Annotated in this window: 104 protein-coding genes, 3 tRNA genes and 3 rRNA genes (2 of these 110 running past the window's edge); 52 read left to right on the top strand and 58 right to left on the bottom strand. The window is 46.9% G+C overall.

Annotation, left to right across the window (positions count from 1 at the left end; genetic code table 11):
* Positions 1-789 carry the 5' portion of a M48 family metallopeptidase gene (locus tag THIAE_RS01395; RefSeq protein ID WP_006459476.1) on the bottom strand. 471 nt of this gene lie to the left of the window's left edge, so the window shows 789 of its 1,260 coding nt (coding positions 1-789); it begins with the start codon at positions 787-789; the stop codon falls past the left edge of the window.
* A gap of 104 nt (positions 790-893) precedes the next feature.
* Here THIAE_RS01395 and orn point away from each other — a divergent pair, with 104 nt between their 5' ends.
* The 4 genes from orn (at position 894) to ilvC (ending at position 4,914) form a co-directional block, all read left to right on the top strand.
* Positions 894-1,439, top strand: coding sequence for an oligoribonuclease (gene orn / locus THIAE_RS01400; RefSeq protein WP_006459475.1), 546 nt, complete (start codon positions 894-896; stop codon positions 1,437-1,439).
* 164 nt (positions 1,440-1,603) lie between these two features.
* On the top strand, positions 1,604-3,301 hold the full coding sequence (locus tag THIAE_RS01405; RefSeq protein ID WP_006459474.1) for an acetolactate synthase 3 large subunit: 1,698 nt from the start codon (positions 1,604-1,606) through the stop codon (positions 3,299-3,301).
* Positions 3,302-3,306: 5 nt separating this feature from the next.
* Positions 3,307-3,798: an acetolactate synthase small subunit gene (ilvN, locus tag THIAE_RS01410; RefSeq protein ID WP_025299253.1), complete on the top strand. Its 492-nt coding sequence runs from the start codon at positions 3,307-3,309 to the stop codon at positions 3,796-3,798.
* A gap of 99 nt (positions 3,799-3,897) precedes the next feature.
* The gene (ilvC, locus tag THIAE_RS01415; protein ID WP_006459472.1) at positions 3,898-4,914 is read left to right on the top strand and encodes a ketol-acid reductoisomerase; all 1,017 of its coding nucleotides are present in this window, start codon (positions 3,898-3,900) and stop codon (positions 4,912-4,914) included.
* Between the two features lie 101 nt (positions 4,915-5,015).
* Here the strand turns inward: ilvC and THIAE_RS01420 are convergent, their stop codons facing one another.
* Positions 5,016-6,425, bottom strand: a complete 1,410-nt coding sequence (locus tag THIAE_RS01420; protein ID WP_006459471.1) for an FAD-dependent oxidoreductase — start codon at positions 6,423-6,425, stop codon at positions 5,016-5,018.
* Positions 6,426-6,438: 13 nt separating this feature from the next.
* Positions 6,439-10,914, bottom strand: a complete 4,476-nt coding sequence (gene gltB, locus THIAE_RS01425; RefSeq protein WP_006459470.1) for a glutamate synthase large subunit — start codon at positions 10,912-10,914, stop codon at positions 6,439-6,441.
* Between the two features lie 346 nt (positions 10,915-11,260).
* Between gltB and gdhA the strand changes: the two genes are divergently transcribed.
* Complete coding sequence (gdhA, locus tag THIAE_RS01430) at positions 11,261-12,610, top strand: NADP-specific glutamate dehydrogenase (RefSeq protein ID WP_006459469.1); 1,350 nt, start codon at positions 11,261-11,263, stop codon at positions 12,608-12,610.
* Positions 12,611-12,687: 77 nt separating this feature from the next.
* On the opposite strand, the gene gpmI is transcribed toward gdhA, so the two are convergent.
* Positions 12,688-14,241, bottom strand: a complete 1,554-nt coding sequence (gene gpmI / locus THIAE_RS01435) for a 2,3-bisphosphoglycerate-independent phosphoglycerate mutase (RefSeq protein ID WP_006459468.1) — start codon at positions 14,239-14,241, stop codon at positions 12,688-12,690.
* 107 nt (positions 14,242-14,348) lie between these two features.
* On the opposite strand from gpmI, the gene THIAE_RS01440 reads away from it, so the two are divergent.
* From THIAE_RS01440 to THIAE_RS01455, 4 genes are read left to right on the top strand one after another with little or no spacing between them, the layout of a single operon-like run.
* On the top strand, positions 14,349-14,804 hold the full coding sequence (locus THIAE_RS01440; RefSeq protein WP_006459467.1) for a rhodanese-like domain-containing protein: 456 nt from the start codon (positions 14,349-14,351) through the stop codon (positions 14,802-14,804).
* Positions 14,801-15,064 (top strand): glutaredoxin 3, encoded by a 264-nt coding sequence (gene grxC, locus THIAE_RS01445; RefSeq protein WP_006459466.1) that lies wholly within the window; start codon positions 14,801-14,803, stop codon positions 15,062-15,064. The genes THIAE_RS01440 and grxC overlap by 4 nt, the downstream gene beginning before the upstream one ends.
* A gap of 1 nt (position 15,065) precedes the next feature.
* Entirely contained in the window at positions 15,066-15,548 is a 483-nt protein-coding gene (secB, locus tag THIAE_RS01450) for a protein-export chaperone SecB (RefSeq protein WP_006459465.1), read from the top strand.
* A gap of 21 nt (positions 15,549-15,569) precedes the next feature.
* Positions 15,570-16,577 carry an NAD(P)H-dependent glycerol-3-phosphate dehydrogenase gene (locus tag THIAE_RS01455; RefSeq protein ID WP_006459464.1) on the top strand — a complete coding sequence of 336 codons (1,008 nt, stop codon included), beginning with the start codon at positions 15,570-15,572 and terminating at the stop codon, positions 16,575-16,577.
* Positions 16,578-16,585: 8 nt separating this feature from the next.
* Here THIAE_RS01455 and THIAE_RS01460 read toward each other — a convergent pair whose 3' ends face one another.
* Positions 16,586-17,068 (bottom strand): tRNA (cytidine(34)-2'-O)-methyltransferase, encoded by a 483-nt coding sequence (locus THIAE_RS01460; RefSeq protein ID WP_006459463.1) that lies wholly within the window; start codon positions 17,066-17,068, stop codon positions 16,586-16,588.
* A gap of 16 nt (positions 17,069-17,084) precedes the next feature.
* On the opposite strand from THIAE_RS01460, the gene THIAE_RS01465 reads away from it, so the two are divergent.
* From THIAE_RS01465 to fabB, 12 genes are all read left to right on the top strand, one after another.
* Positions 17,085-18,032 carry a dihydroorotate dehydrogenase gene (locus THIAE_RS01465; RefSeq protein WP_006459462.1) on the top strand — a complete coding sequence of 316 codons (948 nt, stop codon included), beginning with the start codon at positions 17,085-17,087 and terminating at the stop codon, positions 18,030-18,032.
* A gap of 33 nt (positions 18,033-18,065) precedes the next feature.
* Complete coding sequence (gene tyrS, locus THIAE_RS01470; protein ID WP_006459461.1) at positions 18,066-19,256, top strand: tyrosine--tRNA ligase; 1,191 nt, start codon at positions 18,066-18,068, stop codon at positions 19,254-19,256.
* A 461-nt stretch (positions 19,257-19,717) separates the two neighbouring features.
* Positions 19,718-21,257: ribosomal RNA gene (locus tag THIAE_RS01475) — 16S ribosomal RNA — on the top strand.
* 94 nt (positions 21,258-21,351) lie between these two features.
* Positions 21,352-21,428, top strand: a tRNA-Ile gene (locus THIAE_RS01480).
* 3 nt (positions 21,429-21,431) lie between these two features.
* Positions 21,432-21,507: transfer RNA gene (locus THIAE_RS01485), tRNA-Ala, on the top strand.
* A gap of 405 nt (positions 21,508-21,912) precedes the next feature.
* Positions 21,913-24,772, top strand: a 23S ribosomal RNA gene (locus tag THIAE_RS01490).
* Between the two features lie 126 nt (positions 24,773-24,898).
* Positions 24,899-25,014 (top strand): 5S ribosomal RNA (gene rrf / locus THIAE_RS01495).
* Together the 16S, 23S and 5S rRNA genes with 2 tRNA genes alongside form the textbook arrangement of a ribosomal RNA operon.
* A 70-nt stretch (positions 25,015-25,084) precedes the next feature.
* Positions 25,085-25,867, top strand: a complete 783-nt coding sequence (locus tag THIAE_RS01500) for a biotin--[acetyl-CoA-carboxylase] ligase (RefSeq protein WP_025299254.1) — start codon at positions 25,085-25,087, stop codon at positions 25,865-25,867.
* 13 nt (positions 25,868-25,880) lie between these two features.
* A complete protein-coding gene (locus tag THIAE_RS01505; RefSeq protein WP_084332751.1) occupies positions 25,881-26,672 on the top strand; it encodes a type III pantothenate kinase in 792 nt (263 codons plus the stop codon).
* A 66-nt stretch (positions 26,673-26,738) separates the two neighbouring features.
* Positions 26,739-26,814 (top strand) — tRNA-Thr (locus THIAE_RS01510).
* A 146-nt stretch (positions 26,815-26,960) separates the two neighbouring features.
* A complete protein-coding gene (gene fabA / locus THIAE_RS01515) occupies positions 26,961-27,476 on the top strand; it encodes a 3-hydroxyacyl-[acyl-carrier-protein] dehydratase FabA (RefSeq protein ID WP_006459731.1) in 516 nt (171 codons plus the stop codon).
* A gap of 1 nt (position 27,477) precedes the next feature.
* Positions 27,478-28,701, top strand: a complete 1,224-nt coding sequence (gene fabB / locus THIAE_RS01520; RefSeq protein ID WP_006459732.1) for a beta-ketoacyl-ACP synthase I — start codon at positions 27,478-27,480, stop codon at positions 28,699-28,701.
* 95 nt (positions 28,702-28,796) lie between these two features.
* Here fabB and THIAE_RS01525 read toward each other — a convergent pair whose 3' ends face one another.
* Genes THIAE_RS01525 through ftsY form a run of 3 tightly spaced genes read right to left on the bottom strand, consistent with a single transcriptional unit; the run spans position 28,797 to position 31,270 of the window.
* Complete coding sequence (locus tag THIAE_RS01525) at positions 28,797-29,423, bottom strand: transglycosylase SLT domain-containing protein (RefSeq protein ID WP_006459733.1); 627 nt, start codon at positions 29,421-29,423, stop codon at positions 28,797-28,799.
* Positions 29,407-30,183: a hypothetical protein gene (locus tag THIAE_RS01530; RefSeq protein WP_006459734.1), complete on the bottom strand. Its 777-nt coding sequence runs from the start codon at positions 30,181-30,183 to the stop codon at positions 29,407-29,409. The genes THIAE_RS01525 and THIAE_RS01530 overlap by 17 nt, the downstream gene beginning before the upstream one ends.
* 1 nt (position 30,184) lies before the next feature.
* Positions 30,185-31,270 (bottom strand): signal recognition particle-docking protein FtsY, encoded by a 1,086-nt coding sequence (ftsY, locus tag THIAE_RS01535; protein WP_006459735.1) that lies wholly within the window; start codon positions 31,268-31,270, stop codon positions 30,185-30,187.
* A 183-nt stretch (positions 31,271-31,453) separates the two neighbouring features.
* Between ftsY and THIAE_RS01540 the strand changes: the two genes are divergently transcribed.
* From THIAE_RS01540 to coaD, 4 genes are read left to right on the top strand one after another with little or no spacing between them, the layout of a single operon-like run.
* On the top strand, positions 31,454-32,833 hold the full coding sequence (locus THIAE_RS01540; protein ID WP_006459736.1) for a M16 family metallopeptidase: 1,380 nt from the start codon (positions 31,454-31,456) through the stop codon (positions 32,831-32,833).
* A complete protein-coding gene (locus THIAE_RS01545; protein WP_006459737.1) occupies positions 32,833-34,173 on the top strand; it encodes a M16 family metallopeptidase in 1,341 nt (446 codons plus the stop codon). Before THIAE_RS01540 ends, THIAE_RS01545 begins: the two co-directional genes overlap by 1 nt.
* Positions 34,160-34,780: a 16S rRNA (guanine(966)-N(2))-methyltransferase RsmD gene (gene rsmD, locus THIAE_RS01550; RefSeq protein WP_006459738.1), complete on the top strand. Its 621-nt coding sequence runs from the start codon at positions 34,160-34,162 to the stop codon at positions 34,778-34,780. The genes THIAE_RS01545 and rsmD overlap by 14 nt, the downstream gene beginning before the upstream one ends.
* A gap of 23 nt (positions 34,781-34,803) precedes the next feature.
* Entirely contained in the window at positions 34,804-35,283 is a 480-nt protein-coding gene (coaD, locus tag THIAE_RS01555; RefSeq protein WP_006459739.1) for a pantetheine-phosphate adenylyltransferase, read from the top strand.
* Here coaD and THIAE_RS01560 read toward each other — a convergent pair.
* On the bottom strand, positions 35,276-36,055 hold the full coding sequence (locus THIAE_RS01560) for a DUF4395 domain-containing protein (protein WP_006459740.1): 780 nt from the start codon (positions 36,053-36,055) through the stop codon (positions 35,276-35,278). The two genes, coaD and THIAE_RS01560, sit on opposite strands and share 8 nt — an antisense overlap.
* A gap of 199 nt (positions 36,056-36,254) precedes the next feature.
* On the opposite strand from THIAE_RS01560, the gene THIAE_RS01565 reads away from it, so the two are divergent.
* The 3 genes from THIAE_RS01565 to THIAE_RS01575 all read left to right on the top strand — a co-directional run bounded on the left by THIAE_RS01565 (position 36,255) and on the right by THIAE_RS01575 (position 38,617).
* The gene (locus THIAE_RS01565; RefSeq protein ID WP_006459741.1) at positions 36,255-36,740 is read left to right on the top strand and encodes a YajQ family cyclic di-GMP-binding protein; all 486 of its coding nucleotides are present in this window, start codon (positions 36,255-36,257) and stop codon (positions 36,738-36,740) included.
* 14 nt (positions 36,741-36,754) lie between these two features.
* The gene (argB, locus tag THIAE_RS01570; RefSeq protein WP_006459742.1) at positions 36,755-37,669 is read left to right on the top strand and encodes an acetylglutamate kinase; all 915 of its coding nucleotides are present in this window, start codon (positions 36,755-36,757) and stop codon (positions 37,667-37,669) included.
* 180 nt (positions 37,670-37,849) lie between these two features.
* Positions 37,850-38,617: a sulfite exporter TauE/SafE family protein gene (locus tag THIAE_RS01575; RefSeq protein ID WP_006459743.1), complete on the top strand. Its 768-nt coding sequence runs from the start codon at positions 37,850-37,852 to the stop codon at positions 38,615-38,617.
* Positions 38,618-38,623: 6 nt separating this feature from the next.
* Here the strand turns inward: THIAE_RS01575 and THIAE_RS01580 are convergent, their stop codons facing one another.
* Positions 38,624-39,157: a SixA phosphatase family protein gene (locus THIAE_RS01580; protein ID WP_006459744.1), complete on the bottom strand. Its 534-nt coding sequence runs from the start codon at positions 39,155-39,157 to the stop codon at positions 38,624-38,626.
* Entirely contained in the window at positions 39,144-39,791 is a 648-nt protein-coding gene (pyrE, locus tag THIAE_RS01585) for an orotate phosphoribosyltransferase (protein WP_006459745.1), read from the bottom strand. Before pyrE ends, THIAE_RS01580 begins: the two co-directional genes overlap by 14 nt.
* Positions 39,792-39,988: 197 nt before the next feature.
* Here pyrE and THIAE_RS01590 point away from each other — a divergent pair, with 197 nt between their 5' ends.
* Both THIAE_RS01590 and THIAE_RS01595 read left to right on the top strand, forming a co-directional pair.
* Entirely contained in the window at positions 39,989-40,513 is a 525-nt protein-coding gene (locus tag THIAE_RS01590; RefSeq protein WP_006459746.1) for a hypothetical protein, read from the top strand.
* Positions 40,514-40,516: 3 nt separating this feature from the next.
* Positions 40,517-41,617 carry a flavodoxin domain-containing protein gene (locus THIAE_RS01595; RefSeq protein ID WP_006459747.1) on the top strand — a complete coding sequence of 367 codons (1,101 nt, stop codon included), beginning with the start codon at positions 40,517-40,519 and terminating at the stop codon, positions 41,615-41,617.
* Positions 41,618-41,621: 4 nt separating this feature from the next.
* On the opposite strand, the gene ppx is transcribed toward THIAE_RS01595, so the two are convergent.
* Positions 41,622-43,139 carry an exopolyphosphatase gene (gene ppx, locus THIAE_RS01600; protein ID WP_006459748.1) on the bottom strand — a complete coding sequence of 506 codons (1,518 nt, stop codon included), beginning with the start codon at positions 43,137-43,139 and terminating at the stop codon, positions 41,622-41,624.
* Positions 43,140-43,252: 113 nt separating this feature from the next.
* Positions 43,253-45,397: a polyphosphate kinase 1 gene (gene ppk1 / locus THIAE_RS01605; protein ID WP_006459749.1), complete on the bottom strand. Its 2,145-nt coding sequence runs from the start codon at positions 45,395-45,397 to the stop codon at positions 43,253-43,255.
* Positions 45,398-45,547: 150 nt separating this feature from the next.
* Here ppk1 and THIAE_RS01610 point away from each other — a divergent pair, with 150 nt between their 5' ends.
* On the top strand, positions 45,548-46,627 hold the full coding sequence (locus THIAE_RS01610; RefSeq protein WP_006459750.1) for an AI-2E family transporter: 1,080 nt from the start codon (positions 45,548-45,550) through the stop codon (positions 46,625-46,627).
* Entirely contained in the window at positions 46,627-47,103 is a 477-nt protein-coding gene (gene dut / locus THIAE_RS01615; protein WP_006459751.1) for a dUTP diphosphatase, read from the top strand. Before THIAE_RS01610 ends, dut begins: the two co-directional genes overlap by 1 nt.
* Here dut and THIAE_RS01620 read toward each other — a convergent pair.
* From THIAE_RS01620 to THIAE_RS01635, 4 genes are read right to left on the bottom strand one after another with little or no spacing between them, the layout of a single operon-like run.
* On the bottom strand, positions 47,100-49,811 hold the full coding sequence (locus THIAE_RS01620) for a cation-translocating P-type ATPase (protein ID WP_006459752.1): 2,712 nt from the start codon (positions 49,809-49,811) through the stop codon (positions 47,100-47,102). The genes dut and THIAE_RS01620 overlap by 4 nt on opposite strands.
* A gap of 3 nt (positions 49,812-49,814) precedes the next feature.
* Entirely contained in the window at positions 49,815-50,309 is a 495-nt protein-coding gene (locus tag THIAE_RS01625) for a hypothetical protein (RefSeq protein WP_006459753.1), read from the bottom strand.
* Positions 50,310-50,321: 12 nt separating this feature from the next.
* On the bottom strand, positions 50,322-51,152 hold the full coding sequence (gene mutM / locus THIAE_RS01630) for a bifunctional DNA-formamidopyrimidine glycosylase/DNA-(apurinic or apyrimidinic site) lyase (protein ID WP_006459754.1): 831 nt from the start codon (positions 51,150-51,152) through the stop codon (positions 50,322-50,324).
* Complete coding sequence (locus THIAE_RS01635) at positions 51,145-52,005, bottom strand: TIGR01777 family oxidoreductase (RefSeq protein WP_006459755.1); 861 nt, start codon at positions 52,003-52,005, stop codon at positions 51,145-51,147. Before THIAE_RS01635 ends, mutM begins: the two co-directional genes overlap by 8 nt.
* Positions 52,006-52,103: 98 nt before the next feature.
* On the opposite strand from THIAE_RS01635, the gene folM reads away from it, so the two are divergent.
* On the top strand, positions 52,104-52,829 hold the full coding sequence (folM, locus tag THIAE_RS01640; RefSeq protein WP_006459756.1) for a dihydromonapterin reductase: 726 nt from the start codon (positions 52,104-52,106) through the stop codon (positions 52,827-52,829).
* 15 nt (positions 52,830-52,844) lie between these two features.
* Here folM and ggt read toward each other — a convergent pair whose 3' ends face one another.
* On the bottom strand, positions 52,845-54,545 hold the full coding sequence (ggt, locus tag THIAE_RS01645) for a gamma-glutamyltransferase (protein WP_025299257.1): 1,701 nt from the start codon (positions 54,543-54,545) through the stop codon (positions 52,845-52,847).
* 121 nt (positions 54,546-54,666) lie between these two features.
* Between ggt and gcvH the strand changes: the two genes are divergently transcribed.
* Positions 54,667-55,053 (top strand): glycine cleavage system protein GcvH, encoded by a 387-nt coding sequence (gene gcvH, locus THIAE_RS01650; protein ID WP_006459758.1) that lies wholly within the window; start codon positions 54,667-54,669, stop codon positions 55,051-55,053.
* Positions 55,046-56,245: a class I SAM-dependent rRNA methyltransferase gene (locus tag THIAE_RS01655; protein ID WP_006459759.1), complete on the top strand. Its 1,200-nt coding sequence runs from the start codon at positions 55,046-55,048 to the stop codon at positions 56,243-56,245. The genes gcvH and THIAE_RS01655 overlap by 8 nt, the downstream gene beginning before the upstream one ends.
* A 6-nt stretch (positions 56,246-56,251) precedes the next feature.
* Here the strand turns inward: THIAE_RS01655 and THIAE_RS01660 are convergent, their stop codons facing one another.
* The 11 genes from THIAE_RS01660 to THIAE_RS01705 form a co-directional block, all read right to left on the bottom strand.
* Positions 56,252-57,622 (bottom strand): NAD-dependent succinate-semialdehyde dehydrogenase, encoded by a 1,371-nt coding sequence (locus THIAE_RS01660; protein ID WP_006459760.1) that lies wholly within the window; start codon positions 57,620-57,622, stop codon positions 56,252-56,254.
* A gap of 10 nt (positions 57,623-57,632) precedes the next feature.
* Positions 57,633-58,964, bottom strand: coding sequence for a dihydroorotase (locus tag THIAE_RS01665; protein ID WP_006459761.1), 1,332 nt, complete (start codon positions 58,962-58,964; stop codon positions 57,633-57,635).
* Between the two features lie 81 nt (positions 58,965-59,045).
* Complete coding sequence (locus tag THIAE_RS01670; protein WP_006459762.1) at positions 59,046-62,168, bottom strand: type I restriction endonuclease subunit R; 3,123 nt, start codon at positions 62,166-62,168, stop codon at positions 59,046-59,048.
* Between the two features lie 193 nt (positions 62,169-62,361).
* Positions 62,362-62,649 carry a type II toxin-antitoxin system RelE family toxin gene (locus THIAE_RS01675; protein WP_006459763.1) on the bottom strand — a complete coding sequence of 96 codons (288 nt, stop codon included), beginning with the start codon at positions 62,647-62,649 and terminating at the stop codon, positions 62,362-62,364.
* Complete coding sequence (locus THIAE_RS01680) at positions 62,639-62,878, bottom strand: type II toxin-antitoxin system RelB/DinJ family antitoxin (RefSeq protein WP_006459764.1); 240 nt, start codon at positions 62,876-62,878, stop codon at positions 62,639-62,641. The genes THIAE_RS01675 and THIAE_RS01680 overlap by 11 nt, the downstream gene beginning before the upstream one ends.
* Before the next feature lie 96 nt (positions 62,879-62,974).
* Positions 62,975-63,262 (bottom strand): DUF2442 domain-containing protein, encoded by a 288-nt coding sequence (locus THIAE_RS01685; protein WP_006459765.1) that lies wholly within the window; start codon positions 63,260-63,262, stop codon positions 62,975-62,977.
* Positions 63,263-63,429: 167 nt separating this feature from the next.
* Positions 63,430-64,782, bottom strand: coding sequence for a restriction endonuclease subunit S (locus THIAE_RS01690; RefSeq protein WP_006459766.1), 1,353 nt, complete (start codon positions 64,780-64,782; stop codon positions 63,430-63,432).
* Positions 64,772-64,927 carry a hypothetical protein gene (locus THIAE_RS10785; protein ID WP_006459767.1) on the bottom strand — a complete coding sequence of 52 codons (156 nt, stop codon included), beginning with the start codon at positions 64,925-64,927 and terminating at the stop codon, positions 64,772-64,774. The genes THIAE_RS01690 and THIAE_RS10785 overlap by 11 nt, the downstream gene beginning before the upstream one ends.
* Positions 64,924-66,297: an AlbA family DNA-binding domain-containing protein gene (locus THIAE_RS01695; protein ID WP_006459768.1), complete on the bottom strand. Its 1,374-nt coding sequence runs from the start codon at positions 66,295-66,297 to the stop codon at positions 64,924-64,926. Before THIAE_RS01695 ends, THIAE_RS10785 begins: the two co-directional genes overlap by 4 nt.
* Positions 66,287-67,888 (bottom strand): type I restriction-modification system subunit M, encoded by a 1,602-nt coding sequence (locus THIAE_RS01700; protein ID WP_006459769.1) that lies wholly within the window; start codon positions 67,886-67,888, stop codon positions 66,287-66,289. The genes THIAE_RS01695 and THIAE_RS01700 overlap by 11 nt, the downstream gene beginning before the upstream one ends.
* 101 nt (positions 67,889-67,989) lie before the next feature.
* A complete protein-coding gene (locus THIAE_RS01705; RefSeq protein ID WP_006459770.1) occupies positions 67,990-68,685 on the bottom strand; it encodes a YggS family pyridoxal phosphate-dependent enzyme in 696 nt (231 codons plus the stop codon).
* A gap of 127 nt (positions 68,686-68,812) precedes the next feature.
* On the opposite strand from THIAE_RS01705, the gene ppk2 reads away from it, so the two are divergent.
* From ppk2 to THIAE_RS01720, 3 genes are all read left to right on the top strand, one after another.
* The gene (gene ppk2 / locus THIAE_RS01710) at positions 68,813-69,607 is read left to right on the top strand and encodes a polyphosphate kinase 2 (protein WP_006459771.1); all 795 of its coding nucleotides are present in this window, start codon (positions 68,813-68,815) and stop codon (positions 69,605-69,607) included.
* A gap of 22 nt (positions 69,608-69,629) precedes the next feature.
* Positions 69,630-69,860, top strand: coding sequence for a hypothetical protein (locus tag THIAE_RS01715; protein ID WP_006459772.1), 231 nt, complete (start codon positions 69,630-69,632; stop codon positions 69,858-69,860).
* 143 nt (positions 69,861-70,003) lie between these two features.
* Positions 70,004-72,547: a methyl-accepting chemotaxis protein gene (locus THIAE_RS01720; protein ID WP_006459773.1), complete on the top strand. Its 2,544-nt coding sequence runs from the start codon at positions 70,004-70,006 to the stop codon at positions 72,545-72,547.
* 55 nt (positions 72,548-72,602) lie between these two features.
* On the opposite strand, the gene THIAE_RS01725 is transcribed toward THIAE_RS01720, so the two are convergent.
* The 8 genes from THIAE_RS01725 to gshB form a co-directional block, all read right to left on the bottom strand.
* Positions 72,603-73,367 (bottom strand): hypothetical protein, encoded by a 765-nt coding sequence (locus THIAE_RS01725; RefSeq protein WP_006459774.1) that lies wholly within the window; start codon positions 73,365-73,367, stop codon positions 72,603-72,605.
* Between the two features lie 7 nt (positions 73,368-73,374).
* Positions 73,375-74,670: a dihydroorotase gene (locus tag THIAE_RS01730; protein WP_006459775.1), complete on the bottom strand. Its 1,296-nt coding sequence runs from the start codon at positions 74,668-74,670 to the stop codon at positions 73,375-73,377.
* On the bottom strand, positions 74,667-75,707 hold the full coding sequence (locus THIAE_RS01735; protein WP_006459776.1) for an aspartate carbamoyltransferase catalytic subunit: 1,041 nt from the start codon (positions 75,705-75,707) through the stop codon (positions 74,667-74,669). Before THIAE_RS01735 ends, THIAE_RS01730 begins: the two co-directional genes overlap by 4 nt.
* On the bottom strand, positions 75,704-76,213 hold the full coding sequence (gene pyrR, locus THIAE_RS01740) for a bifunctional pyr operon transcriptional regulator/uracil phosphoribosyltransferase PyrR (RefSeq protein ID WP_006459777.1): 510 nt from the start codon (positions 76,211-76,213) through the stop codon (positions 75,704-75,706). The genes THIAE_RS01735 and pyrR overlap by 4 nt, the downstream gene beginning before the upstream one ends.
* A complete protein-coding gene (gene ruvX, locus THIAE_RS01745; protein WP_006459778.1) occupies positions 76,210-76,677 on the bottom strand; it encodes a Holliday junction resolvase RuvX in 468 nt (155 codons plus the stop codon). Before ruvX ends, pyrR begins: the two co-directional genes overlap by 4 nt.
* On the bottom strand, positions 76,670-77,257 hold the full coding sequence (locus THIAE_RS01750; protein WP_006459779.1) for a YqgE/AlgH family protein: 588 nt from the start codon (positions 77,255-77,257) through the stop codon (positions 76,670-76,672). The genes ruvX and THIAE_RS01750 overlap by 8 nt, the downstream gene beginning before the upstream one ends.
* Before the next feature lie 95 nt (positions 77,258-77,352).
* Positions 77,353-78,411, bottom strand: a complete 1,059-nt coding sequence (locus THIAE_RS01755; protein WP_006459780.1) for an FAD:protein FMN transferase — start codon at positions 78,409-78,411, stop codon at positions 77,353-77,355.
* Between the two features lie 4 nt (positions 78,412-78,415).
* Entirely contained in the window at positions 78,416-79,399 is a 984-nt protein-coding gene (gene gshB, locus THIAE_RS01760; protein WP_006459781.1) for a glutathione synthase, read from the bottom strand.
* 238 nt (positions 79,400-79,637) lie between these two features.
* Here gshB and THIAE_RS01765 point away from each other — a divergent pair, with 238 nt between their 5' ends.
* The 3 genes from THIAE_RS01765 to THIAE_RS01775 are packed head-to-tail and all read left to right on the top strand — an operon-like array spanning position 79,638 to position 83,094.
* Positions 79,638-81,089: a circularly permuted type 2 ATP-grasp protein gene (locus THIAE_RS01765; RefSeq protein WP_006459782.1), complete on the top strand. Its 1,452-nt coding sequence runs from the start codon at positions 79,638-79,640 to the stop codon at positions 81,087-81,089.
* Positions 81,076-82,023, top strand: coding sequence for an alpha-E domain-containing protein (locus tag THIAE_RS01770; RefSeq protein ID WP_239232388.1), 948 nt, complete (start codon positions 81,076-81,078; stop codon positions 82,021-82,023). Before THIAE_RS01765 ends, THIAE_RS01770 begins: the two co-directional genes overlap by 14 nt.
* Before the next feature lie 45 nt (positions 82,024-82,068).
* The gene (locus tag THIAE_RS01775; protein ID WP_006459784.1) at positions 82,069-83,094 is read left to right on the top strand and encodes a zinc-binding metallopeptidase family protein; all 1,026 of its coding nucleotides are present in this window, start codon (positions 82,069-82,071) and stop codon (positions 83,092-83,094) included.
* Between the two features lie 16 nt (positions 83,095-83,110).
* Here the strand turns inward: THIAE_RS01775 and THIAE_RS01780 are convergent, their stop codons facing one another.
* From THIAE_RS01780 to proC, 10 genes are all read right to left on the bottom strand, one after another.
* Positions 83,111-84,544 (bottom strand): bifunctional ADP-dependent NAD(P)H-hydrate dehydratase/NAD(P)H-hydrate epimerase, encoded by a 1,434-nt coding sequence (locus THIAE_RS01780; RefSeq protein WP_006459785.1) that lies wholly within the window; start codon positions 84,542-84,544, stop codon positions 83,111-83,113.
* Positions 84,545-84,650: 106 nt separating this feature from the next.
* Positions 84,651-84,806 (bottom strand): 50S ribosomal protein L33, encoded by a 156-nt coding sequence (gene rpmG, locus THIAE_RS01785; RefSeq protein ID WP_006459786.1) that lies wholly within the window; start codon positions 84,804-84,806, stop codon positions 84,651-84,653.
* Between the two features lie 12 nt (positions 84,807-84,818).
* Complete coding sequence (gene rpmB / locus THIAE_RS01790) at positions 84,819-85,055, bottom strand: 50S ribosomal protein L28 (protein ID WP_006459787.1); 237 nt, start codon at positions 85,053-85,055, stop codon at positions 84,819-84,821.
* A gap of 150 nt (positions 85,056-85,205) precedes the next feature.
* Positions 85,206-85,883, bottom strand: coding sequence for a RadC family protein (gene radC / locus THIAE_RS01795; protein ID WP_006459788.1), 678 nt, complete (start codon positions 85,881-85,883; stop codon positions 85,206-85,208).
* 65 nt (positions 85,884-85,948) lie between these two features.
* Positions 85,949-86,371, bottom strand: coding sequence for a hypothetical protein (locus THIAE_RS01800; protein WP_006459789.1), 423 nt, complete (start codon positions 86,369-86,371; stop codon positions 85,949-85,951).
* A 30-nt stretch (positions 86,372-86,401) separates the two neighbouring features.
* Positions 86,402-87,322 (bottom strand): PilZ domain-containing protein, encoded by a 921-nt coding sequence (locus tag THIAE_RS01805; RefSeq protein ID WP_084332754.1) that lies wholly within the window; start codon positions 87,320-87,322, stop codon positions 86,402-86,404.
* On the bottom strand, positions 87,319-87,954 hold the full coding sequence (gene metW, locus THIAE_RS01810; protein WP_006459791.1) for a methionine biosynthesis protein MetW: 636 nt from the start codon (positions 87,952-87,954) through the stop codon (positions 87,319-87,321). Before metW ends, THIAE_RS01805 begins: the two co-directional genes overlap by 4 nt.
* Positions 87,951-89,084, bottom strand: coding sequence for a homoserine O-succinyltransferase MetX (gene metX, locus THIAE_RS01815; RefSeq protein WP_006459792.1), 1,134 nt, complete (start codon positions 89,082-89,084; stop codon positions 87,951-87,953). The genes metW and metX overlap by 4 nt, the downstream gene beginning before the upstream one ends.
* An 18-nt stretch (positions 89,085-89,102) precedes the next feature.
* Positions 89,103-89,672: a YggT family protein gene (locus tag THIAE_RS01820; protein WP_006459793.1), complete on the bottom strand. Its 570-nt coding sequence runs from the start codon at positions 89,670-89,672 to the stop codon at positions 89,103-89,105.
* A complete protein-coding gene (proC, locus tag THIAE_RS01825; protein WP_006459794.1) occupies positions 89,669-90,499 on the bottom strand; it encodes a pyrroline-5-carboxylate reductase in 831 nt (276 codons plus the stop codon). The genes THIAE_RS01820 and proC overlap by 4 nt, the downstream gene beginning before the upstream one ends.
* Positions 90,500-90,580: 81 nt before the next feature.
* On the opposite strand from proC, the gene yidD reads away from it, so the two are divergent.
* From yidD to THIAE_RS01840, 3 genes are all read left to right on the top strand, one after another.
* Positions 90,581-90,910, top strand: coding sequence for a membrane protein insertion efficiency factor YidD (gene yidD, locus THIAE_RS01830; RefSeq protein WP_006459795.1), 330 nt, complete (start codon positions 90,581-90,583; stop codon positions 90,908-90,910).
* A gap of 84 nt (positions 90,911-90,994) precedes the next feature.
* Positions 90,995-91,627 (top strand): SCO family protein, encoded by a 633-nt coding sequence (locus THIAE_RS01835; protein WP_006459796.1) that lies wholly within the window; start codon positions 90,995-90,997, stop codon positions 91,625-91,627.
* Positions 91,614-93,656 carry a methyl-accepting chemotaxis protein gene (locus THIAE_RS01840; protein WP_006459797.1) on the top strand — a complete coding sequence of 681 codons (2,043 nt, stop codon included), beginning with the start codon at positions 91,614-91,616 and terminating at the stop codon, positions 93,654-93,656. The genes THIAE_RS01835 and THIAE_RS01840 overlap by 14 nt, the downstream gene beginning before the upstream one ends.
* Positions 93,657-93,715: 59 nt before the next feature.
* Here the strand turns inward: THIAE_RS01840 and folE2 are convergent, their stop codons facing one another.
* The 9 genes from folE2 to katG all read right to left on the bottom strand — a co-directional run bounded on the left by folE2 (position 93,716) and on the right by katG (position 103,603).
* Positions 93,716-94,666, bottom strand: a complete 951-nt coding sequence (folE2, locus tag THIAE_RS01845; RefSeq protein ID WP_006459798.1) for a GTP cyclohydrolase FolE2 — start codon at positions 94,664-94,666, stop codon at positions 93,716-93,718.
* Between the two features lie 85 nt (positions 94,667-94,751).
* Positions 94,752-95,816 carry a CobW family GTP-binding protein gene (locus tag THIAE_RS01850; protein ID WP_006459799.1) on the bottom strand — a complete coding sequence of 355 codons (1,065 nt, stop codon included), beginning with the start codon at positions 95,814-95,816 and terminating at the stop codon, positions 94,752-94,754.
* Positions 95,797-97,146: an FAD-dependent oxidoreductase gene (locus tag THIAE_RS01855; protein WP_006459800.1), complete on the bottom strand. Its 1,350-nt coding sequence runs from the start codon at positions 97,144-97,146 to the stop codon at positions 95,797-95,799. Before THIAE_RS01855 ends, THIAE_RS01850 begins: the two co-directional genes overlap by 20 nt.
* Before the next feature lie 54 nt (positions 97,147-97,200).
* Positions 97,201-97,587, bottom strand: a complete 387-nt coding sequence (locus THIAE_RS01860; RefSeq protein WP_006459801.1) for a helix-turn-helix domain-containing protein — start codon at positions 97,585-97,587, stop codon at positions 97,201-97,203.
* A 147-nt stretch (positions 97,588-97,734) separates the two neighbouring features.
* Positions 97,735-98,781, bottom strand: coding sequence for an NADP(H)-dependent aldo-keto reductase (locus tag THIAE_RS01865; protein WP_006459802.1), 1,047 nt, complete (start codon positions 98,779-98,781; stop codon positions 97,735-97,737).
* A 25-nt stretch (positions 98,782-98,806) separates the two neighbouring features.
* A complete protein-coding gene (locus tag THIAE_RS01870) occupies positions 98,807-99,175 on the bottom strand; it encodes a DUF2237 family protein (RefSeq protein ID WP_275425065.1) in 369 nt (122 codons plus the stop codon).
* A gap of 20 nt (positions 99,176-99,195) precedes the next feature.
* Positions 99,196-100,545 carry a TlpA disulfide reductase family protein gene (locus THIAE_RS01875; RefSeq protein WP_006459804.1) on the bottom strand — a complete coding sequence of 450 codons (1,350 nt, stop codon included), beginning with the start codon at positions 100,543-100,545 and terminating at the stop codon, positions 99,196-99,198.
* A 19-nt stretch (positions 100,546-100,564) separates the two neighbouring features.
* Entirely contained in the window at positions 100,565-101,350 is a 786-nt protein-coding gene (locus THIAE_RS01880) for a DUF429 domain-containing protein (protein WP_006459805.1), read from the bottom strand.
* A gap of 84 nt (positions 101,351-101,434) precedes the next feature.
* Positions 101,435-103,603: a catalase/peroxidase HPI gene (gene katG / locus THIAE_RS01885; protein ID WP_006459806.1), complete on the bottom strand. Its 2,169-nt coding sequence runs from the start codon at positions 103,601-103,603 to the stop codon at positions 101,435-101,437.
* A gap of 232 nt (positions 103,604-103,835) precedes the next feature.
* Between katG and pepN the strand changes: the two genes are divergently transcribed.
* From pepN to THIAE_RS01905, 4 genes are all read left to right on the top strand, one after another.
* Positions 103,836-106,562: an aminopeptidase N gene (pepN, locus tag THIAE_RS01890; RefSeq protein WP_006459807.1), complete on the top strand. Its 2,727-nt coding sequence runs from the start codon at positions 103,836-103,838 to the stop codon at positions 106,560-106,562.
* A gap of 4 nt (positions 106,563-106,566) precedes the next feature.
* Positions 106,567-107,973, top strand: coding sequence for a hypothetical protein (locus THIAE_RS01895; protein ID WP_006459808.1), 1,407 nt, complete (start codon positions 106,567-106,569; stop codon positions 107,971-107,973).
* A gap of 102 nt (positions 107,974-108,075) precedes the next feature.
* Entirely contained in the window at positions 108,076-109,164 is a 1,089-nt protein-coding gene (locus tag THIAE_RS01900) for a hypothetical protein (RefSeq protein ID WP_006459809.1), read from the top strand.
* A gap of 41 nt (positions 109,165-109,205) precedes the next feature.
* On the top strand, positions 109,206-109,817 hold the full coding sequence (locus THIAE_RS01905) for an LPP20 family lipoprotein (RefSeq protein WP_006459810.1): 612 nt from the start codon (positions 109,206-109,208) through the stop codon (positions 109,815-109,817).
* Position 109,818: 1 nt separating this feature from the next.
* Here THIAE_RS01905 and THIAE_RS01910 read toward each other — a convergent pair whose 3' ends face one another.
* On the bottom strand, positions 109,819-111,075 hold the full coding sequence (locus THIAE_RS01910) for a 6-phosphofructokinase (RefSeq protein ID WP_006459811.1): 1,257 nt from the start codon (positions 111,073-111,075) through the stop codon (positions 109,819-109,821).
* A gap of 14 nt (positions 111,076-111,089) precedes the next feature.
* Positions 111,090-112,262 carry a ribonuclease D gene (gene rnd / locus THIAE_RS01915; RefSeq protein WP_006459812.1) on the bottom strand — a complete coding sequence of 391 codons (1,173 nt, stop codon included), beginning with the start codon at positions 112,260-112,262 and terminating at the stop codon, positions 111,090-111,092.
* Between the two features lie 212 nt (positions 112,263-112,474).
* Here rnd and THIAE_RS01920 point away from each other — a divergent pair, with 212 nt between their 5' ends.
* From THIAE_RS01920 to THIAE_RS10945, 4 genes are all read left to right on the top strand, one after another.
* Positions 112,475-113,317 carry a DUF2189 domain-containing protein gene (locus THIAE_RS01920; protein WP_006459813.1) on the top strand — a complete coding sequence of 281 codons (843 nt, stop codon included), beginning with the start codon at positions 112,475-112,477 and terminating at the stop codon, positions 113,315-113,317.
* A 99-nt stretch (positions 113,318-113,416) separates the two neighbouring features.
* Positions 113,417-114,820 carry a UDP-N-acetylmuramate:L-alanyl-gamma-D-glutamyl-meso-diaminopimelate ligase gene (gene mpl, locus THIAE_RS01925; RefSeq protein ID WP_006459814.1) on the top strand — a complete coding sequence of 468 codons (1,404 nt, stop codon included), beginning with the start codon at positions 113,417-113,419 and terminating at the stop codon, positions 114,818-114,820.
* A gap of 18 nt (positions 114,821-114,838) precedes the next feature.
* Complete coding sequence (locus THIAE_RS01930; RefSeq protein WP_006459815.1) at positions 114,839-115,132, top strand: DUF1840 family protein; 294 nt, start codon at positions 114,839-114,841, stop codon at positions 115,130-115,132.
* Positions 115,126-115,343: the 5' portion of a TonB-dependent receptor gene (locus THIAE_RS10945; protein ID WP_006459816.1), read on the top strand. Its footprint extends 2,080 nt past the window's final position; the window shows 218 of its 2,298 coding nt (coding positions 1-218); the start codon lies at positions 115,126-115,128; the stop codon falls past the right edge of the window. Before THIAE_RS01930 ends, THIAE_RS10945 begins: the two co-directional genes overlap by 7 nt.

Raw genomic sequence — 115,343 nt, forward strand, 5'->3', positions numbered from 1 at the left:
CAGGGTATCAAAAAACACGATGCGTTTGTTTTTGCCCATGCCGGTAAAGTAGGCATTGCCATGCCCGGAGCGAGAAGATCCGTCCATAACAAAAATACCATTAGACTCAAATCCGGTGCGCTTCAGTAAGGCTTCAATACGCTGTTTCATTTCACCGTCTTCAAGTGGGGTGAATTTATTAAATAGTGGAGCAATCCATTTCGGATAAGCCCATAGGAGTAGGAGGTTAAAGGTCATCCATACTGCCCAAACGGCTAACCACCAGGCCTGGTCAATGTAGGTGTTCATTAGTAGAACAATAATCCACAACAAGGGTAGCCCCAATATCAGCATTAACAACCATTGTTTAATTAGGTCGCTGATAAATTGTTTAGGGGACGTGCGGTTAAAACCAAATTTAGCTTCAATCTTAAACGTACTAATCAAACTGAAAGGGAGGTGAAGCAAAGCCAAAAACCAAAAGGTAAATAATAAAAAGCCGACATCCTGCCAAATTGGGGCTAATTCAAAACCTTGCCAAATTGTGTAGATGTCTTGAAAACCACCGCCCAGTGTCATGATTAGGATTAATGCGGCATCAAAGAATAAAATAAAACGGGCAAGCTGAAGTTTTTCACGACTATAGTCGGCGGCCTTCTGATGAGCGGCAAGGTCAACAGTTTGCGCAAATTCTTGCGGTACCGCATCCTTGTGTAAGGCAATGTGTAACTGGTTTTTAATGTTAAGTACCAACTCTATAATGAGGTTAGTCGCCCAGCTGATTAAAAACAAAATACTCACAAGATTCATAGCGTCTCCTCAATTGCACGATGCTCACTTGCATGGCTTAGGCTTTTTTCAAATTTGGTTAACAGGTATTATGGGGGTTTATTTTATGTCAAAACGGAAAACTTATGAAATCTGATACAAATTTAGTGTGGATTGATTTAGAGATGACCGGGTTAGAGCCTGGTTTTCATAAAGTGATTGAAATTGCTACCGTGGTAACCGATGCACAGCTAAATGTATTAGCGGAGGGGCCTGTTTTGGCCATAGCAACAGCTGAAGATGAGTTAGCAAAAATGGATTCATGGTGTCAAAAGACACACGGTGAATCTGGTTTAACGGCACGTGTTAAGGCGAGTAAAGTGACGCTTGCAGAGGCGCAGAAAGCGACGATTGACTTTCTTGCACAATATATCAGCAAGGGGCAGTCTCCTATGTGTGGCAATAGTATTTGTCAGGATCGACGTTTTCTAGCGGTAGATATGCCAGAGCTTGAAGGGTACTTTCATTATCGCAATTTAGATGTAAGTACCCTTAAAGAGCTGGCAAAACGCTGGTATCCAAAGGTTTACAGTGGGTTTAATAAGAAAAATACTCATCTTGCTTTGGATGACATTTACGAGTCCATTGCGGAATTGCGTTTTTACCGTGATGAATTGTTTCCAAAAAATTAATTTCCGAGTAATATAGTAGGAAATTATCTTCAAATAAGGCTATTGACTTTAAAGATAATTTGTTTCGCAAATTGCGCAAACTTCGTTATAATTAACAACTTTTCAAATTTTATTCCTGTCAGTCACGCTAATTTAGCTGACTCAGTCAATGGAGGACCATTATTGTGGAACTAACTGGTGCCCAAATTCTCGTTCATTTTTTAGAGGATGAGGGGGTAGAGCATATATGGGGTTATCCAGGCGGCGCGGCTTTGCCTATTTACGACGCTCTGGATACCGATGCAAAAGAGTTGAAACATATTCTTGTGCGTCACGAACAAGCGGCTGTGCATGCAGCTGATGGGTATGCCCGCTCTACAGGTAAGCCAGGTGTGGTGCTCGTTACATCGGGTCCAGGGGCTACCAATACCGTAACAGGTATTGCGACAGCTTACATGGACTCGGTTCCAATGGTCGTCTTCACAGGACAGGTTCCTACTAGCCTAATTGGCTTGGATGCCTTCCAAGAAGTCGATACCGTGGGTATAACGCGCCCTATAGTGAAGCATAATTTCTTGGTCAAGGATGTTAAAGACTTAGCAATCACGCTCAAAAAAGCGTTTTATATTGCTACAACTGGCCGACCAGGCCCAGTTGTTGTTGACATTCCGAAAGATGTACAAAACGCCACAAGCACCTATGTTTATCCACAAGAAGTTGAGCTACGCTCCTACTTACCTGTAACAAAAGGTCATAGCGGTCAAATTAAAAAAGCGGTAGAGCTTATGCTGTCTGCAGAGCGACCAATTTTTTATACCGGTGGCGGTGTGGTATTAGGTGATGCCTCGGCTGAGCTTATTGAGTTAGTCAAGTCACTTGGCTATCCAATTACTCAAACTTTGATGGGGCTTGGCGCCTTCCCTGCTCAAGATCCCCAGAATCTAGGGATGCTAGGTATGCATGGTACCTATGAGGCAAACCTTGCGATGCATCATTGCGACGTGTTGATTGCGATTGGTTCGCGTTTTGACGATCGCGTCACGGGTAATATTGAAAAATTCTGCCCAACGGCCAAGATTATTCATGTTGATATTGATCCTGCATCTATCTCCAAAAACGTCATTGTGGATGTACCCATTGTTGGACCAGTAAAGCAGGTTGTGGCGGAAATGAATCAACACCTTGCCAAACTTGAAAAAGGTGGCAACAAAGAAGCGGTTGATGCTTGGTGGGCACAAATTGCTGAATGGCGTGAGATGAATTGCTTAAAGTTTGATGAAAGTGGTACTAAAATCAAGCCTCAGGCTGCAGTGAAGGCCGTATGGGAAGTGACGAACGGCGATGCGTATGTCACATCAGATGTGGGTCAGCACCAAATGTTTGCCGCGCAATACTACACGTTTGAAAAACCCCGTCGTTGGATTAATTCCGGTGGTTTGGGTACGATGGGCTTTGGTTTGCCGGCAGCTATGGGTGTTCAGATGGCCTTGCCTGATGCAACAGTGGTATGTATCACTGGTGAAGGTTCCATCCAAATGAATATTCAAGAGCTGTCAACCTGTTTGCAATATGGTTTACCGATCAAAATTGTGAGTTTAAATAACGGTTACCTTGGTATGGTTAGGCAATGGCAAGAGTTCTTCTATGATCGCCGCTATTCAATGTCCTACATGGATTCGCTACCTGATTTTGTGAAGTTAGCGGAGTCTTATGGCCATGTTGGTGTGCGCATTGATAACCCAAAAACGATGCGTCAGCAACTAGAAGAGGCATTTGCTTTGAAGGATCGTCTAGTCTTTATTGATATCGTGACCGATCCGCAAGAGAACGTCTATCCCATGATTCCAGCAGGTGCCGGACAAAACGAAATGATTTTGGTGTAAGTCTTATGAAACATATAATTTCGATGCTCATTGAAAATGAGTCAGGCGCACTTTCACGTGTAGCGGGTCTGTTCTCAGCTCGTGGTTACAACATTCACGCTCTAACGGTTGCGCCAACTGAGGAAGTGTCTTTATCACGTTTAACTTTGGTGACTAGCGGCACGGCTCAACAGATTGAGCAAATTGTTAAGCACCTTAACCGTTTAATTGATGTGGTGAAGGTGGTCGATTTGACTGATGGACCACATATTGAACGTGAGTTAATGTTGATTAAACTTAACGCACAGGGCGCTTTCCGTGAAGAACTCGTGCGATTAACCGATATCTTCCGTGGCACAATCGTTGATGTGACAGCGACGACTTACACTGTTCAGCTTATCGGTGAAACTCAGAAGCTTGATGCTTTTATTGCAGCGATCGATTCCGCTTTAATTATGGAAACGGTTCGTTCGGGTGCAATGGGTATTATGCGCGGCGAGAAGTGTTTACAGCTCTAATATTTCTATTAGCAGGCCTGGTCTTAGCCATTTCATCTAAGACTAGGTTATAATTCCGCAAATTTTCACTTAAACTCTTTTAAATTCAAAGGAAAAGCAATGCAAGTTTATTACGATAAAGATTGTGATCTTTCTATCATCCGTGGCATGAAGGTCGCGATTATCGGCTTCGGTTCACAAGGTCATGCGCACGCCGCCAACCTTCAGGATTCTGGCGTTGATGTTACTGTGGGTTTACGTCCTGGTTCATCTTCAATTAAAAAAGCTGAAGGTTATGGCCTTAAAACCGCTGATGTTCCCACCGCTGTTGCAGGTGCGGATCTAGTTATGATCCTAACGCCAGACGAATTCCAATCTGTCCTTTACAAAAACGAAATTGAACCTAACCTGAAAAAAGGTGCGGTATTAGCTTTTGCACATGGTTTTGCGATTCTTTACAACCAAGTAGTACCTCGTGCAGATCTTGATGTCATTATGATTGCACCTAAAGCACCAGGCCACACTGTGCGTTCAGAATTTGTTAAAGGCGGCGGTATTCCAGATCTTATCGCAGTTCACCAAGACGTATCAGGTAAAGCAAAATCTATCGCGCTTTCTTATGCTTCAGGTGTAGGCGGTGGTCGTACCGGTATTATCGAAACGACCTTCCGTGAAGAGTGTGAAACTGATCTCTTCGGTGAGCAAGCGGTTCTTTGTGGTGGTGCAGTTGAATTGGTTAAAATGGGCTTTGAAACCCTTGTTGAAGCGGGTTATGCCCCTGAAATGGCTTATTTCGAGTGTTTACACGAGTTAAAACTGATTGTTGACTTGATGTACGAAGGCGGCATTGCCAACATGAACTACTCCATTTCTAACAATGCCGAGTATGGTGAGTATGTGACTGGCCCACAGGTTATTAACGAAGAAAGCCGTATGGCAATGCGTGAAGCCCTCTATAACATCCAAAGCGGTGAGTATGCTAAGCGTTTTATTCTTGAAGGTATGACCAACTATCCAGAAATGACTGCGATGCGTCGTATCAATGCTGAGCACCCAATCGAAATCGTTGGTGAGCAATTACGCTCGATGATGCCTTGGATTCAGGCTAACAAGATTGTTGATAAAGATAAGAACTAAGTTCTGCTTTAATCGATGATATTAAAAAGGCTCCGTTTGGAGCCTTTTTGTTTTGCATCTTAATTTTGATTATAGAGGTTTAATCTGCGGGTTGTTTATTATTAAACCTCTAGATAGTCCAAGATACCTTCTGCTGCATCACGCGCTTCAGCAATAGCATGAACAACCAGACTTGAGCCTCTGACCATGTCACCCCCAGCGAAAACTTTAGGATTAGTGGTTTGGAAAGGATACAAGCTATCTTTTGAAGCAACCACCCCCTCCCAGCTATTTAACTCAATATTGTAATGCTTGAACCACTCAGGTGGATTGGGTTGGAAGCCAAATGCGACGACTACAGCATCACAAGGAATAATGGTTTCTGAACCAGGTACGGTTTCAGCACGACGGCGACCTTTTTCATCAGGCTCTCCCATTTTGGTTTGAATAACCTTGATGCCTTCAACTTTATCAGTGCCCATTACCTCAACAGGCGCAAGGTTGAACTTGAATTGAACACCTTCTTCCTTGGCATTTTTGACTTCGGCGCGCGAGCCGGGCATGTTTTCTTCATCACGACGATAAACGCAGTAAACTTCGCTTGCACCCTGACGAATAGAGGTACGGGTACAGTCCATTGTCGTGTCACCACCACCTAATACAACAACGCGTTTGCCTGCCATTGAAACATAGGGTTCGGGTGTTTGTGCGAGGCCAAGTTCATGCTTAACGTTGCCGACCAAGAAATCGAGTGCTTTATAAACACCTGGTAAGTCTTCACCAGGGAAGTTGCCGCGCATCGGCTTATAGGTGCCCATTCCTAAAAAAACAGCATCATATTGGCTGATGATATCTTTAAATGCAATGTCCTTGCCCACTTCAATACCTAGACGGAACTCTACACCCATGTGCTCAAATACGCGACGACGGTGTTCGACCACTTTCTTGTCAAGTTTGAATTGGGGGATACCAAATGTCAGTAAGCCACCAATTTCTGGCTGTTTATCAAATACAACCGCCTGAACACCATTGCGAACAAGGACATCTGCTGCTGCCAGGCCTGCTGGCCCAGCACCTATGATGGCTACTTTCTTGTCAGTTTTAACGACATCGGACATGTCAGGCAGCCAGCCAGTTGCAATCGCGACATCACTAATATAGCGTTCTACCGCTCCAATGGTAACTGCACCAAAGTTGGTGTCATTGAGTGTGCAGGCCTGCTCACATAGACGGTCTTGAGGGCAAATGCGACCACACATTTCAGGCAATGAGTTGGTTTTATGTGATAGCTCAACCGCTTCCATCACATTGCCCTCAGCAACCAGTTTTAACCAGTTTGGAATATAGTTGTGAACTGGACAGGCCCATTCGCAGTAGGGGTTACCGCAGTGCAAACAACGATCAGCTTGTGCCATGGCTTCGGCTGCATCGAAATCTGTATAAATTTCTTCAAAATTTTGGCGACGTTCTGCCGCTTCAAGTTTCTTAGGAAGTTGGCGGTCTAATTCTAAAAATTGTCTTACGTTTGGCATCTATAGAGTCCTTTTAAGCCGCATCATTGGCAAACAATTGCATTAGGGTTTTCATGTCAATGGCACGTGATTTAACGAGCCAGAAGTGGCCAATGTACTGGCTGAAATTAGCCAAGACTTCTTGTCCCCATGAGCTTTGTGTCTTTTGGGCATACTCAGTGAGTAACTGCTTTAGGTATTTACGATGGTCTTCTGTGATCTCGGTGTCAATTCTAATCGCCTCAACCATCTCACCATTCAGGCGATCGGGTAGTGAGCGATCAAGGTCTAGAATAAACGCCATGCCGCCTGACATACCGGCCCCAAAATTGACGCCGACTTCACCTAGGCTCACGATGGTTCCGCCAGTCATATATTCACAGCCATGATCGCCTAAGCCTTCAACAACAGCGATGGCACCCGAGTTACGAACTGCAAAACGCTCTCCGCCTGTTCCCTGAGCAAATAAACGACCGCCTGTTGCACCATACAAGCATGTGTTGCCCACAATAGGAGTAAAACGTGGGTTAAACGCTGAGCCTTTTGGTGGGGTGATAACAATTTCACCACCGGCCATACCTTTACCAACGTAATCGTTAGCATCGCCTTCAAGGTGTAAATTGAGGCCGTCAACGTTAAAGACACCAAATGATTGTCCTGCAATCCCAGTTAGCTTTAAGGTAATGGGTGTGGATGCCATGTCATGATTACCATAGCGTTCGGCAATTTCACCGGCCACTCGTGCACCAATTGAGCGGCCTGTGTTCACCAGTTTAAAGTTAAAGATGCCACCTGACTTAGCTTCGATTGCCGGTAATACCTGCTTAACCATTTCTTCAGCAAGATCGCCACGATCCCATGGATTATTGCGGGCAACCTGAACGGTTTGAGGTTTATTAGCTGGTACACCGCCATCACCAATAATGCTACTTAGATCAAGGTTGCGCTGTTTGTCAGTTAATGGGTTGTCAATAATGGCTAGAAGGTCGGTACGACCCACTAATTCACCCAGGCTGCGTACACCCAGTTTAGCCAACCACTCACGTGTTTCTTCAGCTACAAATTGGAAGTAGTGCATGACCATCTCTGGTAAACCAATATAGTGCTCTTTGCGTAAACGCTCATCCTGGGTGGCAACCCCAACGGCACAGGTGTTCAAATGGCAAATACGAAGGTATTTACAACCCAGTGCAATCATCGGTGCTGTACCAAATCCAAAGGATTCTGCACCCAAAATAGCTGCCTTCACTACGTCTAGCCCTGTTTTTAAGCCGCCATCTGCTTGAACAATAACTTGACCACGTAGATCGTTGGCACGTAAAACTTGGTGGGTTTCTGCTAAGCCCATTTCAAACGGGTTACCTGCATATTTTACCGAGGTGATTGGGCTAGCACCGGTGCCGCCATCATAGCCAGAAATCGTAATAAGATCGGCATAGGCCTTGGCCACACCCGCCGCAATGGTGCCTACGCCCGGTTCTGCCACCAGTTTAACTGACACTAACGCATTAGGATTAATCTGCTTCAGGTCATAAATAAGCTGTGCCAAGTCTTCAATAGAGTAGATGTCGTGGTGCGGTGGTGGCGAAATCAAGGTTACGCCAGGTACAGAATGACGCAGCTTGGCAATGGTCATATCGACCTTATGCCCCGGCAACTGACCACCTTCACCCGGTTTTGCACCTTGTGCTACTTTGATTTGTAGCACTTCCGCATTACGTAGGTAATGCGCGGTGACACCAAAGCGTCCAGAGGCAATCTGTTTGATCTTTGACATTTTTTCAGTGCCATAGCGACTCGGGTCCTCCGCACCTTCACCAGAGTTAGAGCGCGCACCTAAACGGTTCATCGCAATGGCAAGTGACTCATGCGCCTCTGGAGACAAGGCACCAAGCGAAATGCCCGCGCTGTCGAAGCGTTTGTAAATACTGGTTAGCGGCTCGACCTCATCAATAGAGATAGCTTTGATATCCTTGCGGAAAGTAATCATGTCACGAATGGTCATGGCTGGACGGTTGTTTACCAAATCAGCAAAGATGTCATAGTAGCGTTTTTCGCCAGTTTGCACAGCTTTACGCAGGTTATCAACCACATCTGGGTTATAGGCGTGGTATTCACCGTCATGGACGTATTTTAGTAGGCCACCTTGAGAAATCTTTTTGCGTGGATTAAATGCTTCTTTTGCTAGGCGCAACTGATCCTGCTCAAGATGGTCGAACTTGGTACCTTCAATACGGTTGGCTGTACCAGGGAAGCACAGCTTGACAATTTCTGAACTCAAACCTACCGCCTCAAACAACTGCGAGCCTCGGTAGGAGGGTAGGGTGGAAATACCCATTTTAGACATGATTTTCATCAAGCCCTTATTGATGCCTTTGCGGTAGTTACTGATTAACTTGCCGACTGGGGTAGCAGGATCTAATTCCTTAGTGCGCTGCATGTCAGCAATAGCGGCATAGGCAAGGTAAGGATAAACCGCTGTCGCGCCATAGCCAAAGAGTACGGCGAAATGGTGAGGATCACGTGCTGTGCCTGTCGCAACGATTATGTTTGCTTCAGTCCGCAAGCCTGCTTTAATTAAGTGATGATGTAGTGCACCGGTTGCCATAACCGCTGGGATTGAAGTCATCTCCGCGCTAATGTTTTCATCGCTTAAAATGACCAAAGTAACACCCGCTGTCACGGCTGCAGCTACCTGTTCATTCATTTTAATAATAGCTGACTTTAGATCTGTTTGATTGGCATCATAGTTCAAGCTAAAGGTCTGAGCGCGATAATCCGGGTCATCCAAAGTTAATAGTTGATTCATCATACTCGGTGTTAAAATCGGTGACTTCACTTCTAATCGATGCGCATGATCCGGACCTTCTTCAAACATATTGAGCTCGCGGCCAAAACAGGTGTTGAGCGACATGACGATCGCCTCGCGTAACGGGTCAATAGGAGGATTGGTGACCTGTGCGAACATTTGACGGAAGTAATCAAATACCGAGCGTGGTTTGTGCGAGAACACCGGCAGCGGGGCGTCGTCACCCATTGATCCAACGGCCTCTTGTGCAGACTCGGCGAGTACACGGATAATTTGGTCGCGTTCCTCAAAGCTCACCTGATAATATTTTTGATAGCAATTGACGGTTTTAGCATCCCAATTGTCATTTAATGCCTCTTGGTCGTACTTTTCTTCTAGATAGCGATAACCTGCATCCATCCACTGACGGTAGGGTTTGGCGGTTTTTAATGCGTGATCGATCTGATCAGGCATTAAAAGCTGACCATTTTCTAAATCAACTGCAATTACTTGGCCCGGTTTTAGTCGACCCTTCTCGGCGACGTCTTCGGGTGCATAATCATAAACGCCAATCTCGGAAGCAAAGGTAATATGACGATCTTTGGTGATGACATAGCGTGTAGGTCGTAAACCATTACGATCCACACCACAAATAGCATATTTACCGGTGTTAATGACCAGGCCTGCTGGGCCATCCCAAGGTTCCATATGCATGGAGTTGTATTCTAAAAATGCTTTTAGGTCGGCATCCATGTGCGGGACATTCTGCCAGGCAGGTGGAATCAGGAGGCGTAACGCTTGGAAAACCGACATGTCGCCCATCATCAACACTTCGAGCATATTATCAAGGCTATTTGAGTCCGAGCCAGACTGTGCAACTAATGGCTTGAGTTCAGCGAGTTCAGGAATTAAGGGTGTCTCAAACTTTTGCTGACGTGCTAATGCCCAGTTACGGTTACCACGAATCGTATTGAGTTCACCGTTGTGCGCAAGGAAGCGGAAGGGCTGCGCCAAACGCCATTGTGGCATGGTGTTGGTAGAAAAACGCTGGTGATAAGAGATGGACGATGAGGCAAAATCAGGGTCAACTAAATCAAGGAAATACAATTCTAACTCCCGTGGCATGACCAAGCCTTTGTAGGCAATCAGCTGCGAATTGAGGGAGGCGATATAAAAATCCGTATCATGAGGTTCAACGGCCATTTCTGTTTTGCGGCGTGCGGTAAACAGTTTACGATTGAACTCATTTTCACTGATATCCGCTGGTGCATTAACAAATACCTGCTGGATGGTGGGCTCCATTGATAAGGCTTGGGCACCTAGCACATTAGAGTTGACCGGCACATCTCGCCATCCGGCAAGCTGTAAGCCTTGCGTGTTAATCGCGTCTGTAAGCGTATCTTTGGCACGCTTAGCCAGTTCGGCATCTTTGCTTAAAAAGACCATGCCCACGGCGTAGAGTGGGTCTAATGCAATATTTAATTGTTGAGCCTGTGCTTCAAAAAATGCAGAGGGACGCTTGATTAGCAGACCACACCCATCACCTGTGCAGCAGTCTGCTGCGACCCCGCCACGATGGGTCATTTTAGATAATGACTTAATCGCTGTTGCTACCAGCCAATGACTCGGTTGGTCATCCATGTTAGCAATTAAACCAAAACCACAGTTCTCTTTTTCAAAATCTGGGGAGTAAAGGCCTTTTAGGGTGTTCAGTGAATTCATATCTAACGGTTCCTTATTGTTCTGGGTTTTGCGGGTCGCCAGAGAGCTTAATAACGGCTATCTCGAAATCGCTCACAATTGAATGCGCCCAGTGCGCGGCAAATTTATTAATTCGGACCTTTCATCCAATTTCCTAGAAAAAAGGGGTGGTCAATCTACAGTTTTAATGGCCGCTTGTCAAGATCAAATCTGTCGTTTTGGCCGAAGTTGAATAACGTAATTTATTTAATCAATGTCTTATAATAATAGGTTAGCGCAAATAAAATAGCGTGATTTTTGATAAAAAAATGACATTAATCATCATAAAAATATAAAGCAAGCCATGAAGGCCTGCGAGGACTAAGTAATGAGTTTAAAGTTAGAAGATAGCTTGGGTTTAATCTATCAGGAAGTATTAAAGAGAAACCCAGGGGAGCCGGAGTTTCATCAGGCAGCTATTGAAGTGTTTGAAAGCTTAAATCCGGTAATGGCTAAGCACCCTGAAATCGCTAAGAAAAAAATTTTGCAGCGTATTTGTGAGCCGGAGCGTCAGATTATTTTCCGTGTGCCTTGGGTTGATGACCGTGGCGAGATTCAGGTTAATCGTGGATTCCGCGTCCAATTTAATAGCGCACTGGGTCCTTACAAGGGCGGAATTCGCTTCCATCCATCCGTAAACCTGAGTGTGATCAAATTTTTAGGCTTTGAGCAGATTTTCAAAAACTCGCTGACCGGTTTACCGATTGGTGGCGGAAAAGGCGGCAGTGACTTTGATCCAAAAGGCAAATCAGACAATGAGATTATGCGTTTTTGCCAGAGCTTTATGACCGAGTTGTATCGTCATATTGGTGAGCATACCGACGTGCCTGCGGGTGATATTGGTGTTGGCGCGCGTGAGATAGGTTATATGTTTGGTCAATATAAGCGTATCACCAACCGTTATGAATCAGGTGTGTTTACCGGTAAGGGCGTGGCCTGGGGTGGTTCTTTGGCGCGCAAAGAAGCGACCGGTTATGGCACGGTGTTCTTTGCACAAGAAATGCTGAAAGCGCGTGGTGATAGTCTGGATGGCAAAACGGTGATAGTATCCGGTTCGGGGAACGTGGCGATTTATGCGATTGAAAAAGCCATTACCTATGGCGCTAAAGTCATTGCCTGTTCGGATTCGAGCGGTTACATCGTTGATGAAAACGGGTTAGATTTAGACCTGATCAAGCGCCTGAAAGAGGTTGAGTATGCACGTATTGAGAAGTACGCAGAACAGGTGAAGCATGCAAAGTTCTATAAGGAAGGTTCAATTTGGTCAGTGCCGTGTGATGTGGCCTTGCCTTGTGCGACGCAAAATGAATTGAATGCTAAGGATGCTGAGATGCTGGTGAAGAATGGTTGTAAAACCGTTGCGGAAGGGGCAAATATGCCTTGTACACCAGATGCGATTCGCATTTTGCAAGCGGCAAAAACATCTTATGGTCCAGGTAAGGCGGCCAATGCTGGCGGTGTAGCGACCAGTGCGCTTGAAATGCAGCAAAACGCCAGTCGTGATTCTTGGTCGCATGACTATACCGAGGCGCGTTTGCAGGACATTATGATTAACATCCATAAGACCTGTTATGAAACCGCCGCTGAGTATGGCTGTCCGGGTGATTATGTGATGGGTGCGAATATTGCAGGTTTCTTGCGTGTCAGTAATGCCATTGATGCGATGGGTGTGATATAAGCGTTAAAACGCGGTCATATTCAGCAGATTAAAGCACCAGGCCTGGTTGTTGAAAGATCACCAGGCCTGGTGTTTTTTTATGGCTGGAGTAAAGACCGTCCGGTCATTTCTTCAGGTTGATTCAGTGTCATCATATCAAACAGGGTTGGAATCACATCCGGCAAACTACCGTCGGCCCGCAGGTCGGTTTGACGATGGCCGACATAGACCAAGGGTACAGGGTTGGTGGTGTGTGCTGTCAATGGGCTATTGGTAGATTCATCCCAAAGCTGTTCAACATTACCATGGTCAGCGGTAATGATTAATTCGCCATCGGTTTCTTGCATGGCCTCCAAGATTTGTCCAAGTGCTTGGTCAACCGCTTCAACGGCCTTAATACAGGCGTCCATATTACCTGAATGACCGACCATGTCAGGGTTAGCGAGGTTGCAAATAAAGGTGTCATATTTTCCTGAACGAATGGCTTCACAGAGTTTGTCAGCGACCTCAGGTACTGACATTTCAGGTTGCAGGTCATAGGTTGCGACTTTGGGTGAAGGCACTAAAATGCGGTCTTCACCTTGGTAGGGTGCCTCGATGCCGCCATTGAAGAAGAAAGTGACATGGGCGTACTTTTCGGTTTCGGCAATGCGTAATTGCTTGAGTCCCTGCTTTGATACCCACTCGCCGTAGGTGTTGATTAGTTTGGTTGGGTGAAAGGCAATTGGCGTGTTGAAGTTTTTATTGTATTCCGTCAGGGTAACAAAGTCGCTCAACACCGGTGAAACCGAACGGTGGAAGTCGGCAAAGTCTTTTTCAATAAACGCGCGTGTTAATTGACGCGCGCGGTCTGAGCGATAGTTCATAAAGATAATCGCATCGCCGTCTTTGACTTTGACCTTTTTGCCGTTCTTTTTCAAAATCGTCGTGGCTTGGATAAATTCATCGGTTTCGCCACGTGCATAGGCGTCTTTAACTGACTTTTTGGCGCTTTGGGATTCAAATTCAGCCTGGCCGCTACATATGACTTCGAAAGCTTTTTGTACTCGATCCCAACGATTGTCACGATCTAAGGCAAAGTAGCGCCCGGTGACGGATGCAATCCGGCCGCCGCCGATGTCTTTCATATGCGCTTCAATTTCTTTGATGTAGCCCAGTGCACTTTGCGGCGCAGTATCACGCCCATCGGTGAAAACATGCAGATAGGTTTTAGCACCACGTTTAACAGCAAGACTTAACACTGCTTTGATGTGATTAATGTGTGAGTGAACGCCGCCATCGGAAAGCAGTCCCATAATATGCACAGCACGACCACGTGAGGTTGCTGCATCGATCGCGTGAACAAACGCGCTGTTTTCAAAAAAATCACCGTCGTCGATGGCTTTTTGGATGCGGGTGAGTTCTTGGTACACCACGCGTCCGGCGCCTAGGTTTAAGTGTCCTACTTCGGAATTGCCCATTTGGCCGTCAGGCAAGCCCACATTTAAGCCGGATGTATTGATTAACGTATTGGGGTGTTTGGCCAACAGGCTATCCCAAACAGGGGTGCTGGCTTGCGCAATCGCATTATGTTCGGGGTTGGGGTTGTGTCCCCAGCCGTCAAGGATAATAAGGCCTGCTAGCTTGCGGGTCTTGATGGTTTGTTCGGTCATTTATAAGCCTTGTTGTTAAATTTAGTCATAAATTGGATTTATTGTAGCCAGTTTCGCTGTTAAAATCACTAGATTTGCTAGATAGCGTATTAGTTAAGGATAAAACTATGTTTGCGGATTTTGTTGCTCAAAATGTATTGTTGTTTGTGGCCCTTGGTGTGATTATGCTGATGCTACTTTATTCTTATGTAGGTGACCGTTTTTTGGGTTATCAACAGGTTTCGCCAGAAGAAGCTACTCGCCTATATAATCAGGGCGCGTTGGTGGTGGATGTGCGTTCTGATGCGGAATATAAAACGGGTTATATTGGCGAGGCGCGACATATTTCCAGTACTGAATTTAAAGATAAGATGTCAACTCTTGAGCACTTTAAAGACAAGCAGATTTTAGTTTATTGCCAATCTGGCGCGCGCTCAGGCGGAGCGGCGAGTCAATTAGTTAAAGCGGGTTTTAAACAAGTTGCTAACTTACGCGGTGGCGTGCTGGCATGGAAGATGGCTGGATTGCCACTTAATCAACCAGTTTCAAAAAAAGCGCGTCGAAAAGGAAAGGGATTAGTATGAATTGTGAGGTGATTGTCTATGCCAACAACACCTGTCCCTATTGTTCCAAAGCGCGTAAACTGCTTGAGCAAAAAGGTGTTGCCTATACCTGGCACAATATTGATCAGATTCCAAATGGTTGGCAAAAAGTAAAAGAAGTGTCAGGTCGTAATACTATTCCTCAAATTTTTATTGGTGACCATCATGTTGGTGGTTGTGATGATTTATATGCAGCTGATAAATCTGGTCAGCTAGATGAGCTATTAGCAAAGGTTAAGTGAGATGTCGGAAGAGAAGCGTTTTTTAATCAACAAAATCTATGTCAAAAATGTGTCATTTGAGGCGCCAAATTCGCCTGCTATGTTCGCGGTTGAATTCAAGCCAAAAATGGACGTGAACCTCAATGTTGAAAGTTATAACCTAGAGAATGATATTTATCATGTCATGGTGCGTGTGACTGTCACTGTTAAGATTGATGACAAGACAGCCTTTTTGTGTGAAGTGGATCAAGCAGGCGTATTTACGATCGCCAATTTTGAACAAGCCGAGCTTGGCTATATGCTTGGTAGCCAGTGCCCTAATATACTATTCCCATTTGCGCGTGAAACGGTGTCGGATTTAGTCGTTCGCGGCGGGTTTCCTCAGTTACTCCTTGAGCCTGTTAATTTTGATGCACTCTATGCTAATCATGTGCAACAAAAACAGGCGCAAGGACAGCAGTCTGAAGATGCTTCGCGCTCAACTGTGCAGAACGAAATTGGTTAACAAATTAGAGGCACGCAGATTTTGCTAAAGTTGGCGGTGTTGGGTGCGGGTGCTTGGGGAACGGCGCTGGCAGTTCATCTTGCAACGAAAGGTCATGATGTGGTGTTGTGGGCACACAGTTACACTCATGCCGAAAGTATGGTGTTACAACGTGAGAACCCGAGATACTTGCCAAATATTGTATTTCCCGAACGTTTGATGGTTACAGCCGATCTAGCTGTCGCCCTAGCTGATGTTGATGGTGTTTTGCTTGTTGTGCCGAGTGACGCCTTTGCAGATTTGTTAAAACGGGTTGTGCAACTAGTGGGTCAACCCAAACATCTTGCCTGGGCAACAAAAGGCTTTGATCCACAAAATCAACGCTTGTTGCATCAAGTTGCCATCGATGAGTTAGGTGCTGACGCTCCAATGGCGGTTGTTTCAGGCCCTACTTTTGCCGATGAAGTGGCGAGGGGGTTGCCAACGGCCATGGTCAGTGCATCTCAAGATTCAGTTGAAGCAGACTTTTGGGCGCAAGCCTTTCATTACAAGCATTTTCGCATGTATACCCAAACAGATATCGCGGGTGTAGAAGTTGGCGGCGCATTCAAGAATATTATGGCTATCGCAACGGGTGTAAGTGATGGCATGGGTTTGGGGGCAAATGCGCGCGCAGCATTAATCGCCAGGGGTATGGTTGAAATGCAACGCTTTGGTGCGCTATTTGATGCTCAGCCTTCTACCTTGATGGGATTAGCGGGCCTGGGAGATTTGGTGCTTACCTGTACTGATGATCTTTCACGTAATCGACGTTTTGGCTTGAGTCTAGCGCGATCAGGTAAAAATGCGCAACAGGTACAGCAGGAAATTGGTCAAGTAGTCGAGGGGGTTAAAGCTGTTAAGATTGTGATGGCAATCGCTCAAGCGCATCAGCTAGAGCTGCCTATTGTTGAACAGGTTTTCAAGCTTGTCCAAGGCCAAATAACGGCCGAGCAGGCCGTAATGCGTTTACTTGCACGTGAACAAACGGCCGAGCAGGGCTTGGTTTAGTCTTTTGGCTAGTATTTAGGGCTGGGGTTGTTCAAGGGTTGAAAGTCTAGTTGGCGCCAAGCCTCATAAGCCATGACTGAAACGGCATTGGCCAAATTCATACTTCGAGCTTCTGCAACCATGGGTATGCGCAGTAATTGCTCATGTGGAAATTGATTGCGAACTTGCTCTGGAAGGCCGCGACTTTCGGGGCCAAATAAAAATGCATCACCCGGTTGATACGAAGGTTCATGATAGTGGCGCGTGGCCTTGGTCGTTAGCGCATATACTCGATTGGGTCTGATAGATTCTAGGCATTGCTCTAGGTTATCGTGCGCAAATACATTGGCTAGTTCATGATAATCCAGTCCCGCACGTCTGACCCGTTTTTCACTCAAGTCAAAAGGAAAGGGTCTGATTAGGTGTAAATGCGCACCCATGTTGGCGCTCAGTCGAATCAAAGCTCCCGTATTTTGCGGGATTTCTGGTTCATAAAGAATAATATGTAACATAGTAGTAGGTATCGCTATGGTTGATTTATCAGTTAATATTTGTGGTGTAGTCTGCCACTCACCTGTTGCCATGGCGTCTGGTAACGCTGGCTATGGTTTGGAATATCAAGCCGTATCGGGTTTTCATAACCAAGATGTTGGCGCGGTGTTTCTTAAAGGCACTACATTAGAGCCCAAGTTAGGTAATAAACCTGATCGCGTCTGGGAGACACCAAATGGATTATTAAATTCAATTGGGCTACAAAATCCGGGTGTTGATTATGTGGTAAATCAATTGCTTCCGCAACTGGATTATAGTGCTACTCAATACTTTGCTAACGTCTCCGGTTCCTCCATTGAGGAGTATGCTGAAGTGTGTCGTCGTTTTGACCAAACCGCATTAGCAGGCCTGGAAATTAATATATCCTGTCCTAATGTAAAAAAGGGCGGGGCGGCTTTTGGTAACGATCCTGATATGGCGGCGCGCGTGGTTGAGGCATGTCGTGCAAGTACGACTAAGCCACTAATAATAAAATTGTCACCTAATCAGACAGATGTTGCTGAAGGTGCGCGTCGTGTGATCGAAGCGGGTGCTGATGCACTGTCTGCTATTAATACCTTAATGGGTATGTCAATTAATATTGATACTTGGCGGCCTGATCTGGGTAACAATCAAGGCGGTTTGTCTGGTCCAGCAATTAAGCCCGTTGCGCTTTTGCGTGTGCATCAGGTTTACCAGGTTGCTAAGCACCATGACATTCCGATTATCGGCTTGGGTGGCGTGAGCTGCGCCGAGGATGCAATTGAGTTTTTCTTGGCGGGGGCATCAATGGTTGCCGTTGGCACGGCGTTGGCAAAAGACCCGTTATTGATCAAGAAAATGAATAAAGGCATTGCCCGTTATCTTGAAAAACGCGGCTTGCAGTCCGTTAGTCAGTTAACCGGAAAGTTAGAATTAAACACCGATACCGTGTTGTGCGGCTAATTCGGTGTTAAACACATGTATTAGAGAGCGAAGATGTTAAGTATTGATGAACAGTTAGCCATTATTAAGCGTGGCGCAGAAGAGATTTTGGTTGAAGCCGAGTTGGTTGAAAAGTTAAAGTTGAATCGTCCGCTCATTATTAAAGCAGGTTTTGATCCCACTGCGCCGGATTTGCATTTGGGTCATACCGTATTAATTAATAAGCTTAAGCAGCTACAAGATTTGGGACATGAAGTTCATTTTCTAATTGGTGATTTCACTGCGATGATTGGTGACCCAACTGGCAAGAGCGCTACGCGTCCTCCTTTGTCGCATGAAGATATAGCTGAAAATGCCAAAACCTATCAAGAGCAGGTCTTCAAAATTCTCGATCCATCGAAAACAAAAGTGGTTTTTAATTCCGCATGGTTCAGTAATTTTAGCGCAGCAGATATGATTAGATTAGCCTCGTCAGCGACTGTTGCACGTATGCTAGAACGTAATGATTTTGAAACCCGTTATCGTGCAGGTTCGCCAATTGCATTGCATGAATTTCTATACCCGCTTGTTCAGGGCTATGATTCAGTTGTTATGAAGGCTGATATTGAATTGGGTGGTACGGATCAGAAGTTTAACTTGCTCATGGGGCGTCAGTTGCAACAACAGGCGGGCGACAAGCCACAGGTTACACTTACTATGCCTATATTAGAAGGCTTGGATGGTGTACAAAAGATGTCTAAGTCACTGAATAACTATATCGGCATTAAGGATGCACCAAATGATATGTTTGGAAAAGTTATGTCAATCTCAGATGAGTTGATGTGGCGTTACTATGAATTGTTGAGCTTTGAAAGTCTTCAAACAATTGAGAGCTATAAGCTCGCGGTTGAGCAGGGTGAAAATCCACGTAATATTAAGGTTAAACTTGCACTTGAATTGGTGGCGCGTTTTCACTCCGAAGAGCAGGCTCGGTTAGCACTAGATGATTTTGAAACACGCTTCTCAAAAAATGCCATACCTGATGATATGCCTGAATACATATTTGAGCAAACTATGCCGCTGGCGAATTTGTTAAAAGAAGCAGGACTGGTTGATACAACTTCTGAAGGACATCGTATGGTAAAACAGGGTGGTGTCAAATTAAATGGTGATAAATTGAGTGACAGTAAAGCTGTAATGGCCAATTTAACATCGAGTGTCATACAAGTAGGTAAGCGTAAATTTGCCAGGGTCACCATTAAGTAATTGTACAAAATGCACAAATGATAGCCATGGAAGTGGGTTTTGTGTGTAACTCTGTGGATAAGTTTGGCTTGGGTAGCTTATAAACCTAGTTTATAAAAAAACTTTAAAAAAACCGTAAAAAAGAGTTGCAAGGAAGCGGGGAGTCTGTAGAATACGCCTCACTTCGAAGCAATGCGCTAAGAGGTGAAGAAACAAGCGAATTGAGTGAAAATATTTTGAAAATAAATGTTGACACTGAAGCGCGGCCCTGGTTATAATAGCGGGCTTCCAAACGACGAAATGTTGAGTTGGTAGAGATTAAGAAGTTCTTTAAAAATCAGGTAATTCAGAGATAATTTATGTGGAAGTGCTTGAATGAGTGTTTTGCATAAATTAGCTCGAAACGACAATGTAAGTATAGGTAGAGGAAACTCTTCCATGTTTCTTTGTCAATTCCGAGTGTTATAAAAATGTTCAAGATTAAACTGAAGAGTTTGATCCTGGCTCAGAATGAACGCTGGCGGCAGGCCTAACACATGCAAGTCGGACGGTAACAGGGGAGCTTGCTCTCGCTGACGAGTGGCGGACGGGTGAGTAATGCATGGGAATCTGCCCTTTGGTTGGGGATACCGTATGGAAACGTACGTTAATACCGAATGAGATCTACGGATGAAAGGTGGCCTCTACTTGTAAGCTATCGCCAAGGGATGAGCCCATGTTAGATTAGCTAGTTGGTGAGGTAATGGCTCACCAAGGCGACGATCTATAGCTGGTTTGAGAGGATGATCAGCCACACTGGGACTGAGACACGGCCCAGACTCCTACGGGAGGCAGCAGTGGGGAATATTGGACAATGGGGGCAACCCTGATCCAGCCATGCCGCGTGTGTGAAGAAGGCCCGAGGGTTGTAAAGCACTTTTAGTGAGGAGGAAAGGTTAGTAGTTAATACCTGCTAGCTGTGACGTTACTCACAGAAAAAGCACCGGCTAACTCTGTGCCAGCAGCCGCGGTAATACAGAGGGTGCAAGCGTTATTCGGAATTACTGGGCGTAAAGCGCGCGTAGGCGGATTGTTAAGTCAGTTGTGAAAGCCCTGGGCTCAACCTAGGAATGGCGATTGAAACTGGCAGTCTAGAGTTTAGTAGAGGGAAGGGGAATTTCTGGAGTAGCAGTGAAATGCGTAGATATCAGAAGGAACATCAGTGGCGAAGGCGCCTTCCTGGACTAAAACTGACGCTGAGGTGCGAAAGCGTGGGGAGCAAACGGGATTAGATACCCCGGTAGTCCACGCCCTAAACGATGTCAACTAGCTGTTGGTCTTATTAAAAAGATTAGTAGCGCAGCTAACGCGATAAGTTGACCGCCTGGGGAGTACGGTCGCAAGATTAAAACTCAAAGGAATTGACGGGGGCCCGCACAAGCGGTGGAGCATGTGGTTTAATTCGATGCAACGCGAAGAACCTTACCATCCCTTGACATCCACAGAACTTTCTAGAGATAGATTGGTGCCTTCGGGAACTGTGAGACAGGTGCTGCATGGCTGTCGTCAGCTCGTGTCGTGAGATGTTGGGTTAAGTCCCGCAACGAGCGCAACCCTTATCATTAGTTGCTACCATTTAGTTGAGAACTCTAATGAGACTGCCGGTGATAAACCGGAGGAAGGCGGGGACGACGTCAAGTCATCATGGCCCTTATGGGATGGGCTACACACGTGCTACAATGGTCGGTACAAACAGTTGCGAAGCCGCGAGGTGGTGCTAATCTGAAAAAACCGATCGTAGTCCGGATTGGAGTCTGCAACTCGACTCCATGAAGTCGGAATCGCTAGTAATCGCAAATCAGAATGTTGCGGTGAATACGTTCCCGGGCCTTGTACACACCGCCCGTCACACCATGGGAGTGGGTTGCACCAGAAGTAGCTAGTCTAACCTTCGGGAGGACGGTTACCACGGTGTGATTCATGACTGGGGTGAAGTCGTAACAAGGTAGCCCTATCGGAAGGTGGGGCTGGATCACCTCCTTTAAGACAAAGCAAGCACGAGTTTAGGCGCTTTCACATAAATTGTCTCTGAATTACAAAAGAACGACCTGGGTGCGCTCAGGTTAGCAAAGGACCTGGGTCTGTAGCTCAGTTGGTTAGAGCGCACCCCTGATAAGGGTGAGGTCGGTGGTTCGAATCCACCCAGACCCACCAAATGGGGTTATAGCTCAGCTGGGAGAGCGCCTGCCTTGCACGCAGGAGGTCGGCGGTTCGATCCCGCCTAACTCCACCAATAAACACCGCTCATGGCGTTTTGGTTAATGAAAATTAGCTGAGAAAATATGAGCGGTTTTTATTGTCAGAAATGAAGTGTAATGATATGATTCCGCTTCTAGACGATAAGTCGAAGTTCTTTAAAAATTAGGAAAAGATCTCTTCAAAAGAGAAGGTTAATAGACGTTGATGAGACGTGATTAACCCGGTGAGTGTGACCTCCAATCATGCTCACCAAACTTAGGTAACATGTATCTTGATGAGTAATCTCAAGCGAACATGTCAGCGAAGAATCTTAATTGCGTTGTGCACTTAAAAGTGGTGTTTTGATTGAATGTTTAGAGATAGATGTTCAACACAAAAGGTCAAGACGAACTGAAAGCGTTTAGAGATAAGCGTGTTGTAGGTTGCTTTTGAGTTGTATAGTTAAGTGATTAAGCGTACACGGTGGATGCCTAGGCGGTAGAAGGCGATGAAAGACGTGATAGCCTGCGAAAAGCTCCGGTGAGGTGGCAAATAACCTTTGACCCGGAGATGTCTGAATGGGAAAACCCATCCTTTCGAGGATATCCCTTTATGGGAGGCTAACCCGGGGAACTGAAACATCTAAGTACCCGGAGGAAAAGAAATCAACCGAGATTCCCTAAGTAGCGGCGAGCGAACGGGGACCAGCCCTTAAGCAAGGACTAAGTTAGCAGAACGCTCTGGAAAGTGCGACGATACAAGGTGATAGTCCTGTATGCGAAAGCTTTATTCTTGTGAAAACGAGTAGGACGGGACACGTGAAATCCTGTCTGAATATGGGGGGACCACCCTCCAAGGCTAAATACTCTCTACCGACCGATAGTGAACCAGTACCGTGAGGGAAAGGCGAAAAGAACCCCAGGAGGGGAGTGAAATAGAACCTGAAACCGTGTACGTACAAGCAGTGGGAGCAGACTTGTTCTGTGACTGCGTACCTTTTGTATAATGGGTCAGCGACTTACTGTGTGTTGCAAGGTTAACTGAATAAGGGAGCCGTAGGGAAACCGAGTCTTAAATGGGCGATAGTAGCATGCAGTAGACCCGAAACCGGGCGATCTATCCATGGCCAGGATGAAGGTTGAGTAACATCAACTGGAGGTCCGAACCCACTAATGTTGAAAAATTAGGGGATGAGCTGTGGATCGGAGTGAAAGGCTAATCAAGCTCGGAGATAGCTGGTTCTCCCCGAAAACTATTTAGGTAGTGCCTCATGTCTCACTGTTGGGGGTAGAGCACTGTTATGGTCTAGCGGGCCGTCAAGGCTTAGCAGCCCATTGCAAACTCCGAATACCAACAAGTGCAATCATGGGAGACAGACAGCGGGTGCTAACGTCCGTTGTCAAGAGGGAAACAACCCAGACCGCCAATTAAGGTCCCTAAACACTGCTCAGTGGGAAAGGATGTGGGAAGGCTTAGACAGTCAGGAGGTTGGCTTAGAAGCAGCCATCCTTTAAAGAAAGCGTAATAGCTCACTGATCGAGTCGGCCTGCGCCGAAGATTTAACGGGGCTAAGTAGTGTACCGAAATTGCGGATGCCGTAAGGCATGGTAGGGGAGCGTCGTGTAAGTCTGTGAAGGTGTGCTGTCAGGCATGCTGGAGATATCACGAGTGCGTATGCTGACATAAGTAGCGATAAAGGGAGTGAAAAGCTCCCTCGCCGAAAGCCCAAGGTTTCCTACGCAACGCTAATCGACGTAGGGTTAGTCGGCTCCTAAGGCGAGGCCGAAAGGCGTAGTCGATGGGAAACAGGTTAATATTCCTGTACTTTTTATAACTGCGATGGAGGGACGGAGAAGGCTAGGCCAGCAAGGCGATGGTTGTCCTTGTTTAAGGCGGTAGGCAGAAGACTTAGGCAAATCCGGGTCTTTAATGCCGAGAACTGATGACGAGTCCATTAGGACGAAGTGGTTGATGCCCTGCTTCCAAGAAAATCTTCTAAGCTTCAGGTTATAAAAAACCGTACCCCAAACCAACACAGGTGGGCAGGATGAGAATTCCAAGGCGCTTGAGAGAACTCGGGTGAAGGAACTAGGCAAAATAACACCGTAACTTCGGGAGAAGGTGTGCCCTTGAAGGTGAAGGCCTTGCGCTGTAAGCTTTTGAGGGTTGCAGAGACCAGGTGGCTGCGACTGTTTATTAAAAACACAGCACTGTGCAAAATCGAAAGATGACGTATACGGTGTGACGCCTGCCCGGTGCCGGAAGGTTAATTGATGGGGTTAGCGCAAGCGAAGCTCTTGATCGAAGCCCCGGTAAACGGCGGCCGTAACTATAACGGTCCTAAGGTAGCGAAATTCCTTGTCGGGTAAGTTCCGACCTGCACGAATGGCGTAACGATGGCCACACTGTCTCCACCCGAGACTCAGCGAAATTGAAATCGCGGTCAAGATGCCGTGTACCCGCGGCTAGACGGAAAGACCCCGTGAACCTTTACTATAGCTTTGCACTGGACTTTGATACTATCTGTGTAGGATAGGTGGGAGGCTTTGAAGCAGGGACGCCAGTTCTTGTGGAGCCATCCTTGAAATACCACCCTGATCGTATTGAGGTTCTAACCTCGGCCAGTGAATCCTGGCCAGGGACAGTGTATGGTGGGTAGTTTGACTGGGGCGGTCTCCTCCTAAAGAGTAACGGAGGAGCGCGAAGGTACCCTCAGCACGGTCGGACATCGTGCAATGAGCGCAAGAGTAAAAGGGTGCTTGACTGCGAGACAGACACGTCGAGCAGGTGCGAAAGCAGGTTCTAGTGATCCGGTGGTTCTGTGTGGAAGGGCCATCGCTCAACGGATAAAAGGTACTCCGGGGATAACAGGCTGATACCGCCCAAGAGTTCATATCGACGGCGGTGTTTGGCACCTCGATGTCGGCTCATCACATCCTGGGGCTGAAGTCGGTCCCAAGGGTATGGCTGTTCGCCATTTAAAGTGGTACGCGAGCTGGGTTTAGAACGTCGTGAGACAGTTCGGTCCCTATCTGCCGTGGGCGTTGGAGAATTGAGGGGGGCTGCTCCTAGTACGAGAGGACCGGAGTGGACGAACCGCTGGTGTTCCAGTTGTCATGCCAATGGCACTGCTGGGTAGCTACGTTCGGAAAAGATAACCGCTGAAAGCATCTAAGCGGGAAACTTGCCCCAAGATGAGTTCTCCCTAGACTTTAAGTCTTCTAAAGAGCCGTTCAAGACCAGGACGTTGATAGGCAAGGTGTGGAAGCGCAGTAATGTGTGAAGCTAACTTGTACTAATTACTCGTGAGGCTTAACTATACAACTCAAAAGTGACTTAACTGGCATGTGAGCTTGAGATAATCAAGGCATGTTACCGAATTGAAGAGATCAATTCCTAAGCAAAGAATTTTAGTAAAGGCCTATGGCGTTTACAAAACCGAATTGCTTGGCGACCATAGCGGAATGGAACCACCTGATCCCTTCTCGAACTCAGAAGTGAAACGTTCCAGCGCCAATGGTAGTGTGGGGTCTCCCCATGCGAGAGTAGGTCATCGCCAAGCTCCACATCCTAAACCCCTCATATGAGGGGTTTTTTTTGCCTTTTTTTCACTCCGGTTTTAGTATTTAATCATGTCATTAATCATGTCAAAGCCCTATCCTTACTATATATTCAATTTTCGTGAACTTGATTCAACAAGCAGCTTTTTAAAAAAGGTAGCAGGTTTTACTTCTAAGCCTGTTTTATGTTCTTCAGCATATCAGCATCAAGGATATGGTCAGCAGGGACGAGCTTGGTGCTCAAATCATAATGATCTTATGATGTCGTTGATGTTATCAGTTCCTAGCAAATTTCTTACAACAAGCGGTTTATCCCAATTTATCGCACTGAGTTTAGCGAGTAGTTTAGAAACGGTGACGGATCAGTTAATACAAGTCAAATGGCCTAATGATATTTTTATTGATGGTGGTAAGGCGGGTGGTATTTTAATTGAGGCAGTTAAAACTAATCATGACGAATCTGCTATTGTTATTGGATTTGGTTTAAATTTATCTCTGCCGCTAGTGAGTGTCCCGTTAGATTACCCTGTCACTTCTCTGTCATCTACTCTAGACAGAATTCAGTTAATTAACCTATGTGCAACAAACCTCATTAAAGCATTGATGGAGCCATTAAATGAGTGTTTATATCAAGGTCAGATCGACTATAGTTTGTTAAATATAATTGATTGGCAGAAGTCTGATTACTTCAGGCAAAACGAGACTATTCGTGTCCAATACCCTAGTGGTGATGTGATTATAGGAACTTACTTGGGACTTGATCAGTCTGGTGAGGCGCTGATTTATAATCCTTCCAGTCCTGCTAATATTATTAAGGTTAATTCGGGCGCAGTTCAACTTCGTCGCTTTGTTTAATAGCTTTTCATAAATGATTAAGAGCTTACTAATGAGAAAGGCCATATTATTGCTTGATCTGGGCAATACCCACTTGAATTGGGGATTATGTGATAGTGCCAGTCTGCAGATTTTTGATACAGGCAAGGTCGCTGACCAGGCTTGGTCTGATTTAATATCAGCTACAGGTCAGTTAGCTAATATTCAAGTAAGCATTGAAGAAATCTGGTTGTGTTCTGTTGCTAAGTCAACAATTAAGGAATCTCTATTATCATGGGTAACCTTAGTTGACCGACCGATTTATCAAGCAAGAACGGGTCAGCGTTTTAATAAGCTTGTTAATAGCTACGATAATTATGCCCAACTTGGGATTGATCGTTGGTTGGGGCTTGTGGCCTTAACTACTGATTATGGTTATCCTGCACTCCTTATTGATGCAGGAAGTGCAATGACGCTTGATTATGTTGATGCTGGTGCTGTTTACCAGGGTGGGTGGATCGTTCCAGGTATTGGTAAATCAAGACAATGTTTGAGTCAGCAAACTAGCCTCTTAGTCCCTGATTCCCCTTTACCAAACTCTCTTTGTATCGCTAAAAATACCACTGCGGGTATAACTGCAGGCCTGTTAGCTGCAGCGGTCGGTACCATTGCACAATTTGAGCGGCAAATAGATAAGCAAACAGAAGTATGCAAGGTGATTACGGGTGGAGAAGGCCCATTACTCTTGAAATATCTTAATAGTGACTGGCAATACGATCCTCACCTAGTCCTTAAAGGGTTGGCCCTTTATGCACAAGCAAATAAGCTGGTTAGCAGAAATAATTAAGATTTCTGTTAATTTTTCTTAAAACTTATTGACACTAATTTAAACCTATTTATAATAGCGCGCAATGCCGACATAGCACAATTGGTAGTGCAACTGATTTGTAATCAGTAGGTTGGGGGTTCGAGTCCCTCTGTCGGCACCATTTATTTTCAAGTCTATTTTCTTTTTCTTTTTTAATTTCCCTTAAATTCCTGTAGTTGTTATTTTCCAAATTTTAGTTTCTAATTTGTGTGCTTTGCCTAGCCCATGAAGGCTGATATAATAGCCAAAATTTTATATGGAAAAAACATGAATCAGCAATCAAGTTATAGTCGAGAAGAGTTACTTCAATGTGGTCGTGGTGAGATATTTGGTCCTGGCAATGCCCAGCTTCCTAAGCCACCGATGCTTATGTTTGATCGTATCACTGAAATATCCGAAGAAGGCGGTGCTTACGGTAAAGGCATTATTAAAGCTGAACTGGATATCACCCCTGATTTATGGTTTTTTGAGTGCCATTTTAATGAAGATCCCGTTATGCCAGGTTGCCTCGGTTTAGATGCGATGTGGCAGCTAATTGGGTTTTTCCTTGGTTGGACAGGTGGGCCTGGTCGTGGTCGTGCACTAGGTTCAGGTGAAGTTAAATTCTATGGACAGATTTTACCTAAAGCTAAAAAAGTAGAATATGTCATTGATATGAAGCGTGTAATTAAGCGTAAGCTCTATATGGGCATTGGTGATGCCAAGCTATTTGTAGATGGTCGCGAAATTTACAGCGCTACGGACTTAAAAGTCGGTTTGTTTACCAATACGGATAGTTTTTAAAATGAAAAGAGTTGTTATCACCGGTTTAGGTATTGTTTCGAGTTTGGGTAATTCTAAACAAGAGGTCGCAGAATCATTAAAACTAGGCAAGTCGGGTATTGTTGCCGCACCTGAGTACACTGAAAACGGTATGCGTTCACAAATCCATGGCGCTATCAAAAATCTTAGCTTTGAAGACCTTATTCCTCGTAAACAATTACGTTTCATGGGTGATGCCGCAGCCTATAGCTACATTGCCATGGAGCAAGCAATTGCTGACTCTGGCTTAACGCCAGAAATGGTTTCGAACGAGAGAACCGGTATTATTGCTGGTTCTGGCGGAGGCTCAAATTCTAACTCAACGCAAGCAGTCGAAATTACTCGTGAAAAGGGCGTTAAACGTGTAGGTCCTTACATGGTGACTCGTACCATGGGTAGCACGGTGTCGGCTTGTCTTGCAACACCGTTTAAAATCAAAGGTATTAATTACTCTATCAGTTCTGCTTGTTCAACTAGTGCACACTGTGTCGGAACAGCAGTTGAGCAAATCCAACTTGGAAAACAAGATGTGGTGTTTGCTGGCGGTGGAGAAGAGCTTCACTGGACTATGTCAGTATTATTTGATGCGATGGGTGCCTTGTCGTCTAAATATAACGACACCCCACAAAAAGCGTCACGTACTTACGATGCTAACCGCGATGGTTTTGTGATAGCGGGTGGTGGTGGCATGGTTGTGGTTGAAGAATTAGAGCATGCGCTTGCGCGGGGCGCCAAAATCTATGCTGAAATTGTAGGTTATGGTGCAAACTCTGACGGCTATGATATGGTTGCTCCTTCTGGTGAGGGTGCGGTACGTTGTATGCGTCAAGCGTTGAGTACGGTAGCGGGTCCGATTGATTATATTAATCCCCATGGCACCAGTACACCTGTAGGTGACACCAAAGAAATGGCTGCAGTTAGAGAAGTGTTTGGTAATAACGTTCCAAAGATTAGTTCAACAAAAGCCATGTCGGGCCACTCGTTGGGCGCGGCAGGTGTGCATGAGCTTATTTATAGTTTATTGATGATGGAAGAAGATTTTATTGCCCCTTCTATTAATATCGAAACCTTGGATCCTGAATGCGAAGGCATGCCCATTGTGACTGAGACCATCTATAACGCGGGGCTTAACCGTATTATGAGTAACAGCTTTGGTTTTGGTGGAACTAATGCTTCCTTAGTGGTTGAGCGTTATAAAACAAGCTAGTCATCAACGCAATTTACTTCATCCATCAAAGGCGGTTTAATCACCGCCTTTTTATTTGGTGCGCCTTTTAAAACGCCCTCTAAATCAAATCTGTCTTAGCAGCGACCAAATAAGCAACGTTGTGCAGGTAAGCGACACTGATTGAGTTGATTTTGATACTTGATACTGCGTTGTTCAACACGTTTGGCTACAGACATTAACCAGGGTTTTTGTTCATAAGTTTTACGCCGAAACCCGCCATGTCCTTCATGATAAGCTAAATACAAGTTGTAAGGATCATTGAGCGCAATACCATTGCGAGAGTGCGATAGGCTGTTATACCAACCGATAAAATCAAGGGCATCATCAATATTAGTGCGACGCGCGCGAAAGTTGCCCGTTGCTTGTTGGTAATCAGACCAAGTGCCATCTAGTGCCTGCGCATAGCCTAGAGCACTAGAGGCTCGTCGTCCTGGAATGACACCTAAATGGTTTTGTCTAGGGGGGCGAGCATTATGAACAAATCGAGATTCTTGATGCACAAAAGCTTTTTGAATGGCAATCGATGTACCCCATTTATCTTGCGAGCGTTTTGCCGCGTTGTACCATTGCCGATCATGCTTGATCAACTCACAGACATTGTCATGAAGTTCAGGAGGGGGGTTGCGATTGGTCGCACAGCCATTCAAGATCAAGGTGCCAAGCACCAAACCTGCTAGCCCTAGTTTACTCAAGTAGCTCAAGTGTGTGGCCTCCATAGTAAAAAAATTGATGCGCAATAGGTAAATTATCTTTAAGTATTAACACTTGCCAATCACCTATTTTAGGTGGAAAAAAAGCTTCATGCCAGCTATTTTGCTCATACTGATTTTTATCATCAAAAATCCAGATTAAGCTAATGTTATCCTGCCAAATCACCGGCCAAATGAATAAAGCTCGGCAGGGCTCATTATCGATTAGGCCGTGCGCATCTAGTAACAAAGCAAACGATAAAACGGATTTATCTACTGAATCCATGTGCGAATACGCGAGGTTCGGCAGGCCGGCTTGTAAGTTAAGCAGAATCTCGCGTTCTTGATGGGTTAAGAGCGCAAAGTCATCCAGTTCAGTAGGCACAAAAAACTCACTAGCGCGAGTGGTTTGCTGAGCGTTATCCACTTGCGTTGGTTCTGCTGCCGATTCGGCTATGCTCTCATCGTTCGGTGCCATTATGATGACGACAAGCAGGCCTGCTAAGATCACCATCAAAAAAAATAGCAGTTGGCGCATTTTAGTCCAGGGCATCATCCCTTGGTAACGGCGTTGTTTGGGTTGTTGCAGACCAACTTGATAGCCTTGCTCAAAAGCGTGCAGTAAAGCGGGATCATGTCTAATTGATAAGGGTGGTGCAGGTTTGTTTAGCAGGCCTGCTTCACTTTGCATCAGCAGGGCGAGGCTAAATCCTTGCTGATAAGCACGTTGCTGGGCAGGCGACCAATATGCCATTGCAGCCGGTTTTGACACGTTATTGACCTGCAGTTGGGCGATCTAAAAAGGCATCCACAAACGCCTTCGCATTAAAGACTTGCAAGTCAGCAAGGGTTTCACCTACCCCGATAAATTTAACCGGTATCCCCATTGTTTGAGCTAAGTTAAAAATGACGCCGCCTTTGGCGGTACCATCGAGTTTAGTAATAACCAGGCCTGTTACACCAACGGCTTGATGAAATTCTTTCGCTTGATTGAGGGCGTTTTGACCAATAGACGCATCCAGTACCAGTAACACATCATGCGGCGCATCGGCATCGCACTTTTGTATGACTCGTTTGACCTTTTTCAGTTCGTCCATTAGGTTGTTCTGGGTATGCAAGCGCCCCGCCGTATCGGCCAGTAACACATCCATTTTTTTCGCTTTTGCAGAGTGAATCGCATCATAAATCACCGCCGCAGAGTCAGCACCGGTTTTTTGCGCCATTACTGGGATTTGATTGCGCTCTCCCCAGGTTTGCAGCTGCTCTACTGCGGCAGCCCTAAAGGTATCGCCAGCGGCTAACATCACTTTATGCTGCTGATTTTGTAAATATTTGGCCAGTTTACCAATTGTAGTGGTTTTGCCAGCACCATTAATGCCGACCATTAAAACCACATGAGGTTTGGCATCCGCATGAATCACTAAAGCCTGCTCTACAGGGCTTAAAATCGCTTCAAGTTGCTCGGCTAAAGCATCAAATAGAGCTTGCGGATCTTTTAGCACTTGCCGTGACACCTGGTCGGTCAGAGCATCAATAATCTGGGTTGTAGCTTCAAAGCCCACATCGGCTTGTAATAACAGGGTTTCTAGCTCTTCTAATAGCTCATCATCAATCTGTTTTTTGCCTAAAAATAATCGTGATAAACCTGAGGTAAAGGCCTCGCGCGACTTGGTTAATTGCGCTTTAAGGCGAGCAAATAAGCCTGTTTTTGTGGGTGTTTCCGCTACCTTCTCAGTTTCCTTCAGGTTTGTCTGTGCTTCAGTGCGGTCTGTTGATGCAGGCTGATCCAACATGGGATTATTGACATTATCAAGCTTGGGCTCAGTTACAATAGGTTTCTTTTTAAAAAAATCAAACATACAGGTCTCGGTAATTTAGGAAAAATGTGACGCACTCGACGGCGCCCCTTGTAAAAGATATATCGGCCTATTATAAATAACTTATTGTTTTTTGCACTGTAAATGCCTGGCGGCACAGATCGTCTTGCAATAATGGGCGCAACACGACTACACATAATTTAGCAAGCATGAAAGGAGAGCAGTATGCCAAGCTTAAAAGGATGGGGGCTGAGTATTTTATTGGCACTGAGCGGTCATGCATTCGCCACTGAATCATCGACGCTATTTGAAACGCAGCTCGATAATGGTTTGCAAGTGATTGTAAAATCGGATCATCGTTCGCCCATTGTGGTGCACCAGGTCTGGTATCGCGTCGGCGCCAACTATGAACCTACCCACTTAACTGGTATCTCTCATATGCTTGAACACATGATGTTTAAAGGTACTGAAAATATGGCTCCCGGTGAGTTTTCGCGCGAAGTTTCGCGTCTAGGGGGGCGAGACAATGCCTTTACCTCGGCCAACTATACTGCCTATTTTCAAATCGTTGGTAGAGAACACTTGGGTCGGGTGATGGAAATGGAAGCCGATCGTATGGCCAATCTTAAGCTCACTGAAGAAGAGTTTCAGCCAGAGCGTAATGTGGTGATTCAAGAACGACTTTGGGCCATTGATGATCGCCCGAGTGCGCGTTTATTTGAGCAATTCAAAGCCACTGCGTTTATGAGTAGTCCAGAACGTAATCCTATTATCGGCTGGATGGATGATATTAAAAACTACACGCTTGAGGATTTGCAGGCCTGGTACGACCGTTGGTATTCACCTAGTAATGCCACATTGGTGGTGGTCGGGGATATCACGCCTGACGAAGTGTTAACTTATGCCAAGCAAACCTATGGTCAGATTCTTGCGCGTGACATTGCGCCACCCCGTTCCGCTGTTGAAATTCCGCAACAAGGGCAACGCCGGATTATTCTCAAAGATGCCGTACCTGTCCCCAGTTTGTTAATTGGTTTTCATGCGCCAAGTCTGGTAACGGCCGAAGATCCTGCTGATGTGTATGCCTTAGCGGTACTAAGTAGTATTTTGGGTGGCAACGACAGTTCACTATTGACGCAAGCCTTAGTCCGCGATCAGCAACTTGCCAGTTCTGCGGGGAGTTTTTATCGATTTTTGGGGCGGTTAGGATCACAGTTTGCGCTCAGTGCGCAGCCTAATCCTGGCGTGAGTGTGGCTCAGCTGGAGGAGGCTTTGTTAGCGCAGATTACCCGTTTGCAAAATGAGCCGGTCACCCAAGCAGAACTAAATCGTGTGCTGGCGCAAGCTGAAGCGGCACACGTGTTTAGTCAAGATTCGATTCAATCCCAAGCCAATATGTTAGGTATGCTGGTCAGCGTTGGATTGCCAGCCAGTACGTTTGATGACTATGTGGATAACTTACGCCAGGTCACACCGGAACAGATTCAGCAGGTTGCGAATAGATACTTGCAACTGGATCAATCTACCGTCGCGATTTTAGAACCCAGTGGTGAAACGAATCGTCGTCCAGCTGCCAGACCTGACTTTGGGGGGAGATCACACTAATGAAAAACTTAACACTTAATCGCTTAGCCATTGTATTTAAATCCGCGGCAGCCACGTTAATTCTCAGTATGAGTTGGCCAGTTTTTGCCCAATTGGATATTCAAACTTGGCAGACCCAACAAGACGTCAAAGTCATGTTTGTCGCCACACCAGAATTACCCATGATGGATATCGAGCTGGTATTTGATGCCGGCAGTGCACGAGATGGCACGCAACCGGGTCTAGCCAACTTTACGGGCAATATGGTTGGGTTGGCGACCAGTCAGCGTAATGAGCAAGCGATCGCAGATGGCTTTAACGATTTAGGCGCGGTATTTAATTCCAATGTGAATCGTGACATGACTAGTTTTTCATTGCGTACGCTGACACGCGAGCCGCTGCTTACCGCCGCGCTTGATTTGTTTGCCGAAGTGATTACTGATGCAGAATTTCCAGCTGATATTATGCAGCGCGATCGTGTACGTTTATTGCAAGCCATGCAGCAAGCCGATGAAGTAGCTGGGCAATATGCGCGAAAAGTCTTTTGGGAACGTCTTTATCAAGACCATCCTTATGCGCACGATGTGGCAGGTCAGCAAGAGGTTATCGAACAGCTCACACCGTTGGATTTGGACGCTTTTTATCGACAGTTTTATGTCGCGCAAAATGCGCAAATTGCCATAGTCGGCGATTTAACTCGCGCACAAGCAGAAGCTATTGCACAAAAGCTGAGTGAGCGTTTGGGAACGGGGGTTAAAGCACCAGCCCTTGCTAAACCGGAGCCGGTGACACCTGGTTTAGAAGTGGTGGAATTTACGGCCAATCAAACGCAATATTTTGCCGGACAGTTGGGTGTTGAGCGTGGACACCCAGACCACTACGCCTTATTTTTAGGCAATCACTTACTTGGGGGCAGTGGCTTTGCATCGTTACTCGTCGAAGAAGTGCGCGAAAAGCGCGGTTTGGTGTACAGTGTGTTTAGTTTTTTTGCTCCCATGCGCGAAGCGGGGCCTTGGATGATTGGCTTGTCTACCGCCAATAACCAAGCGCAAGAAGCCGATCAGGTGGTTAAAGAAACCCTACTAGGCTTTTTAGAGGACTTTGATGATCAAAAGTTTGCCGACATCAAACAAAACCTATTGGGTGGCTGGCCCATGCGCTTTGATACCAATAGCAAAATTTTAGGCTACTTAACTATGATTGGCTTTTATGACTTACCTTTAGATTATTTAGAAGCCTTTCCAGCCGCAATAGCCGAACTGGAAAAAGCCGATGTCTTGGCAGCTTGGCGCCGACATATCCACCCTGATAAGTTATTTACCCTAATGGTAGGTCAACCGGTGCTCAATGACACGCCCTAAGCGAACAACTGGTCAAGCGACTGGGCAGGTCCGAATTATTGGCGGAGAGGCGCGCGGACGCAAACTCACTGTGCTGGAGCGGCCTGGTTTGCGGCCAACCAGTGATCGGGTTCGAGAAACGCTGTTCAACTGGTTGCAATTTGATATTGCCGGTAAACAGTGTTTGGATGCGTTTGCCGGCTCGGGTGCCCTTGGTTTTGAAGCCCTTTCACGTGGGGCGGCATCGGTCACTTTTTTAGAGCAAAGTCCGAACGTTGTCGCCTGTTTACAAGCCAATCTCGTCCAATGGCAGCATGCAGGCCTGGCAACGGCGCGTTCGCGAGTTATTACTACTGATACTCTGCAATGGCTGCAACAGCCTTGCAGTGCAGACCAGGCATTCGATATCATTTTCGTTGACCCGCCATTTATGTTGGGGTTACTTGCGCAAACGCTGGAACGCTTACAGACCTTTGGTTGGATGCACGCGCAGACATGGCTTTACTTAGAGCAAGAAAAAGGGCAAACTTGGCCAAGCATGCCGTCCCATTGGTATTGCCATCGTGAAAAAACCACTTCACAAGTTAGCTATAGTCTGTGGCGACAAGATAGTGAAGTCACTGATTAGACACACAAGGAAGACCATTCGATATGAGCGTAACGGCTGTTTACCCCGGCACCTTTGATCCGATTACCAGCGGACATACTGATTTAATTAAGCGTGCCAGTCCTTTTTACGACAAGCTGATAATTGCTGTGGCCGAAAATCAAAATAAACAACCCTTGTTTAATTTAGAAGAGCGTATTGCTCTGGCACAGCAGGCCTGCTTGGGGCTAGATAATGTCGAAGTACGCGGGTTTGATTGTCTTTTAGTCGAGTTTGTACAACAGGTGCATGGGCAGGTGATTTTGCGTGGATTAAGAGCGGTTTCGGACTTTGAATATGAGTTTCAACTGGCATCAATGAATCGTAAGTTGGCCAGCCAGGTGGAAACCATGTTTATGACCCCCGCTGAACAATATAGCTTTATTTCATCAAGTTTGGTGCGAGAGATTGCGCGTTTGCACGGCGATGTGACGGATTTTGTGCCTGATTGTGTCAACCAGGCACTGCAAGCAAAATTTAACTAGTTTTATCGGGTGCGTTTTGGATGCTGGTTGGCGCCGCCGCCGCTTGTTTAGCCTGATGGCGTCGTGCAATTTCATCCCAATCAATATTGTTACAGGTTTCGCATTCTTCTTTAAGGATGCGCATTTTCACCAGCAAGGCATGAATCTTACAGCCGACGCAAAAACCTAGTATGGCTTCCATCCACATAAATGCAATACAAATCCAAACCAGTGTAGTCGGAATCCAGAAAGGCATATAGTTGTAATGAGTTGGCAGTAGGGTTTGGCCGGTCAAACTATTGATCCAGCGCGCAAACACATCAGGATTAAAAAAGATTAAGCAGACAATAATAAAAGTACTGCCAAGCGTCCAAGCAAAGCGTTTTGGTACTAAAGGCTTCCAAATTGCGGGCTTATTGGCGGCTAATAAACTGGCAATTAAAATAGTCGGTGATAAACGCGAGAGGTATTTAGACATCCCCGCAATCATCTCAAATAAGGCATACCATAATACCCAAGTTTGAATAGTCCAATCGTAGGTACGACGTACCGCCTCAACCTGGTAAATAATTCGTCCTTCCCAATCAAGTTCGTAGGTATCAACGGAGGTATTGCCATCGACTATCCAAGTCGGAAAATAAATTGCATCATAAAGGGTTAAGCCCATATAGAGAGGGATAGCTAATAATATGCCCGCGCGGATTCGCACGGCCATATCGTTGATATATAGAGATTGTTCGCGGGGGTCACGAAACCATATATTTTGTAGTGCATTTAAATAGGCTTGCCACATGCTAGGCTCCAATCGTAGGAAAATATATTATTGTTTAATTATATTACGCCTGGCCCACCCTAAAACTCTAATAGAAAAGCTTAATGGGGTCATCGGATGGCTTAGCGCTCACTTTGCCAGTGCGCAACAAAGTAATGAGCAAGGAATATGATAAGATACGCCCATGATTTACGTTAACCAAGGATACTAAGGATAGCCCATGCCTTCTTTTGATATTGTTTCTGAAGTAGATAAACACGAACTCACTAACGCCGTTGATCAAGCCAATAAAGAAGTCACGACACGTTTTGACTTTAAGGGCACCGATACCCATTTTGAGCTCAAAGACCTTGAGATTAAAATGCATACCGAGTCAGAGTTTCAGCTCGACCAAATGTATAGTGTATTAACATCAAAGTTAAGTAAACGTGGTATTGATCTACGCGCGATTGAACTCAAAGACCCTGATATTCAGCTTAAAACCGCCAAGCAAAGTGTGATTGTTCATCAGGGGTTGGATACACCGGTGGCTAAAAAAATTATCAAAATCATTAAAGATGCCAAGTTGAAGGTACAGGCGCAAATCCAGGGCGATTCAGTTCGCGTGACCGGTAAAAAGCGCGATGATTTGCAAGAAGCAATCGCCCTATTAAAAGGGCAAGAAGATTTTGAGCGTCCGCTCCAGTTTAATAATTTCCGTGATTAACCAGGCCTGCTACCATGAGAGTACAAAAAACCATGAACCTTAATAAAGACCAAGCCAAAAATATTGCCTCGGTATTAGCCGAGGCGTTGCCCTACATTCAGCGTTTTGCGGGTAAAACGATTGTCGTTAAATACGGCGGTAATGCGATGACTGAAGATCACCTAATGGCTAGTTTTGCGCGTGATATCGTGTTAATGAAATTGGTAGGCATGAACCCGGTGGTGGTGCATGGTGGCGGCCCACAAATTGGTGACCTGTTAAAACGTGTCGGCAAAGAATCTGAATTTGTGCAAGGAATGCGAGTCACCGATACCGAAACCATGGATATTGTCGAAATGGTGTTAGGTGGTTTGGTCAACAAAGAAATTGTTAACCTGATTCATCAGCATGGAGGTAACTCGGTGGGCTTGACCGGCAAAGATGGCAATTTGATCATGGCGAAAAAATTAAAAGTCACCAAATTTACGCCTGATATGGATGAACCAGAAATTATTGATATTGGTCATGTCGGCGAAGTGTCACGAATTAACACCGGCGTGATTGATATGTTGATTCAAGGCGACTTTATCCCGGTTATCGCGCCAGTGGGTGTTGATGAAGAAGGGCATTCTTATAATATCAACGCGGATTTAGTGGCCGGTAAAGTGGCCGAAGCCCTTCAGGCCGAGAAACTGATGTTGCTCACCAATACACCAGGCCTGCTAAACAAGCAAGGCGAATTGTTAACAGGTTTAAATGCTAAGATGGTTGATGAGCTGATTGCTGATGGCACGATTTATGGCGGCATGCTACCCAAAATTCAATGTGCCCTAGATGCAGTACAAGGTGGTGTAAAAGCGGCACACATTGTTGATGGGCGCGTAGATCATGCGGTGATGCTTGAGGTCTTTACCGATGAAGGCGTGGGTACCCTAATTACCGCACGTTAAACCGCTCTAACGGTCAGGGCTCTCACCCTCTAGCGCGGCCTCCTTCGGCTTTTTGCTGCGCAAAAAGAGGCGTCGGCAGACTAGAGGATTACGCCCTTTATTTCTAGCTTTGAGTCTGCAACATCAACTAAAAGCGAAGTCTCTTAATTTGAGGTTTCGCTTTTTTATTTGGAAGCGTCTGTGTTAGAACAAGTTTTGTTATTTTTTATTTCGCTGGTAGCGAATTTATTATCCGCGCTAGCCGGTGGCGGCGCAGGCTTGCTACAGCTGCCGGCTTTGTTGTTTCTAGGGTTGCCGTTTGGGGTGGCCTTAGCAACGCATAAGGTCGCCAGTGTGTTTTTAGGCTTGGGGGCAACCGCGCGACATTGGCGCAGTTCAACGCTTGATTGGCGATTTGCGGCATTTATTCTAGCTTGTGGGTTACCCGGTGTCGTGCTTGGCGCTAGTTTTATTTTACAGGTAGACGAACGTTGGGCGACCTTGGCTCTGGGGTTGCTAACTCTCAGTTTAGGCATTTATTCCTGGCTAAAGCCTGAACTAGGACAAATTTCACAGCCGCAAAATCGCCAAGTAGCAGGCCTGCTAATTGGTGGTATTGTGATTTTAATGATTGGCGTGCTAAATGGGTCACTCACCTCCGGTACGGGATTATTTGTCACACTGTGGTTAGTGCGTTGGTTTGGTCTTGATTATAAAACGGCGGTTGCCTATACCCTGGTGTTAGTTGGCATTTTTTGGAACGGCATGGGCGCTTTAACCTTGGGTATTTTAGGTGACATTATGTGGAGCTGGCTGCCCGCGTTAATTTTAGGGTCGCTAATTGGCGGTTATTTAGGCGCGCATTTGTCGATAGTCAAAGGCAATAAGCTGGTTAAACGTGCATTTGAAGTGATTACCATTTTAGTGGGCATGGCGCTCATCTACCAGGCCTGGTCACTTGGGAGTTAATAGGCGTTAAGCGATGAACTTGTGCGTTAGCGTCTTGGGCCGCACTAGCGTGACTAATCGCATTGAAAGGCCTGGGCAATCCTGCCAATCGCCATCGAACTCAAACAGGGCGATAGCGCCAGTAGGCATGACTTTATTGGCTTGCATAGCTGGATGATCTGTTTGCGCATTTAACTGCTTTTCCAGCTGCTCATAGCCTGGGTTGTGCCCCACCAGCATTAAACGCTTAATATCTGGATTGACCTTGCTGATAATCGCAAGTATTTGGTCGGGTTCGGCATGATACAGCTGCGAATCGAATGTGGTTGGAATAGGTTGCAGTCGGGTTAAAAACTCAAGGGTTTGTTTGGTGCGCACAGCAGAAGAACATAGCACCTGCTCGGGTATCAGCTTTTCTGATAGAAGCCAGTTCGCCATGCGTTGCGCGGCTTTTACTCCACGCGTCGCGAGCGGGCGGTCATGGTCAGCGAGGCTCGAATCAGACCAATCTGACTTAGCATGACGCCACAAGAGTAATTGACGGCAATTATTTGACACCATATTGACTACGATAAGCTTGCATAGCGGATAAGGTCGCAGCTTCGCCTGATTGTTTCGCGCCATCGGCTAGATAGGCAATCAAGTCATTCAGATTTAAAATGCTCATCACGGGTAAGCCATATTGTTGCTCGACTTCTTGAATGGCGGATAACTCACCTTGGCCGCGTTCCATACGGTCTAATGCGACCACTACGCCAGCAGGGGTAGCCCCATGTTGATGAATTAAATCAATCGACTCCCTAATCGCAGTGCCCGCAGTAATTACATCGTCAATAATCAAAATACGCCCGTTAAGGGGATGGCCAACAATTTGACCCCCTTCACCATGATCTTTAATTTCCTTACGGTTAAAGGCATAAGGCTTGTTGATGCCATGATCACGTGCTAAGGCAACACTGGTTGTAGCGGCGAGTGGAATCCCTTTATAAGCCGGGCCAAATAGTACATCAAACTCCACACCTGACGCAGCAATGGCTGCAGCATAGGCTTGAGATAGTTGATCTAGGTGCGCACCGGTATTGAATAAACCGGCATTAAAAAAGTAGGGGCTAATTCGGCCGGATTTTAGGGTAAATTCACCCCATTTCAATACACCGACATCGGCAATAAAATTGATAAAGTCTGCTTTATTCATGATGACAACCTTTGTTAATACGCTAAAAATAATGCCTCAAATCATAGAGGGCGATGTTGCATCTGGCAAGCCTTTTTCATCGCAGATTGCGCTTAGCTCTGTTAAGCTGGCCTGGGACTTGCTAAACTACTGATTATTGAATTAATTAACCTATTAACCATCCCATACCATCATGAACGCGCAGCGAGGCAGGACACATGGCAATCGACTTACGTAAGGTCGAACCTCTGGGTTCAAAAAGTGTATTGCTCGAACAGGCAATTAAAAAAAATCGCGGTAAACAAAAAGCCAATGGAGCCAGTTACTTAGAAGACATCGATTTGTCTGATATGCTCAATCCAGATTACGAATGGCTTAATCAAGACAAAACCGCCCTGCAAAACCTAGTCCAGCAAATGGACAAAGCCATTGCGCAGCTATCTGAGCAAATGCGCGATATGGGCACACAAACGCGCCATATTGAGCAGTTTAGTCGTCGTTCTAAAGCGCAACTGGAAGAAGAGCAGGCTTTGTTGTTTAAACAAATCCAAACGCTTAACACGATTTTGAAACGCCAAATCGCGGTGCTCGATGGGGTTGAACGCCAACTTGAACAGGTTGAAATTCGTCAAATGAGTATTTTGCCGCAATTGGTATTAGGTCTGATGGCCGGCTTGGCCTCAGCGGTGACCATTTTAGTGGCCGCACCTTGGATGCTTAAACTCGTAGCTGGATTTAGCTAGTTCATGCATGCACGTGTTATTGAAAAGTGGTTGCAAACCCATCCTGACTCGCCGCAACCTGCTTGGCTCGTTACCCTTGAGGCCGACTCACCATTGGTTTATGAACCGGGCGACTGGGTAACAGTAACCGGTGTTAATCAGCCAGCGTGGGCGAGGGCGATTTTAGCGCAATTGAATCTTGATCCTGAAACGCCAGTAACCTTGCGCCGCCACGGCGATGTCAGTGCGCTTGATGCTTTAATTCATCATCTTGAAATTACCTTGCTCGATCCTGCGCTGCTCGGCAAGTTGAGCCGTCAGTTGGGCTTGAGTTATTGGCCAGATCGTGACGCGATGCGTGCGTATGCCGACAGCCGCGATTTGCTTGATCTATTAATTGAATACCCCGATATTGCGCAACTGGGAGTCGAGCTGTTGCCATTGCTAACGCCGCTGTTGCCTCGCTATTACTCGATTGCCAGTGCGCCCAATCCTTCGGCGCCTAACCAACTGCAGATTCTGTTCAAACAACTTGAAATTCACCAGCATGGCCGTACCCGATATGGGGTAACTTCGACCAGTTTAGCCAGTGCCGATACCACCGCTAATCGCAATGCTATGTTTGAGATAGCGATTAAACCTAACCCACAATTTAAACTGCCGGTTGATCCAACCACGCCGGTGATTATGGTGGCAGCAGGCACAGGTTTAGCACCGTTTTTAGGGTTTATGCAAGCCCGTGCAGCACAAGGTGCTCGCTACAATCAACTCTATTTCGGTGAAACCCATGCCGCGCAACGTTTTCTAGCTCAAGCACAACTTAGCGGGTGGCAACAAGCAGGCCTGCTACAACTCGTTACGGCTTTTTCACGTGATCCACAGCCGGTTGACTATCCAACGCCTTATTATGTGCAGCATGCCTTACTTAAGCAGCAGGCCTGGTTAGATGCGTGGCAAGCCGGAGGGCATATTTATGTTTGTGGCAGTAAACTTGGCTTGGCAAAAGGCGTCGAATCGGCGATTAAGCAGGCCTGGTTAAATCATGGGCTGTATGCGGCAGACGCGTTAGACCAGGCCTGGTTAGATGCGCGCAAAAGTGGCCGCATTGCATTAGATGTGTATTAAGACGTTATTGAATGGTCAGATAAAACCCCGCGGCTTCAAGACGTTTAGCTTCGATATCTAAATCCATCGCGGTCAGTGGATGTTGCGCTAACCAACCTTCCTCAAACACTAAGCTCAACCGATGCTCTAAAGAGCTGGCATCAATATGCAATAGCACCTCAGGTGAATCTAAATCACGACCGCGATGAATGCGCACCGCTAAACGAAGCAATACGGTTAAAAATATTAATTTGGTATTGTGGGGTTCAAACAAGTTATCAAAGGCTTCTTTAATAAATTTACCGCGATGATTGAGCATCATAGCGGCGAGCATTTGTTTTTCTTGGTTGGTAAAACCGGCGAGATCCGTGTTTTCGAGCAGATAGGCTGAATGGTGACGATAGCGTTTATAGCTGATGGCCATTCCGCATTCATGTAACTGCGCGGCCCACTCCAGCAGTTTTGGATAGTTGTATTCGGTATCGTGCAGCTGCCAAGTATTGTGTGCTTGATGGTACAAGCGGCGCGCTGTTTGGGCGACTTGTTTGGCTTGCGCCGTATCGACCCGCATCCAGTTTTGCATCGCCTGCACACTCTGTTCGCGACTGTCTTCATTATGCAACCGACCCAAGGTATCAAACACTAGGCCTTCACGTAATGCATTTTGGCTTACCAGCATACTGGCAATACCGAGCTCTTCAAAGGTGGCGATTAAAATCGCTAAACCGCCGGCAATGACAGGGCGACGGTCATCTTTTAAACCAGCAATAGTGGCATCCATGGCACTACCGGCTTTTATTAACTCGCCACGCAGCTGTTGTAAACCCGAAAGCTGAATGCTGCCATCACTGCTCCATTGATTATCCACCAGAATTTGGCTAATCGACTTGATGGTTCCCGACGCCCCATAGGCGCTATCCCAGCCTTGTTTGGTCAGGTTTTTGCGGTGTGGCCGTAAGATTTGACGTGCGCTCGCAATTGCTCGACTCATGCGGTCAGCGGTAATCACATCATCGGCAAAGCAAGATTGGGTTAAACTGACACAGCCCATTTCGGTGCTGGTTAGATGTTGGTTGTCAAAACCCTGGCCAATAATATATTCGGTACTACCGCCGCCAATATCCATGACAAGTCGCTGTTCATTGCTTTTGGGAAGGCCATGCACCACGCCTAAAAAGATCAGTCGCGCTTCTTCTTGTCCAGAAATAATTTCAATGTGATGACCTAGTGCCTCGCGGGCGGCGCGTAAAAAACTGCGCGAATTTTGCGCATTGCGTAGCGTGTTGGTGCCTACGGCGCGGATGTTTTGTACCGGCAAATGTTTAATCAGCTGGCCAAAACGAGTTAAACAACTCAGCGCACTATCAATGGCGTCATCCGATAACCAGCCCTGGGCGTCCAGGCCGGAACGTAAACGCACCATCTCCTTATGCTTATCGATTACCTGAAGTTGATGATCACGCTGGCGCGCTAAAATCATATGAAAACTGTTTGAACCTAAATCAATGGCCGCGTATAAATCAGATTCCGGACTCTCGTTCATAAGTATCTTTGTTCACAATGGGGGAAAGGCAAGGATTCAAGTGTACCCCATTTTTTAGCGACCAACCAAGCAAATTGGCTGGTTGCGCTGTCAAAAATGGGATAGAACTGTTACTAGCTGGCACTTGGGTCGCCTTGATATTGACTAATCAACTGCTGTTGCGCATTGACAGTCGGTTCATCATCACTCAAGGGAGGCGTAACCAGTTCATAATGCCCATCCTGCTGCAATAACCAGGCAGAGGTATTGTCCTCTAAGTATAAAGCCAATCCTTCAGTAAAGACTTGCTGAAAGCACTGCGGGTCCAGAATTGGGAAGCAGGTTTCCACGCGCGCTAATAGGTTTCGGCTCATCCAATCGGCACTGGAGCAATACAACTCGGGTTCGCCGCCGTGATTTTCAAAATAATAGACACGATGGTGTTCCAAAAAGCGGCCGATAATTGAGCGCACTTGAATATTTTCAGACAAGCCTGGCACACCTGGCACTAACGAACAAATGCCACGAACAATCAAATCGACCTTTACACCGGCTTGTGACGCCTCATAAAGTGCATCAATAATTTGCTTTTCTTGCAAACCGTTCATTTTGGCAATCACGCGAGCGGGCTTACCATTGCGCGCGTTTTCAGCCTCACGCTGAATCCGTTCAATCATGCCGGAATGCAGGGTAAAAGGAGATTGCAACAAGACTTTTAGATCTTTGGTATTGCCTAAGCTGGTGAGTTGTTGAAAGATTTTGGTGACATCATTGCCGATGTCCTTGTGGCAGGTAAACAATCCAAAATCAGTATAAAAACGCGTGGTGATATGATGGTAGTTACCTGTGCCTAAATGCACATAATGGCGTAATTTGGAGTCTTCACGGCGCACCACCAAAATCATTTTGGCATGGGTTTTATAGCCCACCACGCCATAAACTACATGCACTCCGGCATCTTGCAAGCGGGTCGCTTGTTGAATGTTATTGTCTTCATCAAAGCGGGCGCGTAACTCGACCACTGCGGTGACTTCTTTGCCATTTTTGGCGGCGCGCACAAGGGCATCAATAATCGCCGATTTTTCACCGGTACGGTATAGAGTCATTCGAATTGCCAATACATCGGGATCTTTAGACGCTTGATTTAAGAAATCAATGACCGGGGTAAAGGCATCATAGGGGTGATGCAGCAAAATATCCTGGCGAGCAATATGTTGAAATAAGCTTTCACCGTCTTTTTTGCGCGAGAACAAGCGGAAGGGGTTTTTATTCACCGGCTTGGGCTTAAACGGCTTGGGTACATGAGGCGGAAACATTAAATCCGGACGATTGACTAAATTCGGCACCGCATCTAAGCGATGCAAGTTGACTGGGCCATGCACCTGATACAAGGCGGTCTCGTCCAGTTTAAAGCGGTCGAGCAAATAATCCATCATCGCCGGTGGACAATTATCGGCCACTTCTAAACGAATCGCATCGCCAAATTGACGACCATATAACTCGCCCTGTAGGGCGCTCATAATGTCATCAACTTCTTCCTCGTCAATAAATAAATTGGTGTTACGCGTTACTCTAAATTGATAACAACCGGTCACCGTCATACCAGGGAATAAATTAGCGACATTGGAATGCAGGATAGACGACAAAAACACGAGATCGTTGTCACCATCTGTCGCCTCAGGCGGCAGCTTGACCAAGCGCGGTAATGACCGTGGCACCTGCACTATAGCCAAACCATTTGAACGCCCAAACGCATCCTTGCCTTCTAAGGAAACAATAAAATTTAAACTTTTGTTAAGAATTTTAGGGAAAGGGTGCGACGGGTCGAGACCCATTGGGCTAAGTACTGGCTTTAATGAATCCAAAAAGTAATTGCGAATCCATTCTTTTTGTTTTTCATTCCAATGGTTGCGGCGTACAAAGCGAATCCCTTCTTTTTCCAACGCGGGAATCAAAATATGGTTAAGGGTGTAATATTGATCCTTGACAATATCATGCGCTGCCTCAGTGAGCTGCGCTATCGCATCGCGTGGGACGAGGTTATCTGGGTGGGTCCGCGCCGCAGGCTCTTTAGCCAGTTCGATTAAACTGGCTAAACGTACTTCAAAAAACTCATCCATATTCGAGCTGGAAATACACAAAAACTTTAAGCGCTCTAACAAAGGCACCTGGGCATTTTTAGCTTGAGCTAATACGCGGCGGTTAAACTCCAGCAAACTGCGTTCGCGATTGATATAAATGGGTTGCACAGGCGATGTAGGTTGAGTCGTATCTGTCATGGTAGTCCTCGCGGCAAAAGCAGATTGAATGAAAATATTTATCCCCTTATTTTAACTTAAATTACCCCTAGCAACATGACGCTTTGATGACGAGCACCCTGTCGAGGTGCTAAACTGATGCCACTCATTTTTAGTAGGACATATTCCACCATGACAGAGAGCAAAGGCCTTAATTGGTTAGTCGGATTGGCCGCGATTATTATTATTCTCGCCGGCCTTAAAGCCGCTGAATCCATTACCATTCCGATTATGTTGGCGTTGTTTATTGCGATTATCAGCAGCCCATTTTTAAGAATGCTCACCAAGCGCGGCATTCCCGGTTATGCGGCCGTGCTAATTGTGTTGTCGGTGCTGATTATTGTTGGCGGCGGGTTGGTGTCGATTGTTAGTCAGTCAATCAATGCGTTTATGTTGCAATTGCCGCATTATCAAATGCGCTTACAAATCATGCTAACCGGCCTGGTACCGCTCGCCGAACAGTTTAATATCCCTTTAACCCGCGACATGATTATGCAGCACATTAATCCGGCTACGGTGATGGGCTCCATCGGCACGGCCTTATCCGCTGTCAGTTCACTCCTTACCAGTACCTTTTTAGTGGTGTTTATTGTTATCTTTTTAATGATGGAAGAAGCGCAATTACCCGCCAAGCTTAAAGCGGCCAGCAAGAAAGCGAATTTTACGATTGAGCTGACCAGTGGCTTTATGGATCGTGTTAACAAATATTTGCTCATTAAAACCATCATCAGTTTTATAACAGGCCTACTGGTTACCTTATGGCTAATGTTTTTAGGCGTTGATTTTCCTATACTCTGGGGCTTAGTGGCGATGCTAATGAATTTTATCCCCAACGTCGGCTCGCTGATTGCCGCGATTCCAGCGGTGTTGCTGGCGATGGTTCAACTCGGCTTTGGTGATGCCGCCTTTGTCGCACTGGGTTACATCGTGATTAACGTGCTGATGGGTAGTTTAATTGAACCACGCTACATGGGCAAAGGGCTAGGTTTGTCGCCGTTGGTCGTGTTTTTATCATTAATACTCTGGGGTTGGTTATTTGGTCCCGTTGGGATGTTTTTATCTATCCCGCTGACCATGATTGTTAAGATTGCCCTTGAGCAAAACGAAGCGACACGTTGGATCGGCATTATGCTGTCAAATGAAGCGCCGTCTGTCATAGAACCTGAGCATCTAAATACTTCTACAACTCAAGAATCAAAAGGAACCCAATAATGTTAAACGTGCAAGATAGTCTGACCCTTGAATATAAAATCTTAGACCCACGCATCGGTGACACGATTCCATTTCCTGCCTATGCGACCGAAGGATCAGCAGGCCTGGATTTACGGGCCGCAATTGCCGAACCCCTCACCATTGTGCCAGGGCAAACCCTACTCATTCCCACGGGGTTGGCGGTACATTTAGCTCATCCAGGTTTGGCTGCAATGATTTTACCGCGTTCAGGCTTGGGGCATAAACACGGTTTGGTGTTAGGGAATTTGGTGGGGTTGATTGATTCAGATTATCAGGGCGAACTGAAAGTATCCTGCTGGAATCGGGGCAATCAGCCTTATGAAATTGCAGTAGGTGAGCGGATTGCACAAATGGTGATTGTGCCGGTACTGCAACCGCAGTTTCAACAGGTAAGCGAATTTAGTGATGCCAGTGACCGTGGCCAAGGCGGCTTTGGTCATTCAGGGCGAGCCTAGAGCCAGTGCCATCGAAACAGCTTGTTAGCGCCCGATAAGATCAGGGTTGGCAAGGCCGCAATGAACATAACAATGAGAAGATGCTCTATCGTCAGTGCACTCGTCCCAAGTACCAGCTGACCCCATGACCAATATACCATCAATATCGATAAGCTGGCCGAGGCCAGCACCATCAGCACTAATGCGGGATTGTTGAATGGATTGCGATCATAGAGCGTGCCAAAACTGCGAGCGTCAAAAATATGGACAAGCTGGCCAAAAATAAGCGTCATAAATGCCAAGGTTTGTGCATAGCTTTCGGCGTAGCCCTGTAAGATAGCCCATTGAAATACGCCAAAGGTAATGGCGCCCAGTACTAAGCCTCGAACAATAATTTTGGTGCCTAAATGTTGCGCAAATAAACTTTCCTGGCTTGATCGAGGTGGGCGAGACATAACATTTTTTTCTGCTTGATCAATGCCCAGTGCAAGTGCTGGCAAGCCGTCGCTTATTAAGTTGACCCATAAAATCATTAGGGGCGCGAGTGTCAGCAGGGGCTCATTGGTGATGAAAGCAAAGGCAAATAATAGTGCGCTGACTTCACTGACATTGGCCGTGAGGCCTTGACGAATAAATTTGCGAATATTGTCATAAATCCGCCGTCCTTCTCTTACGGCCATGACGATGGTGGCAAAGTTATCATCGAGTAAAATCAGATCAGCAGATTCTTTGGCGACCCCTGTGCCAGCTATGCCCATGGCGACCCCTATGTCAGCGCTGCGCAGTGCCGGTGCATCATTGACGCCATCTCCTGTCATGGCGACCACTTCTTGATTGGCTTGCAAGGCTTGAACTATGCGCAGTTTGTGTTCGGGGGTTACGCGTGCAAATACACGCACTTTCTTAACGGCCTGAGTCAGTTGAAACTCGTCGAGTTGATTTAATTCTTCACCGACTAAACATGGTGCTTCAGCTGTAGTGGTAATGCCCATTTGAAAGGCAATGGCTTTGGCTGTTTCGGCATGGTCACCGGTAATCATGGCAACAGCAATGCCGGCTTCGTGACAATCAGCAATTGCTGTTATCGCTTCAGGTCGAGGCGGATCAATAATACCAAACAGACCCACTAGGGTTAAATCATATTCCAGTGACAAATCGGGTTTTGCCGCTTCGGCGGGTGTCAATGGTCGAATGGCCACCGCTAAGGTTCGTAACGCCTGTTGCCCAAAAGACGCGATTGCGTCTAATGCATCTTGATGAACCCTTGTAATAGACGCTTGTTGTTGAGCGATTAAAGCGGTGTTGCAGCGAGCTAATAACACATCGGGCGCGCCTTTTACAATTAACCAGGCCTGCTGATCTTGATCTTGAATGACCACGCTCATCATTTTGCGCTCAGAGTCAAAGGGTTGGCTAGCCAGTCGCTTGAAGCGCGTTGCCAGGGACGCTTGGGTAATGTTAGCTTTGGCTGCGGCCACAATGAGCGCGCCTTCTGTGGGCATGCCGTGAATGCTGTAGCGTTCGTTATCGATGATTAGCACGGCATCATTGCATAGTGCGGCATAGTCGAGCAATTGGGTGAGGTCAGTGTGTTGAGTTGGGTCAATAGGTTGGCTTGCTTGCGAAGAGTCGCTGGCTAGGAACTCACCTTGTGGTTCATAACCTAATCCGGTTAAGTGATAGGATTGATTGGCTTGCCAAATTTGAGTTACCTGCATCTTGTTCTGGGTAAGTGTGCCGGTTTTGTCAGAACAAATAATACTGGTAGAGCCTAGGGTTTCAACTGCATTGAGTTGTTTGGCTAGGGCGTTGCTGCGCATCATTTGATACGCGCCCAAGGTTAATACGATTGTAACAACGGTTGGAAGGCCCTCTGGGATTGCGGCAACGGCTAATGAAATGCCCGTGCGCGCTAATTCTGCCCAGCCAAAACTCTGTAACATTCCGAGAATGATGATGGTTGAAATAATTACGGCTGCCGCCCAGATGAGCAGCTTGGATAGGCGTAAAATGCGCAGTTGTAAGGGAGTCAAGCGTGTTTCAGTTTGTTGCATCAGTTGCGCAATATGCCCAACCTCGGTGTTCATGCCGATAGCGGTAACAAGAGCAGTACCTTGGCCATGGGTGACGGCGGTACTCATAAAGACCATATTAGTTTGATCGGCAACGGCTAGCGTCTTGTTGTTAATAGTTTGGGTGTGCTTGCTAACCGGTTCTGACTCACCCGTGAGCGCTGACTCATCAATATGTAAGCTACTTATGTCTATCAAGCGGGCATCTGCAGGCACAATAGCACCGGTATCGAGCTTAATGATGTCGCCTCTCACCAGGTCACGTGCCGCAAGGTGCTGCCATTGATTATCACGCCGCACCCAGCATTTAGGTGCGGCCATAGTGCGAAGGGCTTCAATAGATTTTTGCGCTTTATAGGCTTGGACAAAGCTGATCAAAGCGTTGATTAGGATAATAACCGCAATAGCAATCGCATCTACATAATGGGCAATAACAAAAGATAGCAGTGCACCAAACATCAATACAATTAACAGTGGGTTGGTGAATTGTTGTAACAGTAGCCTTAAGGACGAAATGGTCGCTGTGTCAGTAAATATATTGGGGCCGTCTTCTTGCCGGCGCTGTTGCGCGGCGTGCTGCGTCATGCCGCACGAGAGGTCAGTATTCAGTTCGGCGGCTAGTGCATCGGGATCTTGACGATAAGGGAGTTTTGGCATGATTTAGCGATTTCGCGTTTCCAGTAGAAAGGGCACTTGACTGACTTGGCCATCGCTATGGTGAATGAGCAGGGTGACCTGCCACTGCATCACTTCGTTGGTACAAAAAGCTAACATGGTTTGACCGGCAAACATATTGTTTGGCTGTGCATGGAGGTTGACGCGGTTATATCCCATGTACATATTAATGCCGGCGATATCCAGTTCCACCTTAGTGACATCCTCAAATCCATGCAGTTGTACGCTGGCTTCAATAGGGCGCGCAATCGGGATGGGTTGCGGCGACAGCGCCAACTCGACCTGTTGGGTTTGATCAGGACTGGTCGCCAAGCAGGCCTGCTGATGTAAATCACAGTCGGTCAATAAGGGCCAGCTTGGTCCTTTGGTGCTGTCGCTACATCCTCCAAGCATTATCAGGGTTGCAACTAGGCCTGTGATGACGGCGGCCATTAAGCTAAGCGATTTGAATGACGTGTTATTAATTGAGTAAGCTGGCATTTGGCTCTCCTTTTACGACGAGCTGGGAAGTGCCTGGCATCTTGGGCAGAATACACTGGCGCGTTGTTGAATAATCATTTTTTCGAGCCCTGTGCCACACACCTGGCAGGCTTCACCGGCACGGCCATAGACATAAAGATGTTGTTTAAAATAGCCCGCTTGACCATCAGCATGATAGAAGTCGCGTAGGGTGGTGCCGCCTTGTTCAATGGCCTTAGCCAATACCTGTTTAACAATCATCACCCAATTCTCGGCCTGCTGTTGCGACAAGTCTTTAGCGGGCAGCGCAGGATGGAGGCCTGCTAAAAACAGCGATTCATTGGCATAAATATTGCCAACACCTACTACGACCTTGTTATCCATAATCAGCGTTTTCAATGGAATCTTGCGATGTTTAGCCTGTTGTAACAGCCAGCTTGCATTAAACGCAGCATCTAAAGGTTCGGGACCTAAGTGGGCGAGCAATGGATGGGATGTTGCAGTGTCATCGGTCCAGAGCCAAGCGCCAAAGCGGCGCGGGTCATGATAACGTAGGGTTTGACCTTGGGTGGTTAACAAATCAATATGGTCGTGTTTTTTGCGGGGTGTATTGGCGTCTAAAATGCGTAACGAGCCAGACATGCCGAGATGAATAATCAACGTCCCGGTCGGAAACTCAAGCAATAGGTATTTAGCGCGGCGACTTAAGCGGGTAATCGGTTGTTGGGTAATTTTAGCGGCAAGATCACTTGGCACCGGCCAGCGTAACCGTCCTTGATGGACGGTCAGGCTGGCCACGGTTTGCCCGTTTAAATGCGGGGCAATGCCACGCAGCGTTGTTTCAACTTCAGGTAATTCAGGCACGGCTCACCAAGTGTTTTATGGCCGAGGTGGCATTAGGGTAGGTAAATTTAAAACCTAATTCAGTTAAACGGGTCGGCACCACACAACTACTGTGGGTCAAGACTTGTGCGCCTTCACCAAACAGGATTTTTAGCGCAACTTCTGGCATCGGTAGCCAAAATGGGCGACCTAATGCATGAGCTAAGGTACGACCAAATGCCGCTTGGGTCAGCGGCTCGGGTGCGCAGAAGTTAATGGCCCCGCTAAGCGTCGGTTGGCCCAGTGCCCAACTGATCGCAGCAACCAAGTCATCAATGTGAATCCAACTGAAACATTGCTGCCCTCCGGCGACCGGGCCACCTCCGCCCAAACGAAAGGCCGGTAACATTTTCGCCAATGCACCGCCATCCAATCCGAGTACTACGCCAAAACGCATAATCAGTGGCGCGGGCGTCAGTTGGGCATTAGCGGCTTCCCAGGCTTGGCCTAAATGACCTAAAAACCCTGGATCGACATCGGTACACCGTTCGTCAAGGGGTTGACCACAAGGGCGTTGCGGATAAATACCAATTGCAGAAGCCGCTAAAATGCGTTCGGGTGGGGTATTTGCTTTCGCTAGGGCTTTTTGTAGCAGTTCGCTGGTGGCAATCCGGCTATCATAAAGTTCGCGTTTATAGGCTTCATTCCAGCGCTCCCCAATATTGGCGCCCGCTAATTGAATCACCACATCTTGGTTATCAATGAGTTGGGTGAGGTGATCTAAGTCCTTAAATGCTGAGCGCCCTTGCGCAGTGACCTGATGGCCCTGCTCGGTAAGATGACGTGATAGGTGACGTCCCACAAATCCTGTACCGCCTAGAATAACAATCTTCATGATCTGTTCCTTTTTTGCGCTTTTATGCGAGAGGTCAACACAGTAGAATTCTGTTTCATTTATTATAGTTTAAATTGTGAAGGGAATCAGGAGGCAGTGTGAAACTCAAACAGGCAATCGTGATTACCGGGGCAGGTCAGCGAATCGGGTTGGCGTTGGCGCAGCATTTAATCCAACAGCGTCCGCATCCGATTGTATTTACCTATCGAAGCCTCAAGCCTGGCGTTGAGCAGTTGTTAGCTGCCGGCGCAGTGGGGTTTCAGGTTGATTTTAATCATCCCGATGCGGTTAAACACCTGATGCCAAAACTAACCGAACAGGTCGGCAGTCTCCGCGCCTTGATACACAATGCCTCGCTCTGGTGGCCGGATTCGGCACCGGATGCGTTGCAAAAACAGTTTGATGTGCATGTGCGTGCGCCTTATGAGCTTAACCAGGCCTGCTTGCCCTTGTTACAAGCCTGTCAGTCCGAGCAAAAAGATATTATCAGTATTTCAGATGCGCGCGTTAGCCAAGGTCATCCGTCGAAAATTGCCTATTTAGCAACCAAAGCTGCACTAGAGAATATGACCTTGTCTTTTGCGCAAGCTTTTGCCCCCGATGTAAAAGTTAATGCCATTGCTCCGGCCTTATTAACCTTTCATCCGCAAGACAGTGCGGCCTATCGTCAAGCGCGTTTAGACCGGTTATTGTTGCCCATGGAGCCGGGTGCGCAGGTTTTATGCCATGCTGTCGATTATTTGCTGGATAACCCCTACACCACGGGCACGATTTTGCCCTTAGATGGTGGTAGCCGTTTGGTCGGCCAACGCCTGGATAAATAACCGAACAAGTAATAGTTACTGCGGTTGCGGCCAAACGCGGCTTTCACCGCGCCCACGTTGGTCTGATGCTGCGTCAAACGTGCCATCGGCTTGTCGCTTAATCACTTGCATATCGCCAAAAAAGCGTCGTGCTTCCACTTGATACCCCATCTCGCGCAATTGTTGTTGTGTGCTGCTATCGAGTTCTGGGTGAAAACCTATCTGTTGTGATGGCCAAAGTTGATGATGGACGCGAGTGATATCAATGGCTTGCTGTAACGGCATAGTAAACCAGTAACTGTTAAGCAGGGTTTGAAACACGCTGGTAATAATCGTTGAACCGCCTGGCGTGCCCAGTACCGCATCGACCTTTTGATTCGCAATGACGAGGGTTGGGCTCATCGATGACAACATCCGTTTGTTAGGCGCGATGGCATTCGCTTCATTCCCTATCACACCATATAAATTGGGCACGCCGGGTTTGGCAGAAAAATCATCCATTTCATTGTTCATTAAAAAGCCGGCTCCAGGCACGACCCAGCCATTACCGAACGGCATGTTTAGGGTAAAGGTGCTGGCCACCGCATTGCCCCAGCGATCTACAATTGAAAAATGCGAGGTTTGTTCAGACTCATTAAACGGTGCCAGGCCTGGTGCAACGGCTTCAGTAGCGCTGGGGGCAGTCAGGTCAATCTCAGCGGCGCGCTTAGCAATATAAGCGGGATCAATCAACCTTTCTATCGGTACGGCAACAAAATCACTGTCGCCTAAGTATTCTGCACGATCGGCATAGGCGCGTTTTTTCAGCTCCGCTAGAATATGGATATAGTGCGCCGAATTATGAGATTCAGCCTTGAGTGCCAGTTGATGTTGTTCGGCCATCAATAGCAATTGAATCAGCGCAATACCGCCTGAGCTGGGCGGTGGGGCGGACACGACCGTCATACCTTGCCAGTTAGCTTGTACAGGTTCGCGCCAAATGGCGTGATAGTTGGCCAGATCTTGATGGGTAATCAAACCGCCAATACGTTGTTGATGCGCGACAATTAAATCGGCCGTTTCACCATGATAAAACTCCCGCACACCATCACGTGACAGGCGCTTTAGCGTTGCCGCCAGCTCAGGCTGAACCAGCCGCTCACCCACAACCAAATTGCCAAAATAAGTATTAAAGTTGTTACTATAGCCTTTATCGCTAGACCAGCCACTATACCATTCAGCAACATCAGCCAATTCTTTTGTAACCACAAAACCCTGTTCAGCTAATTCAATCGCGGGTGCTAAAACCTCCTGCCAACGTAAATGACCAAAGCGTTGATGCGCTTGCCACAAGCCCATCACTTGACCCGGTACGCCGCTAGATTGCGGTCCTAATAATGACGCAAAGGGTATCACCTCACCTTGTTCATCTAAAAATAAGTCACGATGGGCGCGAGCCGGAGCGGTTTCACGATAGTCTAAAAACCAATTGTGATGATGCATTCGCATCAGCATAAAACCACCCCCGCCCAAATTGCCGGCTTCAGGGTAGGTCACCGCGAGACCAAATGAGGCGGCCACAGCGGCATCGACAGCATTGCCCCCACGATCAAGAATATGCTGGGCAATCGTGGCTGAATAATGGTCAGGCATCGCCACTGCGTGCTGGTAAGCCTGGCTGCTAGGAAGGTAAAGCAAACAAGATAGGGCACAAATACGAAGACAGTGCTTAGCAAGGGTGGCTTTAAACAAGCGCATAAATAAACCTTTTAACAAGATGGAGTGTATAAATAATCGGTGTGACTGCATTAATAGTAAGCCTCCGTTATAATAGCCAAAATTCTCTTTCAAAAACACCTTTTATACGGAACCACCAAAGATGAGCCGACTACCTGAACACCTTAGATACTGCACGACCCACGAATGGGTTTATATTGACCAAGACGGTTTAGCCGTGGTGGGAATTACAGATTTTGCCCAAGAGTCTTTGGGCGATTTAGTGAATGCCGACCTACCGGAAGTGGGTGATAGTGTCAGTGCCGGTGATGACATTATGGTGCTTGAATCGGTTAAAACGGCTTCCGATATTCATGCACCCATCAGTGGTGAAATTGTAGCGGTCAATGAAGCCTTAGAAAATGAGCCAGAATTGGTTAATGATGAACCCTATGACGCCGGCTGGCTATTTAAGATTAAGCCCGATGATGTTAGCGAGCTAGAGGATCTATTTACCGCAGAAGACTACCAGGCCGAAATCGATGGCTGATTTACAAAATCTACGCTTAAAAAAGAACGAAGAACGCCGCATTAAGCAAGGTCATATGTGGGTGTTCAGTAACGAAGTGGATACCCAGGTTACGCCGTTAAAGGCATTTGAGCCAGGTCAACAGGTTGTGGTTGAAGCGAGTAATGGCAAGGCGTTGGGGTTGGCCTATGTTAATCCTAATAGCCTCATTTGCGCGCGAGTGTTTAGCCGTGACACCAAACATCAGCTAGGGATGACCTTTTTTAAAAAACGCTTACAACAAGCGCAAGCACTCCGCGAACTCAACTACGACCAGCCTTATTATCGTCTTGCTTTTGGTGAAAGTGATGGGTTACCAGGCCTGGTGATTGATCGTTTTAACGATGTGTTTGTCGCCCAAATTACCACGGCGGGTATGGAAGCCTGTAAAGATGATGTTTTGCAAGTGTTGATTAATCTTTATCACCCGCGTGCGGTGGTGTGGCGTAATGATACGGCTAGCCGAGATATCGAAGGCTTAGAGCGCTATCAAGCGCTGGCCTATGGCGAGCTACCCGAGCAAGTGGAACTGGTTGAAAATGGAGTGCGTTTTATTGTTCCCGGTCTAGGGGGACAAAAAACTGGCTGGTTTTATGATCATCGTTCAGGGCGGGCGCGTTGTGCCGAATTGGTCAAGGATAAGCGCGTGCTGGATGTGTTCAGCTACCTAGGGGGCTGGGGCGTATTAGCCGCCGTGGCCGGTGCGCGCGAAGTCGCTTGTGTTGATGCTTCTGAAGCAGCGCTAGATGGTGTGCACCTTAATGCGGAGCTGAATGGTGTGGCTGATAAAGTCACCAGTTATCAAGGCAATGCGTTTGAAGTGCTGACGGCACTCGCACAACAGGCTGAAAAATTTGATGTGGTGATTGTCGATCCGCCGGCTTTTATTAAACGAAAAAAAGATTTTAAGGCGGGTTCAGAAGGTTACCGACGGGTTAATGAGTTGGCGATGCGTTTAGTCGAGCCGAATGGTGTATTGGTGTCGGCATCCTGTTCACACCACATGCCGCGAGCGACTTTGATATCACAGGTCCAAGCTGCCGCCAGTCATTTAGATCGCACCGTGACCCTATTTGATCAAGCGGGGCAGGCGCCGGATCATCCGATTCATCCTGCGATACCTGAAACAGAGTACCTAAAAACGCTGTTTTTTAGGGTATCGCCAAAATGGTAATCGCTGTTATTTAATCCAAATCGATTTGACGTTGGTAAACTCGCGAATGCCGTGATAAGACAGTTCGCGACCATAACCGGAGTTTTTCACGCCACCAAAGGGTAAGCGTGGATCAGACTTGGTAAAGCCATTAACAAAACACGCGCCGGACTCCATTCGCAACGCCATAGTTTCGGCTGTGGCGCCATCGCTACTCCAAACAGCCCCACCTAAACCAAAGTTGGTCGCATTCGCTAAACCCACGGCATGCGCCGGTTCAGTAGCTTTAAAAATCAAGGCAACCGGCCCAAAAAACTCTTCACGATAGGCGGGCATCGCGCTAGAAATATCGGCCAAAATGGTCGGTGCGTAATAGCAACCGGGGCGATCCAGTTGATAACCGCCGGTTACTAGGCGCGCGCCATATTTAACGCAGGTTTGTACCTGTTGATGCAGCTCGTCTAACAAGTCTTGACGCGCCATCGGGCAGAGCGTGGTGGCTGGTTCGAGCGGGTCGCCTGCCACAAACTTAGCTTCCACAGCCGCTTTCAGACGACTAATAAAGTCTTCGTAAACAAACTGATCAATAATGAAACGCTTAGCGGCAATGCAACTTTGCCCCATATTTAGATAACGGCTGGTTACCGCCGCCTCCACTGCCGCCGGTATATCCGCATCGTTCATCACAATAAAGGCATCCGAGCCACCCAGCTCAAGCACGGTCTTTTTCAATTCCGCTCCGGCAATGGCCGCGACTTTGCGTCCGGCTGGTTCGCTACCGGTTAGTGTAACAGCGCGCACGTGACGATGGCGAATCACACTTTCCACCTGATCGGAGCCAATCATTAAGTTGGTAAAGACATAGGGCGGGAAGCCCGCATCTAAAAATACCTGTTCAATAGCTTGGGCGCATTGCGGTACATTCGAGGCGTGTTTTAACAAGCCAATATTTCCAGCAATCAGTGCCGGCGCAGCAAAGCGAAACACCTGCCAAAACGGATAGTTCCAAGGCATCACTGCCAGCACCACGCCAAGCGGTTGGTAGCAAATATAGCTTTTGCTGGCATCGGTTTCAATCAGCTCGTCGGCCAAGAAGGCCGGGCCGTTTTCGGCATAAAACTCACACACCCAGGCGGATTTTTCGATTTCGGATTTGGCTTCATTAATCGACTTACCCATTTCAAGGGTAATGAGTTTCGCCAGTTCATCTTGCTGTTCACGCAAGACTCTAGCGGCGTTTTTCATCAACTGACAACGCTCTGCCATCGAGGTGCGTTGTGACCATTCAGGAAACTCAGCGGCCGCACGGCGAACCGCTAAATCTAAGCGTTCTTGATCCCAGGCTTCAAATTCAGCCAGCTTTTCACCGGTTGCAGGATTAATTGATTGCAATGCCATCTAGTCCTCCTTAGCGGTTAAATAATAAACGTTGGCCAGGCACAAACTCGGCAAACTGCCCTTGATCATACATGACACGGCCATTGACCAGGGTTTTAATCACGCTGGATTTAAAAGTATGGCCTTCCCAAGGTGACCATTGGCATTTGTACAAATTTTTGTCTTTGCTGTCAGTATGCGGCTTGTTTAAATCCACCAATACTAAATCTGCCCAATAGCCTTCGCGGATAAAGCCACGATCTTGCACATCAAACAGTCGCGCAACATTGTGTGAGGTACGATCAACGATTTGCTCTAGGGTAAAGACGCCTTGGTGATAGAGGTCAAGCAGGGCACTCAACGACTGTTGCACCTGTGGCAGGCCAGCCGGTGCTTTAAAGTAGCTGTTTTGTTTTTCGTCCCAAGTATGCGGCGCATGGTCGGTGGCAATGACTTCAATGCGGCCATCAATCACCGCTTGGCGAATCGCATCGCGGTCGGCTTGGGTTTTGACCGCCGGGTTACATTTCACCAACGACCCTTTAGTGTCATAGTCGGCATCGGTAAACCACAAATGGTGAACGCAGGCCTCAGCGGTGATTTTTTTGTCGGCCAACGGGCCGGGGGTGAACAGGTCGAGTTCTTCTTTGGTGGTGATATGCAAAATATGCAAGCGTGCGCCGGTTTCCTGTGCCAGCTTCACCGCCATCGCCGAAGATTTATAGCAGGCTTCGCGGCTACGAATAATTGGATGGGCGCTCATGGGCACATCCTCGCCATATTTTTCGCGGAAAGCGTCTTCATTGGCTTTAATCATCGGCGTATCTTCGCAGTGGGTGGTGATTATGATGGGGCTATTGCTGAAGATCGCGCGTAACGCGGTTTCTTGATCGACTAACATATTGCCGGTTGACGACCCCATAAACACCTTCACGCCACAGACGGTTTTCGGGTTTACTCTTGCCACTTCCTCGGCATTGTCATTGGTGCCGCCCAAATAAAACGAGTAGTTTGCCCAGGATTTTTCAGCACCGATGGCATACTTGGCTTCCAAGGCCTCCAAAGTAACCGACGGCGGATTGACATTGGGCATTTCCATGTAGCTGGTGGTGCCACCGGCGACTGCCGCGCGTGATTCCGTGCCGATATCGCCTTTATGGGTAATGCCCGGTTCACGAAAATGCACCTGATCATCAATCATGCCGGGTAACAAATGCAAGCCTTCGGCGTTGATTTCAAGGTCGGCTGTAACATCAATCTGTGGTGCAATTTGGGCGATGCGACCATTTTCGATCAAAACATCAGCAACCTGCTGCTGGTTTTCGTTCACAATCGTGGCGTGTTTAATCAGGGTACGTGACATGAGAAAGTCCTTTATTAAAAAGTGTGTTCTATTCTAGCAAGATTGGGTCAGGGGCGGAAATAATCGCGTTTGCCTCATAAATTAAACTGTAAGTGCCCAGCTATCTGCCAACAATTCAGCTTGCGTAATAATTTTGCGTGTCGCTTCCTTTTCGTTGTCCGGTGGGTAACGATGGCGCTTCAACAGCACCTTAATCATCGCCATCATTTTTGCGCGGGCTGATTGACGGTTTTGCCAGTTAATGGTGGCCGACTTTCTTAACTTATCGGTTAATTCTAATGCCAAGGCTTTTAATACCGGATGCCCTAAGTGCTCCACGGCAGACTTATTTTCCGCTAAGGCTTGGTAAAAGGCATATTCTTCATCAGTCATGCCATCGGGGGCGGCGGATTCGCGTAACTCTTTAGCGATTTCAATAATACGATTCATCACCTCTACCGTGGTGAGTCCACGGTTTTGGTATTTGGTAATGGCTTCTTCCAGTTTTTGGGTGAACTCTTTTCCTTGTATCGCGTTTTTCTGACCGCGTGCTTTAATCTGATCTTCTACCAATCTGGATAACAACTCGGCCGCTAGGTTTTTGGTGGGCATATCACGAATTTTTTCTAGGAATCGCTCATCCAATAACGACAAATCCGGTTTTTCCATGCCCAAGGTGCTGTAAATGTCATTCACGCCTTCAACCAACACGCCTTTTGCCACTAACTGGCGCAAAGCCGCTTCTCGCTCTAAACGCGATTTACCACTTGGTGCACCAGAGCGTGTGAGTTTTACCAGGCCTGCTTTAACGGCTTGAAAAAAAGCAATTTCTTCACGGTATGCCATCGCTCGTTCATGGGTTCCCGCCAAACCCTGTGCTTTGGTGATTTTGGCTACCAAGTCCAAATAATCCGTCACGCCTTGATTGCGACCTTTTTTGTCCGGCTCTGGATTGACTTGCAGAATATGCTCCATCGCCGGTTGCAACAGGCTGAGTGCTTTTTTTGCTTCTTCAAATCCGCTGTAATCAAACCCGTGGAAGAACTCTTTTCTCGCGACATCTAAGCTGTCTAATAAAATCTTCACCGCTTCACCGCTAATATCGACCGGATCACGCTCGCTACCGCTGTCTTTAGTGTAGGTTTTAATCGCTTCTTTGAGTTCATTACCAATGCCAATATAATCGACCACTAAACCGCCGGGCTTGTCTTTCCAGATACGGTTCGTTCTTGCAATCGCTTGCATCAAGCCATGACCTTTCATCGGCTTGTCCACGTACAGCGTATGAACCGGCGGCGCATCAAAGCCGGTAAGCCACATATCACGTACAATCACGATTTCAAGCGGGTCGGCTTCATCTTTAAAACGTTTTTCCAGCAATTTGCGTTCTTGCTTGTCGGTGCGGTGTGGCTGAAAGTGACTCGGGTCAGACGAACTGCTGGTCATCACCACTTTGATTTTGCCTTGATGAATATCCTCATCGTGCCAATCGGGGCGCAGTTTGATGACTTCATCATAAAGTCTGACGGCGGCCTCGCGTGAAATCGACACCACCATCGCCTTGCCCGCCACCGCTTCTTGGCGCAATTCCCAATGAGCGATTAAATCTTCCGCCAAGGTTTGCAAACGCCCATCCGCCATGGCCAAGGCTTCTAGCCGGGTATAGCGACTGATGGTTTTGGATTGTTCGGTTTCGTCTTCCTCTTCGGTGTTTTCAATAAACTCTTCCACCAAAGCCTGACGGTCAGCCTCATTAAACGCCAACTCGATAATGCGCGACTCATAACTCACCGGCACCACCGCACCATCATCCTGTGCCGCAATCATGTCGTACACATCGACATAACTGCCAAACACCGATTCGGTATCGCGGTCATCAAAACTAATCGGTGTACCGGTCATCCCCAGATAAATCGCATTCGGCATGGCATCGCGCATGTATTTCGCCAAACCGTATTTGGTTTTGCCGGTTTTGTCGTCCAGAGAAGCCTTAAACCCATATTGCGTGCGATGGGCTTCATCAGCAATCACGATCACATTCGAGCGGTCGCATAAGGATTCCACTTTGTTTTGACCCGTTTCCGGCGCAAATTTATTAATCGTGGTAAAGATAATGCCACCGGCCTCCGATTGGCTCAAAATGCTTTTTAACTCGCTACGATTATTGGCCTGCACCGGTGAACCGCGCAAAGACCAGGAGCTTTGTGAAAAGGTTTCATAAAGCTGGCCATCTAGGTCGTTTCGGTCGGTCACTAACACAATCGTTGGGTTTTTAAATTCGGGATGGTCGCGCAAATTCATCACATAAAACAGCGCCAACAGGGATTTACCCGAACCCTGGGTAAACCAAATCACGCCACCTTTACCGTCTTTTTTCGTCAATAGGGCAGATGTTGCGCGTTCAACCGCTTTGACCACGCCGTGATATTGATGCCATTGTGCAATGATTTTAAACGTGGCATGGCCGCTTTCACCACCATAGGCCACAAAGCCTTTAAAGTAAGACAGCAAGGTTTTCGGCGCCAATAAGCCGCGCACCATGATTTCCAACTCCATTTGAGCGCTGTCATGCTGTTTTTGGCCGTTCAGCAAGCGCCAAGGGGTAAAGCGTCCAAAGTTCGCCGTGAGCGAGCCGAAGCGTGCCACCGTACCATCGGAAATAATATTAAGCAGATTAAAATAAAACAGCTGAGGAATATCGGTTTTATAGGTTTGGATTTGGTTATAGGCGCTTTCAATATCGGCGTTCACATCCGCCGGATTCTTTAGTTCTAATACCACCAGTGGCAAGCCATTCACCAACACCACAATATCCGGTCGGCGTACTTTTTGACCGTGAACCGTAAACTGGCGCAAGGCCAGCCAATCATTATCGCCGCTAAAATCGAACACGCTCAGGCGTTCAGTGGTGCGTGCGCCGTCACTGTGAGTCTTTTCAACCGGCACCCCATTGCGCAACCAGTCATAAAGTTCTTTATTGCCATCCACCAGTGATTGCGAGGCATAACCGGACAATTTAGAAAACGCGTCATCTATTTCAGAATTCGAAGCCTTTGGGTTTAAGCGAATCAGCGCATTTTTCAGTCGCGATTCCAACACCACATCCGCATAACGCGTTCGGTCTTCGTCCGCACCCCCCGGCGAAACTTCGTCACCATGCAGGCACTCGTAACCCAACTCTGCGAGCCAATCCAAGGCGGCGTCTTCTAAAATGTTCTCGTTCATCCTATGCCTTTTTATTTCTCAACCATACTTGACCTTGGATCCTTCCAAGGTGTATCGTTCGATTTAATATGCCCGGCGCCTCTTCTCAATTTATTGAGTACGCGTCGGTTTTCATTTCTGTCGCCACAAACCCGATTCATGCCACTTCTACAGCTCTCATTCCCACTCTTCCCATTGGGAAAGCATTTCAAGTTCATGATTGTCGATGTTTCGCGGACTCATAAGCTTTTTCTTTATCTCGCTTGCCAATGGCAATAACGAATACCACAACACGCGCATCCTGCACTTGATAGACCAGACGATAACCAGATTGACGTAGCTTGATTTTGTAACAATTTTCCAAATCACGCAGTCGATTGGCTTCAATTTTTGGCTGTTCAAGCACTTGTGCCAATTTCTTTTTAAATTGTGCTTGAATAGTTGCGTCAAGCTTATGCCACTCTTTCAATGCTCTTTGATCAAATTCAAGACTATAGGTCATTTAGGGAAATCGCTACGGGTTGGGGATCTTGTAACCTTTCGCGCACCGTTTGCAGTAAAGCCTGATCTTCCTCGTTGAGTAATACAGGTTTAAACGGCAGTTTATGATGTTGTGCGACATATTCTAAGGTCTGGCGCAGCAATTCAGATGGTGTAATATCTAGCTCTCGTAATACTTGATAAGCATCACTTTTTAACTTGTCATCGACACGAATACTAATGGTGCTCATGCGCAACATCCTCTTTGGTGATTAATTTTGTAATGACAATTGTAACACAAAAGTATTGTTCAACTTCCAAAGTCACCAGGCCTGGTGGTTCTTATTTTAAAGATAGCCCCATTCGGCAAATTGCGTTTGCAATCTTGCATCGTAACGCTTGGCGAGAAAGTACAAATATTCTGGTGCCAAATCAATCGTGCCATTTAACCAAGTAAGCGTGCCATACTCCAACTTAAACGCTTTAAAAACAGACACATCCCACAAAGGCTGAAACACTTTCCGGCTTTCTTGTTCTAAAAATGGATATAAATCAACCACGCCCTCACAACCATCGCTAAAACTCAAAGCTAATTGATAGTCGTTTAAATACTTCGCTTGCGTAACTTCTAACATGACACCCTCCCAAACTAAACCAAAGGTTCAATGCTCCCAGTGTCCCCAGTGGGAGCGCCTACCAATCTGCCTGTCGCGCAACACACTAAGCCAATCCGGCTATTATTCGACACCGGTCTGCATTCCCACGCCAGAGCGTGGGAACGAGTAAAAAACCTCAGCTTCGCTCATGCTACATCCTCGGTTGAGATTTGCAGTTCACCTGATAGGAGTTTTGGCAGCAGAGTGTCTCTGAGTTCGGTTAATGTTCGGTTTTCAAGTCTTACCGCAACTGCTTTATCAAGTAGAGGTTTAATGGTTTGGCCTAAATGGGCAATCAAATCAGAATCTGGCACAGCACATAATGCTTTTTTTAGGTGTTCTCGTTTGATATGTCCCATAGTGACGGCTTTGGCTTGAGCAATTCGTTGAAATTCATCCAAGTGGTGCTTGGTGAAATAGTAGTAAAACCATTTTGGGTGATCATCAGAGGTCACTTTGAACAAATGCTGATTTAATGCCGCTTTTCCGCCACACCAACTATCCACAACAAGCGTTCCAGACCACGAAAACACAACGTCTCCATCATCAATAATGCACGATGGGTTGATATTGGGTGATGCCTTTTCTTCTCCGTCAGTAAAACCTTTTTTGAGTTGAGCGATTTTTACAACCGGCAAAAAATCATTTTCATCTTCTGGCCTGAACTTTTGTAAGGCCAAACCATTTTGATAATGAGCCATAGTATCCAAAGATTTTACTTCCCACCCCGCCGGGATTTCGCCGAGTTCGCTGTCTTGCATGGCAGAGGGGAAGAGGCTGGCGGTGTGGTGGAGTTGTTGGTATTGGTCGGGGTGTTGGGTTTTTAGGGTGGCGAGTTGGTCGGCGGTTTTGCCGCTGATGGCTTGCATGGCGGCGAGGTTGGCGTCGTCTTCGGTGCCGCTGTTTTCGAGTGCCTGCATTTTGGCTTTGACCGGTTCAAAATCGACAAACCAGCTTTTAAACATCGCCTGAGCCATCGCTTCGAGGGTTTGGTTGATTTGGCGGTTGAGGGTGATTTTTTTATCGAGTGTTCTCAAAATATCACTTATTCTTTGTTGGGTGCTTAAAGGCGGCAATAACAGTTTATGGCCTTGAATTGCACCTTTGTCTCCACGAGGCATTTTCGCCCCTTTAGAAGTCCTAACAGTAAAGTCAATGAAATCTTTGTTGCTTGCAATGTAGTACAAATACTCTGGTAAAAGTTTTTGTGCGCTTTTCGTTCTAAATATCAGTACGTCGGGGGAAGCTCCACCTGAAAAGTCTGCAAAATGGACTTTCTCAAAATAGGTTCTTATATTTGAAAACAGAGTGTCACCTTTAACAAACTTGTTGACGGTTTTTGAGTTAGGCAATGAGCTAGCAACCTCAATTCCGCCTTTATTCGGAATCATATTTTCTGTTGAAATATATGTTTCTAATGTGAGAGACTCAACAGGCACTTTTTCGGAAGCAAGTTCAATAAATTCATCAAAAATAACTTCCTGAAACTCAGATGACATACCCAATCCCTCCAAGGTTCTTTTTAAGCTCGGCTTCGAATTGGTCTGCATTCCCACGTGGAACGTGGGAACGAGAAAATGGTTCGATGAACTTGTCCGGTTTTAACCAGGCCTGGTGATTTTGATGGATTTGTTTTTTAGTCATTTAACTCTCCAATAGCCGCCTTTTGCTGGGCCGATGCGTTCTAATTTGTCATCTTTTTTTAGCTGTGCAATTTGTTTTTCAACAGCACGGGATGTGATACCCAATTCTTCAGATAGGGCTTTGGCGCTGATTTTAGGGTTACTCTGAATCAAAGCTAAAATCGGTGGCAGTTTCTCCGAACTTTTCTCAGAACTTTTCTCCGAACTTTTCTCCGAACTTTCATCTTGCGAGGTGGTTTCGGTTCGGACAAACTCAATATCGAAAAAGTCGCCGGTTTCTTTGAGGCGTGGCGCGGGGGTGTCGGCTTGTTGGCAAATTTGTTGCATCCGGGCGATGCCGCTGCCCCATTGTTCGATAAAGTCGAGTTCTTTAAATACGCGGGCGATGACTTTGTTGCGGATTTCGGAGCGTCCGTGCATGGCTTCGTCAAGGGTGATGCCGTTGGGTAAGCCGCCGGGGGATACGATATTGAGCAGATCATCATAAATACCGACTTTGATGTCGCGCCCGCTGTTACTGTAGTCGCGGTGTACGATGGCATTGACGAGTGCTTCACGTATCGCCGGCATGGGGATTTCAAAGGTATCGGTGCGTTGCAGCCCTAAAATTTCGCCGCGCAGGTGCAGGTGGTTTTTTATGAAGATTTCGGTTTGTTCGAGCTGGTTGAACAGATCGCCGGTGTATTCTTTTTTGTCTAAGAATAGCGTCATGGCGGTGCCTTTAAAGCGTGCGCATTTGATGGCAACCTGTTCATAGCGCCCGAGCAAAATCATTAAGCCGTGGGTGGGGTAATCTATCCCATCCTGTTGGCGAATTAATTTAAGCGAACGCATTTTGGCATCATTTAATGGTTTGCCTACTTGCTCAAAGGCTTGAATCAGCGGCGTTAAATCGAGTTCTGACAAAGCCGTTTGCCAAGCGATTTGTTCATCAAAGCTTTGATTGAGCGCTTGGCGTTCGAGTTCATGAATCATCACCAAGCTGGCTTGGCGATTGGTCGCGCCTAGGCGAACGTAAGTGCCTTGATCGCGCCCTTGGTATTTGAGGAAGTAAGGCATTTGATTGCCGCGAAACACTTGCACTACCACAAGGGTTTTGTTTTGCAGGGTTTCGAGGTAAATGCTTGGCATGAGACTCGGCTGGCAAAGCTCATGCACCATCGAGGCGATTTTATCCATCATCTCAAATTCGTCGTCTTCGATACCGAGGATTTGGCGTTGATCGTCCACACCAATCACCAGTTTGCCGCCAGCGGTATTGGCAAACGCAATCAGCGTTTTGGCGAGCTGTTCGCCCTTGGGAAGTTGGCGTTTGAATTCCAGCGTTTTGCTTTCGCCAGCGTCGATTTGCTGTTGCAAGTTAAAGTGCATAACCCAGGCCTGCTAGATTGGTTTTGATTTCGGCTTCGAGGCGGTCACTTTCTTTGAATTGTTTGCTAAGTTGGGCGGTGAGGCGTGTCATTTTGTCGCTAAAGGGTTCGCCGTCGTCTTCGACTTCGGCTGCGCCAACATAGCGTCCTGGTGTCAGCACATAGTCGTGTTTTTTAATATCGTCTAGTGATGCCGAAAACACCAGGCCTGGTATATCTTGGTATTCTTCGCCATCGCTAAATTCGGTGCCACGCCAGCGGTGGTAGAGCATGGCGATTTGGTTTAGGTCATCACCAGTGAATTCAATTTGGGTGCGTGAAATACGACTTGAGGCGGCGTGACGTGCATCAATAAATAAGACTTGCCCGGTGCGGTCAATCGAGCCATTTGCACCTGCTTTTTTGTCTTTTGATAGGAACCATAAACACGCCGGAATTTGGGTGTTCGAGAAAAGTTGGCCAGGCAATGCAACCATACAGTCGACGGCATCGCCTTCGATCATGTTTTTGCGAATCACCCCTTCGTTGGAGGTGTTGGAGGACATCGAGCCATTGGCGAGCACAATCCCGGCACGACCTTTGTTGGATAGGCGGTTCCACATATGTTGCAGCCAGGCGTAGTTGGCATTGCCGGCGGGTGGAATCCCAAAACTCCAGCGCGGGTCGTCGGTGAGCTTGTCGCCATCCCAGTTTGAGATATTAAATGGCGGATTGGCGAGGATATAGTCGGCACGCAGGGTTTTGTGTTGGTCATTGGTAAAGGTGGAGCCATAGGTCGAGCCTAAATCACCCTCTAAGCCATGCACGGCCAAGTTCATTAAGCATAGGCGGCGAGTTTGCGCCATCATTTCTTGACCATAGACGGCAAGGTCGCCGGTCTTTTTTAAGGTTTTCTGGTGTGATTCTTTGAACTTCATTGACTGCACAAACATCCCGCCCGAACCACAAGCCGGGTCGTAGATTTTGCCTTTAAAGGGTGCAAGGATTTCCACCAGCATATTGACCACGGATTTGGGCGTGTAGAACTCGCCAGCACGTTGACCCTCGGACATGGCAAACTGCCCAAGAAAGTATTCGTACACTTCCCCAAACACATCTTTACTGCCGTGGTCTTCTGGATTGAATTTTAGGCGAGCCAGCGTATTCATGAGTTCGCCTAACTTACCAGGCTCTAGGGCTAATCGAGAAAACTCACGATACAGCACGCCTTTTAAGCTGGGGTTTTCATCTTCAATCAGCTTCATGGCTTTATCGAGCATTTGCGGCAAGGCAGGGTCGGTAGCTTTTGCTAACAGGGTATTAAATTGCGCTTCTTTAGGAATCCAGAATACGTTATCGGATTCGTAAAAAGTTTTATCCTCCACAAAGTAGTCGGCGCTTTCTTCACGAATCTCCAATTCTTCAATAAACAGGTCGGATTGCGGGTCGGCCAATCGGTGGCGAATCACGTCTTCTTGTGCGGCAAACAGGTCGGACACATATTTTAAAAACACCAGTCCAAGAACAGGGTATTTGTATTCTGCCGCTGATACCGAACCGCGCAATTGATTGGCAGCTGTCCAGAGGGTCTTTTTCATGTCTTCGTAGGTCATGCAATTATCCTAGTGATGGTTTTTTCTTTGATCGGACTATTGTAAGTCAAATTGGGTGATGGGGTTAAACTTACCCGTACCCACCCCTTTTGGGGAGGGTGTTATGACTTAACGCGTGCGCCAAACAAGTCGGTGCCAATGCGTATTTGGGTGGCGCCTTCTAGAATTGCGGCCTCTAAATCGTTCGACATGCCCATTGAAAGGGTATCAATGGGGTGTTGCGGCAGGGTCGTTTGCAGTTGTTCAAATAGCACGCGCATCTGTGCAAAGGCTTGGCGTTGCGCGGCCATGTCATCGGTCGCAGCGGGAATCGCCATTAAACCGCGAATGACCAGGCCTGGTAATAGCGCCATCTCTTGTGCTGCGGCGATCAGCTCTGCCGGTAAAAACCCAGACTTGCTTTCCTCTTGGCTAATATTAACCTGAAGCAGAATATTGAGCGGCGCGCGGTCAGTTGGGCGTTGTGCGCTTAGGCGTTGGGCAATTTTAAGACGATCGACACTTTCTACCCAGTCAAAATGCTCGGCAATCGGTTTGGTTTTGTTGGATTGAATCGGTCCAATAAAATGCCAGGTCGCATCTGGGTGGACGGCTATTTTTGGCAAAGCATCTTGCAGATAGTTTTCGCCAAAGGCGCGTTGGCCGAGGGCGATAAATGCGGCGACGGCAGCGGCCGGTTGCGTTTTGCTAACCGCCAAGAGGCTCACGTCATTGGGGTCGCGGTTGGCTTGTAAGCAGGCCTGGTTAATTCGGTGTTTTACTTGTGCGAAGTTGTGGGCGTAGTCCTGCGGTGTCATGCTGAGTCCTTTTCATTGATTGGGTTGATTCTAGCCTATTAATTATTTTATTTGGCTATTTGGCGCTGCACTTGTTAAGCTTAAATTATGCATTAAATATGTTTAAACAAGATGGTAAGGAGTGTGTGTGAAGCAAGTTAAATCCAGCGAAAGTAATTATCCTTATGATGATAAGTTAGGGCGTGATGAATATGAAGCCATGAAGCGCGATTTGCAAATTGAGTTACTCAAAATGCAAAAGTGGGCCAAGGATACTGATCAGCGTATTGTGATGTTGTTTGAAGGGCGTGATGCGGCCGGTAAAGGTGGCACTATTAAACGGGTGATGGAACATTTAAATCCGCGTGGCGCGAGAGTGGTGGCCTTAGACAAGCCTAATGAGCGTGAAAAAGGCCAGTGGTATTTTCAGCGTTATTTAGAGCATATGCCGACTCAAGGTGAGATGGTGCTGTTTGACCGATCTTGGTATAACCGGGCAGGTGTTGAGCGTGTCATGGGCTTTTGTACACCGCAGCAATACACGCAGTTTATGCATCAAGTGCCAGAGGTTGAACGGATGTTGGTCGCTGATGGCGTGACCTTGATGAAGTTTTGGTTTTCGGTTGGGCGTAAGGAACAGCTGCGCCGCTTTACCGGACGTAAAAATGATCCATTGAAGCAGTGGAAACTCTCGCCCATGGACTTAGCGTCCTTAGACCGTTGGGATGATTACACGAAAGCCAAAGAAGATATGTTCTTTTACACCAATACCAATGAATGTCCTTGGACAGTAATCAAGTCGAATGATAAGAAACGGGCGCGTTTGGCCTGTATGCGATTTATCTTAAATAGCCTGCCCTATGAAGGCAAAGATGAATCGATTGTCGGCTTGCCGGACCCTCTCATCTTATCGAGTGGCGATGATATTTTCCAAGACGATTAAATAAACACTAAAAGGATAGACTATGACTCTCCCTATGAAAGGCCACGCGAAAGAGGTGGTCGAGCGTTTTAAAATTATGTTGGATGCACCGCAACTTGAAGCGATTAGTGATGAGCATTTTGCCGAGCTAGAGTTGTTGATTGATGCCGCCATGGAGGTGGTGCATTCCGATGCTTATCATGAATTTGCTAAAGAGTTAGAAGCGATAGCTAAAAAAATGCGCAAAAGATCGGGTCGCACAGAAAGACTCTAAACTATTATTTGATTTTTTTGAACAAATTTGTTTTTTATTTTGTATAGATCCTGTATAGTCATAAGTAAAGCTACTCTAGTCATTTTGGTTTTTTGAGTGTTTTTGTAGCAAGTGTTTATTTCATGCTTTATCAGGAGTCTGCCATGTTTAAAACAATCAAAGCTAAGCTGCTTGGTAGCTTTACGTTAATCACCTTGATGGTGATTGGATTAGCTGTGTACAGTATCGTCAAGGTGCAGGAATCGGCCGGTGGTTTTGCGGATTATCGGACCTTAGCCATTAATGCGGTGGCTGCGACCGATGTTGATTCCAGCATGTTTGCCACCCGCATGAATTTTATGCGTTATTTAAGAAGTTCTAGCCAAACAAACGCGGAAGGTTTTATTGAGCGTTATAACGAACTGGTGACCGAAACCGAGCGTTTGACAGCCCGTGTCACCGGCTCTGAGCGCGAGCGTCAAGCTCAAGAGGTGATGGCAGGGTTGATTGAGTTTCGAGCTAATTTTGATCGCATTCAATTACTCATGGCTGAACGCGATACATTGGTACACGCCCTTACCTTTGAAACCGGTCCGCAAATCGAACAAAACATTACTGATATGTTGCGTAGTGCTGAAAACCTTGAAGTGGTACGGGATTTAGGCTTGTTGAATCGTAATTTGCTCTTAGCTCGTATTGCCGGACAGCGCTTTATTCGCGAAGGCACGCCCGACGTCATGGAGATCGCCTATCAGGAGTTTGAGCGCTCCGAACAGCGTCTTGCCAATCTGCGCACGAGTATGCAAAGTGCCGAGCGCATCGCACAAATGCGCGATACCGAACAATTGATTGATGTTTATGTTCAGCAAATGCGTGATTTACAACGTGTTATAGATCTAACCAATTCAAATATCAGCGAAATGGATAGTATTGGTCGCGATGTTGAAGGTCGCTTGCAAGAGGTGGTATCACGTATCCAAGCAGAACAAAACCAAGTCGGGCCGATGGTGCAGGCGCTCAATGAAGACATCGTACGCATGATGATGATTATCAGCTTGTTGGTAGTGGTTTTATCGATTGCGGTCGCGATCTTTATTCCACGGTTAATTGCCCGCGGTTTATCGGCAATTCAAGGCACTCTGGCGCAAATTAGCCAAACCGGCAATTTCAGCATCCGGGCCGATGACAAACGCCAAGATGAAATCGGCGACATGGGTAAAGCGGTCAATTTCTTGTTGTCGAATATGCAAGATGCGATTAGTGAAGCCAATAAGGTCGTCAAGGCGCTGGCCGAAGGGCGATTTGATCAGCGTATCACCCGCGAGTTGGTGGGTGACCTTAATAAACTCAAGGACGGCATCAATACCAGTGCCGATAATATTGCCGATGTGATGTCTCAGCTACAAGAAACCATGAACTATCTTCGCGATGGTCAGTTTAGTGTCAATATCGATACCCAAGCGCAGGGTGAATATAAGGCGATGATTGATGCGGCTTCGTTTGCAATGTCTACCATGAATGGTGTCATTAGCGAAATTAACACGGTGATGTCTAATGTTTCAGATGGACAATTCTCCGAAAGGGTAAAAATTGCAGCCGCTGGCGATATGAATAAGCTGAAAGATTCAATAAATGCTACGGTTGCAGTACTTGAGGATGTTATCGGCGACATCACCCGTGTCATGGACGCACAAAGCCAAGGTGATCTCACCCAAGCCATCACTACCGACTGCCAAGGCCAGTTAGAGAAGCTCAAAACCGCCATTAATAGCAATTCTGACAAGCTCTCTAATGTGATTGCAAGCGCATTGCATGCTGCACAGGTCGTAGATGGCGCTTCCGCTGAGGTTTCGAAAGGGTCGCAGGATCTAAGTCAGCGTGTGCAAGAACAAGCAGCGGCATTAGAGGAAACCTCTGCCACTATGGAGCAGATGAATACAGCCGTACAGAACAATCGCGAAGCTGCTGCAGCGACCACCAAGGTTGCAAAAGCAGTTCAGCAAAAATCGACCGATGGTGTGGCCGTCATGAATAAGACCATCGCGTCAATGCATGAGATTGAGCAGGCGAGCAATAAGATTGGCGAGATTGTGACCTTGATTGATGGTATCGCTTTCCAAACCAATTTACTTGCCCTTAATGCGGCAGTCGAGGCGGCACGTGCCGGTGATCATGGGCGTGGTTTTGCCGTGGTAGCGGGTGAAGTTAGAGCCTTGGCACAGAAGTCAGCCGCTGCCGCAAAAGATATTACGGGTCTGATTCAAAATAGTGCCAATAAAGTAAAAGAGGGTAATGAATTGGCCAAGCAATCTAGCGAGGTACTTGCTGAAATTAACTTGGCGGTTGATGAGGTGACTGCGATGATTGAAGGTATTGCGAGTTCTTCAGAACAGCAGGCAGCCGGCATTTTACAAGTGCATGAAGCGATTACTCAAATTGATACGGTGACCCAGCAAAACGCGGCCTTGGTTGAAGAGACGAGCGCTGCATCAGAAAGCATGCAGGAGCAAGCGCGTGGCCTTATGGAGGAAATGGCGTTCTTCAAAACAGAAGAAATGTCGCACCATGACCAAGCCAAGTTGCTTAAGCAGCCAAAAATTGTTCCGCTCAAGCCTAAATCTAATGCTAAATTACCTCCAAAGCTGGATAACAGCTCGAAGCGAGTATTAGTAGCGAATGGTCAGGCAGAGGAATGGGCAGAGTTTTAGCTGTCCGCTGTAAAAATGGTTGCATAATTGATTAGCCCGACTTGTGCGGGCTTTTTTATTGAGTGGCCTGGGCGGGCAGTCGGTGAGTCAAATAATGTCTAATAAATAGATGGTCAGTTTGGGCTAAGCAGGCCTGCTGATCAGTTTCTTTGAGTTGTCCTAATAGATACCAAGCCGGCTGGTTTTCGGGCGAGTGATTAGATAAATGATGAGGCAGGTGGTTGAGTAAGTCAGCCAGTAGGTCAGCCAATTCACCCTCATAACAGCCCGGAAGCCCATCTGGGTGCGCCACGCGATTGACCACGCCCCAATCCTCTAATATGGGTACGGCACCCAACGCTGACCCGGCTAAATCCAATATAAACCGCGCCGGTTTCAGTTGCACCGGTAGCAAGGGGTCATGTTTGAGTAGCGCAATCATCGGTGCTACCTCTAGGCCGGCTTGTTTAGCCTGTTGGCGTTCTTTTGCAGCAGCTAATACCCAAGCAAGGCTGCTGCGGTCCGCTAACCAAATTTGTGCTTGTTGTGGCCAGTATGTTACGCCATCGGGGCGAATGAAGTCTTGGTGGAGCGTGACTTGTCGCTGGTCACCGGCTTGCCACGAGTCTAACCAGGCCTGGTCACTGAGCCATTGGGTTTTAACTCGACCATCCGCGGTAGCTTGGTTGTGCCAGGCTTTAGCGGTGATTTGGTTAAGTGGGTCTGAATGGTTAAAATGGCCGACGGTACCAAATTTAATCTCATGTGCCTGTTCTGTTTGCCACAACCAGGCCTGGTTGGGCTGGGCGCTACAACTCAATAGGGTAAGTAGGCTATTCATAGTGTCTTTATACGGCGCGGTTTTGATACACCGTGCGACCCTGAAAGAGCGTGGTCACCACCGCTGATTCAAAACGCCAACCGGCAAAAGGCGAGTTTTTACCCGCTGAAATCAGTTGCGCGGGTTCAAATGCCCAAAAGGTTTCTGGATCGACCAGGCATAGATCGGCGCTGTAGCCACTGGTGATACGTCCAGCCATCACATTAATAATATTCGCTGGTTGCCAGGTGAGGGCACTGATCGCTCGCTCAAGGGGCAGCTGGCCGTTTTGCACCAGTTTAAGGGTGAGGGGCAAGAGCGTTTCTAGGGCGCTGATACCGGGTGTGCTTTCGCCAAAGGGTAAGAGTTTATGGTCCTTGTTAAGCGGGGTATGGTCACTGACAATGGCATCAATCGTGCCATCGGCGACCCCCGCGATAAGCGCCAGTTGATCGTCTTGACTACGCAGCGGCGGACTGACATGAAATAGGCTATTAAATTCTAATAAGTCCATTTCAGTTAGGTGCAGCTGATGGGCCGCCACATCGCAGGTGACCGGCAAGCCTTGCGCTTTGGCCTGGGCAATCATCTGCACGGATTCGGCGCAGGAGAGTTGCGAAAAATGGGCGCGCACGCCACTTTCAGCGACCAAAATTAAATCACGTGCCAGTGCGATGGTTTCGGCTGAACGCGGAATCGGGTTAAGGCCAAGGCGGGTGCTGACCGCACCGGAATGAGCGACGCCGTGATTTTTAAGCTGTTGATTCTCGCAGCGCAGCATCACCAGTAAATCTTGTGACGCCGCATAATCAAGGGCATTTTTGAGTACCAGTGGGTTTTGAATGGGTTGATTGGCTTGGCTGAGTGCCACGCATCCGCCCGCTTTTAGCGAATTCATGTTACTGAGTTGTTCGCCAGCGAGTCCTTTGGTTAGCGCACCCAGTGGCAAAACAAACGCCGTGGCGGCTTGGCGCGCCCGACGTTGAATAAGTTCGGTGACGGCTTGGGTGTCGGTGACCGGCTGGGTGTCAGGTGGGCAGCACAGGGTGGTAATGCCACCGGCGACCGCCGCTTTGGTTTCACTGGCAATATTACCGGCGAGATGTTTGCCGGGTTCGCCTAAGCGTGCTTGCAAATCCACCAGGCCTGGTAATACCCACAAGCCTTGCGCGTCCAGAATGTCAATTTCAGCGCGTGTTTCAAAGCCGGCGGGTACGGGGTCGCCGACGGCGACAATATGCCCGTGGCTGATATAGATATTGGTTATTTGATCGAGTTGTTGTGAAGGATCAATAACGCGGCCCTGCTTAATAATCATTTTCATGAGTGAGTCTCCGTGCTGGCTTGGGCATCGGCTTGTTGCGTTTGTTCTTGGTTAAATTGTTGCAGTTGCGCGGCATTGCTCATAATGATGGCCATGACGGCCATGCGCACGGCAATCCCGTAGGTAACTTGTTGCAGAATGACCGATTGCGGGCCATCAGCGACGGCTGAGTCAATTTCAACCCCGCGATTAATCGGGCCGGGATGCATGACAATCGCATCCGGTTTGGCATAGCTAAGACGTTCTTCAGTTAAGCCGTAGGTTTTAAAGTATTCATCGGCACTCGGTAGCAAGGCACTTTGCATCCGCTCGTTTTGCAGGCGCAGCATAATCACCACATCGACATCTTCTAAGCCTTGTTTCATATCATGATACACCTGCACGCCGAGGCTTTCTGGATAAGGTGGAATCAGGGTTTTTGGGCCAATAACACGAATTTCACGGGCTTCCAGCAAGCTTAGAGCTTGGATTTGAGAGCGCGCAACGCGTGAGTGCAAAATATCGCCCACAATAGCGACTTTGAGGTCAAAAATATCGCCTTTGAGTTTGCGGATCGTAAACATATCCAGCATCGCTTGAGTCGGGTGCGCGTGTTGTCCGTCGCCAGCATTGAGGACATGCACGTGCGGGGCAACGTGCTCAGCAAAAAAATGCGCGGCACCACTTTCGGCATGACGTACCACAAACATATCCGCTTGCATGGCTTCTAGGTTCCACAGGGTATCGAGTAGCGATTCGCCTTTTTTGGTCGCTGAGGCGCTGATGTTGAGGTTCATTACATCAGCCGACAGGCGTTTTTCGGCAATTTCAAAGGTGGTGCGGGTGCGGGTGCTCGGCTCAAAAAACAGGTTCATAATGGTTTTGCCGCGCAGCAGGGGCACTTTTTTGATTTCATTGGTTTGCGGATTGATGAAGGACTCCGCCAAATCGAGGATTTCTAACAGGTGAGTTTGTTTTAAACCCTCCAGCGTTAGAAAGTGTTTGAGTTTGCCTAGCTCGTTAAGTTGAATGTTGGGGGCATTTAGGCGTGGGCTCATAGGGTGTCCTCCAAAAGTTCAATGCGCAGGCTCAAGGGGCTAGGGCCTTGTAATTTAAAGCGGAGCGCATCTGCGGTGGCATAGGCATAAAAATCGGGCTGGATAGGCAGTTCGCGTCCACCTTGGCGATCAATCAGGCAGGCTAATATAATCCGCGCAGGGCGACCATAGTCAAAAATTTCGTTCATTGCGGCGCGAATGGTGCGTCCAGTGTGCACCACGTCATCCACCAAAATAATGGTTTGGTCTTGCACATCCCAAGGAATATTAGACGGTTGCACTTGGGCGCTAAGTCCGCTGGTGGCAAAGTCATCACGATAAAAGCTGCTGTCTAACACGCCAATCGCTTCATTAAGTTGCAGACGTTCGGCCAAGGCCAGCGCGATATATTCGCCGCCGGTGCGCAGCCCAATCATTTTGCTGTCGGCGCTAAAAAAGGGCGCTTGACGGATAGCATCAGCAAGTTGGTCTAGTAAGGAATCTAAATCAAGGTTGGGCATGATCATGCGGTCTCCAGCCAATTGGTCAGTAAAATTTGGGCAGCGTGTGCGTCAAGTAGCGGATTGTGGCGGGTGTGGTTTTTTTTGCCACCGGACTGGGCGCGCAGGCGCTGTTCGGCTTCAATAGAACTCAGTTGCTCTTCGATTAAAAACACCGGAAGGTTGTAGCGACCACCGAGGCGTTGGGCAAATTTGCGGGCATTTTGCGTAAAGGGCTGTTCTTCACCGTTTAAACGCAGCGGTAATCCCACCACCAGACCCACCGGTTGCCATTCTGTGATTAAGGCGCTGATGTCATCCCAGTTTACTTGGCCATCGCGATTCTTTAACACACATAAAGGAGTGGCCGTGTCGCTAATGGTTTGTCCTATCGCTACGCCAATGCGCGCCAGCCCATAATCAAAGCCGAGCAAACTCCCCGATAAATCGGCTTTAGTGCGGCCTTGTGCTAGGGCGTGTAGATTAAGCATGACCGGCCTCACTGCTTAAAAAGACCGGATCGATTCCCAGTGACGCCAAGGCATGTTGCCAGTGTTGATCAATCGGCACATCAAACACGATAGCGGGATCATAGGGGCAAGTTAGCCAGGAATTGCGTTGGATTTCTTCAGTCAGCTGGCCGGGATGCCAACTAGCCACCCCTAAAAATACCAAATAAGGTCGTTCAGCTTCATCCGCGGCAATGGCTTTTAAAAACGCTTCCGAGGTACTGAGCACTAAGCCATCATCAAGGTTTATGCTGTTGGGCCAGTTGTTGCGGTGGCGGTGCAGAATAAAGCCGTGTTCTTTATCGACGGGTCCGCCCAGGCGCACATGCTCGCCCAGTTCGGGACGGGTTTCGGCTGATCCGGCGGGGCTAAAGCTAAAATAGTCGAGCAGGTCACTCACTTTAAATTGATGAGGTTTGTTGAGCACCAGGCCGGTGGTTTGCTGATCGCTGTCTTCGGCAATATAAATCACCGTTTTCTCAAACCAGCTGTTATCCAAGCTGGGGTTGGCAATTAAAATTTGGTGTTGATAACTGTGTAAGGTTTCTATTTGGGGCTGCAACTTAGGCCTCGTGTCATTCTGTGAGTCAGTCTGTTGGTGTTTAGGTCATGAAATGACCTTTATTTTAACAGATTTATTCAATAGCATTCGCAGGCTTATGGGGTCGTCTTGACTAACCAGGGCGAAAGAGCAGGGCTAACAATCAGCTGATTTTGCTGGTCGATGAGTAGATAGTGGCTCAGCTCAAACTCAGCGACTAAGGCTTGCCACCCATTAGGGCCGGCAATGAGTAGAGCTGTTGCGAGGGTGTCAGCCATGACGGGGTCTGGATGCCAAACGCTAACCGAGGCAAAGCTATCAGCCGGTGCGGCGGTGTTGGGGTTAAGCAGGTGACTGAAGCGCTGCCCTTGCCAATCGAAGTATCGTTGATAGGTGCCGGAGGTGAAGAGCGCCATATTGGCGGGTAGGATGACTTCGGCGATTGCGCGCTCTGGTTGTTGCGGGTCGCGTAGTTTGATGGTCCAGTTTGTATGGGGATTTTTATCACGTGTATCAAGCGAAAAACTGCCTAAGTCGCCGCCTAGATTAAGCAGGGCGCGAGGTATTTGATGGTCTTGTAAAATTGACCAGGCCTGCTGCACCGCTAAACCTTTGAGATTGCCGCCAAAATCCAAGCGCACCTCTGTGTTGCGGCTAGTGAGCTGGCCTTGCTCAAATGCGAGGTCGGCAATGGAAGGGCGCTGGTCTAACCAGGCCTGGCGCAGGTGCAGGTCGGGCGGTGGGCCTTGCCAGTCGCGCTGATGAAATCCCCATAGGGCAATTAGGCTGCCAATGCCGGGGTCAAAAAGATGGTGGGTGCGCGCGCTTAATTGCTGGGTTTGCTGGATGAAGGCTTGGATATCAGCAGGGATTTCAATGGCCTGATCTTGCGCAATGGCTTGATTAATTTGATACACCCAGCCATGAGGTTCCCAAGCATGCCAGGCCTGGTGCATGGCCAAAAAATGCTGTTCGATAGCATGAATTGCTTTTTGGGCTTGCGGTGAGGGCGTGTCATAAATATGTACGCTCACTTCAGTGCCAAACACATAGAAGGTTTGCACAACCGGCGGCGGGGTCGTTTGACAGCCACTGAGAAGCAGCAGGCCTGCTAACACTAGGCCTAAGATTCCGCGTGTAATTAGAGAAGTGGTTAATCGCGTGCTTGGCTGCATGTGGTTAATGGCGCGCTGGTTGTTGAATGGCTTGCTCTTGCAGTGCCTGTTCTAAGCGTTGCATTAACTGGTCGGCAATATTGAGGCCAAATTGTGCATCTAGCTCACGGATGCAGGTCGGGCTGGTGACATTAATTTCGGTAATGTAGTCGCCAATCACGTCGAGGCCAACAAACCATAACCCTTTGGCGCGTAAAGTGGGTGCAATCCGGGCGCAAAGAGCCTGGTCGCGCTCCGTGAGCGGTTGACCGACCCCCCGTCCACCGGCCGCCAAATTGCCGCGATTTTCGCCAGCCAGCGGAATGCGAGCCAGTGCAAAAGGCACAGGTTCACCATCAATAAGTAGGATGCGCTTGTCGCCTTGCGCAATGTCCGGTAAAAAGCGTTGCGCCATGATGAGGTGTTGGCCATGGTCGGTTAAGGTTTCAATAATCACATTGAGATTCGGGTCGCCATGCTTCACTCGAAAAATAGACGCACCACCCATGGCATCAAGTGGCTTAAATATGGTGTCTTGATGCTGTGCCACAAAGGTTTTGAGCCGATCGGCTTGCGCGGTCACTAGGGTGTCGGTCATGCAATCGCTAAACCAGGTCGCAAAGAGTTTTTCATTGGCGTCGCGCAGGCTTTGGGGTTTGTTGACCACGAGCACGCCTTGTTGTTCGGCGAGTTCTAAAATGTGGGTGCAATAGAGGTAGTCTTGATCAAACGGGGGGTCTTGGCGAATCAGCACAATATCTAATTCGTTGAGCGGGCGGTCTTGGCGGTCATGAAGTTCAAAATAGTTTGGGTCATCAGCCTGCTCCCAGACGCGCAGCCTTTGCATTCGTGCCATGGGCTGCCCTTGCACTAAAAACACATCGTTTGGATTCATGTAAAACAACTCATAGCCGCGGGCTTGCGCGGCCAGTAGCATCGCAAATGAGCTGTCTTTATAAGGTTTTATCTGTTCGATTGGATCCATTATGATCCCAAGTTTAATGGTCATCGTGCCATCCCAAGCGTCGGCTGAAAGAGCTTTATTATAGGAGATTTAGCGGGCCATTTTATGTCGTTTTGTTTGTGCTGTTTTTTTGTTCTAACATGGTGCGTTTTGTTTCATAATTTTTTTATAAGCTGTGTGATTTTTCAGTACTTTGTATCTAATTCTATGTTTTTAAATATTAATTAAAAAATTGGTTTTTTATGTGCTTATAATTGATAAATATAATAAACATGAGGATGTAATGATGCTATCGGCTTATAACCCCGCCTTTTATGATGAGTCTATGTTATCCGATACCCAGCCGCGTGCCGGTTCACAAGACTTGGTCAATAATTTTCGTGCGTTAGATTCGGATCAATTGCAAGGCTTGCAAGCTTTAGCAGATGCAACGATTGCCAAAATGGGCGTGTCTTTTACGGTTTATAGTGATGAAGGCAATATCGATCGGGCTTGGCCGTTTGATATTTGGCCACGCGTTATTGAGGCCAGTGAATGGCAATCGGTAGCAGCAGGCCTGCAACAACGCTTACGCGCACTGAATTGTTTTATTGATGATGTTTATAACGAGCAAAAAATTTTCAAGGCCGGTGTGGTGCCGGCTGATATTGTGCTGAGTTCGCGAAATTTTCGTCCTGAGTGTGTCGGGATGCGTCCAAAACATGGTGCTTGGTCCAATATTTGTGGCAGTGATTTGGTGCGCGATGCACAGGGGCAATTTTATGTGTTGGAAGACAATCTGCGCGTGCCATCAGGCGTATCCTATATGTTAGAAAATCGCGCGGTCATGAAGCAGGTGCTCCCTGAGTTGTTTGAGCATAGCATGATTGCGCCAGTCGGGGATTACCCTAATAAATTATTATCGATGCTCAATTCGCTTAATCCCAATGACTCAGTACTGGCGGAGGTGGTGGTGTTAACACCGGGCATTTTTAATTCGGCCTATTATGAACACGCCTTCTTAGCCCATGAAATGGGGGCTGAATTGGTGGAGGGCAGCGACCTGGTCGTCGGTGATGATGATTATGTTTATATGCGCAATATCGAGGGCTTAAAGCGTGTTGATGTTATTTATCGTCGTATTGATGATGAGTTTTTAGACCCTGAGGTATTTCGGCCGGACTCGACCCTGGGTGTGCCGGGCCTAATGCGTGCTTGGCGTGCCGGCAAGGTGGGCATTGCTAATGCACCAGGCTGTGGCGTGGCGGATGATAAGGTGGTTTATGCCTATGTGCCAGCGATGATTGAGTTTTATCTGAATGAGCAACCTTTAGTGCCGAATGTGCCCACTTATCTGTGTCGCAACGAAGAAGATCAAGCCTATGTGTTGGCGAACATTGAGCAGTTAGTGGTGAAGCCCGCCAATGAATCCGGTGGTTACGGCATGTTGGTTGGGCCGCACGCCAGCGCCGAACAATGTGATGCGTTTCGTGAGTTGATTAAACAGAATCCACGCAATTATATTGCACAGCCTACTTTACAGTTGTCGGTGGTGCCTACCTTAACCACGAAGGGTATTGCCCAGCGCCATGTTGATTTAAGGCCGTTTATATTGCAGGGCGCAGATACCTATGTGACGCCGGGCGGCTTAACCCGTGTGGCCTTGGTTGAAGGCTCGTTGGTGGTGAATTCGTCACAGGGTGGTGGCAGTAAAGATACGTGGATTGTAGATTTGGAGGTGGATGATGTTATCTAGAGTTGCAGAGCGGGTATATTGGGTTGCGCGCTATATTGAGCGCGTGGAAAACAGCGCCCGGATGATTTTGGTGCATTCCAATTTGATGTATGACTTGCCCAAAAAAATTGATATTAGCTGGTATCGTTTGATTGAGTTGGTGAGTGCTGAGGCTTTGTTTGATGAGCTTTACGATGCGAAAACTGAGAAAAACGTGATGGCGATGTTAATCAGTGATACGCGTAACCCCTCGTCATTGGTGTCATCACTGCGGCATGCCCGTGAAAATATTCGCACCACGCGTGATATTTTGCCAAAAGAAACCTGGAATATGATTAATCAGTTACATTTGATGCTGGCATCGCGCGAAAGTGATTTGAGTTCGCGAGCTAAACGCAATGATCTAATGGAAGAGGTGATTCGTGCCTGTCAAGCCATGACCGGGATGTTCTCGGGCACCTTGAGCCAAAATGAAACCTTTTCATTTTTGATGTTGGGGCGCAATTTAGAGCGCGCAGATATGACGTCGCGTTTGCTGGATGAAGGTGGCTTCTTTTTGGGTCAGCAAAAACATCTTGAGCAGGTGCAGGCCTATGAAAATGTACTGTGGGCGAATGTATTGCGTTCAGTTAGTGGCTATTTGATGTATCGCCAGCATGTGCAAACGCAAATTAATGGTGAAGATGTGGTGCGGTTTTTGTTGAATGATCGCAAATTTCCGCGCTCGGTGACCCAGTGTTTGCAGACTATAGAACAGGTCATACAGCAGTTACCTGATGGGGAACTGGTAAAGCAGCAGGTGGCCTCGCTAAGGGTCTACTTGCAAGAATGGCGTAATTTTGAAGCCGGCTCTGAGGAGCTGCATGGTTATCTTGATCAGTTGCAAAAACATCTTATGTCGCTTAATAATGCGATTTACCAGGCCTGGTTTGTCCACAAGTTACAAGCCGCCTAGGCGTAAAGGTGTGGATAATCGAGCGTCAAAAGAAAAAGGATAGGCATGCAACGATTTTATTGTAATTGTGGTCAGGAGGTCTATTTTGCCGATACCCATTGTGTGGCGTGCGGCAAAGAGTTGGGGTTTGACCCAAGTAAGCGTCATTTATATTGTGGGCGTCGCGACGGCCGTGTCTTTATTGCCGAGCTTCCAAATGGGGCGGAAAAACGCTTTAAGGTCTGTGATAATCATCATGAGCCTGTGCGTTGTAATTGGTTGTTGGCGCTTGATGACCCGCATCATCAATGTATTTCGTGTCGTACCACCCATATTATTCCAGATCAAAACCAACCCAAAAACCCGTTACGCTGGCGGCGATTAGAAGAAGCCAAGCGGCGTTTATTTGATACCCTGATTTCGTTGGGCTTAGATACCCGTGGTGCTCCCGATATTATAAATGGCCTTCGCTTTAATTTTTTGGAAGACCAGCGCACCAACCCGAATGTTGATTTAGAGTTTGTGCTAACCGGTCATAGTCACGGTTTGATTACCCTCAATGCGGCCGAGGCCGATGAAGGGTTTTTACATGCGATGAAAGAGCAGATGAATGAGCCTTATCGTAGTTTGCTGGGTCATTTTCGTCATGAAGTCGGCCATTACTATTGGGAGCGCCTGCTAAAATCCGAAAGTTTAGTGCAGTTTCGCCGGGTCTTTGGTGATGAGCGGTTTGATTATGGTCAAGCGTTGCGCAGTTATTACCAATATGGTCCGCAGCGTAACTGGCAGGTCAGTTTTATAAGTGCCTATGCCAGTTCCCATCCCTTTGAAGATTGGGCGGAAACCTGGGCGCATTATTTACATATTACCGATACGCTGGAAACCGCGCGCATGTATGGCTTAACGGACTATGTGCAGGCGCGTCATGATTTTGAACTTTGGGTAAAGGAATGGCTCAAGGTTGTCAAGGTGATGAATGCGCTGAATCGCAGTATGGGCTTAGCCGATCCCTATCCGTTTGTGCTAAGCCCGATTGTGATGAGTAAATTGCGGTTTATTGATGATTTAATCGACAGTCAGGCGCGTATTTAATAGCTTTGCTGTACTTCTATATTTGCCAGTTTTGGCAGAGGTCGCTGGGTAAATAGCTATATTCACCACGAGTCTGTGCTAATTGATCAGCAGTGGTGGCGTGTTGTAGCACACCGAGCTGTGCTGCAAAACCGAGCTCTAGTCCTTGCGCAACCAGGCCTGCTATTAAACCCGTTAACACATCGCCCATACCGCCTTTTGCCATGCCACCATTACCGTAGCGGCAGACTATCATGTCTTGGCCATCATAAATAAGTGTCCCCGTGCCTTTTAATACAATCACGCCGCCATAGCGTTTATACAGGGCTTTAACGGCGGCAATCCGGTCCTGCTGAACTTGGGCGACGGATTGTTTAAGCAATCGTGCCGCTTCTTTCGGGTGTGGCGTTAAAATCCAACGGTGATAGTGGCTAGGGCGGTGGGCTAAACAATTGAGCGCATCGGCATCTATAATGAGCGGTTTGTTGGCTTGGCAGGCCTGCTCAAATAAACGCCACGCCCAGTCGCTTTGGCCGAGTCCTGGTCCAATGGCAATGGTTGTTGCTTGTGCTAATTGTTGAGCAAGTGCTGTGTCGTTGCTGACCATGAGCTCGGGCTGCATTTGGGTTAAGGCGATTTGATGTTCCGCGCGGCTGATGACTTTAACTAATCCCGCTCCCGCGCGCAAGCAAGCCTGGCTTGCCAATGCAATCGCGCCCATCATGCCAAAGTCGCCACCGATTAATAACGCCGTACCGTAGCGTCTTTTGTGGGATGAATGTTTGCGTTTAGGCGGGCGGATGTCAGCGATATCGGGCGCATGCGCTTCTGCTGCAAAGGTATAAAGTAACTTGGGATCGAGATTAAGATCGCAAAGATGAATTTGCCCACACTTATCTCGCCCATCGAGCTGATAATAGCCTAGTTTATGGCAGATAAAGGCGGCAGTATGGCTGGCGTTGATCGTATCGGTGTGTGCCAGACCGGTTGCACAATCCAATCCCGATGGACAATCTAAGGCTAAGACTGGTTTTTCCGCTAGATTAACCGCTTGAGTAATCAGGTTCCAGGGCTCGCCTAATGGTCGATTAAGGCCAATACCAAATAGCGCATCAATTACTAAATCAGCGTCTAATAGGGATTGGGCTGAAAAGCCGGTGACCGGAATGCCTAGTTCGTTAATTTGTTGTGCAGCGTGTTGGGCTAGGCGTGATTTGGGTGGAGTGATTTGGCAGACGGTAACTTGTTTGCCGGCTTGTTTGGCATATTGGGCAACAAGATAGCCGTCGCCGCCATTTTTACCTGGCCCGACCAAAATGTAGCAGTTTTTTGCCTGTGGCCATAGACGTTCAGCTAATAACCAGGCCTGCTTAGCGGCACGATTCATCAGCTCCCAACCATCGTCACCGAGTTGTTTTTGGGCGAGCTGGTCAATAGCCTGGGTTTGATGTGGGGTGAATAATGGCAACATAACAGGCCTCAATGGTCGTCGGTAATAATTCGATTAAAGCATAGTTTTAGCTATAAAAAAACCGGCATGAAGCCGGTTTCTTTAGTACGAACAATCGAATAATAAATTACTTGATTTTCGCTTCTTTAAACATGACGTGCTTACGAACCACTGGGTCGTATTTTTTGATTTCAAACTTGCCCGCCATGGTGCGTTTGTTTTTATCAGTGGTGTAGAAGTAACCTGTACCCGCTGAAGAAACTAGTTTAATTTTATCGCGCATAACCGTCTCCTATTAAACCTTCTCACCACGTGCACGCATTTCTGCAAGCACTGACTCGATGCCGTTCTTATCGATAGTACGCATAGCGGCTGGCGTTAAGCGTAGTTTTACAAAACGGTTTTCAGACTCAACCCAAAAACGGTGCGCTTGTAAATTTGGTAAAAAACGACGACGTGTTTTACGGTGAGAGTGGGAAACGTTATTACCGACCGCAGGGCGTTTTCCTGTGACTTGGCAAACTCTAGACATCTCTCAATCCCCTAATCTTTAAAGATTTTACACTAAATTAGAAGGCGCTAAATTGCGCTTTCAAAAATTCTACATTGTGGTAAAAAATTACCCAAAAACAAGAATGACGCATTATCCATAAATCGGCTTTGGATTGCAAGTGTTATTTATTTATATCTCGCCGGCTTGTGCCATAGAGTGCCAGCGACCATGATCACCGACAATAATGTGATCAAGTAACCTCACTTCAACCAATGCAAAAGCTTCTTTAATCGTGGCCGTTATACTGCGATCAGCCTGGCTCGGGTGGGGTTTGCCCGATGGGTGATTGTGGGTAATAATCGCTGCTGCCGCATTGTGTTTTAGCGCTAATTTTACTAACTCACGAGGATGCACGCTGGCTTGGTTGACCGTACCCCAAAATACGATTTCAAAAGCAATCATTTGGTGTTGTTGGTCCAGCAGCATCAAGCCAAATTGTTCACGCTGGCTATGGCCAATTTGCTGCATAAAATACTGAGCGCTGAGTTCGGGCGCATTCATGGTGTCGCCTTTTTTCAGGCCACTTTCAAAGTGTCGCCGCGACATTTCTAATACCGCGCGCAATTGGGCATATTTAGCAACGCCCAAGCCTTTGGCTTGGCAAAAATAACTTTGCTCAGCGGTGAGTAGACTATGTAAGTCGCCAAATTCGTCCAATAAATCTTGTGCCAAGGTGACGGCGCTTTTGCCCTTTACACCGACGCGCAAAAAAATCGCGAGCAATTCTGCATCGGATAGACTGCTCGCCCCAAACGCAATCAGTTTTTCTCGAGGCTGATCAAACGGATGCCATTCTTTTATGCCCATAATAGCTTACCATTGTTAAGTATTAATACTTATTTTATAGTGATTTTACCAGGGATGGGAGATTTTTATTTAATGGCCTCTGCTTCTTTTAACCGTTGTTGTTTAATGATTAAAGCGGTTTTAGCTACTTTCGCAAAGGTAGGGTACTCTTTTTCTACCTGTTTGTAGAGTTCATGTTGGTTGGTGTGTGAGATTTGCAGAGCCAGTTTAGCAATTTCAAACCACTTGTCTATTTCGTCATTACTAAACAGCTTGTTGAATTCGAAGTATGAGAGCTTTGATAAAATTACGGACTGTAAGATATCTGTCCACTCATCTGGTCTAACTTCAGCGTATGTTTGAAGGTAATAGTCATCGATCTTGTGATCTAAGTAGTTTAAGAGTTTGTGAAGAGGTTCCTGTGCCAGCATATCTTCTGCTGCCAGGCGAGCATTAAAGCTAAGATTATCGAGAAACTGGCGTTCTAGTTGATGGCTCGTGCCTGGCATAGTCTGTTACTTATTTATTTTATTGGGTAATTAGAAACATTGTTGTAGTTCATATTTTTGAATTTGAGCTAACAGGTAAGTTTGATCGGTGCCATGTGCGTGTTCAAAGTTGATTGCTACTCGTTCAAAGGATTGGTCGGGTTGTTTTTGTATGTTAACGACAATCCCTTCAAAAGTTAACACTTTGTTATTGTCTTCAAAATAAATGAGTACATCGAGTTTTTCATGGAGTTTAAACGCTTTTTTTATCATTAGTGCCATGCCACTCGCACTGATATTAGTACTTTCAGTTTGCCAATATTCTGGGTGATGGCGCAATAGGTGGTCTTCATAGAGCTGGCGGTAGATGTCACAGTAGATGGCTAACAATAGGCTGGTTTGAATAATAGCTTGCATGAGCGGTGATGGGTCATATTTGTTTAGAGACTGGGCACAGAAATCATCTAATTTAAAACCTAGCGGTATTGGATTGGGTGCATAGAAGGTGTTGGGGTCTGAATGGGTAAGTGTTTCGTTTAATCTTCGTAAAAAGTAAAGATACTTGCTTTCAATAAGCTGAAAGTAATCATGAGTTTTGGGAGCCGATGCTTGTAGTTTTTTAATTTTGCTAAAACCGGCCAAAAACGCTTTGAATTTAAAGAGGTTATTAGCCTCTTTGGTGAGATTGTAGCCCTTGGAGAGCGCAACTAAACATTCCTCGAAAAAATTCAAGTGTCCTTGAATTTCATCGAATATCCCATTGATGGTGCCAGATCTATCGTGTAGTTGATTTAGGGCCTGTTGTAGTAAGTTTTTATGTTGTTTAATCTCATCTTGACGGCTCATTGAGAAGTAGTCGGCACCCGTTGCCAAAACATCACGATCAGTAATTGGAGAGCGTGATGTGACGTGGAATTTCAGCGGCATATTTATCCGAAAGAATCGACGTACATTACGAGCGTTTCTTTTCATGGCACTTTATGTTTAGTTTGTATTTTATAAAGCGCAATCTCGCCCAGCAAGTTGGGCATTAATCGGGTGCCAAGGTTGCTTTTGTGTTGATTGTTGACTACGGCTTTTTCAACAATAGCGATATTATTGGCCTCGCAAAGCGCTTCGAAGTCCTTAAATGTGCATAGGTGAATATTCGGCGTGTCGTACCAGTGATAGGGTAGCGTATCTGTTTCAGGCATTCTTCCTTTAAATAACAACTGGGCGCGCATCCGCCAATGACCAAAGTTTGGAAAAGTCACAATACATTCACGCCCGATTTTTAGCATTCTTTTCAGCAAAATGTCAGGGCGACTCACCACTTGTAACGCTTGAGTCATAATCACATAGTCAAATGAATTAGGGTCAAAATAGTCAGTGAGGTCAGCGCTGTTAAGATTGCTTTGAATAACATTCAGGCCGTTGTTCATGGCTTGCACGGTTTTAAGCGGATCTATCTCCATGCCATAGCCGCGTACCTGACGATCTTTAATTAGGTGTTGTAGAAGCTGGCCATCGCCGCAACCTAAATCCAACACATGGGTATTGGGTTCAATCCAATTAGCGATGAGTTGAAACTCTGGGCTAAGGGGCGTGCTGTTCTTCAGAGTCATGCGTGCCACTCCTGCTTGATGCGGTTCATATAGGCGCGAAATATCCCTTCATAATGGGCATTCGGGAGTAAAAAGGCATCGTGGCCATGTTCGGACTCAATTTCGGCATAGCTGACTGAATGATCGTTATCTAATAACGCGCGCACAATTTCGCGCGAGCGAGCCGGCGAGAAGCGCCAATCTGAGGTAAAAGACACCACCAAAAAAGACGCTTGCGTTTGAGCAAAAGCGGCACTTAAGTCATTGTTAAACTCAGCCGCAGGGTCAAAATAATCTAAGGCTTTGGTCATCAGTAAATAGGTATTGGCGTCAAAGTTTTGCTTAGTGGCAAATTTTTCACCCTGATAGCGTAAATAACTTTCTACTTGAAACTCGACATCAAAACTATATTTGAGGCTTTCACTACGCAGTTCGCGACCGAATTTTGCGCCCATCATATCATCTGACAAGTAGGTGAGATGCCCCAGCATTCTCGCGAGAGCCAAGCCACCTTTAGGCGTGGTGCCCGCTTCAATAAAACGTCCACCATGAAACTCAGGATCGGTCATGATCGCGCGGCGTGCCACTTCGTTAAAGGCAATATTTTGAGCGCTTAACTTGGGTGCGGCGGCAATCACTAAGGCGTGGCGAAGCTTATCTGGATAATCAATCGCCCATTGCATCACTTGCATGCCGCCCATTGAGCCGCCTACAACGGCTGCCCACTGATTAATTCCTAAATGTTGGCGCAGGCTGTTTTGACTATTTACCCAATCACGGCAGGTTACAATCGGAAAGTCAGGTCCATAGATCTTACCGGTGTTTGGGTTAATCGTGGCCGGCCCACTGGAACCTCGACAGCTGCCTAGGTTGTTTGAACAGACTACAAAAAACTCATTGGTATCAACTGGCTTGCCTGGACCAATGTAGTCATGCCACCAGCCAGGCTTATTATCGCCTTCATGAAAGCCCGTGACATGGTGGTCACCACTGAGTGCATGGCATATAAGCACAGCATTAGAGCCGTCGACGTTGAGTTCGCCATAGGTTTCATAGACCAAGTCATAGCTGGGTAGTTCGGCCCCACTGACCAGTTGCAGTGGGGTAGTAACATGCAGGATTTGTGGCCTTACGTAGTGAATCTCGGTCATGGTTGTTTGCTCAAAAATTTATACCAGTGTATTAGCGAATTGCGCAATTGTACCGACAATTAAAATTTGACTCAATTTAATCACGGCAATCGCAACGATAGGTGACAAATCAAAACCACCCAGATCCGGCATAAAACGGCGAATCGGTGCCAGCATCGGTTCGGTCATTTGGCGAAAGATATCGAGGTTTGGGTTACTGTTGCTGCGCGCTAACCAACTCAGGATAACTTGAATAATAATAAGCCAAAATGCCAGATCAAATAAAAAATTAAGCACTTCACTGATCGCAAACAAGCTAATAAAACCGGCACTAAAGCTGCGGCCGGTCATCCAGCCAATCATGACCGCGAGGGCGGCTTGTAAAATGACCGCCACAATCAGCGCGGCTAAATCCCACCGTGGCCCTAGCTTGTTCGTCCAGTTAAAGGGCGCGCAAATAGGGGTGGTGACCTTGCCAATAAATTGTACGATCGGATTCCGCCAATCGGTATAGGTCGCGCGCATTAAGAATCGCAACATTAATGCAAAAACAATAATGCCGACACTGAACTGTAAAAGAAACAGGCCTGCTTGGGTAGTGGGACTCATGCTTGTTCTCCTAATTCATTTGCGAGCTCTTGAGCGCGGCGATGGGCGGCTTGCATAGCTTGCGCAACCGTTTGGTCAAGTTGTGCTTGTTGGAACGATTTAATCGCTTGTTCAGTGGTGCCATTCGGTGAGGTGACGCGAGCGCGCAGTTCGGTTAGGCCAACATCACTTTCAAGGGCCATTTTAGCGGCCCCTAAAGCGGTTTGCAGTGTCAATAATTGTGCCGTTTCAGCGGGCAAGCCTAGATTTTTGCCGGCCGATACCATGGCCTCCATAAACAGGAAAAAATAGGCCGGACCACTGCCCGATAGAGCCGTAACTGCATCTAGCATGGATTCATCCTCAACCCATAGCGTAATGCCTGCTGTACGCAATACTTGTTCGGCTTGTTCATGCTGAGTAGGCGTAACCTGTGCATTGGCAAACAAGCCCGTGGCACCTGTTTGAATCAGGGCAGGGGTGTTGGGCATGGTGCGTACAATCGCACAGTCTAAACCTAACCAGCGCGATAGTGTATCGGTGGTAATGCCCGCTGCAATCGAAATGAATAGCGGTAAGCGGTTGCGCTGGATTAATAAAGGTGCCAATTCAGTGCAGACCGCTTTGAGTTGTTGTGGTTTAACAGCCAAGACGACGAGGTCATGGTCTAAGAGCTCGGCGTTATTGTCGCTAATTGCAATGCCATAATGTTGTTGTAGGTTTGCAAGCTGTTCTGCTTGTCTGTCACTTGCGACTATCGCCTTGGCAGGGTGGCCGCTGGCAATAAGACCACCGATCAGGCTTTTGGCCATATTGCCGGCACCTAAAAATGCAATTCGAGTTGTCATGTTGGCAGGGTCTCCAAAATATTTGCGTGATCAAAAAATTAGTGTCATTATGCCAAAAATTCACTCTAAAAGGGCGTAGCCTTGCGTAATGATCTGTTAAAGAAAGTTTGGTCTGGGGTCAAAAAATATAACCCACTGTTATGGTTAGCCGTGGGCTTGGTTAAGTTTTATCAACTTTTTATTAGTCCGCTGCTCGGGCCGCGTTGTCGTTTTTACCCCACCTGCTCGCATTACACTCTTGATGCATTAAAGACGCACGGTATGATTTATGGCAGTTGGTTAGCGATTCGGCGCATTAGTCGGTGTCATCCTGCTAATCCGGGTGGCGTGGATCCTGTGCCAGAGTGTGGGTGCCAGCTTGGGCCTTTGCATTTGGGTAAGAAATGTTTAGAAAGCGAAACTAAAAAATGAACTAAAATTGACAAAAAAATTTTAACATCCAGGTTGTGCAAATTAGTTCATAATGGCAAAGATTCTTATTGGTAAGGCTTTACGGTGACAAAAAAACAGTGGTGGCTAAGTGGTCTGTTTATAACTTTGACCTTATTACTTTGGGGGGTAATGTTGATTCTGCCTGGAACTCTTGCAAAGTGGTCTGATCATCAGGCCTATGGTCTGGTTGTAGACCGCCCCGCCCCAAGTTGGTCACTGATTGATACGACTGGTCAACCGCTGTCACTTGACCGTTTTGCAGGAAAATATGTTTATTTTTACATAGGTTATCTCAACTGTAACGGTGTCTGTCAGACGCATCTCTCCACACTGTTTCAGTTAGATCGCAATGCAAGTCCTGATTTGCCTTTTGATATTATCTTTATGACGATGGATCCAGAACGGGACACGCCAGCTGTGTTAGAAAGTCGTATCAATAGCCTGGGTGCACGTTTTAACGGCGCACTCCCTCACGATTTTGCGGCGGGTCAGGTCATAGCGCGTCAGTTTAATGTGCCATTTGCCAAACAGCCCAGCAGGATACAGCCTTATGAAATAGAACATGCAGCATTTATGTTTTTGATTGATCCTAACGGTCAGTGGGTTAGAACCTATACCGGTAGATTTTTAAATGCGGAACGGATGCTAGACGAATTAACCCAACTTTTGCAAGGACATTATCATGCCACCTCTTAGTAATGCTTTAAATCAAATTGTCGGTGCAGCCGATAAACAGGACCGTTTAAAAACAGATAAACTGATGCTGGTTATTTTACTTGCGCACTTTCCAGTAACTGCGTTTTTAGCGCCAATAGGCTATGACACGCAAAGTTTTGCGTTAATTGCATCGGGTTTATTAGCAGGCCTGGTAGTGGCTGCTTACATTACCCTAAAAGGCACGCGCGGTTTTTCGTTGTTTGTTGGTGCCGCTTTAATGCTCAATTCGGCGATTTTGATTCAAGCCCAAATGGGTCGAATTGAAATGCACTTTCATATTTTCGCATCCCTCGCCTTTTTGTTGGCCTATCGAGACTATTTGCCGGTTATTGTTGCCGCGGTGGTGGGCGCGATTCATCATATTACCTTGACCTACTTACAGCTAGAGTCGGTCGCGTTAATGGGTATGCCGGTGATGATCTTTAATTACGGCTGTAGTTGGGATATTACCGCATTACATATTGCCTTTGTGTTGGTTGAAGCGGGTGTGCTGATATATCTCGGTCACCTAATGCGAGCTGATTTTGTATCGAATGCTTTGGTATCAGGATCACTCAATCAGATAGCTAGGACACAGCAATTTAGCGCCCCCCTAGCCAGTGTGACTCAGCGTACTACTACTATTGATGCGTTAGATAAAACCATGTCACAAACTTCTGAAGCCTTGGGTGAGATTAGCCAGGTTATGGAAGCATTATCAAAGGGTGATTTATCGGTTAGAGTGAAGGGTGAATATCACGGCGATCTCGCCAAGATTAAGCAAGCAGTTAACCAATCCGCTGATAATTTAGCGGTCACCTTTAAAGATTTGAATGCGGCCTTTAGTAATTTGGCAGCGGGTGAGTTTAAATTAGATGCGCAAGTAGCCTTGCAAGAGGGCGAGTTTGGTCGATTGATGAGTAATACCCAGCATACCGTAGCACAGTTGCAGCAAACCTTTAGTCAAATGAATGGTGTTATGCAAGCTATGGCGGGTGGAGATTTTTCGTCACGTTTAGTGATGGATGCCCAAGGCGAGTTTGCCGCACTACAGACGCTGATAAACCAGTCACTTGAAAACGTGGCCAATTCAATCGAAATGATCAGTGAGGTTATTGCTGCCCAAGCGACTGGTGACTTGGTAAGAGATCTGCCGGCGGGCGTGTTTATGGGACAACTCCATGATCTTAAAAATTCAATTAATTATTCAAGAAATCAATTACGAGATGTCGTCGATGTGTCCTTAGAAAATGCCAATTATGTCAGTGTTATTGCGCACTCGGTTCGTGAAGGCGCGTATGAATTGAGGGGGCAAATTAGCGAACAGGTTGCAACTATCAAGCACAATAATAGTTTAATGTCACAAATGAAGCAGACCTTGATTGCGAATACCGAGGCGACCACCGAAACCGATAAAATTGCTCGTCAGGTGCGTGCTAAAGTTGAGCAGGGTCAAGAAGTTATGAATCAAACGATTGAGGAGATTCAAGCGATTCAACAGTCGAGCCATAAGATTGCGGATATTGTGAGCCTCATTGACAGTATTGCGTTCCAAACGAATCTGTTGGCACTCAATGCGGCGGTGGAGGCGGCGCGTGCGGGTGAGCATGGTCGTGGTTTTGCGGTAGTGGCCTCAGAAGTGCGTGCCTTGGCTCAGAAATCCGCTGACGCGGCTAAGGATATAGGCCAGTTAATTGGACAGAGTGTGTCGCAAATTGAGCAGGGTACGAAGTTGGTTGCTCAGTCAGGCGCTACCTTTGGTGAAATTAGCCAAGCCATTGAAGAGGTCACGCTGCGGATCGGCTCGGTTGCAGATGTGTCACAAAGTCAGCGTAACGATGTTGAACAGGTGAGTGAGTTGCTAATGAAGTTACAGCATATGTTGGAGGCAAGTGTTGAGAAGGTGCAACAAACTGATCGCAATGCCTCAGACTTAAACGATAAAGCTAAAGGACTGCAAGTAGAAGTAGGTTTCTTTAGAACGCCTAAGAACCCGACTGAAGAAACAAAACAAATTGCGAACCTCTAGTGCGGGGATATAGCGGGTTATGACAGTAATAGGGCTAGTACCCTATTACTTTATAGTTTTTAACGGTGAAACAAGCCCATCAAGTTGGGCTCAGCAATATAGCCCTTATCAATACCTTTAGTCACAATGGCCACGGCATCATGTGGATGCAAGCTTTCCAGGTGATTTACTCTTACCCAAAAATCTGTTAAATGAGGCTCAGCATTAAGCGTGGTTTGTAAACGACGCGCGGCATCTTCACAGAACATCAAATTGCTCGCGTTTAGGCGAGCAAATTCTTGCTCATCTTCACGTTTAACTGCCGCTTGAACGGGAGTTTGCAGACTATTTTCAATCAAGCTAATCCAGCGCGAAAAATCTAAATCATCATGATCAGTAATAGCCAATTTCACCTGCGCATAAGAACGCTGACTGTGCGGGGTAGCACAAATGCCTTCCGGCGTGCCTAACCAATTGAATACCTGTTCGTAGTCAAGTGATGCTTGCGCTTTAAACTGCGTTTCAAAGGCTTGTTGGATCAATTGGCGCGACAGCGCAGCTGAACACGGACAGGTTGATGAGTAGGGTACCTCTAAACTAATTTCGCAGTGAAATTGACCTTGATTTAGCTCGCCGCGTAAGGTAGCGGGATAGTGTTTCCAGCCGGCATTACTACTTAATAAGGATGAACGGCGCTCATAATAATCAAAACGGAATTCAACAAAGGCTTGATCACTTAACAATTCGTGGGAAGATACGAACTTTTCCAAAATGGTTTTTACGCGAGCAGGCGTTAAGGTTTGCTCGGTCGCCATTTGGTCGAGAAGCAGATACAAGCGCGACATATGAATGCCTTTGCTTGTAGGGTCTACCAAGTTGACATAGGCTTGAGTGGTGGAGGAGAGGCGAATTGGTGAATGCGCGCTGTTAATCAGTATAGGCAGTTCAATACCACTCATACCAACCCAGTTAAGTTTGGGCTGCGGGATAGAGTGAGGTTGGCATGCGATATCGGGCATGTGCTTAGTCATGCAATTTCCTTCTGTTGCCAGCGTTATGACGTTTTAGACTATTCGTAACGCAAAAGTTAAAAGACTCATCATAGTAGCAAGCTTTCTAGACAAGGTCACGTACTTGCACGCACTTACTTAGTTTTTCTTCAAAATCAGCTCGTGCCTGTTCAAAGACTTCATAGGGCCAATCGACAAGGATTTCAAGCCGGTTATCTAAATACCAGGCCTGGTCAGCAAAATCGAGACCGGACGGGCTCCATTGGACGGCTTGCCAGTCTTTACCGGTGCGCAATATCCCTTTAAGACGTAGCAGGCCTGCGGGCGGGGCAGCCATCAGCTGCTTTAGCAGGGTTCGTGACCACAGCTGTTCTGCCTCACCTTGCCAACTTAATAGGCTAATGTCACCTTGTTTCACTTGAGCGTTCACAAGGCTCGGTAATGAGGACTTAACCCTTTGGCTGGTTTGGCCAAGTTGTGGTGTGTTGGTGTCATTAAGTAAATGAAAGCTCAGGCTCTGGCGGGGCGCTTGCCAACAACCGGCTCGTTGTTCGCTCGTTAAGTTTAAATGAATTGGTTTTGAGGGTCGAAGCGTTTGATTTAACCAGGCCTGCTGGGTTGCGGCCTGTTGAGCTGAAACTAAATCAGACTTGCTAATAATGATTTGGTCAGCCAGATTGAGCATATCGCGCAATAAACCAGAACGTTGGTAATAAGACTCGGAAAACTGGGTGGCATCCACGAGGGTAATCACCTGGATAATTTTAAAAAAAGTATCAGATTGTTGCTGATTAAAGCGACGGATAGCGCGAATAATCGCTGCTGGGTTAGCCAAGCCGCTCGGCTCAATAATGAGCCGGTCTGGATGCTGTTGGGTAGTGAGTTGTTGCAGTTGTCGAGTAAATAAATGCTCGGCTGTACAACAAATACAGCCACCGGCAAGCGGCGAGATGATGATGCCATCCGTGGCTAATCGAGATGCGTCAAGATTTAGTTCGCCAAAGTCATTGAGCAAAATCTGCCAGGTTTCAGCAGGTGCTTGTTGCTGTTTTGATTGAATAAGTTGGCGAAGCAAAGTGGTTTTACCACTGCCAAGTAATCCCGATAGGATTAACACTGGCAGGGTATGGGGAGCGGAGGGTGGTACCGGCTTAGTCGCTGAAAAGATCATGGCCTTCTAGCAGCTCATTAACGAGTTGCTCACGCTTAAGCTCTAGACCTAGGCCTTGACATATCCGGCGCGTATCACGATACGCGTTGTATAAACAGGTGGTGGCACCAGGAGAGGGCGTCATATTAAAAATCAGATTCTCGCCTTGTGGGGTAATGCTGGCTTCACCGAGTTTTAATTGCATACTGGTTTTGTCAATCACTTGTGGGCGCAGGCCACCAACGCCCTCTGCAAATTGGAGATCGTCTAATTGCAAGCCAGGTAAAATTTTGCGTGCATCTTTCAAAAATAACCGTTTACGAATGCCTGGAATCTCAAAGGCAAAATTGCGGAAAATATAATTACGGATGTCACTGTCTTTCATTAAGTCCCAAAATACTTTAGTGACTTTGAAGTCCAATTTTAAGCTTTTCCAAAATTCCCAATAGGTGCCACCGGTGTAGCGTTCCAGTTTTGGCAACATCAGCGCAGTAGGCCCAAAACGGGTTTTATTGGGTTCAATGAGGTCCGGATCACCATGCAATGCGGCAAAGGGAAGTTTGTCGTTTTGAATGGTATAAACCTTGCCATTGAGTAGCTTGGGCGTGTAATAAAAACTTCCGGCCATCGGTAGGATCGATAGATCAAGGCCATGGCCTAGTTGGTTAGCGAGCAATAGACTATGCGCACCGGCTGATACCACTACATAGCGCGACATGAAGGTGCCTTGTGGCGTGGTAATTTCATAGTGGTCATCAAATTTTTGAATTTTTTGGGCTTGGGTGCTTAGGTGAATAGCAATATCTGATGAATGTTTGCGTGCGCTGGCAATAAAAGATTTGGCAATCAGGCCATAGTTAACGGCACTATATTCATCAGTACAGCCCGATGCCAAAATTTTTTCTGGACGAGGTTGGCCATTCACGAGTGCAACATTTGGCTCCACTTCGGCGATTTTTGCGGCATCCCATAATTCCATGTAGGGAAAGGTTTCAGCAAACTCTTCATGACGCTTGGCGAGTTTTTCGCACTCTTCATCGCCTACTGCCAAAATCATTTTTGGAAACTTGAACAAGAAGTCATTTTTTTCAACTTGTTTGGCATAGTGCACCAGCATGTTGGCTTGGCGTTTAACCTGCCCAGCTTTCGCTAAACTATAGTTGGTTTCAATGTCACCACAATGCAAGGTTTGGCTATTGCTTCGCGCATTCGAGTTGACTGCGGCTAAATTGCCATACTTTTCTAAGAGCGCAATCGATTTTATATTAGTGTAGCGCGCAAGCGTATAGGTGAGTGCGCAACCCGAAATGCCACCGCCAACGATGACCACGTCAAAAACACGTTTTTTCATTGATCTTCACAAAGTAAATTAATAATGGTTAATTATAGATTATTTTAAGACGGGTTACTTAAGTTTAAAGGCATCTATCACTGAGATAACGGCGCGTTGTTGATCGATGGAGAGGCTTGGCCAAACTTGCTCAATACGGCTAAAAAGCTCTCGAGAGGCAAAGGATTGGTACTGATTGTTGTTTTCGGCAATCAGGCTGAAGGGTTTGTCTGGTGGGATGTCCAAAGAAAACCAGCCAATAGGCGTATCTGTTGCATGAGCAATATTAATTAATTGACTGGCTGTTAATTTACTATTGCCACGTTCATAGCGCGAAAATTGTTGTTGAGATACTCCAATTGATTCGGATAGTTTTTCAGCGCTGCAACCCAGTTCTTTTCGACGGAGTTGAATGCGTTTACCGAGCGCTTGATCAATTTTACAAATAGGCGGTTTAGCCATCTTGGTGCATACCTTAGAGAAGTAAGTAAATGGTGGTATGCTTTAACAGGTGTGTGAAGATTGTTAGGTGAGTAAAATCGATAAAGTGCGCCCTTATATGAGTTATGGCGCACTATTTTCTATCATTAAGTGAGTGTTTCGGTGGTTTTACGGACCGGGGTTGGGGTAGCGCTGATGAATCGCTTCGATCTGTTTAAGCGCATCATCGGACAGGCTTACTTGGTGGCTGGCAATATTTTCAGCTAACTGTTCCAGATTGGTGGCACCAATAATATTACTGGTCACAAATGGCCGGCTATTAACATAAGCGAGCGCCAACTGAGTCGGAGTAAGATCGAGTTCGGCTGCCAACGAAACATAGGCTTCAGTAGCCGCATCGGCTTGAGGGTTAAAGTAGCGATCGAAACGGGGGAATAGGGTAATACGAGCATGTTCAGGGCGTTGTCCTTGGCGGTATTTACCGGTCAAGACGCCAAACGCCAGTGGGGAATAAGCTAGGCAGCCCACATTTTCTCGATAAGCCACTTCCGCTAAACCCACTTCATAACTGCGATTTAATAGGTTGTATGGGTTTTGTACCGAAACAGGTTTGGGCAGGCCGAGTTGATCACAGAGGCCGATCACCTTCATAGTGCCCCAAGCCGTTTCATTCGACAAGCCGTAACTGCGAATCTTACCAGCTTTGATTAAATCAGCTAGCGTGCGCAGGGTTTCAACCAAGGGAGTCAGGTTTTGCTCCGTTTCAGTCGGTGGGGTAAAGCCGAGTTGGCCAAAGTAATTAGTGTGTCTTTCTGGCCAGTGCAATTGATAGAGGTCTAGGTAATCGGTATTGAGACGGGTGAGCGAGGCCTCAAGGGCTTCGGTGAGGGTTTCACGGGTGAAGCGGGTTTGGCCGTTACGAATATGCTGAACAAATTCCCCCGGCCCGGCGATTTTACTGGCTAAAACAACTTGGTCACGGCGCCCGTGCTGTTTAAAGTAATGACCAATAATCCGTTCGGTAGCACCGTAGGTATCGGGTTTGGGGGGCACGGCATAAAGCTCAGCGGTATCCCAAAAAGTCACGCCTTGTTCCAGCGCAAAGTCCATTTGAGCAAAGGCTTCGGACTCTGTATTTTGTTCGCCCCAGGTCATGGTGCCTAAACAAATTTCGCTGACATTGATATCACTGTCGCCAAGCGGACGATATTTCATGTTACGTTCCTTTTGTTAATGTTCGCTAGTTAATATCCAGTGCATAAGGGCGCAGGCTGGCCATATCGATATACTGTAGCAGGGCTTGATCGGTCGCCGCAAAGCGGATTTTGGGTGCCAGACCTGCTTGATAGGCTTCGACCCAACGTAATGCACACAAGCACCAGAACTCTCCGGGCTTGACACCCGGAAAATGCGGGTGAATCGGAGTGGAAAGGTCGTTGCCTTGTTGTTTGGAAAAACGCAGAAATTCGTCGGTCATTTGAGCGCATACGACATGACGGCCTCGGTCAAGATCATCGGTTCGGCACAAACCATCGCGATAAAATCCAGTAAGCGGCATGTGTGAGCAGGGTTCTAGTGGTTCGCCGAGTAGATTACGTTTCATGTGCACTGTCCTATGTTTTAAATTGTTTATTCTTTAAGCAAGCGTTTGACTGCGGCAACCGGCTCAGGTTCATCCCATTCGATGCCACCAATCAGGGCATAACGCAATTGCCCTTGGCGATCAATTAAATAGGTCGTCGGATAAGCCAAAATGCGCCAGGTTTGAATCGCACTGCCAGCGGGGTCAAGCAAGATGGGAAAATTGACCGGGTTGTCGGCTAAAAATTGCGCAAAGTCCTCAGATCGTTCGGCCAAGTTGACGGCTAGAATTTCAAAATCTGCATCGCTAAATTGATTTTTGAGTCGGGCCATCGAGGGCATTTCATATAAGCAGGGCGGACACCAGCTCGCCCAAAAGTTCAGCAATACCACTTGGCCTTTGTAATCACTGAGTTGATGCGTTTGGCCATTCAAGTCTATTAAATTAAAGTCGCGTCCTTGTTCACCACGGTATAGCTGCAGTCGAGCAGGGGTGGCTTCAGCGGTCGCTGTTGCCGTGCTAACTGTAAGCTTCTGCTCTGATGTGGCGGCCAGTGGCGCGCTTTGCCGCGCGGTTTGCATGAGCGGCAAGAGCAACTGGCTGGCGCGAAGAATCTGCTGACTGAGATGTTGGGTGGCGTGTTGTTCGAATGCGGTAGCATCGGGGCGAAAATAAAAACGATCTCGCAGGCCTGCTAATAGATGAATATAGCTTTCACTACCGCTTTGTTCCAGTTTTTGGACGAGTTCTATTAACTGCCAGCGCCAGGGTGAGAGTTCGGCTTGCAAAATATAAATCGGGAGATGGGTGGCACTGACTGCGGGAAGATACTCAGCAACTTGTCCTGGTTCAGGCGTGGTGATGAATAAATCAGGGTTAATTAAAATCAGCCCCAGCTGGGATTGCGCGGTTTGTTGATAGTGAGCGAGGGCTTCAAGTGCGGCAGCCGCAGCGCGATTGGGCGCGATAATCCAGGTAGCTAGTCCCTCTGGCGCAACTTGATGGCTGGTTTGGATCAAGCTTAGCCAGCGTTCAGGCGCGATCAGGTTAAAGTTATCACGACTGGCGACTTGCATGAGGCTATTGAAAAAATCAGGCATAATACTGTCAAACCCCTGTTCAGCGAGGGTTTGTGCGAGTTCGAGCTCACTATCCAGGCGACCATATTCGGAGGGCAGCCAAAGTAGCTGGCCTTGGCGCGGTGCGCGGGCAGCCACATAGTGAATGTCAATTTGCTGATTTGTTGACCAGTCCGCTAAAGGCGCTGGCATGGCTTGGGCGGGTTTATTAAGGCCGACCAGACTGACAAAACTTAGCCATACGCATAGAAAGAGCGTGGCTTTAGTGACGGGCTTGTATAGCAGGCCTGCTAATGAATGGAGTAAGTTCAATCTCATGAGCGTTGTGGTTTATTAATCATTCGTTAATACTATCACAGGGTACAAAAATCCAACCTTCCGACCAGGGCGTGTCTTTCGGTGGTTGGGCTAATTGGTCGGGTTGGCTTGCTAAACAAGCGGCGACCAGGGCGCAATAGGCTGCATCATACACATCTCCTGGTTCGGGGCAGGCCTGCTGCCAACTAATTTGGCCAAAAGCCCGTTGTAAACTTGGCGATTTTTTGGCGAGGCTTGGGTACACCTCAAACGCACTCAGCGTTCCAGTCGCATCTTGCCAAATCCCGCAACTGGCTTGATAGGAGGCAATCTTAGCTAACAAATGCCGCCCCTTGGTAGCTTGACTACCAATCATATCTTTAATAGCAGAAAGTGGCGTATGGCCTCGGGCTAATAACCAGCGTTCAGTATAACGATATAAATAGGGATTGCTGGCCGAGTCTTCAATCTGTGCAACGGGTTTAAATTGAATAATCAGCTCTTGCCAGGCTACGGACACCCCCAGCGGGGTATCAATGCCCAAATAAACAGGATGGGGATGTTGCTCAAAAAAATCAGCCGGCAGTGCCAGTAACGATGCGGCTTGGCTTAACCAGGCCTGGTGATTGGGTGAAGCATTAATATGTTCACGCAAATTGCCACGCCAGCTCTGACCAACTTGTTGATGTTGCGAGTCTAGCAATACTAACGCATCGCGACTGCTTGGATTTTTATCGCAATTCCAACCGCCTACATCCCAGCCGAGTGCAAAATAATTCATACCCACCTTCAAAATTTTATCTGGATCATAGCTTAATCCTAGCATTTAAAGGTGCAAAGAGCGCGCATAAAAAACCCTGTACCCAATATGGGTACAGGGTTCGGCTAAGATAACTAAAAAACGCTAATCTTATTCTAGATCAAAACGATCCGCGTTCATAACCTTGGTCCATGCGGCAACAAAATCGTTAACAAATTTTTGTTTGTTATCGTCTTGAGCATAGACTTCAGCATAGCTACGCAAAATCGAGTTTGAACCAAACACTAAGTCCACGCGCGTGGCAGTGAATTTAGTGGCACCGGTTTTGCGATCAACAATGTCAAAATGCGACTTGCTTGCAGGCTTCCAGCTGTAAGCCATGTCAGTCAGAGTCACAAAGAAATCATTGGTTAGCGCACCGACTTGGTCTGTAAACACCCCATGCTTGCTACCACCATGGTTGGTACCTAGCACACGCATACCACCGATTAAGCAGGTCATTTCATGCGCGGTTAAGCCCATTAATTGCGCACGGTCTAGCAACAATTCTTCTGGTTGTACCGCATAGTCTTTTTTGACCCAGTTACGGAAACCATCATGGATCGGCTCTAGAACTGCAAAGGACTCTACATCGGTCATTTCAGGTGTGGCATCACCACGACCTGGCGCAAAAGGCACCTCAACTTGAACGCCCGCTGCTGCGGCCGCTTGTTCAACACCAAGATTACCCGCAAGGACAATCACATCGGCGACTGAAATACCAAACTCGGCTGCAATAGGCTCTAGTTTGGCGAGCACAGCTTGTAGACGAGCAGGTTCGTTACCTTCCCAATCTTTTTGTGGCGCAAGGCGAATACGCGCACCGTTAGCACCACCACGAAGATCAGAGTTACGGAAAGTACGTGCACTGTCCCATGCGGTCGATACTCTATCGCTGATACTTAAACCGGTTGCGGCAATTTTTGCTTTAACCGCTGCAACATCATAGTCCGCTTTGCCAGGATGAACTGGATCTTGCCAAATTAAATCTTCAGTTGGCGCATCTGGCCCAATGTAGCGAACACGGGGTCCCATATCGCGATGGGTCAGTTTGAACCATGCGCGGGCAAACACTTCCGAGAAATAATCTGGGTTATCGTAGAATTTCTTCGAAATTTCACGATAAATCGGATCCTTAATCATAGCCATATCGGCATCGGTCATCATCGGGTTATAGCGAATTGACGGATCTTCAACATCAACCGGCTTGTCTTCTTCTTTGATATTGATTGGTTCCCACTGCCATGCGCCGGCAGGTGATTTTTTCAATTCCCAATCATAGTTGAATAACAAGTAGAAGTAACCGTTGTCCCATTTGGTTGGGTGAGTGGTCCATGCTCCTTCAATACCTGATGATACGGTGTCACGACCAACACCACGGCCAGTTTTATTGTTCCAGCCTAATCCTTGCTCATCTAGATCAGCGGCTTCTGGGTCGGGTCCAAGGTTTTCAGCACGACCATTCCCGTGACATTTACCAACGGTGTGGCCACCGGCCGTCAAGGCAACAGTTTCTTCATCGTTCATCGCCATACGAGCAAAGGTTTCGCGGACATGGTGCGCGGTTTTAAGTGGATCAGGTTTACCGTTTACCCCTTCTGGGTTAACGTAAATTAAGCCCATTTGCACCGCGGCAAGAGGGTTTTCCATTGACGCTGCATCTTCAACATCGCCATAACGTTCATCAGAAGGCATTAAGAATTCTTTTTCAGCGCCCCAATAAATATCTTTTTCTGGATGCCAGATGTCTGGACGACCAAATGCAAAGCCGTAGGTTTTCAAGCCCATGTTTTCATAAGCAATCGTACCGGCAAGCACTAATAAATCGGCCCAGCTTACTTTGTTGCCATATTTCTTTTTGATAGGCCACAATAAACGGCGTGCTTTGTCTAGGTTAACGTTGTCTGGCCAAGAGTTTAGCGGAGCGAAGCGCTGGTTACCGGTGCTGCCGCCGCCACGTCCGTCTGCAATACGGTAGGTACCCGCTGCGTGCCATGACATACGAATCATCAAACCGCCGTAGTGACCCCAGTCAGCTGGCCACCAGTCCTGGCTTTGGGTCATGAGATCATGCATATCTTTTTTAAGCGCATCGAAGTCAAGTTTTTTAACCTCTTCGCGGTAATCAAAATCGGGGTCCATCGGATTAACTTTTGAATCATGCTGATGCAGAATGTCCAAGTTCAGGGCGTTAGGCCAAAAAGACATCGCAGATGTCCCCATTTGACTGTTGGCCCCGTGCATAACCGGGCATTTACCTGCAGATTGATTGTGTTCCATGGTTATCTCCTCTGTTGTGATAAGACCGTGCAGAAGGTGTAGACCCGCTGACTTGTTTTTCATTGTAACGAAATTATTTATTAATATTTATAATTGTTTTTATATTATTGATAGGTTTTGTTTATTGATTGTCTGGGTGGAATGAGGGGTCTAACATATTGCTAATAGGTTGAATTATCTTAATCTCTCGTTTGTGGTTAAATAATGACATGTTTATTAAAGGACGATTATTGTGACAATTCAAGCTGAAACGAAGTGGTTAAAAGATTATCAAGCCCCGGTGTTTGAGGTGATCAATTTAGATCTAACATTTGAGTTATCACCAACACAAACCCAGGTCACCAATCGTATGGTCTGCCAGCTGGCACCTGGACAGCCGCTGGCGGATATGCTGCTTGATGGCGAAAGTCTGCGTCTTATCTCGATTAAGCTCAATGACCAGCTTCTTAATGAGGTGGAATACCAGCTTACTGACACCCAACTTCGTTTGCCCAAAGTCTTGTTTGCCAATAGTTCCTCCCCTTATCAGCTTGAAATAGTGACTGAAATTAACCCGCAGGCGAACACCGCGCTAGAAGGTTTATATCTGTCATCGGGTCGATTTTGCACGCAATGTGAAGCCGAGGGCTTTCGCAAAATCACCTATTTCTTTGATCGCCCCGATGTGTTGACGACTTATCAAACTACGGTGATTGCTGATAAAGCAGAGTATCCGACCCTGTTAGCCAATGGGAATTTAGTCTCGCAAACTGACTTGTCTGATGGCCGTCATCAAGCAGTTTGGCAGGACCCGCATAAAAAACCCTGTTATTTGTTTGCGCTGGTGGCCGGGTCTTTTGGCTGCTTAACGGATCATTACACCACAGCAGAAGGGCGGGAGGTGTTGTTAGAAATTTATACCGAGCCACGGCATTTAGCCAAATGTCGTCATGCCATGGATTCGCTGATTGCTTCGATGCGCTGGGATGAGCAGCGTTTTGGGCTAAGTTACGATTTAGATCGCTACATGATTGTCGCGGTAGATGACTTTAATATGGGCGCGATGGAAAACAAAGGCTTAAATGTTTTTAACTCGAAGTTTGTCCTAGCCGATGCCGATTCAGCGACAGATGTCGATTTTGAAGGGGTTGAGGCAGTAATTGCGCATGAGTATTTTCATAACTGGACCGGGAATCGTGTCACCTGCCGTGATTGGTTTCAGCTCACGCTAAAAGAAGGTCTAACGGTTTTTCGTGATCAAGAATTTACCGCGGATATGTTATCGGCACCGGTCAAGCGTATCGAGGATGTGCGTCGGTTACGTAGTCACCAATTTGCTGAGGATGCCGGCCCGATGGCCCATCCGATTCAGCCACAGTCTTATATCGAAATGAATAACTTTTATACCTTAACCGTGTATGAAAAGGGTGCAGAAGTGGTGCGCTTGTATCAAACGCTGTTGGGTCGCGATGGTTTTCGGAAAGGCATGGATTTGTATTTTGCGCGCCATGATGGTCAAGCGGTGACCGTCGATGATTTTAGGTTGGCGATGGCGGATGCGAATCAGCAAGATTTAACGCCAATGCAGGCCTGGTATCAGCAAGCCGGTACGCCACATGTGAAGGTAGTGGCCGACTATGATGCGAGTCAGCAGGCCTGGTTGCTGCAGTTTAGTCAGCAAAATTCGTTAGCACAAGCAAAGTCAGAAGTCGATAAAACACCTTTACTTATCCCGATTAAACTCGCGGCATTTGATGCCACGGGCCAGGCCTGGTCATCTTCCTTTTTGGCGTCAGCGGCACAGGATGCTATCGCGGCTGGCCAATTGCGTTTAATAGAGGGCGAGTGGGTATATTTATTAACCGCGTTTAATCAAACACTAAACGTTAAGGATGCGCCGGCGGATTTAGTTTGGTCGTTGCTGCGTGATTTTAGTGCGCCGGTGATTTTAGATTATGCCATGCCAGCGGCGGCACGATTGCATTTGGCTAAGTTTGATACTGACCCGTTTAATCGTTGGGAAATGGTTCAGCAATTAGTCTTGGCGGACTTAATTGCGCAGGTTAATCAGGCGGCGGCAACGCCGACGGCTGACCTAGTGGTCAAACCGAGTAATGAGGTTGTAACGCTATTTACTAGCTTATTAACGGAAGCCTTGGCTAAGACCGCGCAGGCGGATGTGGATTGGGCTTGGTATGGTTATGCGTTGAATTTACCGGACATGAGCTATTTGATTGAACAGTTTAATCCGGTACCGATTGCCGCGGTGTTGCAAGTCTATCCAGCCTATCAGCGTGCTATTGGCCTAGCATTAGTGGACTTGTGGCAACAAACTTATCAGGCTCAGGCTGCACAGTTATCGAGTGATTATGCTTATAACGCCCAGGCAATTGGGCGTCGTTTGCTTAAAAATCGGGCATTGCAGGCCTGGTTGGCCAGTGGTAATCAACAGGCGTTAAGTGCAGCAAAGGCACAATATCAAACTCAAGCCCACATGACAGATGTTGCTGCCAGCTTACAAGGCGTGATGCAGTGGCATGAAGTCGCGGCAGCTCCCTTGATGGATGATTTCTATCAGCGCTGGCAGGATCAACCCTTGGTTCTAGACAAGTGGTTTGCTTGGCAAGCCGGTTTTGGTCAAGCGGCGGGCATAGCCGGTGTGGATGCCTTGTTAGCCCATGCTAAATTTGCTTGGACGACGCCCAATCGTGTGCGCAGTGTCTTGGGTAGTTTTGCGCGTATCAATCTGGCACTGTTCCATCAAGCGGATGGAGCGGGCTACCGTTGGTTGGCTAAACAGGTGTTACATCTTGATGCGATTAATCCACAAGTGGCGGCACGGATGGTGGTGCCATTAATTCAATGGCGTCGTTATCAGCCCAAACAGCAAAGGCTGATGAAGCAAGTACTCGAAGAACTGAAAGGTGCAATTCAGTCAAAAGACGTGTTTGAAATTGTTAGTAAGGCCTTGGTGGATTAGTAAAATGTGGGCTAGCTGGCGGAGTGGAAGGGTTATAACAGGCGTCGGGCTAGCCTTGTGGGGATTAGCGTTGTTTGGGTTAGCTTGGTCAGCGGTGATGGCACAGCCGCCCACATCTCATCAATCTTCGCAAGCTACCAGGCCTGCTGAAGTGGTGGATGTGTCGCGATTGCAGATGTTGGATTATGAAATTGCGCTGCTGCGTGCAGAAATTGCGCTGCGCCAAGGCGATCGAAATGCGTTTTTACCAGCCTATGAGCAGTTGCGTCGTTTACCTTCAATCAGTGAATTTGAACTGCGTTGGCAATGGGTGAGCGAGCAAGCTCAGCGCTTGAATTGGTTGGCCGTTGAACCTCAAACATCATCACCCAATGCCACCGTTCCGCGCCGTACTTCAGGTTTTGTGAAAGCGGCAATGGCTGATCGCATGACGCTGGTGGCACCCTTAAGTGGCGAACTTTCTCCAGCAGGCCTGGCGCTCCAGCAGGTGTTGTTAAACCATTATCCGCATAAGGTGTTATCATTTGTTGACACGACGGGTCAGCGTGCATCGGCTCTTATTCCAGCGATTGAGGCCACGAAAGCGGATTTGTTAATTATCCTAGAGCGACGCGAACTGACTGCACAGTTAGCTCAACACTTTCATGATCAACCGGCTATTCTTTTTCATCCAGGCCGTCTATTAGATCCTAGCTTTCAGCGAGTGTTAAATCCCACTTATGAACAGCAAGCTATGGCTGTTAAAACATGGCTTGAGGATCAACATTACAGACAGATTACCTGGTTACAATGGCGGGGTGCGTCGATACAGGTGCTTAATCGCGTAAATCTAGAGTTGGGGAAAAACCTCCAGCCTTTAGAGGTGGAGTCTAACGCGCAACTTAATGATTTAGTCGCACAGCGTTTTGGTCATCAAGAAAGTCAGGCGCGTCAAAACTGGTTGGCAAGGGTTATTGATCGCCCGCTGACGGGGATGGGGCGCAGTCGCCAAGATCAAACTAGGGTGGTTTTTTATGGTCCAATGGAGCAAGCCATGTTGTTGCGGCCATTGTTGGAGTATCACCAGCAAGATTTGCCGATTTTTTGGATTCCATCTGAGTTACCGGATGTGGCGTTTTTTAATCTAAGTTTAGCGCGTTGGCAAACGACCAATGCCTTATTACCTAGTCACTTTTTGGCTAATTTATCTCAAGAATCCACGCTTAGTTCAGAAGATGGCTTGTTTTTTGCTCTAGGTGAAGTCATGGTGGAATTGATTAGACGTTCGGCTCAACCTTTGCCTGATCAGTTCGACACAGAGTTTGGTCGCGTATGGGTAAGCGAGCGGGGTGAGTTTAGTTTGGGGCAACAATGGTATCGTTTAAATCGTGGTTTGGAGCCACTTGATAGTTTAAACAGCCAGACTCGTTAACTAATAAATTAAAGCTTTGGCATTTTGAGCCGTAGCCTAAACTATATAAGTATGAAATCTATCAGTAGCTTAGGCTACTCGACTTAAAAATTGGATGTACCTATGGCTGAAAATAATAGTAACAATCCGGATGACATTGATGATATTGATGCATTGCTGGATGAGTTATCAAATGAAAAACTAGATCCTGATATGGCGGCATTTGATGATTCAACAGATTTAGTTGATAAGGATGTTACTTTTTCTGATCAAGCGCCAGAGTCAAGTCAGCCTGCAGAAATCTCTTCAACTGCTGAACAGCCAGCTTTTGACAAAGACCCGATTTCATCAAGTGATGATTCGTTTTTAAATGACGCTGCTATGATGGCAGCCACTACGGCTGTGGCTTCTGCCGCTGCAATCAATTCAAACAATGCAGCTAAACCATCGCAGCAAAATATCCAAGAAACTCAATCAACAAACCAATCACAATTCGATGAATTCGATGAACTTACAGGTATAGATGAAATGGACCCTAATGCAAATAAGCCAGTCACTGTGATGCTTACAGATGAACAGGCCGCACAGTTACAAAAAACTAAATCTTTAAGTTTGTTATCTGCTGGATTAATGATTACCTTTTCCTTGGGCGCATTCATTATGGCCTCTTTGGCTTGGCTCAATAGCGGCTCAGGTCATTTGACCGGGGCGATTCAAGTTCAGCATGAGAACAGTGAGCAACAAAGGTTACTGTTACAGAGTATTAATCAACAGCTAAGCACTTTAGAACAAAAAGTCGACGTGAGTCGTTTGTTAATCGATGATTTGTTGGCGCAAGCACAGAGTGAGTCCAATCAAACTTTTCCTGCTGCGGTTGCAGAGGTTGCCCCTCCTGCACCTGTAGCACCTACGCCAGTCGCTGCACCTAGTGTTCAAGTTAATACTGACGCGTTACAGCGTCGTATCGAGCAAGTGCAGCGTACTGCTAATACTATCCAGAGTCGGGTAACTGAAATTAATAAACAGTTTGAGCAGTTGAGTGTGCAGCAGCAAAACACCACCAAGGCCGTCAGAGAGCTTGAGAAGGCCTGGTTAGAGCAGCTATTGGCGCAAAAAGAACAACAGCTAGAGCAGCAAGCTGAAGAGTCGGCAACAGTTGCCCCTGATGCGTATCGTTATGTTGCGCCTAATAGCCATTTTAGTTTTCCATAAATATTAACATCGTCCTTATTGAGTAATAAAAGGAATTAGTAATGAAAAAATTATCTGCCATCACATTAGGGGTAGCCAGTGTTATGTTAATGTCGGGTTGTCATACAACGCCCCATTCTCAACCGGTTAACTATTCAAATGTAGCTATGACAAAGGATACGGTTTCCCCAGAGGCGCGCAGAGGCATGGCCCCGCCTAGCACATCACAGCCAGCACCTACTCAAGCCGCTTTACCACCCACAGCCCCCGTAGCTGCACCAGCTCCAGCAAGAGCATCCTCTGAGCTCATTCGCATTACGGCGGTAGGTTATGGTGCTGAAATTCCATTCGAAGGCATGACGCCAGGGCAGCGTCGTTTAATGGCTATTCGTGCCTCTAAACTCGATGCGTATCGTTCATTAGCAGAGCAGTTGTATGGTATTAGTATTGACAGTAATACATCGGTGGCCAGTTTAGCAGCACAAAACGATAGTTTTCGCGCAAGAGTGAATTCGACGGTCAGAGGCGCGAGGGTTATTAGTATTACACCTATGGCGGATAATAATTATGAGACAGTGATGGAAGTATTTGTTGATCGTCAATTTTTTGATCAGGTGTTTGTTAAGCAGCAGGACGAATCGCCTGCTGTGATAACACCTAATCAAGTTAGATAAGTTATTTTTTAAAATCCGGTAGTTTTTTCTCAACTTGTGTCCAAGTAATTGGGCGCAAGTCTGGTAGGCCATCATGCCATTTCATATCTCTTTCGCCCTTAACCAACGGCCGTAAATACTCAAGTGCTTGTTCGGTTATATCCATACCATCAGCCGTTAAGAAGTGATCAGGCACCCTGGCTTCTAATTCAGCCACATCCGCCAAAGCAAAGTTTTCAAAGTGCCATCGGAAAGGGGTGTCTTGTGTTTTTTGAACGAGTGGCAGTATGCCGTGTTCGCCCTTATGCGCGGCATGGACGGCTGCTGCACCGGCCTCGTAAGCCATTTGCCAATCGGTTGCTGATACACATAATGCCGATGAGCGTTGTAAGTAGTCTGGATTGGCACTATGGGTTTTAATATTTAGAGCATGTTCAACCTGTTGCGCAAGTTTTTGTGCCACACCGCCATATTGTGTATAGACTTTGCCATTGGCATGTTCTTCACGCGCCACAGCTAAAGACTTGCCGTTAGCATCACGCAAGCCTTCTGATGCCATACACACACAGTAGCCGTGGCTGTTAATTAGATCTGTAACTCTGGCTAAAAAAGCGGATTCGTCAAAAGCGCGCTCAGCGGGTAGGATAATTAATGGCAAGTCTGCTATCACGTCTTTAACCAGGCCTGCTGAAAGTGCTAACCAACCGACGTTACGTCCCATGGCCTCCATGACAAAGAACTTTGTTGAGCTGGCTGACATGGATTGTACATCCAGCGTTGCTTGTAAAAAGTGACTGGCTAGAAACTTGGCCGCACTGCCAAAGCCAGGACTGCAGTGGCTCAGCGCAAGGTCATTATCAATGGTTTTAGCGACACCGATACAGCGTAGCGGATAGCCTTTTGATTGACAGTAGTCGGCGACTTTTTGAGCGGTTAACATCGAACCGTTACCGCCATTGTAGAAAAAAGTACCAATGTCGTAGTGACTAAAAATTTGTAATAAGCGTTCGTATTGGTCAGGTCGATTTTCAATGGTATCAAGATCAAAGCGACAAGCTTGAAACGCACCGCCTGGTAAGCGTTTTAGACGCTCGAGCGTTGTTTCACTTATGTTTGTTAAATCAACCAGTTTTTCATCAAGCAAACCTTCGATGCCATTAATAGCCGCATAAATGCGTGGGGTTTGGCCATAGCTTCTGAGTGTTTCAATTACACCAGCGGCACTTGCGTTAATCACTGAGGTAATGCCTCCCGCTTGGGCATAGAGCGCGTTATGCATAGGGTGAGTCCTTTTTAAATATCTACAGCTGAGGTTGAGAGTGAAAGTTTCGGTTGCTCATGTTTATTTTTATGGACAAGGCGTAAATGGGATTGTCCATTAATAAATTGTTTGAGTAGCTTGCCAAGTAATAATTCGCGCCAGCCATGGTTGAGTTGAGAGGGCTGCTGAAGCAATAGTGCCGTAAGTTCATGTTTATTAGTTAAATTGGGTAGGTGAATACCTTGTTCATGAGCCACTTGTTGACTAATTGCGTGCAAGACTTGAAGCACTATCTGTTGTTCATGACTTAATGTGATGGGTTTCTGTGCGACAGGCCAGTTTTCAGCGTCTTGCATGGCTTTATCAAGCACTCGAATAAGACTTTCTCCGTGTTGACGAATTGTCTCACCATCAAATTGATTGAGTTTATGGAGGTCTTGTACTTCTCGAACAGGGCGCTTAGCTAATTGAATTAATGCTTCGTCATTGACAATCCATTTACGCGGTTGATTAAGTGTGACAGCCTGTTCTTCTCGCCAAGCGGCTAAGTGCTTGAGTAGACCAAGTTGTTTGTTACTCAGGCTAGATGAGGGCTTCATTCTTAGCCAAGCCTGAGCCGGCTCAGTTCGATACAGCGACGGGTCGGTCAAGTTATTAAAATCAGCTTGAATGGCTTGACGTTGTGTAGGGGTGAGTGACTTTAGCAAAATCGGATAGGCTTGTGCTAAATGCCAAACGTCTGCTGCTGCATATTCAAGCTGTTCATCAAGTAGTGGACGATCCAGCCACTGTGTGCGAGCTTGATCTTTGTTAATATTTTCTCCACATAGCTTTTCAATTAAGCGCGCGTAACTCGCTTGGTCTCCTAAGCCTAAAAAAACACTGGCAATCTGGGTGTCGAAAATAGGCAATGGCATGCACTCTGCCTGTTGATAAAGAATTTCTAAGTCTTGCCGGGCGGCATGAAATACTTTTGTAATGTTAGTGTTGCTGAATAATTGCCATAAGGGAATTAAATTCTTTATGGATAAAGGATCAATTATGTAAACGGCAAGGGTCGGAGTAGCAATTTGGATCAGTGCGAGTTGCGCAAAAAAAGTATCTTGGCGCATAAATTCAGTATCCACAGCAAGCCATTTATGTTGTTTTAGCTCGATACATAGGGTGTTAAGTGCAGTGTCATCTGTAATAAGTTGGAAGTTCATAACTCGTTTTCATTAAATATTATGAAATGATTTTATCAAGTTTAATTATATAAACCTAAGAATTATCTATTATAAATTTTGCATAATTTTTTGCTATTGTATAACTGTGGTAACGCTTTATAGCCCTCAATTTACATCGCTTAGAAGCTTGTTGTATAGGGTTTTTTCAGAGGGTTGTATCTGTGATTTTATAATCGTTATAGGAGGCAATCATGTCTGGTAATACACAAACTTATGGGCACATTCCATCGAATGAACATGTCCACGATCATGTCACCGAACAAGGTGAGCATATCATTTCTACAGACGCCAAAATAGCCGATATTGGTAGCTGGTTAAAACGCGGCTGGCAAGATATGGCAGAGTCACCCGGTATTTCATTTTTCTACGGTGCTATCATGGCCTTATCGGTCGTACTAGTTTATTTTTCATTTAGAAGCAATCCGATTCACATGTTTACGATAGCAACGGTATTTGTCATGTTGTCACCTTTTTTGGCAACAGGCTTATATTATGCCGCTAAACAGTTGGAAGAAGGAAAAAAACCGAAATTGATTGATTCTATGGTGTCTTGGAAAGCTAATGCCGGCGACATCGGCTTCTATGCAGCGGTGTTAGGTGTCATAACTGCGGCTTGGGCTATTTTTACCCCGCTATTAGCTGCTATTGTTGCCCAATCACATGGTTTACTTATTGTCGATCCGAGTTTGGGATTGATGGGCTTTGTACTGTCTGAAGCGGGTTTAAAGTTCATGGCTTACTTTGTAGTGCTTGCTGTTGCGTTGACAGCATTTGTATTCACTATTAGCGTGGTCACTATCCCGTTGTTAATGAAAGATAAAAATATTGGTGCGGTCCAAGCGATGATTATCAGTTTCCAAATTTCTATGGAAAATAAATTGGTCATGGCTGTATGGGCATCGGTGATTGCCGTGTTGTTGGCCATTGCAATTTTCTCACTAGGATTGGGTATGCTGATTGTGATGCCATTACTGGGTTATGCGAGCTGGCATGCGTTCAATGATTTGGTGAAAATTGTGCCAGCTAACAAATAATAAGCAAACACTCTCCATCATTAACTCAGCCACGCGCTGAGTTTTTTTTATTTAAGCTAGCCTCAAACGCTATAATATTCATATCTATCAGGAGTAGCTATGCGCATACATATTTTGGGTATTGCGGGAACCTTTATGGGCGGTGTGGCGCAATTAGCGCAGGCGTTGGGGCATCAAGTCAGTGGTTCGGATAAAGCCGTTTATCCACCGATGAGTGATCAGTTAGCTGACGCTGGCATTCCGATTACCGACTTAGACGATTTAAGTTTTTTGGATGAAGATGTGGATTTGGTAGTGATTGGGAATGCCATGACGCGCGGGATGTTAGCCGTTGAAGCCACGTTGAATCGTCATCAAGCTTATTGCTCCGGCCCCGAGTGGTTAGCGCGTTATTTACTTAAAGACCGCTGGGTGTTGGGTGTAGCCGGTACGCATGGTAAAACCACGACGTCTGCCATGTTAGCCTGGATTTTAGAGTCAGCAGGCCTGGCACCAGGGTTTTTAATTGGTGGGGTACCAGAAAATTTTGGTCAATCGGCCCGTTTGGGGTCGGCGCCTTTTTTTGTTGTAGAGGCTGATGAATACGATACAGCGTTTTTTGATAAACGGTCTAAATTTGTCCATTACCATCCAAGAACACTCGTTTTAAATAATCTCGAGTTTGATCATGCTGATATTTTTAGCGACCTGTCAGCAATCCAAACGCAATTCCATCATCTCATTCGAACCGTGCCCAGTAATGGATTGGTGGTGATGCCGGCCAACGAGCCAGCGCTTGATGTGGTACTGGATAAAGGCTGTTGGACGCCAGTATGCCGTCATAATGCTGGGCAAGCCGCTGCTCATTCGCATTGGCATTCGGTACTTATTAAGGCTGATGCCAGTGAGTTTGAGGTGTGGTATAGAGGGCATTTGGAGGGCGTAGTGCGTTGGTCTTTAACCGGTGAGCATAATGTTCGCAACGGAATGAGTGCGATTATTGCCGCCCAACACGCCGGTGTGCCCGTTGCGCAGGCAATTGATGCTATGGCTTATTTTAAGGGGGTAAAACGTCGCATGACCCACCTAGCAAGCCTGGCGGATATTAATCTTTATGACGATTTTGCCCACCATCCTACTGCAATTGCCACGACCTTAGCGGGTCAAAAAGCTAAAATAACCCTATCTGCGAAGCCACGACGTTTAGTCGCGGTGTGTGAGCCCCGTTCCAATACGATGCGAATGGGCGTGTTTAGTGAGCAGCTGGTGGCCGCTTTTGATCCTGCTGATAAGGTGATGTTATATATTGATCCCAAATGGGGTTGGCAATTACCTGACTCTGCGCGATTTAAGCGTCACATTGAAATCTTTTCGAGTTATGAAGCGCTATATGAAGGATTGATGGCGCAGATCAAACAGGGCGATGATGTAGTCTTTATGAGTAATGGCAGTTTCGCGAGCTTACCAGCCAAAGTCACCCAAGGTTTACAGAAAACCTTGAAAGAATTTGGGCTGGTTCACTAATCTTAATGGAAGAACGACATGATTGTATTTAGTACACCCCACCATGCTGAAGTCAAAATGTTTGATGACTTGGCCAAATTTGCGATTAGTAAAATGGGTGCCAGCGATGCCTTGCCCAGTGCGTTATCTGGCGAACTCTTGGCAGAGAGTGTAGCCAAATTGTCGCAAGCACGTGAACAGGCGCAAAAAACAGCCGCCAGTTGGGGTGAAGACGGTGTCGCGCTTGCGGTTAGATTAGCACCACTTGAAGCGTTACTTGATTACGCTGTCGTAAATAATCAAACGGTGATGTGGGAGCGCTCGGCTTGGTAACAAAGCACAGGTTAAAAAAGTGGTTGTTCGGCCTAGGTTTAACCGGCTCTTTAGCGGGCACGGCGAGCAGCAGTTGGGCATTAGATGAAGCGGCGGCATTAGCAGAATGGCAGGCGTTTTTAAATCAGCAAACAGAGCTGGTGACGCGAACAAAACTGAATGCTGACTTTGTTCCGGGTTCTATTACCGTGTTACATGGCGAAACTCTGGT

The sequence above is a fragment of the Thiomicrospira aerophila AL3 genome (genome assembly GCF_000227665.2).
GTDB lineage: Bacteria > Pseudomonadota > Gammaproteobacteria > Thiomicrospirales > Thiomicrospiraceae > Thiomicrospira > Thiomicrospira aerophila.

What these genes read in the sequence shown, in the direction of transcription:
- THIAE_RS01620 (WP_006459752.1), bottom strand. Translation starts at nt 49,811, where the DNA reads ATGCCAAAACTCCCTTATCGTCAAGATCCCGATGCACTAGCCGCCGAA.
- radC (WP_006459788.1), bottom strand. Translation starts at nt 85,883, where the DNA reads ATGGGCATAAAAGAATGGCATCCGTTTGATCAGCCTCGAGAAAAACTG.
- fabB (WP_006459732.1), top strand. Translation starts at nt 27,478, where the DNA reads ATGAAAAGAGTTGTTATCACCGGTTTAGGTATTGTTTCGAGTTTGGGT.
- rpmG (WP_006459786.1), bottom strand. Translation starts at nt 84,806, where the DNA reads ATGCGCGATAAAATTAAACTAGTTTCTTCAGCGGGTACAGGTTACTTC.
- THIAE_RS01855 (WP_006459800.1), bottom strand. Translation starts at nt 97,146, where the DNA reads ATGAAAAAACGTGTTTTTGACGTGGTCATCGTTGGCGGTGGCATTTCG.
- THIAE_RS01545 (WP_006459737.1), top strand. Translation starts at nt 32,833, where the DNA reads ATGAAAAACTTAACACTTAATCGCTTAGCCATTGTATTTAAATCCGCG.
- ilvN (WP_025299253.1), top strand. Translation starts at nt 3,307, where the DNA reads ATGAAACATATAATTTCGATGCTCATTGAAAATGAGTCAGGCGCACTT.
- THIAE_RS01565 (WP_006459741.1), top strand. Translation starts at nt 36,255, where the DNA reads ATGCCTTCTTTTGATATTGTTTCTGAAGTAGATAAACACGAACTCACT.
- orn (WP_006459475.1), top strand. Translation starts at nt 894, where the DNA reads ATGAAATCTGATACAAATTTAGTGTGGATTGATTTAGAGATGACCGGG.
- THIAE_RS01840 (WP_006459797.1), top strand. Translation starts at nt 91,614, where the DNA reads ATGCCACCTCTTAGTAATGCTTTAAATCAAATTGTCGGTGCAGCCGAT.
- THIAE_RS01900 (WP_006459809.1), top strand. Translation starts at nt 108,076, where the DNA reads ATGGCTGAAAATAATAGTAACAATCCGGATGACATTGATGATATTGAT.
- THIAE_RS01720 (WP_006459773.1), top strand. Translation starts at nt 70,004, where the DNA reads ATGTTTAAAACAATCAAAGCTAAGCTGCTTGGTAGCTTTACGTTAATC.
- metW (WP_006459791.1), bottom strand. Translation starts at nt 87,954, where the DNA reads ATGACTCTGAAGAACAGCACGCCCCTTAGCCCAGAGTTTCAACTCATC.
- ppk1 (WP_006459749.1), bottom strand. Translation starts at nt 45,397, where the DNA reads ATGACAGATACGACTCAACCTACATCGCCTGTGCAACCCATTTATATC.
- proC (WP_006459794.1), bottom strand. Translation starts at nt 90,499, where the DNA reads ATGACAACTCGAATTGCATTTTTAGGTGCCGGCAATATGGCCAAAAGC.
- THIAE_RS01725 (WP_006459774.1), bottom strand. Translation starts at nt 73,367, where the DNA reads ATGAATAGCCTACTTACCCTATTGAGTTGTAGCGCCCAGCCCAACCAG.
- dut (WP_006459751.1), top strand. Translation starts at nt 46,627, where the DNA reads ATGTTAAACGTGCAAGATAGTCTGACCCTTGAATATAAAATCTTAGAC.
- THIAE_RS01540 (WP_006459736.1), top strand. Translation starts at nt 31,454, where the DNA reads ATGCCAAGCTTAAAAGGATGGGGGCTGAGTATTTTATTGGCACTGAGC.
- THIAE_RS01735 (WP_006459776.1), bottom strand. Translation starts at nt 75,707, where the DNA reads ATGAGCCCACGCCTAAATGCCCCCAACATTCAACTTAACGAGCTAGGC.
- THIAE_RS01680 (WP_006459764.1), bottom strand. Translation starts at nt 62,878, where the DNA reads ATGAGCACCATTAGTATTCGTGTCGATGACAAGTTAAAAAGTGATGCT.
- THIAE_RS01820 (WP_006459793.1), bottom strand. Translation starts at nt 89,672, where the DNA reads ATGAGTCCCACTACCCAAGCAGGCCTGTTTCTTTTACAGTTCAGTGTC.
- rnd (WP_006459812.1), bottom strand. Translation starts at nt 112,262, where the DNA reads ATGAACTTCCAACTTATTACAGATGACACTGCACTTAACACCCTATGT.
- THIAE_RS01505 (WP_084332751.1), top strand. Translation starts at nt 25,881, where the DNA reads ATGATTAAGAGCTTACTAATGAGAAAGGCCATATTATTGCTTGATCTG.
- ruvX (WP_006459778.1), bottom strand. Translation starts at nt 76,677, where the DNA reads ATGCTTAATCTACACGCCCTAGCACAAGGCCGCACTAAAGCCGATTTA.
- katG (WP_006459806.1), bottom strand. Translation starts at nt 103,603, where the DNA reads ATGGAACACAATCAATCTGCAGGTAAATGCCCGGTTATGCACGGGGCC.
- rpmB (WP_006459787.1), bottom strand. Translation starts at nt 85,055, where the DNA reads ATGTCTAGAGTTTGCCAAGTCACAGGAAAACGCCCTGCGGTCGGTAAT.
- ftsY (WP_006459735.1), bottom strand. Translation starts at nt 31,270, where the DNA reads ATGTTTGATTTTTTTAAAAAGAAACCTATTGTAACTGAGCCCAAGCTT.
- THIAE_RS01930 (WP_006459815.1), top strand. Translation starts at nt 114,839, where the DNA reads ATGATTGTATTTAGTACACCCCACCATGCTGAAGTCAAAATGTTTGAT.
- gdhA (WP_006459469.1), top strand. Translation starts at nt 11,261, where the DNA reads ATGAGTTTAAAGTTAGAAGATAGCTTGGGTTTAATCTATCAGGAAGTA.
- mpl (WP_006459814.1), top strand. Translation starts at nt 113,417, where the DNA reads ATGCGCATACATATTTTGGGTATTGCGGGAACCTTTATGGGCGGTGTG.
- THIAE_RS01860 (WP_006459801.1), bottom strand. Translation starts at nt 97,587, where the DNA reads ATGGCTAAACCGCCTATTTGTAAAATTGATCAAGCGCTCGGTAAACGC.
- ggt (WP_025299257.1), bottom strand. Translation starts at nt 54,545, where the DNA reads ATGCGCTTGTTTAAAGCCACCCTTGCTAAGCACTGTCTTCGTATTTGT.
- tyrS (WP_006459461.1), top strand. Translation starts at nt 18,066, where the DNA reads ATGTTAAGTATTGATGAACAGTTAGCCATTATTAAGCGTGGCGCAGAA.
- THIAE_RS01670 (WP_006459762.1), bottom strand. Translation starts at nt 62,168, where the DNA reads ATGAACGAGAACATTTTAGAAGACGCCGCCTTGGATTGGCTCGCAGAG.
- gpmI (WP_006459468.1), bottom strand. Translation starts at nt 14,241, where the DNA reads ATGACCGAACAAACCATCAAGACCCGCAAGCTAGCAGGCCTTATTATC.
- THIAE_RS01660 (WP_006459760.1), bottom strand. Translation starts at nt 57,622, where the DNA reads ATGGCATTGCAATCAATTAATCCTGCAACCGGTGAAAAGCTGGCTGAA.
- metX (WP_006459792.1), bottom strand. Translation starts at nt 89,084, where the DNA reads ATGACCGAGATTCACTACGTAAGGCCACAAATCCTGCATGTTACTACC.
- THIAE_RS01700 (WP_006459769.1), bottom strand. Translation starts at nt 67,888, where the DNA reads ATGACCTACGAAGACATGAAAAAGACCCTCTGGACAGCTGCCAATCAA.
- THIAE_RS01420 (WP_006459471.1), bottom strand. Translation starts at nt 6,425, where the DNA reads ATGCCAAACGTAAGACAATTTTTAGAATTAGACCGCCAACTTCCTAAG.
- THIAE_RS01705 (WP_006459770.1), bottom strand. Translation starts at nt 68,685, where the DNA reads ATGACACCGCAGGACTACGCCCACAACTTCGCACAAGTAAAACACCGA.
- THIAE_RS01590 (WP_006459746.1), top strand. Translation starts at nt 39,989, where the DNA reads ATGGCAATCGACTTACGTAAGGTCGAACCTCTGGGTTCAAAAAGTGTA.
- secB (WP_006459465.1), top strand. Translation starts at nt 15,066, where the DNA reads ATGTCGGAAGAGAAGCGTTTTTTAATCAACAAAATCTATGTCAAAAAT.
- pyrE (WP_006459745.1), bottom strand. Translation starts at nt 39,791, where the DNA reads ATGAATAAAGCAGACTTTATCAATTTTATTGCCGATGTCGGTGTATTG.
- THIAE_RS01655 (WP_006459759.1), top strand. Translation starts at nt 55,046, where the DNA reads ATGGCTGATTTACAAAATCTACGCTTAAAAAAGAACGAAGAACGCCGC.
- coaD (WP_006459739.1), top strand. Translation starts at nt 34,804, where the DNA reads ATGAGCGTAACGGCTGTTTACCCCGGCACCTTTGATCCGATTACCAGC.
- THIAE_RS01880 (WP_006459805.1), bottom strand. Translation starts at nt 101,350, where the DNA reads ATGCTAGGATTAAGCTATGATCCAGATAAAATTTTGAAGGTGGGTATG.
- THIAE_RS01695 (WP_006459768.1), bottom strand. Translation starts at nt 66,297, where the DNA reads ATGCACTTTAACTTGCAACAGCAAATCGACGCTGGCGAAAGCAAAACG.
- fabA (WP_006459731.1), top strand. Translation starts at nt 26,961, where the DNA reads ATGAATCAGCAATCAAGTTATAGTCGAGAAGAGTTACTTCAATGTGGT.
- THIAE_RS01765 (WP_006459782.1), top strand. Translation starts at nt 79,638, where the DNA reads ATGATGCTATCGGCTTATAACCCCGCCTTTTATGATGAGTCTATGTTA.
- THIAE_RS01910 (WP_006459811.1), bottom strand. Translation starts at nt 111,075, where the DNA reads ATGCATAACGCGCTCTATGCCCAAGCGGGAGGCATTACCTCAGTGATT.
- THIAE_RS01635 (WP_006459755.1), bottom strand. Translation starts at nt 52,005, where the DNA reads ATGAAGATTGTTATTCTAGGCGGTACAGGATTTGTGGGACGTCACCTA.
- gcvH (WP_006459758.1), top strand. Translation starts at nt 54,667, where the DNA reads ATGAGCCGACTACCTGAACACCTTAGATACTGCACGACCCACGAATGG.
- THIAE_RS01690 (WP_006459766.1), bottom strand. Translation starts at nt 64,782, where the DNA reads ATGTCATCTGAGTTTCAGGAAGTTATTTTTGATGAATTTATTGAACTT.
- THIAE_RS01465 (WP_006459462.1), top strand. Translation starts at nt 17,085, where the DNA reads ATGGTTGATTTATCAGTTAATATTTGTGGTGTAGTCTGCCACTCACCT.
- ilvC (WP_006459472.1), top strand. Translation starts at nt 3,898, where the DNA reads ATGCAAGTTTATTACGATAAAGATTGTGATCTTTCTATCATCCGTGGC.
- THIAE_RS01730 (WP_006459775.1), bottom strand. Translation starts at nt 74,670, where the DNA reads ATGAAAATGATTATTAAGCAGGGCCGCGTTATTGATCCTTCACAACAA.
- THIAE_RS01865 (WP_006459802.1), bottom strand. Translation starts at nt 98,781, where the DNA reads ATGAAATATCGTCCGCTTGGCGACAGTGATATCAATGTCAGCGAAATT.
- THIAE_RS01920 (WP_006459813.1), top strand. Translation starts at nt 112,475, where the DNA reads ATGTCTGGTAATACACAAACTTATGGGCACATTCCATCGAATGAACAT.
- gltB (WP_006459470.1), bottom strand. Translation starts at nt 10,914, where the DNA reads ATGAATTCACTGAACACCCTAAAAGGCCTTTACTCCCCAGATTTTGAA.
- THIAE_RS10785 (WP_006459767.1), bottom strand. Translation starts at nt 64,927, where the DNA reads ATGACTAAAAAACAAATCCATCAAAATCACCAGGCCTGGTTAAAACCG.
- THIAE_RS01440 (WP_006459467.1), top strand. Translation starts at nt 14,349, where the DNA reads ATGTTTGCGGATTTTGTTGCTCAAAATGTATTGTTGTTTGTGGCCCTT.
- THIAE_RS01595 (WP_006459747.1), top strand. Translation starts at nt 40,517, where the DNA reads ATGCATGCACGTGTTATTGAAAAGTGGTTGCAAACCCATCCTGACTCG.
- THIAE_RS01715 (WP_006459772.1), top strand. Translation starts at nt 69,630, where the DNA reads ATGACTCTCCCTATGAAAGGCCACGCGAAAGAGGTGGTCGAGCGTTTT.
- THIAE_RS01780 (WP_006459785.1), bottom strand. Translation starts at nt 84,544, where the DNA reads ATGTTGCCATTATTCACCCCACATCAAACCCAGGCTATTGACCAGCTC.
- THIAE_RS01800 (WP_006459789.1), bottom strand. Translation starts at nt 86,371, where the DNA reads ATGCCAGGCACGAGCCATCAACTAGAACGCCAGTTTCTCGATAATCTT.
- rsmD (WP_006459738.1), top strand. Translation starts at nt 34,160, where the DNA reads ATGACACGCCCTAAGCGAACAACTGGTCAAGCGACTGGGCAGGTCCGA.
- THIAE_RS01775 (WP_006459784.1), top strand. Translation starts at nt 82,069, where the DNA reads ATGCAACGATTTTATTGTAATTGTGGTCAGGAGGTCTATTTTGCCGAT.
- THIAE_RS01685 (WP_006459765.1), bottom strand. Translation starts at nt 63,262, where the DNA reads ATGTTAGAAGTTACGCAAGCGAAGTATTTAAACGACTATCAATTAGCT.
- THIAE_RS01875 (WP_006459804.1), bottom strand. Translation starts at nt 100,545, where the DNA reads ATGAGATTGAACTTACTCCATTCATTAGCAGGCCTGCTATACAAGCCC.
- THIAE_RS01460 (WP_006459463.1), bottom strand. Translation starts at nt 17,068, where the DNA reads ATGTTACATATTATTCTTTATGAACCAGAAATCCCGCAAAATACGGGA.
- THIAE_RS01665 (WP_006459761.1), bottom strand. Translation starts at nt 58,964, where the DNA reads ATGTCACGTACCCTGATTAAACACGCCACGATTGTGAACGAAAACCAG.
- THIAE_RS01675 (WP_006459763.1), bottom strand. Translation starts at nt 62,649, where the DNA reads ATGACCTATAGTCTTGAATTTGATCAAAGAGCATTGAAAGAGTGGCAT.
- pyrR (WP_006459777.1), bottom strand. Translation starts at nt 76,213, where the DNA reads ATGATCATGCCCAACCTTGATTTAGATTCCTTACTAGACCAACTTGCT.
- THIAE_RS01850 (WP_006459799.1), bottom strand. Translation starts at nt 95,816, where the DNA reads ATGATCTTTTCAGCGACTAAGCCGGTACCACCCTCCGCTCCCCATACC.
- argB (WP_006459742.1), top strand. Translation starts at nt 36,755, where the DNA reads ATGAGAGTACAAAAAACCATGAACCTTAATAAAGACCAAGCCAAAAAT.
- ppx (WP_006459748.1), bottom strand. Translation starts at nt 43,139, where the DNA reads ATGAACGAGAGTCCGGAATCTGATTTATACGCGGCCATTGATTTAGGT.
- THIAE_RS01625 (WP_006459753.1), bottom strand. Translation starts at nt 50,309, where the DNA reads ATGCCAGCTTACTCAATTAATAACACGTCATTCAAATCGCTTAGCTTA.
- THIAE_RS01560 (WP_006459740.1), bottom strand. Translation starts at nt 36,055, where the DNA reads ATGTGGCAAGCCTATTTAAATGCACTACAAAATATATGGTTTCGTGAC.
- THIAE_RS01805 (WP_084332754.1), bottom strand. Translation starts at nt 87,322, where the DNA reads ATGAAAAGAAACGCTCGTAATGTACGTCGATTCTTTCGGATAAATATG.
- folE2 (WP_006459798.1), bottom strand. Translation starts at nt 94,666, where the DNA reads ATGACTAAGCACATGCCCGATATCGCATGCCAACCTCACTCTATCCCG.
- THIAE_RS01895 (WP_006459808.1), top strand. Translation starts at nt 106,567, where the DNA reads ATGTGGGCTAGCTGGCGGAGTGGAAGGGTTATAACAGGCGTCGGGCTA.
- THIAE_RS01500 (WP_025299254.1), top strand. Translation starts at nt 25,085, where the DNA reads ATGTCATTAATCATGTCAAAGCCCTATCCTTACTATATATTCAATTTT.
- gshB (WP_006459781.1), bottom strand. Translation starts at nt 79,399, where the DNA reads ATGACCATTAAACTTGGGATCATAATGGATCCAATCGAACAGATAAAA.
- THIAE_RS01905 (WP_006459810.1), top strand. Translation starts at nt 109,206, where the DNA reads ATGAAAAAATTATCTGCCATCACATTAGGGGTAGCCAGTGTTATGTTA.
- THIAE_RS01755 (WP_006459780.1), bottom strand. Translation starts at nt 78,411, where the DNA reads ATGCAGCCAAGCACGCGATTAACCACTTCTCTAATTACACGCGGAATC.
- grxC (WP_006459466.1), top strand. Translation starts at nt 14,801, where the DNA reads ATGAATTGTGAGGTGATTGTCTATGCCAACAACACCTGTCCCTATTGT.
- THIAE_RS01580 (WP_006459744.1), bottom strand. Translation starts at nt 39,157, where the DNA reads ATGGTGTCAAATAATTGCCGTCAATTACTCTTGTGGCGTCATGCTAAG.
- THIAE_RS01610 (WP_006459750.1), top strand. Translation starts at nt 45,548, where the DNA reads ATGACAGAGAGCAAAGGCCTTAATTGGTTAGTCGGATTGGCCGCGATT.
- THIAE_RS01770 (WP_239232388.1), top strand. Translation starts at nt 81,076, where the DNA reads ATGATGTTATCTAGAGTTGCAGAGCGGGTATATTGGGTTGCGCGCTAT.